Annotated in this window: 111 protein-coding genes and 2 tRNA genes (2 of these 113 cut by a window edge); 41 read left to right on the forward strand and 72 right to left on the reverse strand. The window is 68.3% G+C overall.

All coding sequences use genetic code 11. The features are described from left to right. From BJ960_RS09495 to BJ960_RS09535, 9 genes are all read left to right on the forward strand, one after another. Window positions 1-910, forward strand: partial view of a FecCD family ABC transporter permease gene (locus BJ960_RS09495; RefSeq protein ID WP_307814619.1) — the 3' portion only. It extends 119 nt beyond the left edge of the window; only the last 910 of its 1,029 coding nucleotides appear in the window; its start codon lies off the left edge, out of view; the stop codon is at window positions 908-910. Window positions 911-923: 13 nt separating this feature from the next. Next, a complete protein-coding gene (locus BJ960_RS09500) occupies window positions 924-1,793 on the forward strand; it encodes an ABC transporter ATP-binding protein (protein WP_185987114.1) in 870 nt (289 codons plus the stop codon). After that, the gene (locus tag BJ960_RS09505; protein ID WP_185987115.1) at window positions 1,790-2,647 is read left to right on the forward strand and encodes a siderophore-interacting protein; all 858 of its coding nucleotides are present in this window, start codon (window positions 1,790-1,792) and stop codon (window positions 2,645-2,647) included. The genes BJ960_RS09500 and BJ960_RS09505 overlap by 4 nt, the downstream gene beginning before the upstream one ends. Window positions 2,648-2,923: 276 nt before the next feature. After that, window positions 2,924-4,999 carry an MMPL family transporter gene (locus BJ960_RS09510; RefSeq protein ID WP_185987116.1) on the forward strand — a complete coding sequence of 692 codons (2,076 nt, stop codon included), beginning with the start codon at window positions 2,924-2,926 and terminating at the stop codon, window positions 4,997-4,999. Next, entirely contained in the window at window positions 4,996-6,468 is a 1,473-nt protein-coding gene (locus BJ960_RS09515; RefSeq protein ID WP_202229145.1) for a sensor histidine kinase, read from the forward strand. The genes BJ960_RS09510 and BJ960_RS09515 overlap by 4 nt, the downstream gene beginning before the upstream one ends. Continuing rightward, entirely contained in the window at window positions 6,465-7,100 is a 636-nt protein-coding gene (locus tag BJ960_RS09520; RefSeq protein ID WP_185987117.1) for a response regulator, read from the forward strand. Before BJ960_RS09515 ends, BJ960_RS09520 begins: the two co-directional genes overlap by 4 nt. Window positions 7,101-7,245: 145 nt before the next feature. Next, window positions 7,246-7,692 carry a DUF2871 domain-containing protein gene (locus BJ960_RS09525; protein WP_185987118.1) on the forward strand — a complete coding sequence of 149 codons (447 nt, stop codon included), beginning with the start codon at window positions 7,246-7,248 and terminating at the stop codon, window positions 7,690-7,692. Window positions 7,693-7,821: 129 nt separating this feature from the next. Next, the gene (locus tag BJ960_RS09530) at window positions 7,822-8,439 is read left to right on the forward strand and encodes a hypothetical protein (protein ID WP_185987119.1); all 618 of its coding nucleotides are present in this window, start codon (window positions 7,822-7,824) and stop codon (window positions 8,437-8,439) included. After that, window positions 8,436-9,332, forward strand: coding sequence for a TIGR01777 family oxidoreductase (locus BJ960_RS09535; RefSeq protein WP_185987120.1), 897 nt, complete (start codon window positions 8,436-8,438; stop codon window positions 9,330-9,332). Before BJ960_RS09530 ends, BJ960_RS09535 begins: the two co-directional genes overlap by 4 nt. A gap of 236 nt (window positions 9,333-9,568) precedes the next feature. Here the strand turns inward: BJ960_RS09535 and BJ960_RS09540 are convergent, their stop codons facing one another. Further along, window positions 9,569-10,924 (reverse strand): cryptochrome/photolyase family protein, encoded by a 1,356-nt coding sequence (locus BJ960_RS09540; protein ID WP_307814618.1) that lies wholly within the window; start codon window positions 10,922-10,924, stop codon window positions 9,569-9,571. Window positions 10,925-11,144: 220 nt separating this feature from the next. Here BJ960_RS09540 and BJ960_RS09545 point away from each other — a divergent pair, with 220 nt between their 5' ends. From BJ960_RS09545 to BJ960_RS09555, 3 genes are all read left to right on the forward strand, one after another. Then, complete coding sequence (locus tag BJ960_RS09545) at window positions 11,145-11,612, forward strand: PaaI family thioesterase (RefSeq protein ID WP_185988235.1); 468 nt, start codon at window positions 11,145-11,147, stop codon at window positions 11,610-11,612. 307 nt (window positions 11,613-11,919) lie between these two features. Then, complete coding sequence (gene mgtE, locus BJ960_RS09550; protein WP_185987122.1) at window positions 11,920-13,290, forward strand: magnesium transporter; 1,371 nt, start codon at window positions 11,920-11,922, stop codon at window positions 13,288-13,290. A gap of 24 nt (window positions 13,291-13,314) precedes the next feature. After that, window positions 13,315-13,902 carry a P-loop NTPase family protein gene (locus BJ960_RS09555; protein ID WP_185987123.1) on the forward strand — a complete coding sequence of 196 codons (588 nt, stop codon included), beginning with the start codon at window positions 13,315-13,317 and terminating at the stop codon, window positions 13,900-13,902. Here BJ960_RS09555 and BJ960_RS09560 read toward each other — a convergent pair. The 9 genes from BJ960_RS09560 to BJ960_RS09600 all read right to left on the reverse strand — a co-directional run bounded on the left by BJ960_RS09560 (window position 13,886) and on the right by BJ960_RS09600 (window position 22,950). Then, window positions 13,886-16,918 (reverse strand): aminotransferase, encoded by a 3,033-nt coding sequence (locus BJ960_RS09560; protein ID WP_185987124.1) that lies wholly within the window; start codon window positions 16,916-16,918, stop codon window positions 13,886-13,888. The two genes, BJ960_RS09555 and BJ960_RS09560, sit on opposite strands and share 17 nt — an antisense overlap. Before the next feature lie 127 nt (window positions 16,919-17,045). Beyond that, window positions 17,046-17,648 carry an RdgB/HAM1 family non-canonical purine NTP pyrophosphatase gene (rdgB, locus tag BJ960_RS09565; protein ID WP_121072543.1) on the reverse strand — a complete coding sequence of 201 codons (603 nt, stop codon included), beginning with the start codon at window positions 17,646-17,648 and terminating at the stop codon, window positions 17,046-17,048. Between the two features lie 77 nt (window positions 17,649-17,725). Beyond that, window positions 17,726-18,460: a ribonuclease PH gene (gene rph, locus BJ960_RS09570; RefSeq protein WP_185987125.1), complete on the reverse strand. Its 735-nt coding sequence runs from the start codon at window positions 18,458-18,460 to the stop codon at window positions 17,726-17,728. 48 nt (window positions 18,461-18,508) lie between these two features. Further along, on the reverse strand, window positions 18,509-19,351 hold the full coding sequence (gene murI / locus BJ960_RS09575) for a glutamate racemase (protein WP_307814617.1): 843 nt from the start codon (window positions 19,349-19,351) through the stop codon (window positions 18,509-18,511). 124 nt (window positions 19,352-19,475) lie between these two features. After that, on the reverse strand, window positions 19,476-20,126 hold the full coding sequence (locus tag BJ960_RS09580; RefSeq protein WP_307814616.1) for a ribonuclease HII: 651 nt from the start codon (window positions 20,124-20,126) through the stop codon (window positions 19,476-19,478). Further along, a complete protein-coding gene (gene lepB / locus BJ960_RS09585) occupies window positions 20,116-20,820 on the reverse strand; it encodes a signal peptidase I (protein WP_185987128.1) in 705 nt (234 codons plus the stop codon). The genes BJ960_RS09580 and lepB overlap by 11 nt, the downstream gene beginning before the upstream one ends. 122 nt (window positions 20,821-20,942) lie before the next feature. Continuing rightward, complete coding sequence (gene rplS / locus BJ960_RS09590; protein ID WP_121073472.1) at window positions 20,943-21,290, reverse strand: 50S ribosomal protein L19; 348 nt, start codon at window positions 21,288-21,290, stop codon at window positions 20,943-20,945. A gap of 149 nt (window positions 21,291-21,439) precedes the next feature. Next, window positions 21,440-21,991 carry a dihydrofolate reductase family protein gene (locus BJ960_RS09595; protein WP_185987129.1) on the reverse strand — a complete coding sequence of 184 codons (552 nt, stop codon included), beginning with the start codon at window positions 21,989-21,991 and terminating at the stop codon, window positions 21,440-21,442. Between the two features lie 41 nt (window positions 21,992-22,032). Next, the gene (locus tag BJ960_RS09600; RefSeq protein ID WP_185987130.1) at window positions 22,033-22,950 is read right to left on the reverse strand and encodes a helix-turn-helix transcriptional regulator; all 918 of its coding nucleotides are present in this window, start codon (window positions 22,948-22,950) and stop codon (window positions 22,033-22,035) included. 150 nt (window positions 22,951-23,100) lie between these two features. Here BJ960_RS09600 and BJ960_RS09605 point away from each other — a divergent pair, with 150 nt between their 5' ends. Next, window positions 23,101-25,215: a RecQ family ATP-dependent DNA helicase gene (locus BJ960_RS09605; protein WP_185987131.1), complete on the forward strand. Its 2,115-nt coding sequence runs from the start codon at window positions 23,101-23,103 to the stop codon at window positions 25,213-25,215. A 73-nt stretch (window positions 25,216-25,288) separates the two neighbouring features. Further along, window positions 25,289-25,534, forward strand: a complete 246-nt coding sequence (locus BJ960_RS09610; RefSeq protein ID WP_185987132.1) for a hypothetical protein — start codon at window positions 25,289-25,291, stop codon at window positions 25,532-25,534. A 305-nt stretch (window positions 25,535-25,839) separates the two neighbouring features. On the opposite strand, the gene BJ960_RS09615 is transcribed toward BJ960_RS09610, so the two are convergent. Genes BJ960_RS09615 through BJ960_RS09625 form a run of 3 tightly spaced genes read right to left on the reverse strand, consistent with a single transcriptional unit; the run spans window position 25,840 to window position 28,011 of the window. Further along, entirely contained in the window at window positions 25,840-26,886 is a 1,047-nt protein-coding gene (locus tag BJ960_RS09615) for an Fpg/Nei family DNA glycosylase (RefSeq protein ID WP_185987133.1), read from the reverse strand. Between the two features lie 2 nt (window positions 26,887-26,888). Beyond that, window positions 26,889-27,380 carry a ribose-5-phosphate isomerase gene (locus BJ960_RS09620; protein ID WP_121072564.1) on the reverse strand — a complete coding sequence of 164 codons (492 nt, stop codon included), beginning with the start codon at window positions 27,378-27,380 and terminating at the stop codon, window positions 26,889-26,891. Between the two features lie 10 nt (window positions 27,381-27,390). Then, complete coding sequence (locus BJ960_RS09625) at window positions 27,391-28,011, reverse strand: mycothiol-dependent nitroreductase Rv2466c family protein (protein ID WP_185987134.1); 621 nt, start codon at window positions 28,009-28,011, stop codon at window positions 27,391-27,393. Between the two features lie 67 nt (window positions 28,012-28,078). On the opposite strand from BJ960_RS09625, the gene BJ960_RS09630 reads away from it, so the two are divergent. Next, window positions 28,079-28,765: a DedA family protein gene (locus BJ960_RS09630; RefSeq protein ID WP_185987135.1), complete on the forward strand. Its 687-nt coding sequence runs from the start codon at window positions 28,079-28,081 to the stop codon at window positions 28,763-28,765. Window positions 28,766-28,894: 129 nt separating this feature from the next. Here the strand turns inward: BJ960_RS09630 and BJ960_RS09635 are convergent, their stop codons facing one another. Further along, entirely contained in the window at window positions 28,895-29,854 is a 960-nt protein-coding gene (locus BJ960_RS09635; protein WP_185987136.1) for an aldo/keto reductase, read from the reverse strand. 90 nt (window positions 29,855-29,944) lie between these two features. On the opposite strand from BJ960_RS09635, the gene pepN reads away from it, so the two are divergent. Genes pepN through BJ960_RS09650 form a run of 3 tightly spaced genes read left to right on the forward strand, consistent with a single transcriptional unit; the run spans window position 29,945 to window position 33,953 of the window. After that, window positions 29,945-32,530, forward strand: a complete 2,586-nt coding sequence (pepN, locus tag BJ960_RS09640; RefSeq protein ID WP_185987137.1) for an aminopeptidase N — start codon at window positions 29,945-29,947, stop codon at window positions 32,528-32,530. Then, complete coding sequence (locus BJ960_RS09645) at window positions 32,530-33,468, forward strand: mechanosensitive ion channel family protein (protein ID WP_185987138.1); 939 nt, start codon at window positions 32,530-32,532, stop codon at window positions 33,466-33,468. The genes pepN and BJ960_RS09645 overlap by 1 nt, the downstream gene beginning before the upstream one ends. Then, window positions 33,465-33,953, forward strand: a complete 489-nt coding sequence (locus BJ960_RS09650) for a globin (RefSeq protein WP_307814615.1) — start codon at window positions 33,465-33,467, stop codon at window positions 33,951-33,953. Before BJ960_RS09645 ends, BJ960_RS09650 begins: the two co-directional genes overlap by 4 nt. Before the next feature lie 64 nt (window positions 33,954-34,017). Here the strand turns inward: BJ960_RS09650 and BJ960_RS09655 are convergent, their stop codons facing one another. The 3 genes from BJ960_RS09655 to BJ960_RS09665 all read right to left on the reverse strand — a co-directional run bounded on the left by BJ960_RS09655 (window position 34,018) and on the right by BJ960_RS09665 (window position 35,854). Further along, window positions 34,018-34,581, reverse strand: a complete 564-nt coding sequence (locus BJ960_RS09655; protein ID WP_185987139.1) for a hypothetical protein — start codon at window positions 34,579-34,581, stop codon at window positions 34,018-34,020. A gap of 101 nt (window positions 34,582-34,682) precedes the next feature. Beyond that, window positions 34,683-34,979: a transcriptional regulator gene (locus BJ960_RS09660; protein ID WP_185987140.1), complete on the reverse strand. Its 297-nt coding sequence runs from the start codon at window positions 34,977-34,979 to the stop codon at window positions 34,683-34,685. Next, on the reverse strand, window positions 34,976-35,854 hold the full coding sequence (locus tag BJ960_RS09665; RefSeq protein WP_185987141.1) for a hypothetical protein: 879 nt from the start codon (window positions 35,852-35,854) through the stop codon (window positions 34,976-34,978). Before BJ960_RS09665 ends, BJ960_RS09660 begins: the two co-directional genes overlap by 4 nt. A 100-nt stretch (window positions 35,855-35,954) precedes the next feature. Between BJ960_RS09665 and BJ960_RS09670 the strand changes: the two genes are divergently transcribed. The 4 genes from BJ960_RS09670 (at window position 35,955) to BJ960_RS09685 (ending at window position 37,161) form a co-directional block, all read left to right on the forward strand. Then, a tRNA-Arg gene (locus BJ960_RS09670) sits at window positions 35,955-36,030 on the forward strand. Between the two features lie 100 nt (window positions 36,031-36,130). Further along, window positions 36,131-36,331, forward strand: coding sequence for a hypothetical protein (locus BJ960_RS09675; RefSeq protein ID WP_185987142.1), 201 nt, complete (start codon window positions 36,131-36,133; stop codon window positions 36,329-36,331). A 90-nt stretch (window positions 36,332-36,421) separates the two neighbouring features. Further along, window positions 36,422-36,877 (forward strand): hypothetical protein, encoded by a 456-nt coding sequence (locus tag BJ960_RS09680; protein ID WP_185987143.1) that lies wholly within the window; start codon window positions 36,422-36,424, stop codon window positions 36,875-36,877. Between the two features lie 95 nt (window positions 36,878-36,972). Then, window positions 36,973-37,161: a hypothetical protein gene (locus BJ960_RS09685; RefSeq protein ID WP_185988357.1), complete on the forward strand. Its 189-nt coding sequence runs from the start codon at window positions 36,973-36,975 to the stop codon at window positions 37,159-37,161. Here the strand turns inward: BJ960_RS09685 and BJ960_RS09690 are convergent. Together BJ960_RS09690 and BJ960_RS09695 are read right to left on the reverse strand one after the other, a co-directional pair. Continuing rightward, window positions 37,158-37,304, reverse strand: coding sequence for a putative quinol monooxygenase (locus tag BJ960_RS09690; RefSeq protein WP_202229143.1), 147 nt, complete (start codon window positions 37,302-37,304; stop codon window positions 37,158-37,160). The two genes, BJ960_RS09685 and BJ960_RS09690, sit on opposite strands and share 4 nt — an antisense overlap. Before the next feature lie 9 nt (window positions 37,305-37,313). Next, the gene (locus BJ960_RS09695; RefSeq protein ID WP_185987144.1) at window positions 37,314-38,486 is read right to left on the reverse strand and encodes a methyltransferase; all 1,173 of its coding nucleotides are present in this window, start codon (window positions 38,484-38,486) and stop codon (window positions 37,314-37,316) included. A 128-nt stretch (window positions 38,487-38,614) separates the two neighbouring features. Between BJ960_RS09695 and BJ960_RS09700 the strand changes: the two genes are divergently transcribed. The 3 genes from BJ960_RS09700 to BJ960_RS09710 all read left to right on the forward strand — a co-directional run bounded on the left by BJ960_RS09700 (window position 38,615) and on the right by BJ960_RS09710 (window position 40,909). Beyond that, entirely contained in the window at window positions 38,615-39,109 is a 495-nt protein-coding gene (locus tag BJ960_RS09700; protein ID WP_202229142.1) for a peroxiredoxin, read from the forward strand. A gap of 39 nt (window positions 39,110-39,148) precedes the next feature. After that, window positions 39,149-39,691: a GNAT family N-acetyltransferase gene (locus tag BJ960_RS09705; protein WP_202229141.1), complete on the forward strand. Its 543-nt coding sequence runs from the start codon at window positions 39,149-39,151 to the stop codon at window positions 39,689-39,691. A gap of 150 nt (window positions 39,692-39,841) precedes the next feature. Beyond that, window positions 39,842-40,909, forward strand: coding sequence for an alcohol dehydrogenase catalytic domain-containing protein (locus tag BJ960_RS09710; protein WP_185987145.1), 1,068 nt, complete (start codon window positions 39,842-39,844; stop codon window positions 40,907-40,909). A gap of 68 nt (window positions 40,910-40,977) precedes the next feature. On the opposite strand, the gene BJ960_RS09715 is transcribed toward BJ960_RS09710, so the two are convergent. From BJ960_RS09715 to BJ960_RS09730, 4 genes are all read right to left on the reverse strand, one after another. Beyond that, on the reverse strand, window positions 40,978-43,014 hold the full coding sequence (locus BJ960_RS09715) for a hypothetical protein (protein WP_185987146.1): 2,037 nt from the start codon (window positions 43,012-43,014) through the stop codon (window positions 40,978-40,980). 8 nt (window positions 43,015-43,022) lie between these two features. Then, entirely contained in the window at window positions 43,023-44,909 is a 1,887-nt protein-coding gene (locus BJ960_RS09720; protein WP_185987147.1) for an HSP90 family protein, read from the reverse strand. A 48-nt stretch (window positions 44,910-44,957) separates the two neighbouring features. Next, the gene (locus tag BJ960_RS09725; RefSeq protein WP_141886315.1) at window positions 44,958-45,443 is read right to left on the reverse strand and encodes a type III secretion system chaperone family protein; all 486 of its coding nucleotides are present in this window, start codon (window positions 45,441-45,443) and stop codon (window positions 44,958-44,960) included. A gap of 200 nt (window positions 45,444-45,643) precedes the next feature. Next, entirely contained in the window at window positions 45,644-46,834 is a 1,191-nt protein-coding gene (locus BJ960_RS09730) for a calcium:cation antiporter (protein ID WP_185987148.1), read from the reverse strand. A 167-nt stretch (window positions 46,835-47,001) separates the two neighbouring features. On the opposite strand from BJ960_RS09730, the gene BJ960_RS09735 reads away from it, so the two are divergent. Further along, window positions 47,002-48,219: an MFS transporter gene (locus BJ960_RS09735; protein WP_185987149.1), complete on the forward strand. Its 1,218-nt coding sequence runs from the start codon at window positions 47,002-47,004 to the stop codon at window positions 48,217-48,219. 61 nt (window positions 48,220-48,280) lie between these two features. Here the strand turns inward: BJ960_RS09735 and def are convergent, their stop codons facing one another. Next, window positions 48,281-48,847: a peptide deformylase gene (gene def, locus BJ960_RS09740; RefSeq protein WP_185987150.1), complete on the reverse strand. Its 567-nt coding sequence runs from the start codon at window positions 48,845-48,847 to the stop codon at window positions 48,281-48,283. Between the two features lie 64 nt (window positions 48,848-48,911). On the opposite strand from def, the gene orn reads away from it, so the two are divergent. After that, window positions 48,912-49,571: an oligoribonuclease gene (gene orn, locus BJ960_RS09745; RefSeq protein ID WP_237463468.1), complete on the forward strand. Its 660-nt coding sequence runs from the start codon at window positions 48,912-48,914 to the stop codon at window positions 49,569-49,571. A 171-nt stretch (window positions 49,572-49,742) separates the two neighbouring features. Here orn and BJ960_RS09750 read toward each other — a convergent pair whose 3' ends face one another. Next, window positions 49,743-50,168, reverse strand: coding sequence for a DUF1801 domain-containing protein (locus BJ960_RS09750; protein ID WP_185987152.1), 426 nt, complete (start codon window positions 50,166-50,168; stop codon window positions 49,743-49,745). 90 nt (window positions 50,169-50,258) lie between these two features. Between BJ960_RS09750 and BJ960_RS09755 the strand changes: the two genes are divergently transcribed. From BJ960_RS09755 to BJ960_RS09775, 5 genes are all read left to right on the forward strand, one after another. Further along, window positions 50,259-50,334, forward strand: a tRNA-His gene (locus BJ960_RS09755). 188 nt (window positions 50,335-50,522) lie between these two features. Continuing rightward, window positions 50,523-51,242, forward strand: coding sequence for a PIG-L deacetylase family protein (locus BJ960_RS09760; protein WP_185987153.1), 720 nt, complete (start codon window positions 50,523-50,525; stop codon window positions 51,240-51,242). 88 nt (window positions 51,243-51,330) lie between these two features. Then, window positions 51,331-51,678: a metallopeptidase family protein gene (locus tag BJ960_RS09765; protein ID WP_121072637.1), complete on the forward strand. Its 348-nt coding sequence runs from the start codon at window positions 51,331-51,333 to the stop codon at window positions 51,676-51,678. Then, the gene (gene clpS / locus BJ960_RS09770) at window positions 51,678-51,983 is read left to right on the forward strand and encodes an ATP-dependent Clp protease adapter ClpS (protein ID WP_237463467.1); all 306 of its coding nucleotides are present in this window, start codon (window positions 51,678-51,680) and stop codon (window positions 51,981-51,983) included. The genes BJ960_RS09765 and clpS overlap by 1 nt, the downstream gene beginning before the upstream one ends. Continuing rightward, window positions 51,980-52,600 carry a DUF2017 family protein gene (locus BJ960_RS09775; RefSeq protein ID WP_185987155.1) on the forward strand — a complete coding sequence of 207 codons (621 nt, stop codon included), beginning with the start codon at window positions 51,980-51,982 and terminating at the stop codon, window positions 52,598-52,600. The genes clpS and BJ960_RS09775 overlap by 4 nt, the downstream gene beginning before the upstream one ends. 38 nt (window positions 52,601-52,638) lie before the next feature. Here the strand turns inward: BJ960_RS09775 and dinB are convergent, their stop codons facing one another. Continuing rightward, window positions 52,639-53,865, reverse strand: a complete 1,227-nt coding sequence (gene dinB, locus BJ960_RS09780; protein ID WP_185987156.1) for a DNA polymerase IV — start codon at window positions 53,863-53,865, stop codon at window positions 52,639-52,641. A gap of 104 nt (window positions 53,866-53,969) precedes the next feature. Then, window positions 53,970-54,908: a sugar-binding transcriptional regulator gene (locus BJ960_RS09785; protein WP_185987157.1), complete on the reverse strand. Its 939-nt coding sequence runs from the start codon at window positions 54,906-54,908 to the stop codon at window positions 53,970-53,972. 134 nt (window positions 54,909-55,042) lie between these two features. On the opposite strand from BJ960_RS09785, the gene BJ960_RS09790 reads away from it, so the two are divergent. The 3 genes from BJ960_RS09790 (at window position 55,043) to glpK (ending at window position 59,201) form a co-directional block, all read left to right on the forward strand. Further along, complete coding sequence (locus BJ960_RS09790; protein WP_185987158.1) at window positions 55,043-56,764, forward strand: glycerol-3-phosphate dehydrogenase/oxidase; 1,722 nt, start codon at window positions 55,043-55,045, stop codon at window positions 56,762-56,764. A 142-nt stretch (window positions 56,765-56,906) separates the two neighbouring features. Beyond that, complete coding sequence (locus BJ960_RS09795; protein WP_121072647.1) at window positions 56,907-57,662, forward strand: MIP/aquaporin family protein; 756 nt, start codon at window positions 56,907-56,909, stop codon at window positions 57,660-57,662. A gap of 24 nt (window positions 57,663-57,686) precedes the next feature. Further along, a complete protein-coding gene (gene glpK, locus BJ960_RS09800) occupies window positions 57,687-59,201 on the forward strand; it encodes a glycerol kinase GlpK (RefSeq protein WP_121072649.1) in 1,515 nt (504 codons plus the stop codon). 107 nt (window positions 59,202-59,308) lie between these two features. On the opposite strand, the gene BJ960_RS09805 is transcribed toward glpK, so the two are convergent. The 13 genes from BJ960_RS09805 to BJ960_RS09865 all read right to left on the reverse strand — a co-directional run bounded on the left by BJ960_RS09805 (window position 59,309) and on the right by BJ960_RS09865 (window position 73,741). Beyond that, window positions 59,309-59,746 carry a type II toxin-antitoxin system VapC family toxin gene (locus BJ960_RS09805; protein ID WP_185987159.1) on the reverse strand — a complete coding sequence of 146 codons (438 nt, stop codon included), beginning with the start codon at window positions 59,744-59,746 and terminating at the stop codon, window positions 59,309-59,311. Next, window positions 59,746-60,099: a type II toxin-antitoxin system Phd/YefM family antitoxin gene (locus tag BJ960_RS09810; RefSeq protein WP_185987160.1), complete on the reverse strand. Its 354-nt coding sequence runs from the start codon at window positions 60,097-60,099 to the stop codon at window positions 59,746-59,748. Before BJ960_RS09810 ends, BJ960_RS09805 begins: the two co-directional genes overlap by 1 nt. Before the next feature lie 135 nt (window positions 60,100-60,234). After that, window positions 60,235-61,749 carry an Asp-tRNA(Asn)/Glu-tRNA(Gln) amidotransferase subunit GatB gene (gene gatB, locus BJ960_RS09815; protein WP_185987161.1) on the reverse strand — a complete coding sequence of 505 codons (1,515 nt, stop codon included), beginning with the start codon at window positions 61,747-61,749 and terminating at the stop codon, window positions 60,235-60,237. Then, window positions 61,749-63,284, reverse strand: a complete 1,536-nt coding sequence (gene gatA, locus BJ960_RS09820) for an Asp-tRNA(Asn)/Glu-tRNA(Gln) amidotransferase subunit GatA (protein WP_185987162.1) — start codon at window positions 63,282-63,284, stop codon at window positions 61,749-61,751. The genes gatB and gatA overlap by 1 nt, the downstream gene beginning before the upstream one ends. Then, a complete protein-coding gene (gene gatC, locus BJ960_RS09825) occupies window positions 63,284-63,619 on the reverse strand; it encodes an Asp-tRNA(Asn)/Glu-tRNA(Gln) amidotransferase subunit GatC (protein WP_121072659.1) in 336 nt (111 codons plus the stop codon). The genes gatA and gatC overlap by 1 nt, the downstream gene beginning before the upstream one ends. 143 nt (window positions 63,620-63,762) lie before the next feature. After that, the gene (locus BJ960_RS09830; protein WP_185987163.1) at window positions 63,763-64,719 is read right to left on the reverse strand and encodes a linear amide C-N hydrolase; all 957 of its coding nucleotides are present in this window, start codon (window positions 64,717-64,719) and stop codon (window positions 63,763-63,765) included. Between the two features lie 2 nt (window positions 64,720-64,721). Next, a complete protein-coding gene (locus BJ960_RS09835; protein ID WP_185987164.1) occupies window positions 64,722-65,342 on the reverse strand; it encodes a DNA-3-methyladenine glycosylase I in 621 nt (206 codons plus the stop codon). A gap of 307 nt (window positions 65,343-65,649) precedes the next feature. Further along, window positions 65,650-68,001 carry an NAD-dependent DNA ligase LigA gene (gene ligA / locus BJ960_RS09840; protein WP_185987165.1) on the reverse strand — a complete coding sequence of 784 codons (2,352 nt, stop codon included), beginning with the start codon at window positions 67,999-68,001 and terminating at the stop codon, window positions 65,650-65,652. Between the two features lie 78 nt (window positions 68,002-68,079). Further along, window positions 68,080-69,243: a tRNA 2-thiouridine(34) synthase MnmA gene (mnmA, locus tag BJ960_RS09845; protein ID WP_185987166.1), complete on the reverse strand. Its 1,164-nt coding sequence runs from the start codon at window positions 69,241-69,243 to the stop codon at window positions 68,080-68,082. Window positions 69,244-69,307: 64 nt separating this feature from the next. Next, window positions 69,308-70,498 carry a cysteine desulfurase family protein gene (locus BJ960_RS09850; protein WP_185987167.1) on the reverse strand — a complete coding sequence of 397 codons (1,191 nt, stop codon included), beginning with the start codon at window positions 70,496-70,498 and terminating at the stop codon, window positions 69,308-69,310. An 8-nt stretch (window positions 70,499-70,506) separates the two neighbouring features. Next, window positions 70,507-71,475, reverse strand: a complete 969-nt coding sequence (locus tag BJ960_RS09855; RefSeq protein ID WP_185987168.1) for a tetratricopeptide repeat protein — start codon at window positions 71,473-71,475, stop codon at window positions 70,507-70,509. Window positions 71,476-71,478: 3 nt separating this feature from the next. Beyond that, window positions 71,479-72,573, reverse strand: coding sequence for a DUF8094 domain-containing protein (locus tag BJ960_RS09860; protein ID WP_121072673.1), 1,095 nt, complete (start codon window positions 72,571-72,573; stop codon window positions 71,479-71,481). Then, complete coding sequence (locus BJ960_RS09865) at window positions 72,563-73,741, reverse strand: hypothetical protein (RefSeq protein WP_185987169.1); 1,179 nt, start codon at window positions 73,739-73,741, stop codon at window positions 72,563-72,565. Before BJ960_RS09865 ends, BJ960_RS09860 begins: the two co-directional genes overlap by 11 nt. 207 nt (window positions 73,742-73,948) lie before the next feature. Between BJ960_RS09865 and BJ960_RS09870 the strand changes: the two genes are divergently transcribed. Further along, window positions 73,949-76,870, forward strand: coding sequence for a hypothetical protein (locus BJ960_RS09870; protein WP_185987170.1), 2,922 nt, complete (start codon window positions 73,949-73,951; stop codon window positions 76,868-76,870). A gap of 304 nt (window positions 76,871-77,174) precedes the next feature. On the opposite strand, the gene BJ960_RS09875 is transcribed toward BJ960_RS09870, so the two are convergent. The 8 genes from BJ960_RS09875 to BJ960_RS09910 all read right to left on the reverse strand — a co-directional run bounded on the left by BJ960_RS09875 (window position 77,175) and on the right by BJ960_RS09910 (window position 85,636). Next, window positions 77,175-77,432, reverse strand: coding sequence for a hypothetical protein (locus BJ960_RS09875; protein WP_185987171.1), 258 nt, complete (start codon window positions 77,430-77,432; stop codon window positions 77,175-77,177). Window positions 77,433-77,524: 92 nt separating this feature from the next. Beyond that, on the reverse strand, window positions 77,525-78,808 hold the full coding sequence (locus BJ960_RS09880) for an amidohydrolase family protein (RefSeq protein ID WP_307814614.1): 1,284 nt from the start codon (window positions 78,806-78,808) through the stop codon (window positions 77,525-77,527). After that, window positions 78,798-79,631, reverse strand: coding sequence for a carbohydrate ABC transporter permease (locus tag BJ960_RS09885; RefSeq protein ID WP_121072679.1), 834 nt, complete (start codon window positions 79,629-79,631; stop codon window positions 78,798-78,800). Before BJ960_RS09885 ends, BJ960_RS09880 begins: the two co-directional genes overlap by 11 nt. Then, window positions 79,628-80,593, reverse strand: a complete 966-nt coding sequence (locus BJ960_RS09890; protein WP_121072681.1) for a carbohydrate ABC transporter permease — start codon at window positions 80,591-80,593, stop codon at window positions 79,628-79,630. The genes BJ960_RS09885 and BJ960_RS09890 overlap by 4 nt, the downstream gene beginning before the upstream one ends. A 24-nt stretch (window positions 80,594-80,617) precedes the next feature. Beyond that, the gene (locus tag BJ960_RS09895; RefSeq protein WP_185987172.1) at window positions 80,618-81,922 is read right to left on the reverse strand and encodes an ABC transporter substrate-binding protein; all 1,305 of its coding nucleotides are present in this window, start codon (window positions 81,920-81,922) and stop codon (window positions 80,618-80,620) included. A 19-nt stretch (window positions 81,923-81,941) separates the two neighbouring features. Beyond that, on the reverse strand, window positions 81,942-83,159 hold the full coding sequence (locus BJ960_RS09900; protein WP_185987173.1) for an adenosylhomocysteinase: 1,218 nt from the start codon (window positions 83,157-83,159) through the stop codon (window positions 81,942-81,944). Continuing rightward, a complete protein-coding gene (locus tag BJ960_RS09905) occupies window positions 83,156-84,433 on the reverse strand; it encodes an adenosylhomocysteinase (RefSeq protein ID WP_185987174.1) in 1,278 nt (425 codons plus the stop codon). Before BJ960_RS09905 ends, BJ960_RS09900 begins: the two co-directional genes overlap by 4 nt. A 159-nt stretch (window positions 84,434-84,592) precedes the next feature. After that, window positions 84,593-85,636: a LacI family DNA-binding transcriptional regulator gene (locus BJ960_RS09910; protein WP_185987175.1), complete on the reverse strand. Its 1,044-nt coding sequence runs from the start codon at window positions 85,634-85,636 to the stop codon at window positions 84,593-84,595. A gap of 99 nt (window positions 85,637-85,735) precedes the next feature. Between BJ960_RS09910 and BJ960_RS09915 the strand changes: the two genes are divergently transcribed. Continuing rightward, window positions 85,736-86,266, forward strand: coding sequence for a ribonuclease H family protein (locus BJ960_RS09915; RefSeq protein ID WP_185987176.1), 531 nt, complete (start codon window positions 85,736-85,738; stop codon window positions 86,264-86,266). A gap of 45 nt (window positions 86,267-86,311) precedes the next feature. Here the strand turns inward: BJ960_RS09915 and BJ960_RS09920 are convergent, their stop codons facing one another. The 8 genes from BJ960_RS09920 to rpsB all read right to left on the reverse strand — a co-directional run bounded on the left by BJ960_RS09920 (window position 86,312) and on the right by rpsB (window position 92,070). Beyond that, a complete protein-coding gene (locus BJ960_RS09920; protein ID WP_220663278.1) occupies window positions 86,312-86,548 on the reverse strand; it encodes a hypothetical protein in 237 nt (78 codons plus the stop codon). Between the two features lie 63 nt (window positions 86,549-86,611). Then, window positions 86,612-87,232, reverse strand: a complete 621-nt coding sequence (locus tag BJ960_RS09925) for an aggregation-promoting factor C-terminal-like domain-containing protein (protein ID WP_307814613.1) — start codon at window positions 87,230-87,232, stop codon at window positions 86,612-86,614. A gap of 58 nt (window positions 87,233-87,290) precedes the next feature. After that, complete coding sequence (locus tag BJ960_RS09930; protein ID WP_121072696.1) at window positions 87,291-87,857, reverse strand: DivIVA domain-containing protein; 567 nt, start codon at window positions 87,855-87,857, stop codon at window positions 87,291-87,293. Next, complete coding sequence (locus tag BJ960_RS09935) at window positions 87,854-88,798, reverse strand: phosphatidate cytidylyltransferase (protein ID WP_121072698.1); 945 nt, start codon at window positions 88,796-88,798, stop codon at window positions 87,854-87,856. The genes BJ960_RS09930 and BJ960_RS09935 overlap by 4 nt, the downstream gene beginning before the upstream one ends. Window positions 88,799-88,803: 5 nt before the next feature. After that, window positions 88,804-89,358 carry a ribosome recycling factor gene (gene frr / locus BJ960_RS09940; protein WP_121072700.1) on the reverse strand — a complete coding sequence of 185 codons (555 nt, stop codon included), beginning with the start codon at window positions 89,356-89,358 and terminating at the stop codon, window positions 88,804-88,806. A 69-nt stretch (window positions 89,359-89,427) separates the two neighbouring features. Then, window positions 89,428-90,147 (reverse strand): UMP kinase, encoded by a 720-nt coding sequence (pyrH, locus tag BJ960_RS09945; RefSeq protein WP_121072702.1) that lies wholly within the window; start codon window positions 90,145-90,147, stop codon window positions 89,428-89,430. A gap of 153 nt (window positions 90,148-90,300) precedes the next feature. After that, window positions 90,301-91,131 carry a translation elongation factor Ts gene (gene tsf / locus BJ960_RS09950; protein ID WP_121072704.1) on the reverse strand — a complete coding sequence of 277 codons (831 nt, stop codon included), beginning with the start codon at window positions 91,129-91,131 and terminating at the stop codon, window positions 90,301-90,303. A gap of 72 nt (window positions 91,132-91,203) precedes the next feature. Then, on the reverse strand, window positions 91,204-92,070 hold the full coding sequence (rpsB, locus tag BJ960_RS09955; RefSeq protein ID WP_121072706.1) for a 30S ribosomal protein S2: 867 nt from the start codon (window positions 92,068-92,070) through the stop codon (window positions 91,204-91,206). 340 nt (window positions 92,071-92,410) lie between these two features. On the opposite strand from rpsB, the gene BJ960_RS09960 reads away from it, so the two are divergent. From BJ960_RS09960 to dprA, 3 genes are read left to right on the forward strand one after another with little or no spacing between them, the layout of a single operon-like run. Beyond that, window positions 92,411-92,884 (forward strand): YraN family protein, encoded by a 474-nt coding sequence (locus tag BJ960_RS09960; protein WP_185987177.1) that lies wholly within the window; start codon window positions 92,411-92,413, stop codon window positions 92,882-92,884. Continuing rightward, entirely contained in the window at window positions 92,881-94,428 is a 1,548-nt protein-coding gene (locus tag BJ960_RS09965) for a YifB family Mg chelatase-like AAA ATPase (RefSeq protein WP_185987178.1), read from the forward strand. Before BJ960_RS09960 ends, BJ960_RS09965 begins: the two co-directional genes overlap by 4 nt. Then, on the forward strand, window positions 94,425-95,855 hold the full coding sequence (gene dprA / locus BJ960_RS09970) for a DNA-processing protein DprA (RefSeq protein WP_185987179.1): 1,431 nt from the start codon (window positions 94,425-94,427) through the stop codon (window positions 95,853-95,855). Before BJ960_RS09965 ends, dprA begins: the two co-directional genes overlap by 4 nt. A 27-nt stretch (window positions 95,856-95,882) precedes the next feature. Here dprA and BJ960_RS09975 read toward each other — a convergent pair whose 3' ends face one another. After that, on the reverse strand, window positions 95,883-97,268 hold the full coding sequence (locus BJ960_RS09975; protein ID WP_272928754.1) for a short-chain fatty acid transporter: 1,386 nt from the start codon (window positions 97,266-97,268) through the stop codon (window positions 95,883-95,885). 181 nt (window positions 97,269-97,449) lie between these two features. On the opposite strand from BJ960_RS09975, the gene BJ960_RS09980 reads away from it, so the two are divergent. Next, a complete protein-coding gene (locus tag BJ960_RS09980; protein WP_185987180.1) occupies window positions 97,450-98,394 on the forward strand; it encodes a tyrosine recombinase XerC in 945 nt (314 codons plus the stop codon). 78 nt (window positions 98,395-98,472) lie between these two features. Here BJ960_RS09980 and BJ960_RS09985 read toward each other — a convergent pair whose 3' ends face one another. The 15 genes from BJ960_RS09985 to BJ960_RS10055 form a co-directional block, all read right to left on the reverse strand. Then, on the reverse strand, window positions 98,473-98,967 hold the full coding sequence (locus BJ960_RS09985; RefSeq protein ID WP_185987181.1) for a M23 family metallopeptidase: 495 nt from the start codon (window positions 98,965-98,967) through the stop codon (window positions 98,473-98,475). A gap of 205 nt (window positions 98,968-99,172) precedes the next feature. Further along, window positions 99,173-99,958: an IclR family transcriptional regulator domain-containing protein gene (locus BJ960_RS09990; RefSeq protein WP_185987182.1), complete on the reverse strand. Its 786-nt coding sequence runs from the start codon at window positions 99,956-99,958 to the stop codon at window positions 99,173-99,175. Window positions 99,959-99,989: 31 nt separating this feature from the next. Beyond that, a complete protein-coding gene (locus BJ960_RS09995; RefSeq protein WP_185987183.1) occupies window positions 99,990-101,159 on the reverse strand; it encodes a thiolase family protein in 1,170 nt (389 codons plus the stop codon). A 73-nt stretch (window positions 101,160-101,232) separates the two neighbouring features. After that, window positions 101,233-101,874, reverse strand: coding sequence for a 3-oxoacid CoA-transferase subunit B (locus BJ960_RS10000; protein ID WP_185987184.1), 642 nt, complete (start codon window positions 101,872-101,874; stop codon window positions 101,233-101,235). Continuing rightward, the gene (locus BJ960_RS10005) at window positions 101,858-102,631 is read right to left on the reverse strand and encodes a 3-oxoacid CoA-transferase subunit A (RefSeq protein WP_185987185.1); all 774 of its coding nucleotides are present in this window, start codon (window positions 102,629-102,631) and stop codon (window positions 101,858-101,860) included. Before BJ960_RS10005 ends, BJ960_RS10000 begins: the two co-directional genes overlap by 17 nt. Next, on the reverse strand, window positions 102,628-104,712 hold the full coding sequence (locus BJ960_RS10010) for a GNAT family N-acetyltransferase (protein ID WP_185987186.1): 2,085 nt from the start codon (window positions 104,710-104,712) through the stop codon (window positions 102,628-102,630). The genes BJ960_RS10005 and BJ960_RS10010 overlap by 4 nt, the downstream gene beginning before the upstream one ends. Window positions 104,713-104,747: 35 nt before the next feature. After that, window positions 104,748-105,986 (reverse strand): NAD(P)/FAD-dependent oxidoreductase, encoded by a 1,239-nt coding sequence (locus BJ960_RS10015; protein ID WP_185987187.1) that lies wholly within the window; start codon window positions 105,984-105,986, stop codon window positions 104,748-104,750. Continuing rightward, complete coding sequence (locus tag BJ960_RS10020; RefSeq protein ID WP_185987188.1) at window positions 105,983-106,303, reverse strand: (2Fe-2S)-binding protein; 321 nt, start codon at window positions 106,301-106,303, stop codon at window positions 105,983-105,985. Before BJ960_RS10020 ends, BJ960_RS10015 begins: the two co-directional genes overlap by 4 nt. After that, complete coding sequence (locus BJ960_RS10025; RefSeq protein ID WP_185987189.1) at window positions 106,300-106,581, reverse strand: (2Fe-2S)-binding protein; 282 nt, start codon at window positions 106,579-106,581, stop codon at window positions 106,300-106,302. Before BJ960_RS10025 ends, BJ960_RS10020 begins: the two co-directional genes overlap by 4 nt. Window positions 106,582-106,592: 11 nt before the next feature. Beyond that, complete coding sequence (locus BJ960_RS10030) at window positions 106,593-107,846, reverse strand: NAD(P)/FAD-dependent oxidoreductase (RefSeq protein WP_185987190.1); 1,254 nt, start codon at window positions 107,844-107,846, stop codon at window positions 106,593-106,595. Next, window positions 107,846-109,309 carry an aldehyde dehydrogenase family protein gene (locus BJ960_RS10035; RefSeq protein ID WP_185987191.1) on the reverse strand — a complete coding sequence of 488 codons (1,464 nt, stop codon included), beginning with the start codon at window positions 109,307-109,309 and terminating at the stop codon, window positions 107,846-107,848. Before BJ960_RS10035 ends, BJ960_RS10030 begins: the two co-directional genes overlap by 1 nt. After that, window positions 109,306-110,055 carry an amino acid ABC transporter ATP-binding protein gene (locus BJ960_RS10040; RefSeq protein ID WP_272928753.1) on the reverse strand — a complete coding sequence of 250 codons (750 nt, stop codon included), beginning with the start codon at window positions 110,053-110,055 and terminating at the stop codon, window positions 109,306-109,308. Before BJ960_RS10040 ends, BJ960_RS10035 begins: the two co-directional genes overlap by 4 nt. Continuing rightward, the gene (locus BJ960_RS10045; protein ID WP_141886375.1) at window positions 110,052-110,705 is read right to left on the reverse strand and encodes an amino acid ABC transporter permease; all 654 of its coding nucleotides are present in this window, start codon (window positions 110,703-110,705) and stop codon (window positions 110,052-110,054) included. Before BJ960_RS10045 ends, BJ960_RS10040 begins: the two co-directional genes overlap by 4 nt. Window positions 110,706-110,743: 38 nt before the next feature. After that, window positions 110,744-111,529, reverse strand: coding sequence for a transporter substrate-binding domain-containing protein (locus BJ960_RS10050; RefSeq protein WP_185987192.1), 786 nt, complete (start codon window positions 111,527-111,529; stop codon window positions 110,744-110,746). A gap of 124 nt (window positions 111,530-111,653) precedes the next feature. Beyond that, window positions 111,654-111,697, reverse strand: the 3' end of a protein-coding gene (locus BJ960_RS10055; RefSeq protein WP_185987193.1) for an aminotransferase family protein. It continues 1,252 nt past the right edge of the window; 44 of the gene's 1,296 nt are visible here — the last part of the coding sequence; its start codon lies off the right edge, out of view — the gene reads right to left on this strand; its stop codon occupies window positions 111,654-111,656.

The raw sequence follows: 111,697 nt of genomic DNA on the forward strand, positions 1-111,697 counted from the left end.
CCTGATGATCGGCACGATGCGCCTCGGCCCGGGCGACCTCGTCTCGGTGCTCACCGGTGAGGCGAAGCCCTCGCTCACACGCTCGGTGCTCGGTAGGCGACTCCCCCGCGCGCTCACGGCGGCGGCGGTCGGCGCGCTGCTCGGCATGAGCGGCGCCGTGTTCCAGTCGCTGTCGCGCAATCCGCTCGGTTCGCCCGACATCATCGGCTTCACGTCGGGGGCCGCGACGGGCGCGGTGTTCCAGATCGTGGTGGTTGGGGGCGGCATGCTCGCGACGGCCGCGGCCGCGATCGTTGGCGGCATCGTCACCGCGCTCGCCGTCTACTTCCTCGCCCGCAGGGACGGTGTCACCGGCGGGCTCAGGCTCGTGCTCGTCGGGATCGGGGTTGGCGCGGTCGTGAGCGCGTTCTCCTCGCTGCTCATCGCGCGCGCGGACATCGACGATGCGATGGTCGCGCAACTCTGGGGCGCCGGATCACTGCTCGGCCGCGGCTGGCTGCACGCCGGCATCGCGGTCGCCGCCCTCGCGCTCGTCACGCCCGTTCTGCTCGGGTTCGGGCGGAGCCTCGCGCTCATGGAGATGGGCGACGAGTCTGCCCACAGCGTCGGGGTTCGCGTTGAGCGCATCAGGTTCGCTTCGCTCGTCGTCGGGGTCGTCGCGGCGGCCGCAGCGGTCGCCGTCGCGGGCCCCATCGCGTTCATCGCGTTCGCAGCGGCCCACATCGCCAGGCCACTCGCCCCCGTCCCTGGCGTGCTCGTCGGGCTCTCCGCGCTCGTCGGCGCCGTGCTGCTCACGGGCGCCGACCTCCTCGCGCAGAACCTCGACGTCGGCATGCGCACCCCGGTCGGGCTCGTCACGAGCCTGCTCGGCGGCATCTACCTGCTCTGGCTGCTCGCCAGACGCATCTGAACGGAGCCTCACGTTGTCACACGAACACACTGTACTTTCGCTCACGCCCGGGCTCGCGGTCGCCGACCTCGAGCTCCGGTACGGCCCTCGCTCCGTCATCGACGGGCTCTCGCTCACCGTCCCGCACGCAGGATTCACCGTCATCATCGGTCCGAACGGCTGCGGCAAGTCGACCCTGTTACGGGCGCTGTCGCGCATGCTGCGGCCAGCGAGCGGCGTCGTTTCGCTCGACGGCGCGGACCTCGCACGGCTCCGCACCAAGCAGGTCGCGAGACGCATCAGCACGCTCGCGCAGGCGCCAGCGACTCCGACAGCGATCACCGTCGCCGACCTCGTCGCGCGCGGCCGAAACCCGTACCAGAGCATCCTGCGGCAGTGGAGCGCCGCGGACGACGCTGCGGTGACTCGGGCGCTCGCGGAGGTCGAGATGACTGAGCACGCTGAACGCCTCGTGGAGGAGCTCAGTGGGGGCCAGCGGCAACGCGCCTGGCTCGCGATGGCCCTCGCCCAGGAGACGCCGATCCTGCTGCTCGACGAGCCGACAACGTACCTCGACATCTCGCACCAGGTCGACGTGCTCGATCTCTGCTCGCGACTGCACGCCGGCGGGCGCACGCTCGTCGCCGTGCTGCACGACCTCAACCTCGCAGCCCGCTACGCGACGCACATCGTTGCGATGCGCGCGGGCGAGATCGTCGCGCAGGGGCCGCCCGAGTCGCTCATCACCCCGGACCTCCTCAGAGAGGTGTTCGATCTCGAGGCGGTCGTCATCGACGATCCCGAAACCGGCCGGCCACTCATCGTGCCGCGGGAGACCCGCCCACACGCTTCCCGCCCATCACCACGCCGCGAACCGTTCGCGGCAGAACAGGAGTCAGCATGACCGACACACAGCACCAGCCAGCCGCGACGGGCACGTCGCAGCTCATCACCTCCGCGGCAACGCAGTCGGAGGATCACAACCGCGGGCTCCAACTCGGCACGGCCACGGTCGAGTCGTTCGCGGACGTCACCCCCGAGCTTGCGCGCGTCGTCGTCAGCATCCCGGACCTCGCGGGCGAGCCGAACTGGGTGCGCCCGAACGTCGCACTCCGCTTCTACCTCGATGAGCGGTTCGAGAGCGCGACCCGCGTGTACACGGTCCGCTCCGCAGACGTCGCGGCAGGCACCGTCGAGATCGACGTCGTGCGTCACGGCGCCTCGAGCCCGATGATGCTCTGGCTCGACACCCTCACGGTCGGCGACACCGTGAAGTTCGGCGGTCCGCGCCCCCACTTCGATATTCCCGACGCCCGGGGACGCGACGCCATCATCTTTGCCGACGCGACCTCGATTCCCGCGCTGTACGCGATCCTCGACCAGGCCGACGCCGGGCTCACTGGCCGCGGCTGGGTCGCCACGAGCGACGAGGCCGCGTTCGCCGAGCTGCCGGTGCTGCCGGGCCTGACACTCACGCGCATCGCGCCGGGCACCGGGTACGTCGACCAGCTCGCAACGCTGCCGCACCCGGGACCGGTCGTGGTCTGGGGCGCCGGCGAGCGCGACGAGATGCGCGCGGTGAGGTCGTTCTTCCGGAACGATCACGGCCTCGCGAAAGACGACGTGGCGGTGTTCGGGTATTGGAAGCGCGGCGCCACGAACACGCAGATCGATACGCAGCGCCTGCAGGCCTATGAGGTGGCGCTCGCCGAGGGGCGCTCCGTGCACGACCTCGACGACCTCGCGCTCGCGATCTAGCGCGGGTCGGCCAGCCCAAAGGGATTCCACAGCAGCGGGGCTGCGCCCTCAACAGTTGGCACTTGTTGTCGCCATGCATGTCCGCAAACGACAACAAGTGCCAACTCCCGCGGTGGGCGGGACCGGGCGGGACCGGGCGGGACCGGGCGGGACCGGGCTGGACCCGCGGCCGAGCCGGTGGGCCGGGCCGCGCCGCCGGCATCATCCTTTTGGATGACACCGAGTTCACCCTCGCCCCCGATGCCAGAGGCCGCGCTCACTGGTGGAGTTGAGGGTATGGAACACAGCCCGCAACGACCCCGCTTCTCGGACGCGCTCACGTCGCGCCGTGGGGCCTGGATCTCCCTCAGCGCCGTCCTCCTCGTTCTCGTCGCCATGTTCGGCATCTTCGGGAGCGCTCAGGCGCCGGCACGCAACGCGCAGGCCCCCGCCGACTCGGAGTCGACCCGGGTGAGCGAGCTGCTCGCCGAGTTCCCGAACGCCGACCAGCAGTCGGTACTCGTCGTCGCCGAACGCAGCGACGGCGGGCCGCTCACCGAGGCCGACACCGAGGCACTCGCCGCCCTACTCCCCGTCCTGCAGCAGCACGCGGCCGCCGATCCGGCCGGGCCGATGCTCAGCGACGACGGCAAGGCGGCGCTGCTCGTCACGCCCATCACTGTCGGCGAGACCAACACCGACACCGCCGAGGTGATCGGCGACCTCCGCGCCGATCTCGCCGACCACGCGCTTCCCGGGGTCACTCTGCAGGTGACCGGCGGCCCGGCGTTCGGCGCCGACATCGCCGCAGCGTTCGAGGGCGCCGACTTCACGCTCTTGCTCGTCACGATCCTCATCGTCGCGGTGCTGCTGATCGTGACGTATCGCTCCCCCGTGCTCTGGCTCGTCCCGCTCGTTGTCGTCGCGCTTGCCGACGGCCTCGCGGGCCGCGTCACGGCGGCCGCGGGCGCCGCCTGGGACCTGCAGTTTGATGCGGGCATCATCAGCGTGCTCGTGTTCGGGGCGGGCACGAACTACGCGCTCCTCCTCATCTCGCGCTACCGCGAGGAGCTGCTGCACACCGACGATCACCGGGCCGCACTGAGTGCGGCGTGGCGGAAGTCGCTGCCCGCGATCCTTGCCTCGAACGTCACCGTCGTCGCCGCGCTTGCCACCCTCGCGCTCGCCGTCATCCCCGGCACCCACGGGCTCGGGGTGTCGTCCGCGCTGGGGCTCGTGATCGCGCTCGGCGCGGTCCTGTTCCTCTTGCCGCCACTGCTCGCGATCTTCGGCAGGAAGGTGTTCTGGCCGTTCGTCCCGAAGCCCGCTGCCGCCGGATCGGAGGCCGCCCAGGCCCGCCGCGGCGTGTGGCGCGGGATCGCGACCCATGTGTCCCGCCGCCCCGTCGTGAGCCTCCTCGCTGGCCTCGCTCTCCTCGGCGTCATGACCGCCGGCCTCGTCGGCACCACGGTCGGGCTCGACCAGGTCGAGAAGTTCCGCGGCGGCTCCGAATCGGCGAGCGGTCTCGAAACACTCTCGGCGCACTTCCCAGCCGGTGAGGCGCAGCCGATCCTGATCGTCACCGACACTGCGACCGCGCGGGACACCGTGAACGCGGTGAGCGACGTCGACGGCGTCGTGCGCGCGCACCCAATTGGAGAGAGCGCCGACGGCGCGCTCACCAAGATCATGGTGACGAGCGAATACCAGCCCAGCAGCGAGGAGAGCCTCGCGCAGATCGGCGAGCTCCGGGACGCGGTCTCGGACATCCCGGACACGCTCGTCGGCGGCGCCGTCGCAACCGACGTCGACGCCCGTGCCGGCGGCCAACAGGATCTCCTGCTCATCGCGCCACTCGTGCTCGCGATCAGCTTCCTCGTGCTCGCCATCCTGCTGCGCTCCCTCGTCGCTCCGGCGCTGTTGCTCGTGGTGAATCTTGCGAGCGCGATCGCGGCGATCGGCGCCGGCGCGTGGCTGAGCCGCGTGGTGTTCGGGCAGCACGCGCTCGACCTGCAGGTGCCGCTGCTCGCGTTCCTGTTCCTCGTCGCGCTCGGCATCGACTACACGATCTTCCTCGTGCACCGCGCCCGCGCCGAGGCGACCCAGCACGGCACCCGCGACGGCATGATCGAGGCGGTGGCGCACACCGGCAGCGTCATTACGAGCGCCGGCATCGTGCTCGCGGCGGTCTTCGCCGCGCTCGGCGTGCTGCCGCTCGTGACGCTCGGGCAGCTCGGGCTCATCGTCGGCGTCGGCGTGCTCGTGGACACCCTCGTCGTGCGTACCGTCATCGTTCCCGCACTCTTCACGCTTATGGGCGATCGCATCTGGTTGCCCCGAAAGCCCGCCGCACAGGGGACAATGAAACCATGAGCCTTGTAGACGCGCCGCTGTCCGGCGGGCACGCGCCCCGCGGGCGGGCGTCCGAGCCGACCGTGCGGGCGATGGAGATTGGCCAGCACCTCATCGCACTCGCGCTCGCGATCATCGGGGCGATCCGCGCGATCGGCGACGGCGTCCCCGCCCCGGCCGCGGTTGTCGCCGGGATCGCGGTCCTCGCCTGGCATACCGCCGGCGCCTTCCTGCCACGCAAAACATCATCGCGGAACGCCGTCGTCTGGTGGCTGGTCGGGTTCGCAGCGGTCTGGATCGCCGCCGTCACCGTCTCCTCAGAGTTCGTGTGGCTCGCGTTCCTGCTCTGGCTGCTCGCGGGCCACCTGCTTCCGCTGCGCTGGGGCCTCGTGTTCTCCGCATTCGTGTTCGCGGTCGTGGCCATCGCCCCGATCCTGCACCACGGCACGACGAGCTACGCGAACCTCTTCGGTCCGCTCATCGGCGGGATCTTCGCCTTCGGGATCTCGCGCGGCTACCTCCAGCTGCTGCACGAGGCCGCCGAGCGGGAACGACTTGTCACCTCGCTGAAGCTCGCGCACGCCGAGATGTCGGAGCTGCAGGACGAGCTCGCCGTCGCGCAGCGCGAGGCCGGAGCGATCGCCGAGCGCACCCGGATCTCCAGGGACATCCACGACACGATCGCGCAGGCGCTCTCGTCCATCCGGCTGCTCGCGCACGCGGCGAGCAGCCGCACCCAGGATCCCGCGGCGGCGCTCTCGCTCACGCAGGTCGAGACCCTCGCAGGCGACAGTCTCGCCGACGTCCGGAGGATCGTCGCAGAGCTCCTCCCAGCTGAATTGGAGGACGGCGCCCTGGCCGCTGCCCTCGAACGCATGCTCGATCGGGCGCGCGAGGAGGCAGGGATCGACGCCGAACTGCACGCCGACGACACGCTGCCGCTGTTGCCGACCGAGGTTGAAGTCGCGCTGCTGCGCAGCGCACAGTCCGCGCTCGCAAACGTGCGACTCCACGCGGCAGCGACGCGGGTCGTCGTGAGCCTCATCGACGCCGGCGACGCGGTGCGCATGGACATCATCGACGACGGGCGAGGCTTCGACGTCGCCGAGTGGGAGCACAGCCCCGCGACCGGGGCGTCGAGCTACGGGCTCCGGTTCATGCGGAACCGGCTTCGCGAGCTCGGCGGCGGCCTTGACATCGAGAGCAGCCCCGGCGACGGCACCGCGCTCTCGGCGCACCTCCCGATCCGCACTGCAGACCGCCCCGGAGAGGCCGGGCACGGTACGGGTGGTGCCGGTGGTGCGGGTGCCGGGGCCGCCGGTGCGGGTGGTGCCGATGCCGGTGCCGGTGGCGGTGGCGGTGGCGCCGTAGACCGCACCGCTCCCACCGACCGCACCATTCCAGCCGACCGCGTCCTTCCCAGCGATCCCGGCATTCCCAACGTTCCCGGCATTCCCAGCGTTCCCAGCGCAGACGAGGAGCCCTCATGACCATCACCGTGCTCCTTGTCGACGATCACCCGGTCGTACGCAGCGGGCTGCGCGCGGTGCTCGACAGCGGCGTCACCACGACCGGCGGCGGCGTGACCGTCGTCGGCGAGGCCGCGACCGGCGAGGCCGCGGTGGCACTCGCCGAACAGCTGCGGCCGCAGGTCGTGCTGTGTGACCTGCGACTCGGCGACGGGATCGACGGGATCCAGACCACCGCGGCGCTCCGTGCACTCGAGCCCGCCCCGGCAGTACTCATCCTCACGACATTCGACCGAGACGCCGAGATCCTCGGCGCGATCGAAGCCGGCGCCGCAGGCTACCTTCTCAAGGACGTCGCTCCCGAGGTGATCGTCGAGGGGATCGAGCGGGCCGCCGCCGGCGACATGTTTCTCACCCCCGATATCGCGTCGCGCGTGCTCAAGGGCATGCGTGATCCGCTCCCGAAGCTCACCGACCGTGAGGTCGAAGTGCTTCGGCTGCTCGCGACCGGCGCAGCGAACAAAGAGATCGCGCGAGCCCTGTTCGTCACCGAGGCGACCGTGAAGAGCCACGTCGCCCACATCTTCACCAAGCTCGACGTGGATAGTCGATCCCGCGCGATCCACCTCGCGCAGGAGACCGGCCTGATCTAGCCGACGCAGCGCGGCCCGCCCGACCCACCCGGCATCCCGGGAGGGCTGATCGGCGCGCGCTAACGCTCCGGCGGTCTTCCCCGCTCTCCACGCCTCACCAACCCCACCTCACACGCCCACACACACCATTTGAAAGGTCATCACCATGAAGAAACTCCTCAATGCCGCATTCATCTACATGCTCTTCGGGGTCGCCTCAGGCCTGTTCTACCGGGAGTTCACCAAGCTCAACGACTTCCCCGAAGGACAGTTCACGCAGCTCGGACTCGCACACACGCACCTGCTCACGCTCGGCTTCATCGTGTTGCTCATCGTGCTCGCGCTCGAGAAATCCTTCGGGCTGAGCGCGACGCCCAAGCTGTTCGGCTGGTTCTTCTGGCTCTACAACGCGGGCGTCGTACTCACCTCGGCAATGCTGATCTGGCACGGCAGCCTCACCGTGCTCGGCGAGGAGTCCTCGAAGATGATCTCCGGCATCGCCGGCCTCGGCCACATGCTCATTACGGCCGGCATGATCGTCTTCTTCGTCGCACTCAGAAAGGCCGTCGCTCGCACCCAGGCGGGCAACGGCGCGACGATGAACGAGGCATAAGCGGGGACGGCCGCGCCCTGCTGCGCTCCTCGTGACGGCGCCCCGCCCCGGCTCTACTGCGGCGGGGCGCTCGTGCACCCGCTATCCGACAGCTACGCTGGGCAACACCACGACGTTACGGAGGCCACTGTGAGCTCTTCTGATGCAGAGCCGCGCGAGGGGAAGCAAGCTGCGGCTGCGGCGTCGGCTGAGGCTGAGGCTGCGGCTGCGGCTGCGGCTGCGGCGCCGTCGGCTGAGCCCGCGAGCCGTCGGGCACAAGCTGCCCCGCTCCCCGGTTTCGGCTGGCTCGTTCTCGGCGCGACGACGGCCTTCGCGCTCGCGGCGGTCACCGGGATCCTCGCGGCGCATCGAGCGGCCCTGCCGCTGGGCGTCCGGCTGAACCTTGTCGCTTCGGCGGTGGAGACGGTGGGCGAGCCGATTCGCCCGATCGGCCCAACCCTGGGCATCGTTGCGCTTGGACTGCTCGCCCTGACCGGCCTCTGCCTGGCGACGTTCGTCGCGAAGGATCGCGTTGGGGGCCCGTTGCTTCTCGGATTCGGGGCGGCAGGGATCGCGCTCGTGGTGTGGGGCCTGTTCAGCGGGCCCGATCTGAGTCTGCTCTTCGTGCTCAGCGCCCCGGGGCAGGGGCTTGGGGGCTTCGGTTTGACGACCTGGCTGCACCTCGCGAGCCTCGAACCGATGCTCTCCGTGCTCGCAGTAGCCGCGCTCGCCGCACCATGGTTCACACAACGACAGGGGAAGCTATGAGTACCACACCACGGATCGTTATCGGCGGGGCGTCTGGCCTCGTCGGCTCCGCGCTCGTCGAGGCGCTTCGAGCCGACGGCGTCGACGTCACGCGTCTCGTGCGCCGCCGACCCGAGGCCGCCGATGAGGTGGAGTGGCGCCCCGGAGACCGGCCGCTCGATCCCGCCGTGCTCTCGGGGGCCCAGGCGGTCGTGAACCTCAACGGAGCGAGCATCGGTCGGCTCCCCTGGGGCCGTCGCTACCGCGACGAGTTGCGCACGTCACGGCTGGCGCCTACGGCGACCATCGCCGCGGCTGTGTCCGAGCTTGGCGCCGACGCACCGCACTTCGTCTCGGCGTCGGCCGTGGGGTTTTACGGCGACCGGCCGCGCGAGGTCCTCACTGAAGCGGCAGGCCAGGGCAGCACATTCCTCGCGGACCTCAGCGCCGAGTGGGAGTCGGCCGCGCTCGGCGCCGGCCCGGGCGTAGCGTTCCTCCGCACCGCCCCCATCATTCACCGCAATGGCGTGCTGAAGCCGCTCGTACTGCTCACCAAGCTAGGGCTCAGCGGACCGCTTGGCGGCGGCGCCCAGGTGTGGCCGTGGATTTCACTCACTGACGAAGTACGGGCGATCCGCCACATCATCGACCGCGGCCTAACTGGCCCGGTGAACCTCACGGGCCCGGCCCCCGCGACGGCAAACGACATCGGCAGGGCCATCGCCGCCGAGTTGCATCGGCCCTACCTCCTGCCGGCTCCGGCCTGGGCGCTCCGGCTCGGGCTCGGCCGGGATGCGGCGGATTCACTGCTGCTGAGCGACGCCGACGTTCGGCCTGCCGCCCTACTGGATTCGGGATTCGAGTTCACTCACGAGACCGCGGCCGAAGCGGTGCGCGCGGCTCTCGCGAGCTAGGACGCCCAGCCGCCCGCACACCCAGACCCCACCCGCCCGCCAAGACTTTCTCTACGGTTTGACGTAGTTACAGCTCCCCAACTACGTCAATCCGTAGAGAAAGTCTGGCGGACCCGCGCGGTCACGGAACGCCGCCCAAGCCCACCAGCAACACCCAAGCCCGGCAACAACGCCCGCGCCAGGCAGCAACGCCAGCGCCCGGCAGCAGCGCCCGCGCCAGGCAGCAACGCCCGCGCTTACTCCGACGCCGGCCGCTCCCGCGAGGCACCCCGAATCGAATCGTAGGCGGCGAGCGCCCTCAGCCGGGTCTCGCGCAGGTCGACAAGCTCGGGCAGCATGATGCTCTCGGGCGCCCACCGCGCCACGTACTCCCCCGAGGCGTCGAATTTCTGCTGCTGCGTCGCCGGGTTGAAGATGCGAAAGTATGGCGCCGCGTCGACGCCACATCCGGCGACCCACTGCCAGTTGAATGGGTTGCTTGCTGGGTCGGCGTCAACGAGGGTGTCCCAGAACCAAGCCTCCCCGACGCGCCAGTCCGTGAGCAGGTTCTTCGAGAGGAATGAGGCGACGACCATCCGCACTCGGTTGTGCATGAACCCGGTCTGCCAGAGCTCACGCATGCCTGCGTCGACGAGCCCGAAGCCGGTCTCGCCCCGCTGCCAGGGCCCAACAGTCTCGGCGTCGTACTCGCGCCACGGAAACGCGTCGTATTGCGCGTTGAGGCCCTGTTCGTGCAGCCGCCCGTTGTGGAACGCGGTGTACCAGGCGAACTCGCGCCACCCGAGCTCGGAGAGGAATCCGCCGGCGCTGACTCCCGCCTCGAGCGTGCGGTGCCAGACGGTGCGCGGGCTGATCTCGCCCCAGCGGAGGTGGGGCGAGAGCTCGGATCCGACGTCAAGCGCGGGGATGTCGCGCCCCGCCTCGTAGTCGGCGGCTCGCTCCGAGAGAAAGCGTTCGAGTGTGGCGAGCGCAGCGCGCTCCCCCGGCTCCCAGCGGGCTGCGAGGCCACCCGCCCAGTCCGGTGAGGTGGGCTGCAGCGCCCAGGCCTGCAGGTCGTCGCTCGCCGGGGCCGCGCCGCCCGCCCGAAGCGTGTCTGGTGCCGGCTCTGGCGCAGCGGGTTCAGGCGCCGCGAGGCAGGCCCGCCAGAACGGCGAGTAGACGCGGTACGGGCTTCCGCCGCTGGTGAGCACGGTCCAGGGCTCGAAGAGGAGCCCGCCGCGGAACGAGTGCGCGGCGATCCCGCGTTCCCGGAGCGCCAGCTTGAGCCGGGCGTCGATCGCCCGCTCGTCGCCGTATCGCCGGTTCCAGTAGACGCGGTCGGCCCCGGCCTCGTCGGCGACCTCGTGCACGATCTGCTCCGCGGGGCCTCGCCGGAGCACAAGCGGGACGCCGTGCGCGGCAAGTTCCGCGCTCAGCCGCGTGAGCGATTCGTGGAGCCACCACTTGGCGGCGCCGCCGAGTGGCCGCGTCTCCGGGCTTTCCTCGTCGAGGACGTAGAGCGCGACGACGCCACCCCGATCCTCGGCGCCCGCACGCAGCGCGGCATGGTCGGTGAGCCTGAGATCGTCGCGAAACCAGATGAGTGCCGTCACCGGTCCAGGATAGCGGCGGCGATCAGGATCAGGATCAGGATCCGGAGCCCCGTGCCGGCGTCCCCTCCGCGCTGTGCGGCGCGCACCCTCCGGCCCAGGCGAGTCGGCGCCGAGCGTGACCAGTCGCACAAACATCCTGCGGGAGGCCGAAATCTCGTGTTGAGTGGAAGGCAGCCGCCGCACGGGCGGAACCAGAGACGAAGGAGTCACAGTGAGTCGGATGGAACTCAACGGCCAGAGCGCAGCGGTGCACCGCGAGGGGTTCAACAGCTGGCCGACGCTCACGACACAGGGGATCTCGGTGGTCGAGCTCGCGGACGATTTCACGCGCGCGGAGCTCAGAATGGACGTGACCGAGGAGAATGCGAACTATATGGGCACGGCGTTCGGGGGCTCGCTGTTCTCGATGCTGGATCCGTTCCTCGTCATCATGACGATCAACCAGCTCGGCCCCGGATACGTGGTGTGGGACAAGGCCGCGGAGATTGACTTCGTCTCTCCCGGCGTCGGCTCGGTGTACGCGACCGTCGAGATGCCGGCGGCGACGGTTGCTGAGCTTCGAGAGGCGGCCGCAGGTGGCGCAAAAGTGCTGCGGTGGTTCGAGATTCCCATCACCGGCGAGAATGGCGTGCTCGTTGCACAGGTGCGCCGCCAGCTCTACGTGCGGGAGCGTCGCACGGACGCATAACCCCAGATCGCACCGCTCCGCGCCCGAATCTCGGCTTGTAGACGTGACGCTGCACTGATAGGGTTCGTGCGGGCAGCCTGGTCCTGCCCCCACGAAGTTTTCGATCGAAGTGAGGTGATATTCCGTGACAAGTGACAGTTGCAGTCCTCGGCCGGATATCGTGTTCTCCCACTTCGCGCTTCTCGCTGCGTAGCGGACCACTCGCCGTCCGGCTCCATCACGGGCGCCGCCACAGTGCACAGCGCCCGCATATTCATTCGCGCGCGCCTATCTGAGGCGTGCGCGCACGCGGCCAAGGAGCTACGCCATGACGACCACCCAGAAGACCCCTCAGCCCAAGACGCAGGATGAGCTTGTCGACAGCATCACCCAGCTGTACGCCGCCCGCGACCTCAGCGCGATCACTCACGAGCTCGAGCCGCTGCATGCCCAAGACATCATCCCGGTGTTCGAGCGACTCAACGACAAGCAGCGCGCCGTCGTCTACCGTCTGCTGCCGAAGGATCAGGCCGCCGAGGTCTTCGAGATCCTCGATCCGGCGCTGCAGAGCGATCTGCTGCACGGACTGCAGGACGCTGAGGTCGCGCAGCTGTTCGTCGATCTTGACCACGACGACAGGCTGTGGCTGCTCGACGAGGTGCCCGCCGCCCTCGCGACCAGGCTGCTCCGCGGCCTCCCCGAGGAGGAGCGTGTACTCACCTCGGCGCTCCTCGGGTACCCGCAGGGCAGCGTCGGCCGGCGCATGTCGCTCGAGTACGTCTCCACTCGCGCGTCGTTTACCGTCGCAGAGACGTTGGAGCGGGTGCGCGGGCGGCTTGACGACGCGGAGACCGTCTACACGATCCCCGTGCTCGATGACTCGCGGCACGTCGTTGGCGTCGTCAGCCTGCGCGAGCTCCTCGCCGCCGACGAGGCAACCGTCGTCTCCGAGATGATGAGCCAGGTGCACACCGCCGAAGCGATCGAGGAGGCCGAGCAGGCCGCCCGGCGCTGCGCCGACCGGGCGCTGCTCGCAATGCCTATCGTCGACCGCGAGAACCGGCTTGTCGGCATGCTGACGATCGACGACGCGATCCGCATCCTCGAGCTCGAGGAGAGCGAGGACGCCGCGCGTCAGGGCGGCACCGAGCCGCTGCGGCGCCCGTACCTCTCGACACCGGTCGGCGCGCTCGTGCGCTCGCGCGTCATCTGGCTGCTCGTGCTCGCCGTCGGCGCGACCCTCACCGTGCAGGTGCTGTCGGTGTTTGAAGCGACGATCGAGCAGGTCACCGTGCTCGCGCTGTTTGTGCCGCTCCTCATCGGAACGGGCGGCAACACCGGCAACCAGGCGGCCACCACCGTCACCCGCGCGCTCGCACTCGGCGACGTTGGGTCGCGCGATTTCTGGCGCGTGCTCACCCGCGAGCTGCGCACCGGCGCGATGCTTGGCCTGCTGCTCGGCGCACTCGGCTTCGCCATCGCCGCGATCGCCTTCTCGCCCGAGATCGGCCTCGTCATCGGGCTCACGCTGCTCGCGGTCTGCACGCTCGCTGCCGCTGTTGGCGGCTGCATGCCGCTGCTCGCCCGCGCGGTGAAGGTCGACCCGGCGGTGTTCTCGAACCCGTTCATCTCGACGTTCGTGGACGCGCTGGGGCTCATTATTTACTTCCTCATCGCGCGGAGCGTGCTCGGCCTGTAGCCCGGGAGCTGGCATACTTTCGGCATGACCGACGCCGTCCCCGACTTCCCGACCGGGCCGTTTGACAGGGTGCTCATCGCAGGCCTCACGGGTTCCGGCAAGACGACGCTCGCGCGGCGGCTTGCCGGGGCCTGGGGGCTCAGCCACGTCGAGATCGACGGCCTCTATCACGGGCCAGGATGGGTGCCGAGGGCGTCGTTCCTCGACGACGTCGCGCGGTTCGCTGCGACCGACAGGTGGGTCACCGAGTGGCAGTACACGAGCAAGGGCGCTGGCGACATCCTTGAACCGCGCGCGGAACTCGCCGTGTGGCTCGACTACCCGTGGCGGGTCGCCAGGCGGCGGCTCGTGCGGCGCACCGTGGCACGAAGCGTGACACGCAAAGAGCTCTGGAACGGCAACCGCGAGGGCTCACTGCTGCGGCTCATCGACCGCAAACCGGAGAAGAACATCCTGGCCTGGCAGCGCAAGACGCGCAACAACTGGCGGGAGCGTATGCCCGCTGCGCTTGAGCGCAATCCGCACCTCACGCTCGTGCGGCTCGAGTCGCCAGCGCAGACTGACGCCTGGGTGGCCGGGCTGACCCGGCGCTCCCCTACCAGCCCTCGGTGAGCACCCGGTCGAGCTGCGCAACCATGAAGTCGGCGCTCTCCGCGCTGAGCGTCAGCGGCGGCTTCACCTTGAGCACGTTCGAGCGCTCCGAGGTCGTGAGCACGACGACGCCGAGCTCCCGCAGGCGCTCGCAGATCGCCGCGGCCTCGGCGGTCGCCGGTTCCATCGTCTCGCGGTCGCGCACAAGCTCGACGCCGAGGTAGAGGCCCTCGCCGTGGATCGGGCCGACGATGTCGTGCGTCTCGGCGAGCGCGCGGAACCCGCTCGCGAGGCGTTCACCCACCGTCGCCGCGTTCTGCTGGAGCTGTTCGTCGCGCATCGCGTCGAGGACGGCGATGCCAACGCGGCAGGACAGCGGGTTGCCGCCGGCAGACGAGAAGAACTGGCCCTGGCTGGCGAGCGCGTCGGCGATCTTCTTCGAGGTGATCACGCCGCCGATCGGGAAGCCGTTGCCCATCGGCTTCGCGATCGTGATGATGTCGGGCATGACCCCGGACTGTTCGAAGCCCCAGAACGACGAGCCCATGCGGCCGAAGCCGACCTGCACTTCGTCGGCGATGCAGAGCCCGCCGGCGGCCCGCACCCGCGCGTAGGCGTCGCGCAGGTACCCTTCTGGCAGCAGCACGCCGCCAGCGTTTCCGAGCACCGACTCGCAGATGAATGCGGCGACGTCGCGCCCGTCTGCTGCGAGCGAGTCGAGGTCGGCCCCGAGGTCTGCAGCGTAGCGCGCGCCGACTGTCGTGTCGCCGGCGGCGCCGCGGTACGTGCCGCGGAACCGGTTGGGCACGTCGGCGACGTGCACCCAGTCGGGCCGGTTCTCGAGCGCGTACGGGTTGTCGTACGCGCTCGTGGTGACGGCGTCGCTCGCCATCGTCCAGCCGTGGTACGCCTCGCGGAGCGCGACGACGGTCTTGCGGCCGGTCGCGGCCTGCGCGAGGCGCAGCGCGAGGTCGACGGCTTCCGAGCCGCTGTTCACGAGCAGCACGGTGTCGAGTTCGGAGTCCTGCGGGAGCAGCGCGAGGAGCCGCTCGCTGTACTCGGCGAGCTCGCGGTAGAGGAAGCGGGAGTTCGTGTTCAGGATCCGGATCTGGCGACTCATCGCGTCAGCCACGCCAGGGTGGCCGTGGCCGAGGCCCGTGACGTTGTTCACCATGTCGACGTAGGTTCGGCCGGTCGTGTCAACGAGGTGGTGGCGCCACCCGCGCTCGATCTGCATCGGGCTCTCGTAGTAGCGCTCCTGCGCGCTCGCGAAGATCTGCGCGCGGCGGGCAAGCTCGTCGCCGGCCTCGTCGCGCTGCGACAGCGACGCGAGCGAGAGCAGCGGGGCAGGATCCTGAGTGAGCCGCCGCCACGCGGCAACACGCTCGGGAGCGACAAACTGCGCGCGCCCGGGCGCGGGCCCGTCGAGGTTGAGGATCGCCGGGGCGAGCCCCGAGACCGCGTCAGCACGGCACAGCATGACCGCGATCGCGCGCGGGTCATCCGAGGCGGCCAGCTCGGCAACCGCGTCCCCCGCGCCCACCGCGGCGCCCTCTGTCACGGCCGGCACGGCGCCGTCGATGGACAGGAACCAGCCGTCGCCGGTGTCGATGAGGAGGCCGCGCGTCGTCGCCGCGACGACAGTTCCGGCGACCGGCGTTGCGACCGTGGTGGCGACGCCGGGGGCGACCCAGGCCTCGGTGCCAATCGGCCAGGTGGCGGCGCCGTCGATGTCGTCGATCGCGGCGCGGGTGAGCCGGTACACGCCGTACGGGAACACCGCGGCCGCGGCGCCCGTGACGAAGGCGTCGTCGACAAGATCCTGCTCCGCCTCGGCGGCGAGCCACTTGCCAGCGTCGAGCGCGTCGGCTTCGACCCCGGGATCGAGCACGACGACCTCGCCAGCGAGGTCAGGCAGCAGGGCACGCAGTGGCGGCTTCGGGCCCGTGGACGTCGGAGGTGCGACCGCGACGGCCGCCTGGAGCCGCAGGCCGCCCTCGGCGTCCGGACTGCCGATGAACCCGAGCGCGGCGAGCACCTGCTCGGTCATCTCGGTTAGCGGGTAGCGGGTCGCGGCGTCGAAGATCGCCTGCTCCCCCGCAATGCGCTCGCGGGCGTAGTCGTTGTCGCCATCGATTTCGAGCTGGCGCCAGCCGCTCGCGACGAGCAGTGCCGCGCGAAGCACGACGAGCGGCCAGATGGCGCGCGCCTCAGGCTGCGAGATCGGCGCGGTCTCGTTGAACGAGCCGACTGCTTCGAGCACCCGCACCGGGCGGGCCGCGTCGTGATGCAGCAGGGACGAGAGCGTCACGGCGAGCTCCGCGATGCGCCAGCCGTACGACAGATCCCCGAGGTCGAGGACCGTGCCGGGGTGGATACGCGAGTCGTCTCCGCGGACCCCGACCACGTTGTCGTCGGTGAGATCGCCGTGAATGGCCTGCACCGCGAGCTCGCCGGCGACGACGTCGAGCGCGGCCTGCGCCTCGGCGGCCGCGGCGAGCACGCGCTCGCGCAGCTCCGCGTCAGAGATCGCGGCTGCGAGCCCGAGCGTCTCCTCGTGGGCGACCCGCATGTCCCACATGTGTGCGCGCTCGAGTCCCTCGTGCGCGAGGCCGCCGAGCGCGTTCACCGACGCCGCGGCGAGCGCACCGAACTCGCGAATGACGACCGGCGCGAGATAGCCGCAGTCGACCAGGGACTCGCCCGCCACGAACTCGCTCCGGCGCACGGCGAACTCGCTCCAGCGCTGCACGAGGTCACCGTCGAGGCCTGGAAGCACCGCGGGCACGGCTACGCCGGCCGCCCGGTACGCGTCGAGCGCGAGATGCTGGGCCTCGCGCGCCGACTCCGCAAACACCGGGTGGTCGACGCGGAGCACCGTGCGCGAGCCGTCTGCGGCCTCGAGCACGAAATTCCGATCCTGATTGCTGCCCAGCTCGCGAGCAACGACGTCGACGCCGTAGTGGTCGCTCGCAATCGCGGTCGCGTCAGCCTCGGAAACATCGGGCCGGACCAGGCCACCACTCGGTTGCACCACAGGAAACCACCTTTGCAAATGCGCTCGGCGCGCTCAAACGATTCTGAGCAGAGTGTATCGCTTGCCAGGGGCCCCGGTCATACCGTGCCCCGATTCACGTAGGTGGAACCCCGCAGTACCCGACGAACTACTCTCCGTCGGCGAACAGTTCAGCAATTGCGGGCGCGAGCTGCGTAAACGCGCGCGTCCGGTGCGACACGAGGTTCTTCTCCTCCGGACGCATCTCGGCCGCCGAGCGTCGCTCCCCCTCGGGCATGAAGATCGGGTCGTAGCCGAACCCGTTCTCCCCCACCGGCGCGGTGAGCAACGACCCCTGCCACACGCCAAGCTCGCACACTTCCTGCCCCTCGGGCGTGACGAGCGCGGCGGCGCACACGAAGCCGGCGGCCCGGTGTTCCTCGGCAATGTCCGAGAGCTGCTCGAGCAGCAGCGTGACGTTCGCCTGGTCGTTGCGGGCGTGTCCGCCCCAGCGAGCCGAGAAGATTCCCGGGCTGCCGCCGAGCACCTCGACCGCGATGCCCGAGTCGTCCGCGAGCGCAGGCAGGCCAGTGTGTGCCGCCGCGGCGCGCGCCTTCAGGAGCGCGTTCGCCTCGAAGCTCAGTCCGTCCTCAACCGGCTCCGGGCCGTCGTAGCCGACGAGCTCGATCCCCGGGATCAGCGGCTCAAGGACGGCCCGCAGCTCGACGAGCTTGTTGGCGTTGTGCGATGCAAGAACAAGGGTGCGTGACATGGGTGACTCCAAACGTTTCTACCGTGCGCTGTTCCCCAACAGCGCTCGGCGTCAAATTAGTCCGCGGGCGACGCGACTTAGCCGGCGAGCGCGCCCTGCTGCAGTGCCGCGAGCTCGGACGTGCTCACGAGCGCGAGATCGAGCAGCGAGTTCAGCTCGGCGCGGTTGAACGGCGTGCCCTCGGCCGTGCCCTGTACCTCAACGAAGTCTCCGGCCCCGGTCACGACGACGTTCATGTCGGTCTCGGCGCCCGAGTCCTCGATGTAATTGAGGTCGCTGACGGGTGTGCCGTCGACGATCCCGACGGAGACCGCCGCGACCGTATCGATGAGCGGCTTCGCGTTGCGCGCGATGTGTCCGTTCGCGCGCGCCCACTCGACGGCGTCAGCGAGCGCGACGTAGGCGCCCGTGATCGACGCGGTGCGGGTGCCGCCGTCGGCCTGCAGGACGTCGCAGTCGATGACGACGGTGTTTTCTCCGAGCGCCTTGGTATCAATGATCGCGCGCAGGCTCCGGCCGATCAGGCGCGAAATCTCGTGCGTGCGGCCACCGATCTTGCCCCGGACGGACTCGCGCTGCATGCGCTCGTTCGTCGAGCGCGGCAGCATCGAGTACTCGGCGGTCACCCAGCCGGTGCCCTTGCCCATCAGCCACCGCGGCACTCCGGGAGTGAACGAGGCCGTGCAGAGCACCTTCGTGTTACCGAAGGAGATCAGCGCGGATCCCTCGGCCTGCGCGCTCCAACCGCGCTCAATCGTGACCGGGCGCATCTCGCCTGGGGTGCGTCCGTCAACGCGGGTGATCTCGGTCATGTGTCCTCCGAACGGTAGAAACGATGTGGGCTAGCGATGGCGGCGGGCCTAGATGCTGGCTGCGTGGGCCTTGCCGTTGACGACTGGGTCGAGCGAGTCGCCGCCGATCCCGAGCATGCGACGCGCGAGGCGAACGAACTCGCTCGTGTCCCCGCCCGTCGTCTCGTAGCGGATCGTGGGCGGCCCGGCCGCCGGATCCCGCAGCAAATGGTGCTCGGTGAGCTTCTCGAAGACAAGATTCGCCGTCTCGATATCGCTCGACACGAGCGCGACGTCTGGGCCGACGACCTGCCTGAGTGCTCCGCGCAGGAATGGGTAGTGCGTGCAGCCGAGCACGAGCGTGTCGATCTGGTTCGCGATGAGCGGCGCGAGATATTCCTCGGCGACCCGCAGCGTCTCGGGCCCACTCGTCTGGCCCGCCTCGACGAGTTCGACGAACCGCGGGCACGCCTGCGACGTCAGCGTCACCTCGGGGCTCGCGGCGAAGTGCTCGTTGTACGCGCCGGATTGGATCGTCGCCGTCGTACCGATCAGCCCGATCCGACCGTTGCGGGTAATCGAGAGCGCGCTGCGCGCCGTCGGGCCGATCACCTCGACGACAGGCACGTCGTACCGCTCGTACGCGTCGCGGAGCACGGCGGCCGAGGCCGTGTTGCATGCGATCACGAGCATCTTCACGCCGGACTCGACGAGGCTGTCGAGAATGCCGAGCGCGAGCTTGCGAACCTCGGCGATCGGCCGGGGTCCGTAGGGCGTGTGCGCGGTATCCGCGGCATAGAGGATCGACTCGTTCGGCAGCTGATCCCGAATCGCGCGTGCGACCGTGAGACCCCCAACGCCCGAGTCGAATACGCCGATGGGAGCATCGGCGGAGATGGTGCGTGTACTCACGGGTGCAAGCTTACCGGCTGGGCGGGGGCGACCATATTCGGCCGGGAGGGCCGCGCGAGCGTGGCCAGGCCCGTAGGCGTGGCCACGCCCGTGGGCGTTGCCAAGCGCGCGAATGTGCGCCGCGTCACTTGATCCACGTCTTGCGATGAAAAGCCGTGAGCCCGTGCTCAGCGATCCCCGCGTAGTGCGCGGCGGCGCCGTAGCCCTTATTGGAGCCCCAGGCATAATGCGGGTGCTCCTCGTGCGCGGCTCGCATCACGGCATCGCGGGCCACCTTCGCCCGCACCGACGCCGCCGCGACGCTCGCGCATGCCCGGTCAGCGCCGACCCGGGTGACGATGTTCAGTGGCGCCCGCAGCACCGGCGTGAGCCAGTCGTGCGAGCCGTCGAGCACGATCAGCGCTCGGTCGACGGGCACACCGGCCGTGTGCAGTTCGAGCAGGGCCCGCCTGGCAGACTCGCCGAGCATCGCGGTGATCCCGCGCTCATCGATCTCGGCCGCAGTCGCGAACCCAACGGCTCCAGGCCCCCACTCGGCGACAAGCGGGGCGATCGCTTCGCGCTTCTTCTCGCTGAGCAGCTTTGAGTCGCGCAGTCCCTCAGGGAACGTCTCGACGCCAGCGAGCACCGCGTGCGCGCCAACGGCGACGGGCCCCGCGATCGCGCCGCGACCCACCTCGTCGAGTCCGATGATGAGCTCGGTGCCTGCCGCGAAGGCGGCGAGTTCGACGTCGAGCGTCGGATCCTTGCTGAGCGCGGCCGTACTACTCGGCACGAGCCTCATCGACTCCGGTGAACGTGGAGTCCGGGCGGTTCATCCAGCCGAACCGGTCGAGCGGCCAGTTCAACAGGAACGCCCGGCCGACGATCTCGGACTCGGCGACGAAGCCCTTGCCAGGCTGATCCTGGTTGTAGCGCGAGTCCTTGCTTGCGTAGCGGTTGTCGCCGAGCACCCACACCGAGCCCTCAGGGACCGTCACGTCAAAGTCGATGTCCGAGGCGCGGGTCTTGCCCTCCGGGATCACGATGTACGGCTCGTCCAGCGGGACGCCGTTGACCTCGACGCGACCGTTCGCGTCGCAGCAGGTCACGCGGTCGCCGCCAACGCCAATCACGCGCTTCACGACATAGTCGTGGGACGTGTCAGCCGCGAGTCCGACGGCCTGCAGCAGCTGCTCGAAGGGGCTCGGCGTCGTCGCCATCGCCTTCGGGTACAGCCAGCCGCCCGGATCCTGGAATACGACGACGTCGCCCCGCTGCACGTCGACCATGTTCGGAACGAGCTGGTTCACGAGAATGCGGTCGTTCACCTGGAGGGTCTCCTCCATCGAACTCGACGGGATATAGAAGCTTCGCACCAGGAAGCTCTTCAGCAGGAAGGAGATCAGGAATGCGACGACCAAGATGATCACGAGGTCCCGCAGGAAACCCAGCAGGCCTCCCCGTCGTCGTTCCGCAGTGTCGCTCATAGATGCTCACATTCTTCGTCGCAGACCGCGTGCGGAACGCGCACGGCATTATCAACAGTACCGACAGTTCAGGCCCCCAGCCTGTGAAGCGGCGGAGGGCCTGAACTCAAAAAGCGATACGCTTACGCGTCGCGCTTCTCCTTGATCTTCGCCTTCTTGCCGGTGAGGCCACGGAGGTAGTAGAGCTTCGCACGGCGAACGTCGCCGCGCGAAACGACCTCGATCTGCTCGATCGTCGGCGAGTGCACGGGGAACTTACGCTCCACGCCCACCTGGAAGCTGATCTTGCGAACGGTGAAGGTCTCACGAACGCCCTCGCCGTGACGCGAGATAACGACGCCCTGGAACACCTGGACACGCGAGCGGTTACCCTCGACGATGTTCACGTGAACCTTGACGGTGTCACCTGCGCGGAAATCGGGGATGTCGCTCTTGAGCGACGGGGCATCGACGTGGTCGAGCTTCTGCATGATGATCTCTCTCTGCGCCCGCCGCAAGTCGGTACGCGGAATAATTGTTCAAAGAATTTGCGTGCGTTCACGGTGAGTGCGAAACCCTTGCGGCAGAGTCGCACCGTGGCACAAGGATCTATTATGCCACATCGTGGGTTGGGGACGCATCACCCCTTGCCAGCGCGCCGAACCCGGTGTCGCGCCGTGACGAACGCACCGTTCGTTCCCTGCTCGATGAGCTCGAGGTCGAGACGGCGCGGGAGTAGCGGGCGCCCGCGCCCGAGCGTCACTGGCGCTATTGAGAGGTGCACCTCGTCGAGCAGTCCTGCGTCGGCGAACTGGCCGGCGAGCTCGCCGCCGCCGACCACCCAGAGATCCTTCTCGCCCGCCGCTTGGCGCATCGCCTCGTACACCGCCGAGACGTCGCCACGCGCGAAGCGCACGTCGGCGGTGCCGTCGGCTGCGGTGGAAGCGGGCGCGGCAAGGTCGCGGGTCGTGAGCACCCAGGCCGGCATCTCGTAGCTCCAGCCCCCGTTGGCGAGGACCCACTCGTAGGTGGTCGAACCCATCGCGATCGCGCCAATGTTCGCGATGAACGAGTCGTAGTCGTTGCCGCCGCCCGGTTCCTGCGCGTGCGAGAGCAGCCAGTCAAGGGAGTCGTGTTCGTCGGCGATAAAGCCGTCGAGTGACGAGGCGACGTAGTAGATAAGACGAGACATGAAAGTCCTTTCGGCGTGAATGATGATCGTTGAGTGGGCGCTTATGCTTCCCCGCGGCGGGCGCGGAGCCAGAGGATCGGATCGCCCGCGTCGCGCTCGAGTCCGTGCTCAGCGAGCATGCCCCGCGCGACCTCACGGCGGTGCGCGCCGTAGTGCAGCACGTGAGCGACGACGCCGCTGAGCTGAAAGCTTTCGGGCGGCACGCAGAGCGCGTCGATCACCCGGTCCTGCCAGGCTCCGCCACGGTCGATCTCGCGCACCCGCGCGATCCATCCGGCCGTCACTGCCTCGTGCCGGTGCGCGAGATCGGCCATCACCCGGGGCGCGTCGAGTGCCACCGGGGTCGGCGCCGTTCTGCCGTCGAGCACAGCGAGCCACGTCTCCTTTGCATACACGAGCCCCGCGAGCACCGCCACGATGCTCGGCTCATCGCCCGCCCAATCGAGCACCCGCTGCCCCGGCCGTTGCGCACGCACGACGACGTCCGTCGGCAGCGTCGCCGCGAACGCGATCAGGGCGGCCGTATCGTCGGCGTCGTGCAGCAGTTGCTGCTCAAGGAGTGGGTTTGCTGGGGTGCGCTGCTCCTCGATCCAGATCGACATCGGCGGATGGAAGTGGATGCCGTTCGCGCTCGGCAGCCAGTGGCCTGCTCCGTGCGCGCTCGGCGGGTGGCCGAAGGCCTTGGAATACGCCCTGCTGAAGCCCTCCGCAGAGTCGTAGCCGGCCGCAATCGCCGCGTCGAGCACGCTCGCCCCGTCGCGCAGCTGCCACGCGGCTCGCTCGAGGAGCACGCGACGCCGCAGCGCCGCCGGCGACTCCCCCGCCGCCGCCGAGACCGTGCGCGCGAAGTGGAACCGCGACGCGTGAGCCGCCCCCGCCATGTCGTCGAGGGTGCGGTTTGGCTCGTCGAGCACTGCATCAAGTAGCTCGCGGAGGCGGTCTGGCCCGGAAGTGGTCATGACTCTAGTGTGACCTGCCGCGCACGGCAGCGCATGACCGATCTTGCGCACTCGCCCGGCGCGGGTCGCGCGGCAGGCGGGGCCGTCGCCCCCGGGAGCCGGAGGCGAGTCTCGCCCACGGGCGTCGGTCGTACCTGAGAGGATCGAAGCATGGCGAATCTCGACCACACCACCCAGACTCAGGCACTCGCGGTACTGCGGCAGCTCACCGGCGCCGCCGACGCCGAGTTCCATCCTGGCCAGTTCGAGGCCATCAGCACGCTCGTCGACGAAGGTCGGCGCGCCCTCGTCGTGCAGCGCACCGGGTGGGGGAAGTCCGCGGTCTACTTCGTCGCGACAGCGCTGCTGCGCGCACGTGGCGCCGGGCCGACGCTGCTCGTCTCGCCGCTGCTCGCGCTCATGCGCGACCAGGTCGCTGCGGCCGAGCGTGCGGGGGTTCGCGCCGCCGCGATCAACTCCGCGACGGCCGAGGAGTGGGAGGACATCGAGGTTCGCCTTGCGCGCGACGAAATCGACGTGCTGCTCGTCTCGCCCGAGCGACTGAACAACCCTCGCTTCCGCGACACCCAGTTGCCGACCATCCTGGCGCGCATGGGGCTCATGGTGATCGACGAAGCGCACTGCATCTCGGACTGGGGCCACGACTTCCGCCCCGACTACCGCCGCATCGCAGCGCTACTCGCGAGCCTCGACAGGCACGTGCCTGTGCTCGCAACGACCGCGACGGCAAACGCGCGCGTCGTCGCCGATGTCGCTGAGCAGCTCGGTGACGACGTGCTCACGCTGCGCGGCACGCTCGCCCGCGACTCGTTGCGCCTCGGCTGCCTGCGCCTGCCCTCGGCAGAGGCGCGGCTCGCCTGGCTCGTGGAGCACCTCGGCGGCTTCTCCGGCAGCGGGATCGTCTACGCCCTCACAGTCTCCGCGGCGGAAGACACCGCCCTGCTGCTGCGCGACGCCGGGTACGAGGTCGCGGCATACACCGGCCGCACCGACCCAGAGGAGCGCGCGCACCTCGAGGCCGCGCTCAAGAACAACGAGGTGAAAGCGCTCATCGCTACGAGCGCGCTCGGCATGGGCTTCGACAAGCCCGACCTGGGATTCGTGCTCCATCTCGGGGCGCCGTCCTCACCCGTGGCGTACTACCAGCAGGTTGGGCGCGCGGGGCGCGGCACCGCACACGCCGACGTCCTCCTGCTCCCCGGGGCCGAGGACGCCGCCATCTGGCGCTACTTCGCGACGGCGTCGATGCCCGATCCTGATCGCGCGCACGCGGTGATCGAGGCGCTCGGCGCCCCAGACTCGCCCCCGCTCTCCACGCCGGCGCTCGAAGCCAGGGTCGATCTGCGGCGCACGCAACTCGACCTGCTGCTCAAAGTGCTCGACGTTGATGGCGCGGTGAATCGCGTCTCGGGAGGTTGGACGGCGACCGGCGCACCGTGGGAGTACGACGCCGAGCGCTACCGGCGCATCGCGGCTGCTCGCGAGGCCGAGCAGGCGGCGATGCTGCGCTACGAACGCGGCGAGGCGTGCCGTATGGCCGAGCTGCAACGCGAACTCGACGATCCGACCGCGGCAGACTGCGGCCGCTGCGACGTCTGCGCGGGGCCCTGGTATCCGACCGGCGTGACCGGTGACGCCGCGGCACGGGCGACGACTCGACTGCAGCAGGCGGGCGTGCCCATCGAACCGCGAGGGCAATGGCCGACCGGCGCGGACCGGCGCGGCGTCAACGTTCGCGGGCGCATCGCGCAGGACGAACGCGCCGAACCCGGCCGCGTCGTCGCCCGCCTCACCGACCTGGGCTGGGGTGGGCCTCTCCGGGAGCTCTTCGCGGCAGGAGCGCCGGATCAGGCGATCCCGGAGTCGCTCCTCGGCGCCGTCCTCACCACGCTACGCGACTGGCCATGGGAGGCGCGCCCGGTCGGCGTGGTCGCCATGCCCTCCCTCAGCAGGCCGACACTCATCACCAGCACCGCGACAGCGATCGCGGAGCGCGGTAAGCTGCCGTTCCTCGGGACGCTGGACTTCGCAGACGACCGCCCAGCAACCGGCCCCGGCGGCAACAGCGCGTTCAGGCTGGCGTCGGTGTGGGGGCGCTGGGCGGTCGGGCCGGAGCTCGCCGGCCTCGTGGCGCGCGCCCCAGGACCGCTCCTGCTCGTCGACGACCTCGTGGATAGCCGCTGGTCGTTCACCGTCGCCGCGCGCGAGCTGCGCCTGGCCGGAGCGCCGCAGGTGCTGCCGCTCGCCCTGGCGTCGGTCGGATAGGCCGGGCGCCCGGGTCGTCGCCGTGCCGAATCGGTCCGTGACTTCGCCCGGTCACACACGTTAGGCTGCAGCCATGGACAGCACAGCTGCACAGAACCTCGGCGATCCGGGCCTACACGAGCTCGGGATCGACGATGCGCCCGCCGCTGACACCGCACCCGTCGAGGGGCGCACCAGGCTCGCCGCGTGGGGGCTCGGGCTCGCCGGAACGCTCGCCTTTGCGACCCTCGTCGTTGGCGCAATCGCCGTCGTCAACTGGGCGCTCCCCTACGTGCACTACATCTACCTGGCGCTCGTCGGCGGGGGCCAGAGCTTCTAGGGCAGGGCTGGGCCTGGCAGGGCTGGGCCTGGCAGGGCAGGGCCGGGCTCGGCAGGGCTGGGCTGGGAGCGGCCTGCTGTCCCCCGCGCGCCCGCATCACCCGCGCCCCCACGGGCCCGCCTCATCCCCAATGGCCCGTCCCACCGGTCCGGCCCGCGCGCCCCGCGCATCCCACGGGCCCACCTCACCGCCGCGGCCTCGCCAAGTGCACACGGTTCCTGCAGGTGCACACGGTTTCTACGCGAAAAAAGCGTGTACATCCGCGGGTTTCGTGTACATCCGCCGGTCCGGGCGGGCGCCAAGCGTCAGGTCTGGCAGCCGGGGCACCAGTAGAGCTTGCGGTTACCCATCTCCTCGAGCTTGATGTTCGCCCCGCAGCGCTTACACGGGGTGCCTTCCAGCTTGTACACCCAGTGCCGTTCATCGCGATCGACGAGCGCCTTCTGATAGGCGTCCCCGACGAGGCCGTCGATCGTGATCATCTGGCCGACGGTGATGCCGATCTCGAGCAGGTGAGCCCAGTCGTCCCAGAGCGCTTCGAGCACGGTCCGGTCGAGCGTGTTAGCGGGCGTGTGCGGGTCGAGCTCCGCGCGAAACAGCATCTCGGCGCGATACACGTTGCCGATTCCGGCGACCACGGCCTGGTCCATCAGTACGAGGCCGATCGCCGTCTTCTTCTTGCCTGCGCGTTCGACGAACCGCTCGCGCTCCTCAGGGCCGTCGGCATTCGCCGGGTCGGGCCCAAGTCGCTGGATCACCCTGTCGACCTCTGCCGGGGTGAGCACCTCGCAGGCGGTCGGCCCGCGAAGGTCCGCGCACACCGTCTCGTTGAGCAGCCGCACGCGCACCGCGCCGACGGGCTCGGGCGGGAACGCCTCGAGCAGATCGCCCTCTTTGTCGGCCTCGGCCATGCGAACGCGCGTGCGCCGCGGGGCGCCGATCGACGTCACCGAGTCCTCGCCGAGGCTGTCGAGCGGCGCGTCGACCGCGGCAAGCGTGCGTTCGCGGAGCGCGTCGCTGCCCTTGGTCCCGCTGCCGACGTGTTCGCCGGTCTGGCCGAGCTTTGAGTGCCCGGGCGTCTGGCCGTGGATCTGGATCGAGGGGTCGACCCGCACCTCGCCCGAGAAATCCCAGGCGCCGTAGATGCCGAGGTGGATCCGCAGCCACAGGTCGCCCTCGAACTCGAGGAACATCTGTTTCCCGACAGCGCGGGCGTCGAGCATCTTGCGCCCGTCGAGCTCGGCCGCGCCCTCGACGAAGCGCCCTTGTGGGCTCGACACCTCGGGTGCCGTGCCCACAAAGTTCGCTGAGAACTGCCGCGCGATTCGGTGTACGGAGTGACCCTCAGGCATCGCTACAGGCTGTCGACCTGCTTGCCGGCGATCGCGCCGGTCTGCTCGTACTCGCCGAGCTGAGCGATGCGGCGCACGTGGCGCTCGTCGCCAGGGAAGGGCGTGTCGATGAACAGGTCGATGAACTTGATCGCGTCTGCAACCTCGTGCTGGCGAGCGCCGATCGAGATCACGTTCGCGTTGTTGTGCTCGCGCGCGAGCGACGCCGTCGACTCGTTCCACACGAGTGCTGCGCGCACGCCCTGCACCTTGTTCGCAGCCATCTGCTCGCCGTTGCCCGACCCGCCGAACACGACACCCAGGGCCTCGACCCCGTCGCGCTCGTCGCGGGCGACGCCGAGGGCCGCGTTGATGCAGAACGAGGGGTAGTCATCGAGCGCGTCATACTCGGCAGGCCCGTGGTCAATCACCTCGAATCCGCGATCGCGCAGGTGCTGCTGCAGCTGCTGACTGAACTCGAGGCCGGCATGGTCCGTGGCGACGTGAATACGCATGGGACTAAGCCTAGCCAAACTGGGGGCCGACGGTGCGCCCGCGCTTGAGCTCGTAGAACCCGGGCACGCTTGAGGCGGCCGCGATCCCGTCCCACAGCTTCAGGGCCATGTCGCCGGTGGGCGCGGGCGAGACGACGGGCCCGAAGAACGCGACGCCATCGATCGAGATGATCGGAACGCCGACGTCGGGGCCCGCGATGTCAAGCGCGTGCGTCGTGTTCGCGCGCAGCTGCTCGTCACTCGCATCGCTGTCGGCCGCCGAGGCGAGGCCGGCGTCGAGGCCGACCGCGGTGAGGGCCTCCGCGAGAATCGCCTCGACGTCCATGCGACCGCCGGGGTGCACGCGGGTGCCGATCTCGGTGTAGAGCTTGCCGACGACGACGTCGCCCGCTGCGCCCTCCCCCGCTGCGACGCGCGCTGCCTCGACGACGCGCCCGAAGCGGTGTCCGGCTGCGTGGTGATCCGCGTGCGAGTTGTCGGAGTTGCCCTCGTTGATGATCTTCAGGCTGATCGGCCGCCAGACAACGTCAAACCCGCGGGCTTCTGATACTTCCTGCGCCCAACGGCTGGTCATCCAGCACCAGGGGCAGATCGGATCGAAATAGAACTCAACTCTCGGCGTGTTTCCCATGTCCTGATTCTAGGCTGTTTGCTGCAAGAGCAAATCAGCAATTGTCGCGAGAGCTACAGGGGGCCGTTTGAGCATCTGGGAATGGGTGACCAACGCGATCGAGGCGTTCGCCCTCGCAACCGTCGAGTCGCCGTGGGTGCTACTCGTGGTGCTCGCACTGTGCATCATCGACGCCATCTTCCCGCCGGTGCCCTCGGAATCCGTGATCATCGCGGTCGCGACCGTCGTCGTCGCGGATCACTCCCACACGCTCTGGCTGCTCGGCGTCATCGCTGCGGTCGGCGCGTTCACCGGCGACCAGATGGTCTATTGGATCGGCCGGAGGCTCGGGGACCGCAACCCGAAGTGGTTGCGCGGCAAGCGGGCCCAGCGAACGCTCGGCTGGGCTCGGCGGGCGATCAGGCGGAGCGGCCCGATCCTCATCATGACGGGGAGGTTCATCCCCGTTGGCCGCACCGCCGTCAACCTCGCAGCCGGCACGACCAGGTACCCGGCCTGGAAGTTTTCGATCGCGGCCGCCTTCGCCGCAGTCTTTTGGGCGGTGTACTCGATCGCGATCGGCGCGATCTTCGGGAACATCTTCGGCAGCCACCCGATCCTCGCGCTGCTGCTCGGGCTCGTCACCGCGTTCACCATCGGCCTGCTGGTGGAGTTCATCTCGACGAGGATCGGGCGCAGGATCCAGACCCGCCGCATGGCGGCCTTCCGCGCCGCATGGGCTGAGGAGAAGGCCGCACCGGGCTCGGAAGACTAGGCGAGGCGAGATCCACGCATGTCTCCCCCAGCCAAATGTTCTGTGCTTGGTCAATTACGCCGGGTAATTGAGCAAGCACAGAACATGTGAGGGTGTTCGGGTACGGGGACGGAGATCCCGGGGTAGCTGTTACTCGGTGGCGGGCAGCGGGAAGAGTGCCTCGATCTGCGCAATCTGCTCGGCAGTCGGGCGGAACGCCTCCCCCGCGGCGGCGTTCTGGCGCACCTGCTCGGGTGTCGTCGCGCCGGCGATAACGCTCGAGATCGGCTCGTGCGTGAGCAGCCACCCGAAGGTCGCCTCGAGCATCGACACGCCCCAGCCGTCGCACAGCGCTCGGTAGGCGTCCAGCGCGTCCCAGTTCGCGCCCTCGGCGACGTGGGCGCGCTGGCGCATGATCCGCGAGTCGGCCGGGAAGTGGTCGCGGGTGAACTTGCCTGTCAGCAGCCCGTTCGCGAGTGGGAAGAACGGGAGCAGCCCGAGCCCGAGCCCGCGGGCCGCCGGCGTCACCGACACGTCGGTTTCGCGGTTCACGAGGCTGAGCTCGTTCTGGGCGGTGACGAATGCCGTCACTCCGAGTTCCGTGGCGACGCCCGCCGCCTCCTCCATTTGCTCTGCCGAGAAGTTCGAGTGGCCAATCGCGAGGACCTTGCCCTCGCGCACGAGTTCGTCAAGGGCTGACAGGGTCTCGGCAATCGGCGTCTCAGTGTCGGGCATGTGCAGCTGATAGAGATCGATGCGGTCGGTCTGCAGGCGCGTGAGCGATCCCTCGATTGACGCGCGGATGAACTCGCGCGAGCCTCGATTGCCCGCATACGGCGCGCCCGAGTCCGGGTACCCAAACTTCGTTGCGAGCACGATTTCGTCGCGCCGGCCGACGAGTGCGCGCCCCATCATCTCTTCGCTCTTGCCGAACGAGTAGCCGTACAGGTCGGCGGTGTCGAACAGCGTGATCCCGGCGTCGATCGCGGCGTGGATGACAGCGTCGGTGCCGTCTTGCCCCTCGGTCTTCGACCCCGGGCGCCCGAAGTTATTGCAGCCGAGGCCGGTTGCAGAGACGGCGATGGACGAGCTTCCGAGAGTACGAGTCATGGACCAACCATATTTCGTCAGCCGTCTCATTGGCTACGGGATTAGGCTTGAGCCATTCACTGATAGTTCTTACTTTGCACAAGGAGTACCGTGCCAGGAACAAACCTCACCCGCGTCGAAGCCCAGGAGCGGGCAAGCATCGTCACGAGCCACAGCTACGAAGTCGCGCTCGACCTCACGACCGGCCCCGAGACCTTCGCAGCCGACACCACGGTGCGCTTCGACGCGACCGCCGGTGCCGCGACCTTCATCGACGTCATCGCTGACTCGGTCGAGTCGATCGAGCTGAATGGCGCCGAGCTGAACCCGGCCGAGCTGTTCGCCGATTCGCGCATCCAGCTGCCGAACCTCGCGGCCGAGAACACGCTGCGCATCCGTTCGACGATGCGCTACATGAACACCGGCGAGGGCCTGCACCGCTTCGAGGATCCCGCCGACGGCGAGGTCTATCTGTACTCGCAGTTCGAGGTGCCCGACTCGCGCCGCATGTTCCCCGTGTTCGAACAGCCCGACCTGAAGGCCACGTTCCAGTTCACGATCACCGCGCCGGCGCGCTGGAAGGTCGTCTCGAACCAGCCGACCCCGGAGCCGACCCCGGCGGGCACGAAGGCCGGCGCGCAGGGCGCCGACTGGGCTGAGCAGGACATCGCGACCTGGACGTTCGGCAAGACCCCGGTCATGTCGAGCTACATCACGGCGCTCATCGCCGGCCCGTACCGCGAGGTTCGCGGCGAGCTTACGAGCACCGACGGCCGCGTCATCCCTCTTGGCGTGTTCTGCCGCGAGTCGCTCGCGCCGTACCTCGACGCCGACTACATCTTCGACAAGACCCGCGAGGGCTTCAAGTTCTTCGAGACCGAGTTCGACTACCCGTACCCGTTCGACAAGTACGACCAGCTCTTCGTTCCCGAGTACAACATGGGCGCGATGGAGAACATCGGCGCCGTGACCTTCACCGAGGCGTACGTCTTCCGCAGCCAGGTGACCGACGCGATGCGCGAGCGCCGCGTCGTCACGATCCTGCACGAGCTCGCCCACATGTGGTTCGGCGACCTCGTCACGATGCGCTGGTGGAACGATCTGTGGCTCAACGAGTCGTTCGCTGAGTACATGTCGGTGCTCGCGACCGCCGAGGCGACCGAGTGGACAGGCAGCTGGACGACGTTTGTCGGCAGCGAGAAGTCGTGGGCGTACCGTCAGGATCAGCTCCCCTCGACCCACCCGATCGTGGCGCCCATCCGCGACCTCGAAGACGTGCTCGTGAACTTCGACGGCATCACCTACGCGAAGGGCGCCTCGGTGCTCAAGCAGCTCGTCGCCTGGGTCGGTCGCGAACCGTTCATGCAGGGCGTGCACGACTACTTCGTGAAGCACAACCACTCGAACACCGAGCTGCCCGACCTCATGGTGGAGCTCGAGGCGCGCAGCGGCCGCGACCTCAGCGACTGGACGAAGAAGTGGCTCGAGACCGCGGGCGTGAACACGCTCCGCCCCGAGTTCACGGTCGACGCCGACGGCAACTTCGAGACGTTCGCGATTACGCAGACCGCGGCGGCCGACTACCCGACCATCCGCCCGCACCGCATCGCGGTTGGCCTCTACGAGGAGCAGGACGGTCGCCTCGTGCGCGTCAAGCGGCTCGAACTCGACGTCGACGGCGCGTCGACCGACGTTCCCGAGCTCGTCGGCAGCCAGCAGCCCGCGCTCGTGCTGCTCAACGACGAGGATCTCTCGTACGCGAAGATCCGCTTCGACGAGCGCTCGCTCGAGACCGCGAGCACCAAGCTCGGCAGCATCGAGGATTCGCTCGCCCGCTCGCTCGTCTGGGGCTCGCTCTGGGACGCGACCCGCGACGGCGAGTTCCCCGCGAGCCGCTTCGTCGACATCGTGCTCGCGCACGTCGCCGGCGAGACGAACTCGACCGTGCTGCGCACCGTGATCCAGCAGCTCGTACTCTCCGCGTCGAGCTACGTCGCGCCCGAGAAGCGTGCGGCGACGCTCGAGAAGGTTGCCGACGCGCTCTGGCAGCTCGCCCTCGCGGCTGAGGCGGGCTCGGACAACCAGTTCCAGTTCGTGAAGGCGTTCGCGAGCCTCGCGGGCACCGACGCGCAGCTCGACCAGGTGCTCGCGCTGCTCGAGGAGCGCACCCCGCTCACCGGTCTCGACATCGACACCGATCTCGGGTGGGAGCTGCTCATCTCGCTCGCAGCCGGTGGCCGCGCGTCCGGCGCCGAGATCGACGCCGCGCTCGCCGACGACCGCACCGCGACAGGCAACCAGTCGGCCGCCCACGCGCGCGCCGCGCTCCCGACCGCCGACGACAAGGCAGCGGCATGGGCCTCGGTCTGGGCCGAGGCAGGCAAGCCGAACGCGATCGTCCGCGCGACGGGCCTCGGCTTCCTGCGCGCGCAGGATCGCGAGCTGCTCACGCCCTACATCGAGCGGTTCTTTGCCGAGCTGCTTCCCGTGTGGGAGTCGCGCAGCTACGCGATCGCGGAGGAGCTCATCGATGGGTTCTACCCGTCGCCGCTCGCGAACGAGGAGCTGCGCCAGGCGACCGCCGCGTGGCTTGACGCGAACGCGGAGGCGCCCGCGGCGCTTCGCCGCCTCATCGTCGAGCATCTCGCCGGTGTCGAGCGGGCACTCGTTGCCCAGGCGGCTGACGCGAGGGCCTAATGTTCCGCCTGACGACGGACGGCGGAGACGTCGCCGAAGAGGTCACGGAGGCCGTGAGCTCGGCCTTCGTGACCTTCCTCGAGACGTGGCAGAAGCCACTGATCATCGTGCTCATCATTGTGCTCGCGATTGTCGCCAACTGGCTCCTGCTGCGGCTCCTGAATCGCACGGTGACCCAGATCGTCCGCGGCGTCAAGCGTTCGCAGAACGTCGACACGACGTCGGAGATGCGCGCGGCGCCGTACATCCACGCCCGTGCGGTGCAGCGCACGCGCACCCTGGGCTCCGTGGGGCGCGCGATCCTGACGTGGACGATCTCCGTGATCGCCATCATCCTGATTCTCGGACAGCTCAACGTCGACCTCGGCGCGATCCTGACCTCGGCGGGTATCGTCGCGGCGGGCCTCGCGTTCGGCGCGCAGAACGTCGTGAAGGACGTGCTCAACGGCATCTTCATGGTGTTCGAGGATCAGCTCGGTGTCGGCGACCTCATCACGGTCGGCGAGATCACCGGCACGGTGGAGGAGGTCGGGATCCGCGTGACCCAGGTGCGCGCCCTCGACGGGACGCTGTGGTTCATCCGGAACGGCGAGATCCTGACCCTTGGCAACTCGTCGCAGGGCTGGGGCCGCGCGCTCGTCGACGTCACCGTGGACGCGAATCAGGATCTGACCCAGGTCTCGGATGTCGCCCTCGAGGCGGTTCGCGCGCTCCTCACTTCCGACAGGTTCGCGCGCAAGGTGACCGGCGAGCCCGAGGTCTGGGGGCTCGAAAGCGTGTTTGGTGACCGCGCGACGCTCCGCATGGCGGTGCGCACGCGGCCAGAGGCGCAGTGGGAAGTTCAACGCGGGATCCGTGCGGAGCTCCGCCGGAAGTTCGCGGACGCGGGAATTAAGCTGGCAGACGAACTGCCACGCCTACAGCAGGGAGAGATGTGACGAACGACGATGCAACCGCAGCCGCGCAGGCGGCCGCTACCGCAGGATCGACCGGAGAGCAGCCCACGCCGCGCTTAACGCTGCGCGCCGGCGAGACGGGTCACGCAGTGACCGACACCGTCTGGTCGCAGGTGGGCGGCACGGAGACGTTCGAGCGCATCGCGCGTGCCTTCTATCGCGGCATTCGCGAGGACGAGGTGCTCGCGCCGATGTACCCGCAGGACGATTGGGAGGGCGCGACCTGGCGTATCCAGGCGTTCCTCGAGCAGTACTGGGGCGGCCCGTCCGCATACCAGGAGGAGCGCGGACACCCCCGCCTGCGCATGCGGCACGCGCCCTTCCCGGTCACCCCTGACGCCAAGGAGCGGTGGCTGAAGCACATGCACGCGGCGCTCGACGAGGTCGAACTGCCGCCGATGCACGACGCGGCGTTCCGCGACTACATCGAGCGCGCGGCACTCGCGATGGTCAATCGCTTCGAGTAGCGGCGCGTGCTCCCCTGCTGGGTTGGATGCGGCGGCCGTCCGCTGATCGGCGGCCGCCGACAGGCTAGTCCTCGTCCCAGACCAGCGGGGCGCGTGCGATCACGCGGTTAAAGCACGCGGCGTTTGGGTCTTGCTCGTGCACGAGCAGCACCAACTCAACGACCGCTCGCCCCTCGGCGTCCACCGGCATGGTCGTCGTTTGCGACCCCTCCGCAGGCCCGACGGTGATGTCGCCGCCGCCCGTGCGCATGCCGGTGTCAAAGCACGGCCCGGGGTCGCTCCCGATGAGCTCACCGCCCACTCCGAGTGTCGTAACGGTTGCGGTGAGGTCGGCGAAGCGGATCTCACCGATCTCCTCGGTCTCACCATCTTCGAGCGTGCGCAGGAATGTCTCAATCTCGAAGGCGGCGGACGTCAGCCCGTCGTCCGACACGATGGTGCCGCTCGCCGTTCGCGGAGTGTAGGCCGGTTCGTCGCTCGCGCTCTCGCCAGGCTCTTCGGCAGCTGCAGCGCGCTCGTCGGCAGCCCGCGCCGTTCGCGCTTCCGGTTCAGCGGCTGGCTGGGAACAGCCCGCTAGCAGGAGCGCTGCGACGAGCACGACTGGTGCGACGTGGCGTGGCCTATTCATCATCTGATCTCCACATGTGCTGCGGACGCGACGCCGCCTCGCTTGTCTCCCGCGATCGCGGCATCAGCAGCCCGGTGTAGTGTCGGCAAGCCTACGCCAGGCTACGCGCCCGCCGCTATCTCCCGGAGCGCGGCAACGTGATCCGCGAAGGCTTTCGTGCCGGTCTTGCTCGCCGCAACCCAGGTGCGGGGACGGTTCGCGACGTAGCCCTTCGTCACCAGGAGATAGCCTTCGCCCTCGAGGTGCGCGATCGCTTTACTGAGTTGCGAGTCGCCAACGTCGAGCAGTTCGCGAAGCGTCGCGAAGTCGGCCTCGGTCGCCGAACCGAGCGCGGCCATGAGGGAGAACCGCACCGGGGTCTGAAATGCCGGGTTCAGCCGGTGAAGCGGGTGCGTCATCGCCGGACGGTTGTCGGAAGGAACGCGGCGATCACCATCACGAGAACCACAATAGCGGCGGCGCCCCTGGCCAAGGGCCAACCCCAGCTGGCTCCGTTCAGGACGGAAAGGCTTGAAACGAACGCGACGGCGGTGGCACCGATAAAGCATCCCCACTGCCTCGTGCCCCAGTCGAGCCCGACCGAGGGGAGGCCAAAGCGAGTCCGCCAGGCGACCATCATTGCGAGGAATGCCAGGAACACAATGAGCCCGATGATGGCCGCGGCCAACTTCAGCGCGCTTGCGATGAGCAGCGCGGCCAGCACGACGCCGATCACCACCGTCGTGACTCGAGCCGGGGCAGCAAGCTGCGCGGGCTGCCACTCCTCGTTCGCCCGAGTGCCGCCGGAGAGCAACTGCCACAGCGGGCGTGCTCCCATCAGGAGGAACACGCAGATCGGCACTACGATGTTGAACCAGTCGGGATAGCCCGAACCCACGTACTTCAGTACGCCGAGCGTGAGGAACCCAGCAAGGAACACCACCCAGAGCCCGATGGTTGTCCGTGCCTCACGAACGCGCACACCGAATCGTTCCCGGGCGCCGTTGGAGAGGCCTGCCAGACATATCACGGGAACAAGCAGCAACATACTCGCTGGGTACGTATGGTTGACCTCACCTGGCCCGAAGCCGTCATACGCAAACAGGAACAATGTGACGTAGGCCGTCATAACTACTGCTGTCACCAGCAACAGCGCGGCGTAGCCGCGGCTCGGGGCGAGGCCCTCCTCGGGCCGCTGGAGCCGGCCGAGCTCGGCGAGCTGAGTGGCCGCGGACGTGCTCGCGTCGCGACTGGCGCGTTCGATGTCGAAGTCTCGATCATTCGCACTTCCCATATGGAAAGTATGTGCGGAGTCGATAGCTATTGTCAATGGTGGGCGGCAGACTCGCCGCTTTGGCACTCAGCCCCGCCCGCAGTGTACGATTTCATGAGTCGCCTCCTTAGCTCAGTGGATAGAGCAACAGCCTTCTAATCTGTCGGTCGCTGGTTCGAGTCCAGCAGGGGGCACCATACTTTTTTGGGCCATCGCGGCGCGGTCAGCACGATACCCGCCAGCCGGAAGAGGCCCGCCCTTTCTTCCATTCCCTCGGCCCGGGCTACCGTGGAAGGCATGCGAACCCCCGAGGAGAACTGGCAGCGAAGCAAAGGGGTGATAGCCGGTCCAGGCGTCGGCATGCTCGTCGCGATACCGATCACCCTCTTTGCTGGCGGCAACTGGCCACTGGGCTACGTCATGGCGGGGGGGATGGGCGCCGGCCTGATCGGCGGAGCGGTGTATGACCTCGTGAGACGGATGCGGCACAAGAAGTAAGCGGGTCGGCACGGAATGCGGCCCCAAAGTGCTATCCGCCTGGCACCCTGGTGCGATGCGTGTCACTGGGCCCGCTGCGAGAGTAGATGCATGAAGAACAGGACCGCATCCTCACTCCGTCTCTCTGCTGCTCTTGGCGCTGCCGCGCTGCTCGGCGTCTCTCTCACCGGCTGCAGCGCCATCGCGAAACTGCAGCAGTCTACCGCGGACGCGTGGGCTGTTACCTACGAGGTAACGGTTGAGGGCGTCGACACGGCAACGCTTACCGACGTCTCGTACCTCGACCAAGAGATGCGCACCGAGGAGCGCACCTCCGTCGATGCCGGCACCGTGACCGCCTCGTCGGCGGGCGACGGCACCGCGAGCTGGAAGGTAGATTCGATCGTGGTCGTCGGGGACAATGCGAAGGTCAGCGCCACCGCCGCCGAGGGCGAGCGTGCGACGTGCAGGATCCTGCTCGACGGCGAGCGCGAGATCGCGACAGCGACCAGCGAGCCCGGCTCGGCAGTGACCTGCGAGGCGACCGCTCCCCCGTTCGATAAGTAGTCCGCCTCGCGCGGGAGTTGCGGGGCGAGAACGACGCCGAAAGTTCCGCCTCGCGGGGGAAGACCACTCGCACCAGGCAACGTACCGTTGGACCCATGAGCGAGAACAAGCACCCCCTCATGAACGCGTCAATGACTTGGACAGTCGCCGGGATCCTGCTCGGTGCGGCGATCGGCGCCGGAATCGGGGCGCTCGCGGGCAGCGTCGCGGTTGGCGCGAGCCTCGGCTTCGCGATCGGCGCCGTGCTCGGCTTCATCGCGGGGATGCCGCGCCGCACACGCTAGCGCGGGCCCCCGTGGTCAACGAACAGTTCGTATGAGATGTTCAGCGGCTCTTGGCGGGTGAGTTCGACGAGCTCACGATAGAGCGGGAGCACGGTTTCGATCGCGTCGAGCCGGATGAAGTCTTGAGCAATAACCTTGAGCACCGCTCCAGGTTAGGCGACCCGCAGCCGCCAGAGCGACGTGACCTCGCGCGAGCGCGCCGCGTGCAGCACGTCGTCGGTGTCCGCTGCGCGGCCGTGGGTCGGCGTCGTGTCGAGCCGATCCACCACGACGAGGCCGGCGTGCGCGATCGCGTCGAGCAGCATCTCGCGGGTACGCAGTCCGAGCATCTCCGCGAGGTCCGAGATGATCAGCCAGCCCTCGCCGCCCTCAGCGAGGTGGTCGGGGAGCCCCGCGAGGAAACTCAACAGCATCTGGCTCCCCGGGTCGTAGATCGCCGCGTCGAGCGACGTCGCCGCGCTGCCCGGCAGCCACGGCGGGTTGCAGACGACGAGCGAGGCCCGGCCGTCAGGGAACATGTCGCAGACGCGCGCCTCAGCGACGTCCGAGATGCCGAGGCGCTCGAAGTTGTCGGTGGCGCAGTCCGCGGCGCGCTGGTGCAGGTCGGTGCCGACGACGCGCCCCACGCCGCGCTTCGCGAGCATGGCCGCGAGCACCCCAGTCCCGGTGCCGATGTCGAAGGCGACGTCGAGCGCTGGCAGGGGCGCGGCGGCCACGAGGTCGACGTACTCGTGGCGCGTTGGCATGAATGTGCCGTAGTGCGGGTGGATCTTCGCCCCGAGGCTCGGCACGTCGACACCGTTCACGTACCACTGGTGCGCGCTGAGCACGCCGACGAGTTCTTGGAGGCTGACGACCGCGCGATCCTGATCGCCCACGGGAGCCCCGCCGTAGGCGAACGGCACGGCAGCGTCGATCCGCGGTGCGCGCGGCAGCGGGATACTCGCGGGGCCGCCGCGCGGCAGGTCGACGGGAATGAGGATCAGCGAGAGGATCCGCGAGCGCTGGGCGCGCGCCTGCCGGATCCGGTAGAACTGCTCCTCCGTGGTCGCGGGCTCCGCGCCGCGCTTACCGGGCCGCGCCCCCTGTTTCGCGAGACGGCGGCCGATCGCGCTGAGGATCTGCTTTGCGCCCTGAAAGTCCCCCTGCCAGAGCATGGCGGTCCCCTGCGAGGCGAACCCGATCGCGCGGTCTGCGGTGAGCCGGTCATCGACGGTCACGGCGCGCTTCGGGGCGGGCCGACCGCTCGCACTCAGCCACACCGCGGATCCGGGGGTGCCGTTCTCGTCCCACGTCACTGCCTCGCGGGCGGGATGCTGCTGCACGATGGGCGCCGCCTCTCGGTCGGTTCAGTGGGCGCGCGGTCGGCAGGCCATAAAGGCGCCACACCACGAAAGACGTCACCCAGTCTAGCCGCGCGGTGCGCGCCGACCCGGCCGCTACGATGGGGCGCATGCGTGACATGACGAGAGTTCCACGCGGCCCGCTCCGCTCGACGCTTGGCGGCACCGTCGATCTCAGCGAGCTGCCGGGCCGGAGCGTGCTCTTCGTCTACCCGCGCACGAGCCCGCCGGACGGCCCGCCAGCAGGGTGGGAGATGATCCCAGGAGCGCGCGGCTGCACGTTAGAGTCCTGCTCGTTCCGCGATCTCGCCGCCGAGTTCACTGCGCTGGACACCGCGGTGCTCGGCCTGTCGACGCAGGCGCCCCATTATCAGGCCGAGGCGGCCAAGCGACTGCACCTTCCGTATCCACTCCTCTCAGACGAAACGCTGTCGCTCGCGGCCCCGCTCGGGCTCGAGACGTTCACGTTCGAGGGTGCACCGCTCTATCGCAGGGCCACGCTGGTGCTCGAGGCCGGAACCGTCGTCCACCGGTTCGACGAGATCGCCGATCCCGGCGGGCACCCCGCAGAGGTACTCGCCTGGCTCACGCGGGCCGACTCATAGGTCATCGCATACCGCGCGTCGCAGTGCTACATTCAGAACATGGCAGAGCAGCTTGGTTCACAGGGCACGGCGGGCCGCGCGGTCGCACGCAGGATGGTGCGCGACGACTGGGAGTGGGTTCGCCGCTGGTTCGAGGACGAGACGCTGAACGATGAGCTCGGCCCGCTCGACGACGAGTGGCTCGAATACGTACTCGGCGAAACCGAGGGCGTCGAACTCGTCATCGAGGCAGCGCACCCCGCCACAGGCAAGCTTGCGCCGATCGCGCTCGTCGGCGTGGTCTGGGGCGTTTCTGAGACCGACGCGAGCGCTGCCGAGGCGAGCGATGCGGCGCCCGAGACCGGCCACGCGATCACCGATCTCGCGATCGACCCGGCCCGCAGGGGCTTCGGGCTCGGCCGCATCGCGATCGACGCGACCATGGCCTGGCCGGATCACCCGGCGACCGACTCCTGGATCGCGTTCGTAGACCAGGAGAACGACGGCGCCAGGCGGTTCTTCGAGGCGATCGGCTGGACGTACGAGGGGCTCGACGGCGACGACGACGACGCGATGCACCGCTTCGCGACCGGCACGGCGTAACGGGCGAGCGCAGATGGCTGGCGCAGCCCCCGCACCGGCTAAGCTCCCAGCCTATCCCCCGTCCCTGAGGGCGGATTGATCCGGCGTTCATAGGCTGGAGGTGTCCATTCAACACGTCGTTACGACGACCCACCGCTCAGGAGGCATGGAATGAAGGCTGCACGCTACTACGGCAAGAATGACGTCCGCGTTGAGGAGGTCGAGGAGCCAACGACCCGGCCCGGCACCGTGAAGATCGCGCCCGCGTTCAACGGGATCTGCGGCAGCGACCTGCACCTCTACCACGACGGACCGATGCCGCCAGCCCCGACGGACACGACCCCGCACCCGATCTCCGGCGAGACCCTCCCCGTCGTGTTCGGCCACGAGTTCTCCGGCGTCGTCGAGGAGGTCGGCGAGGGAGTCACGGGCGTCGCCGTCGGCGATCACGTTGCCGTCGAACCGCTCATGGTGTGTGGCGTCTGCCACGCGTGCAAGGCGAACAAGTACAACCTCTGCGAGAAGATGGGGTTCATCGGCATCTCGGGTCTCGGCGGCGGGCTCTCCGAGCACATCGTCGTCGAGGAGCGCTGGGTGCACAAGGTCGGCGAGATGCCGCTCGATCAGGCGGCGCTGCTTGAGCCGCTCGCCGTGTCGCTCCACGCGGTCCGCCACGCGGGCGCCGATAGCGCGGCGGGCAAGACGGCCGTCGTCGGCGGGGCGGGACCGATCGGCCTGCTCACGGCCGCGGTGCTCCGCGCATACGGGCTGAAGACGATTGTGAGCGAGGTCTCCCCGGAGCGTCGCGCGAAGGCGGAGGAGACGGGCGTCGCCGACGTTGTTGTGGATCCCTCGTCCGAGGATCTCGCGGCCGTCGTGCGCGAGCAGACCGGCGGCGCGATGGCGGACTTCGCGTTCGACGCTGCGGGCGTCGGCGTTGTGCTCGACCAGCTGTTCGACTCGCTCGGCGCGGGCGGCAGGCTCGAGGTCATTGCGCTGCACACGCGCCCCTACGAGCTCGACGTGACCGGCAAGCTCACGATGCAGGATCGGGTGCTCGGGTCGGCGATCGGCTACGCGAACGATCACGAAGAGGCGATCCGCCTCGTAAACTCGGGGCTCGTGAACCTCGCGCCGTTCATCACGAGCAAGATCACCGTCGACAACATCGTTCGGGACGGCTACGAGAAGCTGCTGCACGACCGCAGCGAGGTGAAGATCCTCGTCTCGATGAGCTAGTTTCACACGGAGTGAGGGGCCCGGCGGCTGCCGCCGGGCCCCTCACTGCGTGTGCGTCGTCGCCGCCGCTACTGAAGCTGAGCGACGATCGCGCTCGCGCGCTCCGTCTGCCCAGTGTCCTTGAGGAGCTTGATGAGTTCGCCGGCAGCCTGTATCCGCTCCTTGCGCTTCTTCGCCGCGGTGAACCCCTCGAACGCTGACTCGAGGCCCCACACCGCGGCCTCGGTGTCGCCCCGGTCGACGTGGATCTTCCCGGCAAGCCAGAACGCGTGGGAGGCGTCGGCGAGGAGGCCGAGCTGCGCGAATTCCTCGCCGGCTCGGAGCGCCTCGGCGGCCGCGCGATCGCTGTCGAGGCCCTCCCCGAACGAGCGTCCGCGCGTCGCCGCGAGCGAGCGCGCGAGGGTGTCGCGGAGGGTGGCGCGTTCGATCCCCCACTCCTGCGCGCGCTTCGCAGCGAGCTCCTCGGTTAGCCCATCCCGGTCAAGTTCGGGATGCGCCTCGAGCGCCGCCGCCGTCGCGCGAATCTGGGCTTCAGCGTCGTTCATGCGGTCGGCGACAGGGGCCCAGGCCGCGAGCACCGCCGCGAGCGTGCCCGCGTCCGCCCCGCCGGCGCGCAGCAGCGGCAGCGCGCGCCCGAACAGCGCGTGGGCGCGTTCCTCGTTCCTGTCGAGCGTCGCGCACTGCGCCGCCTCGGCAGCGGCGAGGCCCGCGCGTTCGAGCCACCCGGCCGACTCGAGCGGGGTGACCGCCTCCGCATAGTCGCGAGCAGCCGCCGCGAAGTCCTTGCGCGCGGCAGCCTCCTCGGCGCGGGCGAGCAGCGCATCGGGCGCGATCGCCCCATCGGCGGCGGGTGCGCCGGCGGCCTGATCCTGATCGGATGCGGTGCCGGGGTCCGTGAGCTTGCTCCAGAGCCGCGCGAGCCCCGAGCGCTGCGGCGCGACCGACTCGGGCGCCGCCGGGGTGACCGAGTTCGTGCGCCGCGCCTCCGCCGTGTCTTCGCGCTGGGCGCCGAAGGCCGGTCCGAAGTCAAGCGGCGACGCTGCCGGGGCAGCTGCGAGCGCCCGCGCCACGAGCTCGGCGTAGTAGGGCGTGCCCGAGCGCGCGTCGAACGCCGACGCGTACCCGCGCGCCTTGCCAGTCGCCCATGCGTGCAGGTCGGCGACGGTCACGTCGCGGCCGGGCTGACCGACGCCGGGGAGCGATATTCCGGTCGACTGCTCGCCGTGCTCAAGATTTGCCGAGAGCCCCGCGAGCAGCCCGAGCAGGAACCGCAGGTGCTGCAGCGGCGACGGCGGGTCGGTGAGCATGTCACGGTAGTCGCCGCGCAGCTCCCGCAGCGCACGCTCGAAGTGGCCGCCGCGTGCCAGCAGCTCGAAGCTCTGGCCGCGCGAGGACGCGAGGTCGCGGTTCGCGCGCGTATCGCTCGCGGTCGCACGGTGATGGAAGCTCAGCGACTCTTTGGCCAGGCCGAGATTCAGTGCGGCGAGCGCGGTCGCGTGGAACGTCTTCGTCGGCTCGATATTGCACGTGCCGTCCTGCGTCCTGCCGAGCTCGTAGGCCTCGGCGAAGCGCCCCTGTTCCATGAAGAAATCGGTCTGCCTGCCGATCACGCAGGCGTGGCAGTCGTCGAACGCGTCGCAGGGGCTCGAGATCCAGGCGAGGCGCCGTGCCTCGGCGTCGGTGGCTCCCGACTGCCAGGCCCACCCGAAGCGCGCGGCGAGCACGGCCGAGATCCCGCTGCCCTGCAGTTCGAAGCGCCGCTGCATGTCATCGAGGAAGGCTTCGGCCTGGGCCGCGGTGATCTGGGGGAAGTCTGGCAGGTCGCTCGCGACCCACTTGAACTCCCAGAAGAGGTTGTGCTCGTCGCTCGCGTCGAACAGCTCGGGGCTCGCGTCCCAGTGCCGCAGGGCGCGCGCGAACACCACGAACGACTTCGCGCCCTCGCCGCCGAACGTGTACGCCTCGACGAGGTCGAGCAGCGCCTCGGCGAGGTGCTCCTTCGGGCCATCGGCCTCGATCTTGCGTGCGGCGGCTTCGGCCGCCGCCGTGCGGGCGGTGCCGTACGGCATGTGGCGGATGTTGTGCAGCTCTTGCGCGGCGTTCATGGCGCTCCTCAGGAGTCGGCGTCGAGGTCGGTGTCGGAGGTCGGCGAAGCGGGCGGCTCGACAGGCGAGTGCAGGGCGGCATCGAGCAGCACACCGAGCGAGTCGGACAGCGCGGCCGATTCGGCTGAGCGCAGCCCCTCACCCGCGAGCATCACGGCGGACAGGTACAGGGAGCGCAGGCCAGCGTCGAACACGGCGCTGCCGGGCGACGCGAGGAGTCGGCGCGCGACGGGCGAGCGGTCGTTGAGCACGAGGGTGCGCGTGCGCCCCTGGCTCTCCCCCGCGAACGAGTCGAGCAGGCCGTCCCACAGGTCGGGCGTCTCACCGCGTTCGCGATCCAGATCGCGCTTGTGCTCCCCCTCCGAGTCGCGCAGCAGCATCGCCGGCACGGTCTCGGGTTCGAAGGCGCGCAGGATCGCGTCGCAGTCCTCGTCGGCGAGCACGCCGCGCGCGACGCTGAGCGCGCCCGCTGCCTCCATCTCGCGTTCGACTCCGGGCATGCCGAGCACCTGGACGAGGTCCGACGACGTCAGTTCGCGCACGTTCCAACCCGGCTTCGACGCGAGCTTCGCGAGCAGGTCGGAGTCGTAGACGTACCCGGCGTTGACCACGACGAGCCCCTGCGCCCTGGCCACGGCGGCGACGCGGTGGAATGCCTCCGTCGTCGACGTGTAGACCAGTTCTCCCTGGGCGGCGACGGCCGCGAGCGTCATCGGGCCGTCGCTCGTCTCGAACGGCAGCACCTCGGATACGAGGCTCAGCATGTCGCTGTCGGTGAGCGCGATCGCGCGCAGCGCCAGGTGATGTGTCTGCAGGACCTGCTGAGTGAGCCGGCTCGGGGTGCGCAGCGTGTCAAGCGCCCAGCGCTTCACCTGCTCGCCGAGGGCGTCGCGCACGCCGAGCAGGATCTCGTCGTCGTGCAGCTGCTCGCGCGACGCCGTCGGCGAGAGCGTGTCGCTGTCGATGACGGCGCGGATGAAGAACGCCCACTCGGGCAGCACGCGGTCGGTGCGGGCGCTGAGGAGCATTCGCTTCATGTACACGCGGTGCTGCCCCGACCCCGGCGTCACCGCCTGCGGCAGGATGAAGGCGACACCGCTGACGCCCGCGACCGGGAGTTCGAGGTCGATGTGGCCGAGCGGGGTGAACCCGAACGTGCGCTCGCAGTACTCGGTGAGCGCGCGGGAGCGTGCCGAGCCGCTCGGGTACTCGATGCGCCACGGCAGTTCGGGCTCGGTGACGCGCCGCCACGTCGTCTCGTCTGGCGCCCCGTGGCCGCCGTCCTCGAACGGGACGCGCACGGCGATGTCGAACGGCAGCAGCGACCCGTACTCGCGCGCGAGGCCGATCACCGTCTCGTTCGCGAGCCAGTGGCTCATGTCGCGGCGTGCGGTGAGGCGCACGGTCGTGCCGATCTCGACCTCGGGGCCCGCGTCCGGCAGCTCGGTCACGTCGAAGGTGCCGTCGGCGCGGCCCTGCCACCGGATCGGCACCGTGCCGGGTTTGGCCGAGCGAGAGGTGAACTCGATCTCCTCGGCGACCATGAACGCCGCGAGCATGCCGATCCCGAACTGCCCGATGAACTCGGCGCGGCCGGTGCCGAGCGCGGCGTCCCGCTTCGACGAGCGGCCGATCGTGGCGAGCAGCTCGGTCGCCTCATCCGAGGTCAGGCCGATCCCGGTGTCTGACACCTCGAGGGTGGCGTTCCCGGCCTCGTCGGCGCCGGTCTGCAGCCGAATTCGCACGGCCGCCGAGGGATCCATCGCCGCTCGCGCTGTCACCGCGTCCACCGCGTTCTGAATGAGTTCGCGGAGGTACACCTGGGGCCCGGAATACAGGTGCCTGGAGAGCAGGTCGACCATTCCGGAGAGGTCGACTTGGAAGCGTTCGGACACAGGTTTCCTCGGGTTGGAGCGGTGGGGCGTGAGCGGCGGCGGCCGGACTTAGTCCTGCGGCTTCGCCTTCTCCCACGCCTCGGGGAAGATCTCGTTCATGCGCTCGAACGCGGACATGCTCGTGTTCACGACGCAGAGCAGGTGCTGCGAGAGCTGCTCGTCGGTGAGGCCGTGCTCGTAGTCGACGTTGAGCTCGGTGTTGACGCGCACGTTGCCCGCGTCGTCGCGTGCAATGTAGACCTTCGGCCAGAGCTTCTCACGGTTCCAGTCGTTCGCAGCCTCGAGCGCCTTCAGGTAGTCGGACTCGGGCAGCTCGCCGCGCCAGAAGCCGCGCACGCACAGCAGCTCGTCGTTGTCGCCGTTCACGAAGAAGTAGAACGAGCCGTACTCCCAGCCGCCCCCGATGTCGCCGTCGGAATCAACGTTGTAGGACCAGCCGGCCTGCTCGAGCGAGTGCTTAATGCGGTCCTTCGACAGCGGCTTGAGTGCGCCGCCGGCGGCGGGGACGGGAGCGTCCTTCGTGAAAAAACCCATGATTGGCGTTCCTTTCGGGTCGGTGCTTCCAGTTTAGGGAGTACCCGCGACAAACGATGAGCCTGTGCCCGAGGCAACCGCAGAATCTTCAGTGGTTGCCCAGGGGGTTTCGGTGTGCGGCGCTTGAGATCACTGTGTGTTCAGTAGCCGCATGCGGTGGGCGCTCGGCGCGGTTCGCCGAGCGCCCACCGCCCCGCGCGCTACTGGAACACTGTCAGCCCGTACAGCACGAAGACGAACAGGTGCGCGGCGCCGTGCAGCGCGGTCACGCGCTTGCCGAAGAACGTCGTCATCGTCAGCAGCAGCGACACGGCGAGCAGCACGAGGTTCGTCGGCCCCTCGCCCAGCGTCACGGTCTGGCCAGTCAGCAGGCCGATCGTGAGCACCGCCGGAATGGTGAGCCCGACCGTCGAGACGAGCGCGCCGTGGCAGAGGTTGCTCACGCGCTGAATCTCGCCGGCAAGCGCCGCGCGGATCGCCGTTATCGTCTCCGGGAGGAACACGATCATCGCGATGAGGATCCCGGAGAGCGCCACCGGCGCCCCGAGCCGGTCGAGCCCGTCGTCGAGCAGCGACGCCATGTCGTGCGAGAGCAGCACGATCGGAACCACCATCAGCACGAGCAGGATCGCGCGCGCAATGAGCTCCGGCTTGTGCTGGGCGAGCGCGCCAGCGAGCTTGCTCGGGGCGGCGGCGAGGTCTGCCCGTGCGGCGCCCGCGATCTCGGCGCGCTCCGTCTCGGCCTGCTCGACGAGCACGAGCTCCTGGAAGTCGGCGCGCTGGGCGCCCATCTGGCGCACGAGGAAGAATGCGTAGAGCACGACGGTCAGCCCGATGATCGGGATCTCCTGGCCCGTCGTGTACGACCCGTCGACGCCGATGATCGCCGGAAGCGCGAACGCGACGGTGACCAGCACGACGAGCAGCGAAAGGTAGGCGGAGACGCCCGTCTTGTTCGGGCGCAGGTTCCGGTGGCGGAGCCCCCCGACGAGCAGCGAGACGCCGACCACGAGGTTCAGGATGATCATCGAGACCGCCATCACCGAGTCACGCGCGATCGTCGCGTGCTCCCCCGGTCCGAGCATCACGGCAGAGATGAGGATCACCTCGATCAGCACGATCGAGAGCGTGAGCACGAGCGTGCCGTACGGGTCGCCGAGCTTCTCGGCGAGGTGCTCAGCCTCGGTGACGACGCCGGATGCCGCGACAAGGATCACGGCGACGATGAGCCCGAGGACCGTGAAGAGCACCGGCGTTGGGAGGGCGCCCTCGAGGGCCCGTCCGCCGAGCACGAGTGCTAGGACGCTGCCCCAGGCGAGCGCGAGCTTCACAAGCGCCGCGGGAGTGAGCACCGTCTTGAAGACTGAGGGTGTAGCTGTGGTGGTTGACATCGCGAGGCCTTCCCCGGTTCTGCGGGGCCGTCCCCAAACAACACACAGCCGCCGGGTCGTCCCGGCGGCATCGTATGGCCCAGTCTAGCCCGCGCGCGCGGATTTGGCACGGCACCCGCACCGCTGCGCAGCCGCTGCACAGGAACGCCACGGGATAGACTCGTTCGGTGCCCACAACGCCCGCGAACACGCCTCCGAAAGTTCGGCTCCCCTTCGAGGTCTGGGCGCTCGTCGCCGGCGGTTTCACCGTCGCCCTCGGCTACGGCGTGGTCGCCCCGGCGATCCCGCAGTTCGCGCTCGAGTTCGGCGTCAGCACGTTCGCCGCGTCGGCCATCGTCAGCGCCTTCGCGCTCATGCGCCTCGTCGGTGCGCCGCTCGGCGGGTGGTTCGTCAGCCGGTTCGGTGAGCGGGCGACGTACACGGCCGGGATCCTGATCGTCGCCGCGTCCACGGGCGCCGCGGCATTCGCAATGAACTATCCGCAGTTCCTGATCCTGCGCGGCCTCGGGGGGCTCGGCTCGGCGATGTTCACGATCGCGGCGACCGCGCTGCTCGTCGAGGCGAGCCCGCCGCAGGGTCGTGCGCGCGTCGCGAGCGTGAACGCGGCGGGCTTCCTGCTCGGCGGACTGCTCGGCCCCGTCCTCGGCGGCGTCGTCGCCGGATTCGGCCTCCGCGCGCCGTTCATCTTCTACTTCTTCACGCTCGTCGCCGCGGCGATCGTCGTCACGATCGCGCTCCGCAGCAAGCACGCGCTGCCCCGCGCGGCGGCGGGCGCCCGCCAGGCGGGCGAGGAGATGCAGCTGCGCGATGCGCTCGCACTCCCGACCTACCGCTCGCTGCTGCTGTCGGTGTTTGCGTTCGGCTGGACCTCGTTCGGGGTCCGGGTGTCACTGATCCCGATCTTCATCGCCGTCGTGTTCGCCGGCGACGCGACGACCGCGGCGTGGGTGCTCGCGGCGTACGCTGCGGGCAACGCGATCTTCATCTTCCCCGCCGGCCGGTGGAGCGACTCGATCGGCCGCACCCCGCTCCTGTCGACGGGGCTCGCCGTGCTCGCCGCGGCCTTCCTCGCGTTCCCGTTCGCTGGATCGCTCTGGGTCGCGATGGCGATCATGGTCGTCGCCGGCGCGGGCTCGGCGCTCGCCAACCCCGGCCACCAGGCGGTCCTCGCCGACGTGCTCGGGCAGCGCCGCGGCGGCATGGTCGTCTCGACGTTCTCCATGTCGAGCGACCTCGGCGGGGTCCTCGGGCCGCTCATCGCGGGGGCGATCGTCGACGTCGCCGGCTTCGGCTGGGCGTTCGGGCTCACCGCCGCGCTGCTCGCGGCCGCCGCGATCGGGTGGCTCGCCACGGCGAAGCACACGGCCGCGCTCACGAAGGGCTAGCCGGGCGGCACGAACCGCGCCCCGCTACCCGGCCACTCGCCTTCGTTACCCGGCTACTCGCCTACTCACCTTCGAGGTCGTCGAGCCCAGGCATCCAGGTGAGACCGGGGACTCCCCAGCCGCGCTTGCGCTGGATCTTCTGCGCCGCGCGGTTCTCCGGGTGCACGAGACGATCGACGTAGAGCAGCCCGTTCAGGTGGTCGAACTCGTGCTGCATGATCCTGGCGAACCAGCCGCTCGCCTCAACCTCGAACGGCTTGCCGTCGATGTCCTGCGCGCGAAGCAGCGCGCGCGACGAGCGGCGCAGCGCGAATCGCTCGCCAGGGAACGAGAGGCACCCCTCGACCTCGTCCTCTTCGGGCAGGCCAGGCTCGAGCGGAGCGATCCACAGCTCAGGGTTGATCGCGACGCCCTCAGCGGGTGCCTCATCCTGGTCCTCGTAAATCCAGACGAAGATCCGCTGCCCCACGCCAACCTGCGGCGCCGCGAGGCCAACGCCCGGTGCGGCGACCGTCGTCTCAAACATGTTGTCAACGAGGGTGCGCAGCTCGGCGTCGAACTCGGTCACGGGTGCCGCCGGGCGGTGCAGGACGGGCTCGCCGCAGATGGTGATTGGGAGAATAGCCATGAGCTCAAGCCTACCGGCGCGGATAGACTGGAGCGGACCGCATCCCCCGTTATTAGGAGTCACCTTGTCGAACGCCCCCGCAGAACAGATCGTCTGGATCGACTGCGAAATGACCGGGCTCGATACCGACAACGACGGGCTGTGCGAGATCGCCGTCATCGTGACCGACTTCGACCTCACCCCGCTCGACCCCGGCTTCGACATCGTCATCAACCCGGGCGAGGCAGCGCTCGCGCACATGAACGACTTCGTGCGCAACATGCACGAGACATCAGGGCTGCTCCCCCGCATCGAGTCGGGCGTCACCCCGGCCGAGGCCGAGACGCAGGTGATCGAGTACATCAACCGGTTCATCCCCGAGGGCCGTCGCCCGCTCGTCGCCGGCAACACGATCGGCATGGACCGCCGGTTCGTCGCGAAGTACATGCCGACGCTCGAGGAGCGCCTGCACTACCGCTCGATCGACGTCTCGACGATCAAGGAGCTGTCGCGCCGCTGGTACACGAGCGCGTACTACGCCGCCCCTGAGAAGCGCGGCGGCCACCGGGCGCTCGCCGACATCGCCGAGTCGATCCAGGAGCTTGCCTACTTCCGCGGCGCCGTGCTCGTCCCCGGCAGCGGGCCCGATTCGAAGTCCGCGAAGAAGCTCGCGAGCACCGTTGCTGAGCAGTACGCCGCGCTCGTGGACGGCACGCCGGAGGAGCCGGCTACCGCCGCCGAGTAACCCGAGTGCGCGGAAACCGCGCGCTCAGGTGATCCCGAGCGCCGACCAGAGTCAGCGCGCCCTGCTGCTTCCGCGCGCCCGCTTGATTTAGCGTGCTCTGCTGATTCCGCGCGCCCAGCAACTACGTCGCTCGCGCCGCCCGCTGCCGTCGCTGATCCGGGTGGCTGCTGGCTACGCGGGTTCTGGGTCGTCGGCGCGGCCCGCCGCGATCAGGATCAGCCTGCGCAGCACCCCAAGATCGATGTCCTCGAGCTTGCGCACGTACACGCACCCCGCCCCCTCGGTGTACTTCCCGAGCTCGGGCAGGAGCGCAGCCTCCTCGGGCAGATCCTTGATTCCATAGAGCGACAGCTGCGCTTTCCGCGGCGAGAACCCGGTCTTTGGCCAGTCGCCGCGGGTGCGCGGATTCGACGGTGAGATATACCGGTAGCTCCCGTATCCGATCATGGTGGGCCCCCACAAGACGGGCTGCTCGCCCGTCACCTCGGCGAAGATCTCAGCGAGCTGCAGGCCATCCTCGCGTCGCTTCGCCGGCGCGACGGCGTCGAGGAATGCGGCGACATCGGCGTCGGTCGGCTTCGTTTTGATCTCAGACACGCCATAAGTATCGCACCCGTTTTGGCAACGCACTATCCCCTGGGCTATGCTGATCAGGTTGCCAAGTGAGCTCGCTCACTCGGACGCATGGTGGCTATAGCTCAGTTGGTAGAGCACCGGCTTGTGGTGCCGGTGGTCGCGGGTTCAAGTCCCGTTAGCCACCCCACGCAGTACTGAGGCCCGCAGCCCGAGGAATTCTCCCGGGATGCGGGCCTCAGTCGTTTTCACAAGCCGGAGGCCGCTGCCGCGCGCGCCACCAATTCCTCTCCCACCCAAATTTTCCTACCCAGCTCACTTAGCTGGGTAATTTGGGGCAGAGGGGAAAGTTTGAGGCGGGAGGGATAGGCTCAGGCCATGACTACCCTGGAGCGTTTCGACCCGACCGGCATTCAGCGCGTGCTCTGCATCGTCGCGCACCCCGATGACATGGAGTACGGCGGGTCCGCTGCCGTCGCCGAATGGACGGCACAGGGCATCGAGGTCTCCTACCTCCTCCTCACCGCTGGCGAGGCGGGGATGCGAGGCGTCGCCCCCGAGGTCGCCGGGCCGCTCCGCGCGGCAGAGCAGCGAGCCGCCTGCGACGTGGTCGGCGTGACGGACCTCACGATCCTTGATCTCCCGGACGGCCTTGTCGAGCATTCGATTGAGACGCGCCGCCGCATCGCCCACGCGATCCGGCAGGCCCGCCCCGACGCGATCTTCACGATGACCTGGGACCTCGAAGCTGGCTGGGGCCTCAACCACGCCGACCACCGGGCGACCGGCCTCGCCGTCGTCGACGCGATTCGTGACGCTGACAACCCGTGGCTGTTCCGCGAGCAGCTCACCGACGGCCTCACTGAGTGGAAGACGACCTGGCTGCTCGCGACCGCGCATCGCCCCGACCACGCCATCGAGGTGTCGGAGCGGGCGCTCGAGCTCGGGATCGCGTCGCTCGCGGCCCACCGGGAGTACCTCGAGGCGCTGCCGGATCACCCGACGCCGCACGACCTCGTCACCGGCGTACTCACCGGCGGCGGCGAGCAGGCGGGGCTGCCGTTCGCGCTCCCCGTGCACGCCTACCGCATGGGATAGTCAGGATCGGGCATCGGGCGCCCCGTCCGCGTCAACGAATACCGCCGTTGTTGAGGCGCAGTTCGAACTGAGCCGCTAGGGTGAGAATATGCTCGATGTGTCACGCGATGAGTTTGAGGCGCTGGTCTCAGACGGCCTTGACACGCTTCCCGACGAGATGCTCGATGAGCTCGACAACGTCATCTTTTTGGTCGAGGACAAGCCGGAGGACGGGGCCGATACGCTCGGCGTCTACGAGGGGTTTTCGCTCGCCGAGCGCGAGGCGTACGGCTTCGGCGAGGAGCCGGATCGGATCACCCTCTTCCGGCTCAACCTTCTCGCACACTGTGAGGATCACGACGAGCTCGTCAAGGAGATCCGAGTCACGCTCGTCCACGAGGTCGCCCATTTTCTGGGGCTCACCGAGGAACGCATTCACGAGTTGGGGTGGGGATGATGACTGACCACGCGCCCGGAGCCAGGCAGAGCCCGCTCGACGAGGGCGCGGTCGCGGTCGCCCCGGCGAAGCCGTGGCGGACGGTCGTATGGGACGACCCGGTCAATCTGATGTCCTACGTAAGTTTCGTCTTTCGCTCGTACTTCGGGTTCACGCCCGAGCGCGCCGATGAGCTCATGCTGCGCGTCCACAGCGTCGGCCGGGCAGTCGTTGCGGAGGGATCCAGGGAGGCGATGGAGCTGCACGTCGAGGCGATGCACGGCTACGGCCTGTGGGCGACAGCGGAGCCGGAGGATCAGTCATGAGGCTCCAGCCTGGCGACGGCGGCGTCGCGATCCTGTTCGCGCCCGAGGAGGCAGGCGTGCTCAAGCAGCTCGTCACCCAGCTCGTGATGCTGCTGCAGAGTCACAGCGGGACGCCGCTCGATCCTGATCCGCTGTTCGCGAGCCTCGAGATCGGCGGCTCCGATGAGCGCCCAACGGACCCGGCCCTCGCGCGGCTCTTCCCCAACGCGTTCGCTGACGAGGACGACGCGGCGCAGTTCCGGCAGGTCACCGAGCAGGGACTCATCAACCGGAAGCTGCAGGACGCCCAGCTCGTCATGGGTGATCTCGACGACGGCTCCGGCGAGGAGGGCGGCGGTCTCGACGCCGACCCGTTCGACGACCTCGTGGACGACGTCGACGTCGACAGCGGCAACCCGATCTCGGTGAACATCACGCAGGACTCATTCCTCGCGTGGGCGCGGACGATCACCGCGCTGCGACTCGCGATGGCGGCGCGCATCGGGCTCGAACGCGAGGAGGACTACGACCGCCTCATCGACGAGGATGCGACGCGCGGGACCGTGCTCGTCTACGACTGGCTCGCGGCGCTGCTTGAGGCCGTGCTCGCGCTGTCCGCAGTCCAAAGCGAGGACTAACCCGCCGGTACCCGCCCGAGCGGGCAGTGCGGACCCCCCTACCCCGGGTCCTGCAGCGACCGGTGATCGACGACGTCGCCGCGGCCGCCGAGGAGCCGCGCCGACGTCAGCCCCGCCGCCCCGAACTTGCCGCGCACCTCGTCGACCGCGGAGTCGAGCGCGCGCCACTGCTCGTCGTCGTCCCAGAGCGCCTGGCCCTCGCTGCCAGCCGGGATGAGCTGCTCGGCGCGCACGCCGATGAGCCGGACGGGCCGCGGCGGCCGGCCGCCCGGCGCGAGCGCGGCGAACAGCTCGCGCGCGGTGCGGTAGACGCGCTGCGTGGCGTTAGTGGGTTCCTGCAGCGTCCGCGAGCGGGTCACCGTTTCGAATGTGTCCCACCGCACCTTGATCGCGATCGTGCGGGCCTCGAGTCCGGCGTCGCGCAGGCGTTCGGAGGTGCGCGTCGAGAGCCGGAGCAGCTCGCGCTCCAGCTCCCCGGTGTCGGCGACGTCGACCGCGAACGTCTCTTCGTGCCCGATGCTCTTCTCCACCCGCGTCGTCTCAACATCGCGAGCGTCGCGCCCATTCGCCAGGTCATGGAGACGCTCGGCGCTCGCGTTTCCGACGATCTGCCGGAGCGACGCGAGTGGCTCACGCGCGAGATCGCCGACGGTGTGGATTGCGCGCGTCTTCAGCGCCCGCTCCGTCGCCGCCCCGACTCCCCACATCGCCTTGATCGGCAGCGGCTGCAGGAACTCGAGGGTGCGCGCGGGCGGAATCTCGAGGATGCCCTCGGGCTTCGCGCGCTGCGACGCGAGCTTCGCGACGAACTTCGTGCCGGCAAGCCCAACGGAGAGTGGCAGCCGCGTCTCCTGGAAGACCCGCTCCTTGATCTGCCTGGCGATCTCGATCGGCTGCCCGAACAGCCCGACGGAGCCCGCGACGTCGAGGAAGGCCTCATCGATGCTGAGCGGTTCGACGAGCGGCGTGAACTCCCTGAATATCCCCATGACCGCCCGGGACGCGACACGGTACTTCTCGAACACCGGCGTGACGAACACAATCTGCGGGCAGAGCTGGCGCGCCCGGGCGATGGGCATGGCCGAGCGCACACCGAACTTCCGCGCCTCGTAGCTCGCGCTCGAGACCACGGAGCGGGAGGTGTCGTGGGCCGCCGCGACTGGCAACCCGCGCAGCTCGGGTCGGTCGAGCAGCTCGACGGACACGAAGAACGCGTCCATGTCGACGTGCAAGATCGACGCCGTCTCCCTCAGTGCTGCGCTCACCCCTCAATCACACCACATACGACTGACACGCGCCGCGGCGCGCCGGGTCAGCCGCCGGGCCCGGCGCGCCGAGATAGCCGCCGGGTTCGTCACGCCGAGCACCCCTAGGAGGCGCTCAGTACGAGCCGCGCGAGCGTCTCGTCCACCACGACGTCCGTGATCAGCCCCGCGGCGAGCGCGCCCCGGAGCGAGTCCCGCTTCGTCGCACCGGAGACGACGCAGATGCGCTGCGGCGCCCGGCGCACGATCTCGAACGACGGGCCGCTCGATCGATCGTTGATCGGGATCCCGTCCGCGCTGCCGTCGAGCCTGTAGAAGCGACTCGCGCAGTCGCCAACAACCCCCTCGGAGGCGAGCTGGTTGAGGTCCTCGGCCCCCAGGTACCCGCCAGAGTAGATGTGCGAGCGGGGATCGCCGATGCGCGAGCCGAGTCCGAAGACGAACAGGTTCGCCGCGGCCTGCATGTCGAGCACGCGCGATACCGAGCGCTCGCGCCAGAGGGCCTCGCGCGTCAGCGGGTCGTCGAAGATCGCGGGCACAGGAAGCTGGAAGACCTCGGCCGAGAGCCGCTCTGCGAAGCCCCCGAGCAGCTCCGCGGTGTACTGGACGCCGGTGGAGTAGACGTTGGCCGCGCCGTTCATCTGCACGAGCTGCACGCCGGGCTTCGCGCTCGCGGGGAGGAACCTAGCGACCTCGCTCATCGTCGAGCCCCAGGCGAGCCCGACGATCGAGCGCGGTTTCACACGCGCCGAGATGATGTGGGCCGCGGCCTGCGCGGTGCGCTCGAGCTGTTCCGCTTCCGAGAGCTTGGCCGGCACCGGCACGACGTGCGCGGCGACACCGAACTGGTCAGAGAACCGCTGCTCGACGCGCGAGCGCGCCTCCTGCGGCGAGTGGATCCGGATCTCGACGAGGCCGGCTTCCTTCGCGTACGAGAGGAGCCGGGAGACCGAGGAGCGGGAGACGCCGAGCTCGGTCGCGATCGCGCCCATCGTGTAGTCCTGCCGGTAGTACAGGTGCGCCGCCGCGAGCGCCTCGCGCATTTTCACAGCTTTTCGATTCTCTGGCACGATGAGTCCCCCGTTCACCCACCAGTTTTGCACATATGTGCAGCAGCTTTGCAATTCAGTTCATCACACGAGCATGCTGATGGGACACCCACAGAAAGGTCTCAGCCATGGATGCCAGCCAGGACTCGCTCCGACCGAATGTTGCCCGTCTGCGCGACCGGCCGCACGCGGACGTGCTCATCATTGGCGCCGGCATCAATGGCATCGCCACGTTCCGCGATCTCGCGCTCCAGGGCGTCGACGTCGCACTCGTCGAGCGCGGCGATTTCGTGTCGGGCGCATCCTCGGCCTCGAGCCACATGATCCACGGCGGCATCCGCTACCTCGAGAACGGCGAGTTCCGCCTGGTGCAGGAGTCTGTCACCGAGCGCAACCGGCTGCTCAAGACCGCGCCACACTACGTGCGCCCGCTCGAAACGACGATCCCGATCTTCTCGACGTTCTCCGGGATCCTCTCCGCCCCGTTCCGCCTGCTCGTCACCCACGGCCGCGGGAAGCCGCGCGAGCGCGGCGCCGCCCTCATCAAGATGGGCCTCATGATGTACGACACGTTCTCGCGCGACGGCGGGCAGGTGCCGCGGCACCGCTTCCACGGCAAGAAGAAGTCGCTCGCGGAGCTCCCCGCGATGAACTCGGACATCAAATACACGGCGACGTACTATGACGCGTCGATGCACGATCCCGAGCGGCTCGCGCTCGACGTGCTTCGCGACGGCGAGCTCGCAGGCGGCGACAACGCCCGCGCGGCGAACTACCTCAGCGCAAGCGGCATGGGAGCGTCGGGGGTCACCCTGCGCGATGAGACAACCGGGGAGAGCTTCGAGTTCTCCGCACAGGTCGTCCTCAACACGAGCGGACCGTGGACGGACCTCACGAACGGCGCGCTCGGTGAGCGCACGCAGTTCATGGGCGGCACCAAGGGATCGCACGTCGTCCTCGATCACCCGGAGCTGCTGGCCGCGACCGGAGGCCGGGAGATCTTCTTCGAGCACTCGGACGGCCGTATCGTGCTCATCTACCCGCTCAAGGGCCGCGTGCTCGTCGGGACGACAGACATCGACGCCGACCCGTCGAAGCCCGTGGTCTGCACCGACGACGAGGTCGACTACTTCTTCGATCTCATCGGCCAGGTGTTCCCCACGCTCACCGTCGACCGCTCGCACATCGTCTACTCGTTCTCCGGGATCCGCCCGCTCCCGCATCACGACGACACCGCCCCCGGCTTCGTCTCGCGCGACTACCGGATCGTGCGCTCCGACGCGCTCGGCGTCCCCGTGCTCAGCCTGGTCGGCGGCAAGTGGACGACGTTCCGGGCGCTCGCCGAGCACCTCGCGAACGACACGCTCGCGGTCCTCGGCCGCACGCGCACGGTCAGCACCACGTCGCTCACGATCGGCGGCGGTTCCGGCTTCCCCGCCGACACGAACGCCCGCCTCCGCTGGCTCGCCGAGCAGGCCGACGGTCGCGACGCGCGCCGAGTCGAGACGCTCCTCGAGCGCTACGGCACCCGCGCGACCGAGATCATCGAGGCCACGCCCGAGCAGGATCCGGAGCTTGCCGACCTCGCCGGCTACACCGCGGCCGAGCTCGCACACCTCGCCGAGACCGAGCAGGTCGTGCACCTCGACGACCTGCTGCTGCGCCGCACCTCCATCGCGTTCGTCGGCGGGCTCACCGAGGCCCGTGTCCGCGCAGCCGCCGACGCGGTCGCGACAGCCGTCGGCTGGGACGAGGCCAGAAAGACTACGGAAGTAGAACGGTTCGTCGCGCTCATGCGCGACGCTCACCGGATCGATATCGCAAAGGGGGGAACCTTTACCGCCGGCTGAGCGACAGCCGGACGCGGCGCGCCCCACACGTGGCGTGTCCGCACACGTAGTTGCCGTAGGCGCGCGTCCGTGCGCGCTCTCGCGCTTGGGGGTGCACGCGATCGCGCGCGCTCGCAGACTTCTGAAAGGTCAATGAAGACAAATGAATGAGATTAATCTCGGACTGTATTTCCTCTCCGAGTTCGTCGGCACGGGCTTGCTCGTCCTCCTCGGTTGTGGTGTGGTCGCGAACGTCGCGCTCGCCAAGACCAAGGGCAACGCCGGCGGATTCCTGATGGTGAACTGGGGCTGGGGCCTCGCGGTGTTCATGGGTGTGCTCGTCTCCGCATACTCTGGCGCGATCCTGAACCCTGCCGTTGGCATCGGCCTGCTGCTCGCGGGAACCATCACCGCCCCCATGTTCTTCGTCGCGTTCGCGGCCGAAATGCTCGGCGCGATCGTCGGCGCGATCCTCTGCTGGGTGAGCTACAAGCAGCACTTCGACGATGAGCCCGAGGCAGCAAACAAGCTCGGCGTGTTCTCGACGGGTCCCGCCCTGCGCTCGTACGGTTGGAACTTCGTCACCGAGGTCATCGCAACCTTCGTGCTCGTGTTCGTGATCTTCGCGTTCGCGGACTACGGCGACATTGAGATCGGCGTGCCCGGCGGCCTCGGGCCGCTAGCAGCGCTCCCGGTCGCGCTCGTCGTCGTCGGTATCGGCGCCTCGCTCGGTGGACCCACCGGCTACGCGATCAACCCGGCCCGCGACCTCGGCCCGCGCATCGCCCACGCGATCCTCCCGATCAAGGGGAAGGGTTCGAGCGACTGGGGGTACGCTTGGGTGCCCGTGCTCGGCCCGCTCGCCGGCGGCGCCCTCGCCGCTGTCGCAGCCCCCGCTCTTCTCGGCCTCGCGGCCTAAGCTCACACGCGAAAGGATGACAACATGTCTCAGTACGTAGTCGCTATCGACCAGGGAACCACCTCGACGCGCGCAATCATCTTCGACAAGGCCGGATCGATCATCTCCGTCGGCCAGAAGGAACACGAGCAGATCATGCCGCAGGCCGGCTGGGTCGAGCACGACGCCGCCGAGATCTGGCAGAACACGCAGGAGGTCATCGGCATCGCGCTCGGTCGCGCCGACCTCACCCGCCACGACATCGCATCGATCGGCATCACCAACCAGCGCGAGACCACCGTCGTCTGGAACCGGCACACCGGTGAGCCCGTGTACAACGCCATCGTCTGGCAGGACACCCGCACACAGGACATCGTCGATCGCCTCGCCGCAGACGGCGGGACCGACAGGTTCAAGGACGTCGTGGGGCTGCCCCTCGCGACCTACTTCTCGGGGACGAAGATCGCGTGGATCCTCGAGAACGTCGAGGGCGCTCGTGCGGCCGCGGACGCCGGAGACCTGCTCTTCGGCACGACCGACTGCTGGGTGCTCTGGAACCTGACGGGCGGCCCCGAGGGCGGCGTGCACGCGACCGACGTCACCAACGCGTCGCGCACCCTGTTCATGGATCTCGCAACGCTCGAGTGGCGCGAGGACATCCTCGAGGCGTTCGGCGTGCCGAAGTCGATGATGCCGGCCATCAAGTCCTCCTCGGAGGTCTACGGCGTCGCCGAGGACTCCTCGCTGCTGCGCGAGACCCCGATCTCCGGAATTCTTGGCGATCAGCAGGCGGCGACGTTCGGCCAGGCGGCGTTCGAGGCCGGCGAGTCGAAGAACACCTACGGCACCGGCTGCTTCCTCATCTTCAACACGGGCGAGGACATCGTCCACTCGAAGAACGGCCTGCTCACCACGGTCGGCTACAAGCTCGGCGACGGCCCGACGCACTACGCGCTCGAGGGGTCGATCGCGGTGACAGGGTCGCTCATCCAGTGGCTGCGCGACCAGCTCGGCATCATCGAGGCGGCCCCCGACGTCGAGGAGCTCTCCGCGAGCGTGCCCGACAACGGCGGCGTCTACATCGTGCCGGCCTTCTCGGGGCTGTACGCGCCGTACTGGCGGCCGGACGCGCGCGGAGCGATCGTCGGGCTCACCCGCTACGCGAACAAGGGGCACATCGCCCGCGCCGCGCTCGAGGCGGTCGCGTTCCAGACCCGCGACGTGCTCGACGCGGTGAACGCCGACGCCGGGGTGGACCTCACCGAGCTCAAGGTCGACGGCGGCATGGTCGCGAACAACGCGCTCATGCAGTTCCAGGCTGACGTGCTCGGCGTGCCCGTCGTGCGGCCCGTCGTCGCTGAGACGACCGCGCTCGGCGCGGCCTACGCCGCAGGCCTCGCGGTTGGCTTCTGGAGCGGCCTCGGCGAGCTGTCGGCGAACTGGCAGGAGGATCGCCGCTGGGAGCCCGCCATGGAGCAGGACGAGCAGGATCGCCAGCTGCGGCTGTGGCGCAAGGCCGTCACGAAGTCGATGGACTGGGTCGACGAGGACGTGCGCTAGCGCCGTCCGGTGACGCCCTGTCGGGCCCGCTGCGCGCCGAGAAACGAGTGTTCCGGCGCGAGGCGGGCCCGATTGCATTTTGTATCGCGGTCATCGTCCAGCCGGGGCTAGCTTCCTCCCGGGGCATCAGGCGTCGGGTCTGCTGCCAGTTCAACGCCCGGCGCAATCGGACGAAGGCCCACCGCCCGTGCCGCAGACGCGAGCTTCCTGTCGTAGACAAGCATGCCCGCGGCTTCGGCCCCGAGCCGCAATGCTGCGGCGAGGTGCAGCGCGTCGAGCGAGCGCAGGGCAGATGGATGCAGCCGCGCAGCAGACTCGTAGGTCTGCAAGTCCAACGCGATGAGCTGGCAGGATTGCAGGACGTCCGTTGCGTCTGGTGCACGCCAGGGCGCACGCCGCGCAATCACGCGTCGCAACTCGACGTGGGACAGCCATGAGGTTGCCAACTCTGCGCCTGTCTCCTGCAGCCAGGCGACCAGCGCCTCAGACTCGGGTTCGTCAACGACGAGCTTCGCAAGCGCGGATGCGTCAGCGTAGACAAGCATCAGAGCCGCTCCGCGCGAAGCTCCATGAGAATGTCATCGGTACTCAGTGCAGAGTCACCAGCCAGTTCCTCGCCAGGAGGCGCTGTTCGCTGCCATCCGGCCCGCCTGGCCCACAGTTCCGACATGCTCAGACGAGCGGGTTCGAGGGCACCGGACGCAATGAGGTCGTCGAGGGGCGTCGGCTGGATCGGTACGATTCGCGCGACCGGAACTCCCCGGTCCGTGACCGTCAGCACCGATCCCTTTCGCACGCGGGCAACAACCTCCGACGCATTTTGCTTCAGCGCGCGGATGCCCACCGCTGGGCCGTCGTCTCGGCCCTGAGCATCAGCACGTTCACCCACAATCGCCATGTTCGACAAGGTAGCACATGCCCCTGACTTGCACAGAAGATCTCTGGCGCGGGCCAGGGCCTGACACTCAAGAGCGACGACAACGGGCGGGGTGAGGATCATGCGATCCTCACCCCGCCCGTTCTGTTTTCGCGGTTACGCCTGCGCGCGCTCGAGCACGAGCTCGCGGACGCGGGCGGCGTCAGCCTGGCCCTTCATCGCCTTCATCACCGAGCCGATGATGGCGCCGGCGGCCTGCACCTTGCCGCCACGGATCTTCTCGAGCACGTCGGGCTGCTCGGCAAGGGCAGCGTCGACCGCCTCGATGAGCGCGCCGTCGTCAGACACGATCGCGAGCCCGCGGGCGTCGACGATCTCCTGCGCGGTGCCCTCGCCGTCGATGATGCCGGCAAGCACCTGGCGGGCGAGCTTGTCGTTGAGCGTTCCGGCGTCAACGAGCGCGACGACCGATGCGATCTGCTCCGGCGTGATGAGCTCCGCGGGCACGGCCGAGCGCTCGTTCGCGATGCGCGCGATCTCGCCGGTCCACCACTTGCGGGCGGTCTGCGCGGGCACGCCAGCGGCGACGGTCGCCTCGATGTCGTTCACGAGGCCGCCGTTCACGACGTCACGGAACTCGAGCGGCGAGAAGCCCCACTCGGCGCGCAGCCGGCGGCGGCGCAGCGTCGGGTGCTCGGGCTGCAGGGCGCGCAGCTCCTCGACGAGCTCGCGCGACGGCGTGAGCGGCGCGAGGTCGGGCTCCGGGAAGTACCGGTAGTCGTCGGCGTCGCTCTTCGGGCGGCCCGGCGAGGTCTCCCCCGTGTCCTCGTGCCAGTGACGGGTCTCCTGCGTGATCGCGGTGCCCTCGGAGAGCAGCTGCGCCTGGCGCTGGATCTCGAACCTGACGGCGCGCTCGATCGAGCGCAGCGAATTCACGTTTTTCGTCTCGGTGCGGGTGCCGAGCACGCTCATGCCGGCGTTCTCGTTCCCGCGGGGCCGCAGCGACACGTTCGCGTCGCATCGGATGTTACCGCGCTCCATCCGCGCGTCGGAGATGCCGAGCGACACGACAATGTCGCGGATCGTGGAGACGTATGCCGCCGCGATCTCGGGGGTGTCGGCCTCGCCGCCGAAGATCGGACGGGTCACGATCTCGACGAGCGGCACACCGGCGCGGTTGTAGTCGACGAGCGAGTACTCGGCGCCCTGGATGCGGCCGGTCGAGCCACCGACGTGGTTGAGCTTGCCGGCGTCCTCCTCCATGTGCGCGCGCTCGATCGGGACGTGAATCACACGACCCGACTCGAGCTCGATCTCGACGGAGCCGTCGTGCGCGATCGGATCGTCGTACTGCGAGATCTGGTAGTTCTTGCCCATGTCCGGGTAGAAGTAGTTCTTGCGCGCGAACCCGGAGACCTCGGCGATGTCGCACCCGAGCGCGAGCCCGAGGCGGATCGAGTACTTGACTGCTTCTTCGTTCACGACCGGCAGCGAGCCCGGCAGGCCGAGGCACACCGGCGCGAGGTTCGTGTTCGGCTCCGAGCCGAAGATGTTCGGCGCGGACGAGAACATCTTCGTCTTGGTGTTGAGCTCGACGTGTACTTCGAGACCGATGACCGGTTCGAAGAGTTCGAGCGCCTTGTCGAAGTCCATGAGCTTCGTCTTCGCCATTACGCTGCCGCCTTTCCGGTCTGAGCACCGACAAGGGAGGGGGCCTGCGCCCAGAAGGGCTTGCCGTCGCGTGCGGTGATGAGCCCCTCGATCGCCGAGGCCGCGCGGTACAGGCGGGCGTCCTCGAACGCGGGAGCCATGAGCTGCAGGCCGACGGGCAGCCCGTCTTCGCTCGCGGTGCCGATCGGCAGGCTGAGGCCGGGGATGCCTGCGAGGTTCGCGGGGATCGTCGTGGCGTCGTTCAGGTAGTCCTGCATCGGGTCTTCGTTCACGTGACCGATGTTCCACGCCGTGGTCGGTGCGGTCGGCGACGCGATGACGTCGACCTTGTCGAATGCGGCAGCGAAGTCACGCTGGATGAGGGTGCGAACCTTCTGCGCGCTGCCGTAGTAGGCGTCGTAGTAGCCCGCCGAGAGCGCGTACGTGCCGAGGATGATACGGCGCTTCACCTCGGGGCCGAAGCCGGCCCCGCGGGTCGCGCTCATGACGCCCTCGATCGTGCCGCCGCCTTCGGGCTCGACGCGGAGGCCGAAGCGCACGGAGTCGTACTTTGCCAGGTTCGAGGACGCTTCGGAGGGCAGGATCAGGTAGTACGCGGCGACCGCGTACTCGAAGTGCGGCGCGTCGATCTCGACGACCTCTGCACCCTGGGCGGTGAGCAGGGCGACGGTCTCATCGAAGCGAGCCTTCACGCCGGCCTGCATGCCGGGGAGCGCGAGCTGCTTCACGACGCCAACGCGGAGTCCCTTGAGCGACGCCGGATCGACGCCGTCACGAGCTGCCGCGGCCATCGACGGCCAGGCGTGGTTCAGCGAGGTCGCGTCGTGCCGGTCGTGGCCCGCAACAACGTCGTGCAGCAGCGCCGTGTCGAGCACGGTGCGCGCGCAGGGCCCGACCTGATCGAGCGACGATGCGAGGGCGATTGCGCCGTAACGGCTCACGCCGCCGTAGGTCGGCTTCGCGCCGACCGTGCCGGTGAGGGCGGCCGGCTGACGGATCGAACCGCCGGTGTCGCTGCCGAGCGCGAGCGGCGCCTCGAACGCGCTCACGGCCGCGGCCGAGCCGCCGCCCGAGCCGCCGGGAACGCGGTCGAGCGCCCACGGGTTGAACGTCGGGCCGTAGGCCGAGTTCTCGGTGGCGGAGCCCATGGCGAACTCGTCCATGTTCGTCTTGCCGATGTTGATGAGGCCGGCAGCGCGCGCCTTCGCGACGACCGTCGCGTCGAACGGCGAGCGGTAGCCTTCGAGGATCTTCGAGCCGGAGGTCGAGGGCATGTCGGTCGTGACGAGCACGTCCTTGATCGCGAGGGGCACGCCGGCGAGCTCGCCGAGGTCCTCGCCGGCGGCGCGGCGCTCGTCGACGGCGCGAGCGGCGGCAAGCGACGCCTCGCTGTCAGTCGCGAGGAACGCGTGGATGTCGCCGTCGACGGCGGCGATCCTGTCGAGGTGGGCCTGCGTGGCCTCAACGGCCGAGACTTCGCCTGCGACGAGCTTCGCGGAGAGCTCGGCAGCGGTCAGTGTTGTGAGTTCGCTCATTACTGCTCCTCCCCCAGAATCGACGACACGCGGAACATGCCGTCTGCGGTTGCCGGCGCGTTCGAGAGCGCCTCCTCGCGGGTGAGGACGTCAGAGACCTCGTCAACGCGGGTGACGTTGCTCAGCGGGATCGGATGGCTCGTCGCGGGCACGTCGTCAGTCGCGACCTCGCTCACCTTGGCGATGTTCGCGAGGATCGAGTCGAGCTCAGAAGTGAGCCCCTCGACCTCGGCGTCGGTCAGCGCGATGCGGGCGAGGCCGGCGAGGTGCTTCACGGTGTCGACCGTGATCTCGCTGCCGGGCGCGGCGCTACTGGCCGCAGAAGTTTCAGGCATGCTGCTCCATCATAGATTGGGAGTTGATCTCAACCTGTCCAGTCTAGCGAGCGGCGGCCTGTCCGGCAGCCACCGCGATCGGGGGCGCGCTCCCGCACGCGTGTATCCGTCGGGCCGCGCGGCCGCGGGCGTGGTGGTGAGCGCTACGCGGCGGCGAATTCGCCGTTCACCATGCCGCTGATCGCCATCGTCGCCTGCGGGTCGAACCTCAGCTCGGGCCCGGCCGCGAGATCGAACCTGTCGAGCTTCACCCAGACGACGTTGGGGCTGCTCGTCGACTCGAAGAAGAACCTACTCGCCGTCAGATCGGCAACAGTGCGCCAGCGCGTCGTCGAGACGTTCGGCCGCACCGGGTCGGCCGTGCCGAACGGCGCCGAGGCGTTCCGGATGACGCTGAACACGTATGCCGCTGCCTCGCGCTCGTCATCGGTGTTCGGCAACCGGGCAGAGTAGAAGGCGGCGCGCGCAAAGCGGTCCGGGGAGTCGGTGCCGCCGGGAAGCGGCTCGTCGCCGCCGAGGCCGGCGTACTGGCGCTCAAGTTCGAGCTGCTCGGAATAGGCGGGAGAGTTCGCCATGACCGTGTAGGCGCTGCCGTGGTGGACCGAGGTCTTGCCGTCGATAAACTCGACGATCGCGGAGTCGCCCGTGCGGTCGGCCAGCGCGATGTGGCCGGTGCCAGGCTTGCCACCGATGTCGAGCGGGATGATCTGGACGTTGCTCTCGGTGAGCCACTGCACCGCGGACGCAACATCGGCGAAGCGGTCGAGCAGCGACTGGATCGCGTACGCAAGGGCGAGCGCCGGGCGCGACGTGTCGCGCTCACCGTAGTCGGACTCGGCAAGGTAGAGCCCGCTTACCTGGAGCCCGGCCTCGTTCAGTCCGTCGACCGCGATTTCGCCGTACATGAGGGCCACGACGCTGCCGAATTCCGAGGTCCACTCGAACGAGCCGGGATCACCGGGCGCGCTCTGCCGGGTTGCCCCTCGCGGACGGACGGCGAGAATCGTTCGGGTGTCTTCGAACCAATCCATGCTCCGCCCGACGAGCACGTTGCCGGAGCCGGGAGTACCTGACGAGGACCAGAGGAAACGAGTGCACATAGTCACACCATAGCGGCAGACTCCACTGGAGTGCCATCGATATTCCATAGGCCGGAGCAGCCGCGGCGGTGGCTCGACACGAGGTGCACATCGACGACGCCAATCGCGCTCATCAGCGCGTACATGGTTGTTGGCCCGACGAACCGAAACCCGCGCTTCTTCAGCGCCTTCGCGAGCGCCACGGACTCTGGCGATGTCGCTGGCACCTCGTCGTCACGCTCGGGCGCCGGAGAGCGCTCCGGCATGTGGCTCCAAACGAGCTCGCTGAGGGTCTCCCCCGACTCGTGTAGCGCGAGCATGGCCTGAGCGTTGGCGATCGTCGCTTCGATCTTTGCGCGGTTTCGAATGATGCCCTCGTCGCTGAGCAGGCGCGCAACGTCAGCGTCTGAGTATGCGGCGATCGCCGCGACATCGAAGTCGTCAAAGGCGGCTCTGAAGTTCTCGCGCTTGCGCAGGATTGTCAGCCACGACAGCCCGGACTGGAACGCTTCAAGGGTGAGCCGTTCAAAGACTCCGCGCTCGTCGCGCACGGGCATGCCCCACTCGGTGTCGTAGTACTCGGTGAGCACGGGCGCCTGCAGGGCCCACGCCGCGCGGGTGGGGGTCGCCTCAGTGTCGGTCATGTGTGGTTCCTCTCTGTCCGCGCCGGTCCGGGGTGCACCAAGCGTAACCTCGCTGAGGCGAGGACTTCGGGGCGGGCCCCAATGTGTGGATAACTCACGGGGCCCGAGTCAGCGCTCAAGCCCACCCAATGCGATCTGCAGAACCAATCCCCTTCCAGCGGGGAGGCGGCCTACGGACTGCAGATCACATTGCTACGGGCGGTGGCAGGTGGGTGGAGCCTGGTGCCTGGTGGCAGATGGGTGGTGTCTGGCGGCTGGTGGCAGGTGGGCGGTGGCTGGGGCCTGGCGGCTGGTGCCTGGCGGCCCACTACTCCGCGGTCTCGGGGAGACCAGCGGGCCCCTGCGTCACGAGGATCGCGAAGCCGGCAGCGTCGAGCACGGGGATGCCGAGTTCCTCGGCCTTTGCAAGCTTCGAACCCGCTCCCGGGCCGGCGGCGACGTAGTCGGTCTTCTTCGAGACGCTGGACGCGGCCTTGCCGCCTGCCTGGATGATCGCCTCTTTCGCGCCGTCGCGGGTGAACCCGTCGAGCGAGCCCGTCGCGACGATAGTCAAACCTGACAGCACGCCTTCCGTGGTCTGAGCGGCTCCGGGCCCGGCATGGCCGGGCGTCGCCCACTGCACGCCTGCGGCCGCCCAGCGGTCAACGATGTCAACGTGCCAGTCAACCTCGAACCAGGCGAGCAGGGACTCGGCGATGATCCCGCCGACGCCGTCGACCTCGGCGAGCTCCTCCGCGGAAGCCGCGCGGATCGCGTCGAGCGACCCGAACCACTCGGCGAGCGCGCGGGCCGCGACGGGCCCGACGTGGCGAATGTTCAGCGACACGAGGAGACGCCAGAGCGGCTTCGTCTTGGCGCGCTCGAGCTCCGCTAGGAAGGTCTCCGCGTCCTTCGATGGCAGCGTGCGGTCGAAGTCCTTGCGAATGCCAGCCGCCCGGCGCTCCGCGGGACTCTTGTCTTCCCAGCCCGGCGGGTAGGTGCGCTCGACTTTCTGGAAGGGACGCCTGCGGCGCGGCTCACCCGTTTCGTCCTCGAGCACGGGCTCGCCGGTCTCAGCGTCGCGCACGATCACGACGATCGGCACGAGTTCCTCGAGCGTCAGGTCGAAGAGCCCAGCCTCGGTCTCGAGCGGCGGCTCAGCGGGCACCTCGGGCTGCGTGAGCGCGGCCGCGGTGATCTCGCCGAGCACCTCGATGTCGAGCGCCCCGCGCGATCCAATGTGCTCGACGCGTCCGCGCACCTGCGCGGGGCAGGCTCGCGCGTTCGGGCAACGCAGGTCGATGTCGCCCTCCTTCATCGCGCGCAGCGTCGTTCCGCACTCCGGGCACTCGGCCGGCATCTGCCACTCGACCTCGCTGCCGTCGCGGCGCTCGACGACCGCGCCAAGGATCTCGGGGATCACATCGCCGGCCTTGCGCAGCACGACCGTGTCGCCGATGCGCACGCCCTTCGCTCGCACGACCTCCTGGTTGTGCAGCGTCGCCTGGCTGACTGTCGAGCCGGCGACCTTCACGGGCTCCATGACCGCGTAGGGCGTCGCGCGCCCGGTGCGGCCGACACCAACCCGGATATCAAGCAGCTTCGTGTGCACTTCCTCGGGCGGGTACTTGTAGGCGATCGCCCAGCGGGGCGCCCGGCTCGTCTCCCCCAGCTCAGCGTGCAGCGCGAACTCGTCTATCTTCACGACGATGCCGTCGATCTCGTGGTCGATGTCGTGGCGGTGCACGCCGCGATCCTCGATGAAGTCGGCGACCTCGTCGACGGCCTCGAACACCCGCGAGTGCGGCGACACCGGCAGCCCCCAGCCGGCGAGCAGCGCGTAGGCGTCCGATTGGCTCTCGAAGGACGGGTGTGCCCACGCGCCGATGCCGTGCACGTACAGGGAGAGCCTGCCGAGCCGCTCCCGCATGAGGTCGAGTTCGGCGGCCGTCTTCTTGTCCGCGCGCTGCCTGAGGCTGCCGGCGGCCGTGTTCCGGGCGTTCGCGAATTCGGGGTAGCGGATCGTGATCCGATCCTCAGCGACGCCGCGGGCACGCTGCTCGTCGGCGAACGCCGCCTGCAGCTGGTGCTGGCGCTCGTTGAGCCATTCGAAGTCCTCGCGACGCAGGAACACCTCACCGCGCGCCTCGAAGAACTCCGGGATCCCGTCGCCAGCGAGCGTGCGCGGAATCGCGGGGATGAAGTCGACATTCTCGGTGATGTTCTCGCCGACGCGGCCGTCACCGCGCGTGGTGGCGGTCTCAAGCACGCCATTGCGGTACGCCAGGCTGATCGCGAGGCCGTCGATCTTCAGCTCGGACAGCCAGCGCACGTCACGCCCGGCCGCAGCCCGCGCCTTACCAGCCCACTCGCGGAACTCGTCGAGGGAGAAGACGTTGTCCAGGCTCAGCAGGCGCTCAGCGTGCTCGTGCTCGGGGAACCCCGCCGATACGAGCGCGGCGCCGACCTCCTGCGTCGGGCTGTCTTGGCCGGCGAGCTCAGGGAAGGCGCGCTCGATCGCCTCAAGCCGGCGAAACAGCACATCGTACTCGGCGTCGGAGACGAGGCTCACACCCTCCGAATGGTAGGCAGTGCGGTACCGCTCGATGTCGGCCGTCAGGGCCTCGCTCTCGGCGCGCGCGGCTTCGAAGTCGCTCGGGATCACAGGTGATTCAGTCACGCACTCAGTCTACGATTCACCGGCGACATTCACCGGTGCAATCGCGCTGGCGCGCCCCGGAGCTCCCGCCGCCGCGGACTACGCAGTGGCGTGCTGCCGCGCCGATACGGCGCGATCGACGGTGAACTGGCCGAGCACCCGCGTGCCGCGGTACAACACGGCGGTCTGGCCGGGAGCGACGCCCGAGAGCGGCTCGGTCTGCTCGAGGTTGATGTCGACGACGACCTCGTGCGTCGCGTCCGCTCGGTGGTGCTCGGTCCGCTCGTCTTCCGCGATGGGCACGACGCGTGCCCGCGCAGGCACGGGGTCGGCATGCGCGCGGATCTGCACGTCACAGTCGAACGTCTCGGTGAGATCGAGTCCGGGGTCGCCAGCCCAGGTGAACCGTCCGCCGGCGATGCGAGAGATGTCGAGCATCTCCTTCGGACCGACGACGACCTGGTTGGAGACCGGGCGGATCGACAGCACGTAGCGCGGGTTCCCGTCGGCGGCCGGTGCGCCGAGCTGCAGGCCACGGCGTTGGCCGATCGTGTAGCCGTGCGCGCCGTCGTGTGTGCCGACAACCGTGCCCGACTCGTCGAGGATCTCGCCGGGCTCACGGTTGAGGTGCTCCGAGAGCCAGCCGCGCGTGTCCCCGTCCGGGATGAAGCAGATATCGTGGCTGTCAGGCTTCTGCGCGATCTGGATCCCGCGGTCTGCGGCCTCCTCACGGATGAGCGCCTTCGACGGCGTATCGCCAAGCGGGAAGTAGCACTTCTCGAGCTGCGCTCCGGTGAGCACGCCGAGCACGTACGACTGATCCTTCGCCCAGGCGCTCGCGCGGTGCAGTTCGGGACCATCTGCCCCGGCGATGAGCGTCGCATAGTGGCCGGTCGCGACGGCATCGAACCCGAGCGCAATGGCCTTGTCCAGTAGCGCCGCGAACTTGATCTTCTCGTTGCACCGCATGCACGGATTCGGCGTGCGCCCGGCCGCGTACTCGGCGACGAAATCGTCGACGACGTCGGCCTTGAACCGCTCGCTGAAGTCCCACACGTAGAAGGGGATGTCGAGGAGATTCGCGACGCGGCGCGCGTCCATCGCATCCTCAATCGTGCAGCAGCCGCGCGAACCGGTGCGCAGCGTTCCGGGCATCCTGCTCAGCGCCAAATGCACACCAACGACCTCGTGCCCGGCGTCAACCGCGCGCGCAGCGGCGACGGCGGAGTCGACCCCACCACTCATAGCTGCCAAAATCTTCACCAGAGCAGCTTAATCGTTTCTCGCCCGGCTCGCAGGTCGGCTGGAGGAACCCTTCAGCGCAAGCTCAGCTGAGGCCGGCCGCGCGGGCACGTTCGAGCACTCCCGGCAGCGCCGCGAGCAGCGCGTCGATCTCGCGCTCGGTGCTCGCGCCGCCGAGCGTGAAGCGGAGCGCGCCGGCGGCCTCCGCCTCGGGCAATCCGATCGCGAGGAGCACGTGCGAGGTCTCTGCGACGCCCGCGCGACATGCCGAGCCGACGGACACCGATACCCCAGCGGCGTCGAGCAGGAAGACGAGCGAGTCACCCTGGCAGCCGGGGAACGTGAAGTGCGCGTTGCCTGGGAGCCGCTCGTCGGGGCCGGTCGCACCGCGATAGATCGCCGTCGGGTCGGCCGCGCGAATGCCGGCGACGAGCCGGTCGCGGAGCCCGGCAAGCCGAGCGAGGTGATCAGGATCCGGTGCGCTCCCACCCGCGATCAACACCTCATCGAGCGCCGCAGCAAACCCAACCGCCCCCGCGACGTCCTGCGTGCCCGAGCGCCCGCGCTGCTGCGAGCCCCCGTGGAACAGCGGCTCGAGCTTCGCCCGCCTGCCGACGACGAGGGCGCCGACGCCGACGGGGCCGCCGATCTTGTGCGCCGACACGCTGAGGAAGTCGGCGCCGACCGCGGCGAAGTCGAGTTCAACCTGGCCGAGCGCTGCCACCGCGTCGACGTGGACCGGGACCCCGGCCGCGTTCGCCACCGCGCACAGCGCCGCGACGTCCTGCACCGTTCCGATCTCGTTGTTCGCCCAGAGGAACGACACGAGGGCCACGCGCTCGGCGCCGACCTCCGTGAGCGCGCCGCGCAGCGTCTCGGGCGCGAGCCTGCCCTCGGCGTCCAACGGCAGCCAGCGCACGTCTGCGTGCTGGGTGTCGCGCAGCCACTCGGCGGCCTCGATCGTCGCGTGATGCTCGCCATCAGCGATGAGGATCACGGGCCGCGCTCCCCCGCCGTAGCGGGCCCAGAAGGCACCCTTCAGCGCGAGGTTGATCGATTCGGTGCCCCCGCCGGTCAGCACAAGCTCGGCCGTGTCGCAGCCGACCGCCGCGGCGATGCGTTCGCGCGCGCCCTCGAGCACCTCGAGCGCACGCTGACCGTGCCCGTGCGTGGACGCCGGGTTGCCGACCTCCCGCAGCGCGCGGGTGTAGGCGTCCAGCACCCCGGCGCTCATCGGCGACGTCGCGGCGTGGTCGAGGTAAGCCTGACCTGTCACCGCACGGCCTAGTACAGAAGGTTGGCGAGCCTACCCCGCGCCGCGATGACGCGCGGGTCGGCAACGCCAACAACCTCGAACAGCTCAAGCAGCCGGCCGCGGATGAGCGCGCGCGCGTCCTCGTCCGCCGCCGCGAAGAGGTCGAGCAGCCTCAGGAATGCGTCCTCGATGTGGCCGCCTGACAGGTCGAGGTCGGCGACGCGCATCTGCGCCTCAAGGTCGGCAGGCTTCGCAGCTGCCTCGGCCCGAATATCTTCGAGGGTGTGCCCCTGCAGTCGCTGCAGCAGCTTGGACTGCGCGAGCGCAGCCTTCGCGTCGGAATCAGCCGGCGACTTCTGCAGCACGGCTTCCCACTCGCGCACGGCCGTGTCGAAGTCGCCGCGCTCGGCAGCCTCGAACGCCGCGAGGTGCGCCTCGGGAACCTGCGGCTCCGCGGGGGCCTCGGGCTGCGCCGCACCGCCGTCGGGCGCATTCACGCGGCCGGCGACACCGTTCTCCTCGGCGAGCTGGATCAGCCGCACGAAGAACTCGCGCACCTCCTGCTCGGGCACCGGGCCCTGGAACAGCGGCACGGGCCGCTCACCGATCATGGCGACGACGGTCGGGATCGACTGCGCCTGGAACGCCTGTGCGAGCCCCGGATTCGCATCGACGTCGACGCGCGCAAGCAGCACGCGGCCGTCGAGCTCGCGGGTGACCTTTTCAAGGATCGGGCTCAGCGCCTTGCTCGGCTCGCTCCAGTCAGCCCACAGGTCGAAGACGATCGGCACAACCGCCGACAGCGGTGCGATCTGCCCGAACGCGGCGTCAGTCACGTCGAGGACGAGCGCTGGCACGTCGACAGTCTGCGGCCCACCGGGCTGCGCCGGCGCGCCCGGACCTTGCGCCTGCGCACCAGCCGGGGCGGCGCCGCGCTGGGCGAGGTGGCTGAGGTCGACTCCCCCGCTGGGGATCCGCTGCGGCATTTCGGTGGCCATGAGTTACTTCCCTGCTCCTACCAGCTCGCTCGTCACACCGAGGAGCTGAATCTGTGATCCGTCTTCCTTGCTCGGGACAAAGAAGAGCAACTGGTGTGCGACACGGCGCACGATCTTGTCCTGCTGCCCCTTCAGCCCGGAGAGCGCACTTACGGCGCCCTCGGCCTGCGGCTTGTAGCGGCCGCCGTCAGAATCGACGACCTGCGACTCGATGACTGTCGTCGCGATCAGCGCGCCGCCGGCACCAGTCGAGAAGCTCACGATGGGCTCCTCCCCCTGTGCGACGCTCACCGAGTACTTCTGCGTCTTGTCCTCAGCGTCGGACTTCGCCTTCGACTCGTCGACCCAGGCCTTGCCGTAGTGGTCGAGGAGGGGGTCGTCGGTGAGGTCGAACGGAGCAGCCGCTTCGACGTCGGCGCCGCCCTGCAGGATCGCCGCGTACGCGGTCCCCACGTCAGCCGGCTTGAGCACGAGGCTCTCGATGTCGTCGGACAGCAACGCCGTGCCCTCCTCCGCGGGAGCGGCCTTCGGCATGTCGAGGCCGCCGCGAAGCGAGATCACGCGCGAGACGCGGAAGTCCGCCTGCGGGATGCGCTGCGTGAGGATCAGCGCGAGCGACGGCGCATCAGTGACGTTGCCGTCGGCGTCGGTGCCCGCCTCGGAAGCGACCGTGACGAACATCGTGCGCGGCCACACCTCGGTGCTCTGGACGAGCCGGTAGCCGAGCATCTCGTTGGTGATCTTCGCAGGGACCGATCCGTAGTCGCTGACCTCGCTGCGGATCTTGTAGTTGGCGGTGCGCTGCGCGAGCGCGTCGCCCTTGAACCGTTCTGCGATGTCGTCAGGGTTCAGGCTCGCATCGCCCTTCTCGGCCGCGCTCGCAACCCTGTCGATGATCTTCTGCGTCTGAGCTTCCGATACGGGAACCGGCGCGAGACCGTTCTGCTCCGGGGTGTCGCTCTCGGCGGTCGCCTCGGGGGTCGGCTCGAAGTCCGGCCAGTAGTTAGCCGAGCATCCCGACACCGCGAGCGCCGCAGTCAGTCCAAGCCCGGCGAGCAGCGCCCGGGTTGAGGCGTGACGTCGTGTCTTATTCCGCATCGGTGTCCCCCTTCTTCGCAGCGTCGTCTTCCCCGACGCGGTCAGCGTCCGTCGCCGGTGCCGATTCGTCCTCGGCCTCGGTCGCGTCGGCGTCGGTGGCGTCGGTGTCGGTCGCGTCGGCGTCGGCGTCAACAGCATCGACGTCAACAGCTTCGACAGCAACAGCTTCGGCGTCGACCGCCTCAGCGTCAGGCACGTCTGCGTCGACAACCTCGGCGTCCAACACCTCAGCCACGACCTCGTCGGAGGCGTCCTCGGCGTCGGCCACATCGTCCGGCGCGGGATCCTGATCCTGATCCTGATCCTCCGCGACCACCTCGGCGGTCACGACCTCCTCGGCATCGGGGCTCTCGGCGTCAGCTCCGCCCGCAGCGACGGCGCCGGCCGCGGCTCCCGCGGCAAGCTCGGGCGCGTTGTCGTTGCTTCCGCGACGCGGCGCGGCCTCAACCTCGCCCTTGCCGCGCTTGCCCGAGCCCGTGAAGACATTCCGCACGCCAAGCAGCGGGCCCGAACGTCCGCGGCGGGGGCCGAGGGCGCGCTTGTCGCGATCGAACGCGATGAGGTAGAGCACCGCGCCGATCACGGCGAACAGGCCGCCGGCGGCGAGCAGAGGCCCGGCCCACGGCGTCGCGCGATCCTGCACCCAGACGAGAGCGGTCCCCTTCGGGATCGGCTCCGCGCCCGAGCCTGAGATGATGATCGACTGCTCGCCGCCTGGCTCCACCGCCATGCGCGAGACGCCCTCTTCGCCCGACCGCTCCTGCAGCCAGAGATCGCTGCCGCGCGGATCGATCGGGACCGCGTTGCCCTCGTCGTCCACGGCGAGCGCGTCACCGGTGGGGGCCTTGCCCGCGACCGGGCTGCTCACGATCGCCTTCGTTGCGGGATCGACGGTGAGCTCGACATGATCGAACGGCTCAAGCCATGCATCCGCGTCGCGTGTGTTCGCGAGCGCAGAGAATGCAGCGTTGCCACGCATGACGACGTTCGCCTGGCCCTCGACCTTCGTCAGCTCGGAGACATCGAGCACCGCATACGGCGCGTCGGTCTCGGCGGCGATCGGGTAGACGATCTCGGAAGGGCCCGCAAGGAACGTACGCTGGCCTATTCCGAGCAGCAACAACACCCCCGAAATGGCCAGCGCCACGATGGCTAGGACGTATCTCACCGAGTTCCTCCACAGGTCTGTTCGGTTGCCGCGCAAGTTCGCGGCATGTATCAACCGTATAACGGTACCCGAGCTTCCGGGGTGAGCGCTGGGCAGGTCGCAAATAATGCGCCACACGTGTGAGCGACTATCATTGGAGATATCCGCTTACAGCCGGGCAGCGCCGACGCACCGTGGCGCGTGCCAGATCATCTCACCGGAGGCTTCGTGACCGACTCAGCACAGCAGTTTACTCCTGCATTCCGCGGCTATAAGCGCGAGGAGGTCGACGAGCGCGTCCGTGCCCTCAGCGGCCACATCGGCACGCTCCAGTCGCACCTTGAGTCGCTGCAGGCCGCGCACCAGCAGTCGGTCCGCTCCGAACAGGAGCAGCGCCAGCTCATCGCGGATCTTCAGAGCCAGGTCGCCGAGCTCGGCGCCTCGGGCTACTCCGGGCTCGGCCTGCGGGTCGAGAAAAGCCTGCAGTACGCCGAGCAGCACGCGCAGGGCCTCATGGCGCAGGCAGACCTCGATGCTGACAAGCTGCGCAAGTCGAGCGAAGCCGAGAGCGCCCGCGTGCTCTCGCAAGCGCAGGCCCGTGCCGACGAGCTGCTGAGCTCGGCGAACGAGCAGGCAGAGATCATGATCCAGAGCGCGCGCACCGACGCAGCGCGCCAGGGCCACGACCTGAACGCTGAGCGCGAACGACTCATCACGGAGGCACGCACGTCGGCGGAGCAGACGCTGACAAACGCGAAGCTCCAGGTCGAGGCGCTGCTCGAAAGCTCCGACCGCGACGCCCGCGCCAGGGTCGCGCAGGCCGAGGCCGAGGCGACACGGCTCCTCACCGAGGCTCGGGAAGCTGCAGCCACGCTGCGCGCCGAGACCGAGACCGCCGCGACGAGTTTCGCACGCCAGAAAGAGGAGTACGAGCGCGAGGCGGAGGCGGAGCGCGCGCGGCTCGAACACGAGACGACGCGCAACCGCACCGAGTTCGAGGCGAAGCGCCAGGCCGACGAGGCTGCGCTCGAGGCGAACTACACCGAGCTTGAGCGCAAGCTCACGAGCGAGATCGACGCCCAGCGGCGAGCCCACGCGACCGAAATCGAGACGCTGCGCGAGCGCATCGCGCAGGAGCGCGCCGCGCACGACACCGAGCTGCGCGAGGAACGCGAACAGCACGAGCGCGCCATCGCTGGGGAGCGCGCGCAGCACGACGCCCGCATCGCCCAGGAGCGCGAGGAGCTCTCCCAGCGCGTCGCGCGTGAGCTCGAAGAGCAGCACGCCGAGATCGCGACGCTCGCCTCACAGGCCGAGCGGGAGCGCGAGCGGGCCGCCGCCCAGTTCGCGACGGTCCAGGGCCGCGAGCGTGAAACCTTCGACGGGCAGCTCGCTCAGGAGCGCGCCGAGCACGACCAGCAGATCACCGACGAGCGCGCCGCCCACGAGGAGCGAATCGCGCGTGAGCGCGTTGAGCATGACACGCAGCTCGCCCGCGAGCTCGAGCAGCACAACGCCGAGCTCGGCGCCGAGCGCAGCGCTCACGACGAGCGCATCGCCGCCGAGGCTCAGGCTCACGAGACCCGCATCGCTGATGAGAGCGCAGCGCACCAGGATCGCATCACCGCCGAGAGCACGGAGCACGCCGAGCGGCTCGCGTCCGAGCGGTTCGAGCACGACACCCGCATCGCCGAGGAGCAGGAGACGCACGCCGCTCAGCTCGCCGGGGAACGCGAGGCGCACGACACGCAGCTCGCCGCCGAGCGCGAGACCCACGACACGACGCTTGCCGCCGAGCGCGAGGCACACGACGCGACCCTCGCCACCGAGCGCGAGGCACACGACACGCAGCTCGCGACCGAGCGCGAGGCACAGCGTGGCGCGCTCGAGCAGGAGCTCGCCCAGCACACCGCCCAGATCGCCGAGGAACGCGAAACCCACGACGCGCGTATTCGTGCGGAACGTGCGGCGCACGAGGAGCGGATCCAGAACGAGCTCGGATCCCATCAGGATCGCCTGATCGCCGAGTGGGAGCAGCACCGCGCGCGCGTCGATGCCGAGTCGCTCGAGCAGCAGGAACTCCTCGCGGCAGCACGAGCCGCCCACGACGACGAGCTTGCCGCGCTGCGCGCAGCCCAAGAGCTCGCACTTTCGGATGAGCGCGCAGCGCACGACGCGACGCTCGCCGACGAGGTTACCGTGCAGCAGGAGCGCCTCCGTGCGCAGCTCGCCGCACACGACCAGCGGATCGCAGACGAGACGGCCGCGTTCGAGACGAAGCTGCAGATCAACCGCGACGACTCCGCCGAGAAGCTCGCAATCGAGCGCGAGTCGCTCGGCATGCGCATCGACCGGGAGCGCCAGGCCCTCGACGCCGAGCTGCTCGCGGCCCGCGAAGAGCAGGCACGCCAGCTTGCGACCGCCGCCGAACAGCACGCTGTCGATCTGCAGACCGAGCGCGAGGCTGCCGAAGCGGCAATCGCCCGCGAGGTCGCCGCGGAACGCGCGGCAGTCGCCGAAGAGACCGCACTGCTCCGCGCAGACACGATCGCCGAACTCGCCGAGCTGCGGGCCGCGGAGACTGCGAGCCTCGCGAAGCTTCGCTCCGAGACGGACGACGAGGTGCGCGCCAAGCGTGAGGCGCTCGAAGCTGAGACGCTCGAGACGACCACACTACTCGCGAACCAGCGCGAGATCACCGAGACCGAGCTGTCGACCAGGCAGCGCGAGGCCGCCGAGACGACCCGCCAGCAGCTCGACGCTGCACGGTCGGAGCTCTCCGCGCTGCAGTCCCAGCTCACCGACGCCCGCGAAGAGCACCAGCGGCTCGTCAGCCAGGCGCAGCAGGAAGCCGCGCAGATTCGCGCCGACGCCGAGAGCAAGGCCGGTCAGATCGTGGTCGAGGCCGAGCAGCGCGCCCAGACCACCTGGGTTGAGGCGGAGAACCGGGCGACGAAGGTGCTCGCCGCAGCCGAGGATCGCATGACCCAGCTCAAGGTCGAACGCGGCGCCGTCGCGCGCTACTTCGAGAGCCTCGGCGAGGTGCTTGGTAACGCGCAGAAGATGAACACCGTCGCCGAGAACTTCGTGGAGCGCCCGGTCACCTCGGCCGACTCCGGCGACCAGGGACAGCAGCCGAGCGCAAACTAGCGCGAGCCGCAACAGGTGAGCCCGCTCGGGTGCACCTGTTGTGCGCTGGGGCTGTTGCGGCTTGGCCTGGGCCTGCTCCCTGGGTTGCCCCTGGGTTGGATTTGGCCTGCCCTCTAATTGCCCCGACTTGCCCTTGGGCTGCCCCTGGATTACCCCGGCTTGCCCTCGGCTGTCCGGTCTCCCCGACCGTATGGGATCGGCACATGCACTGCCACGGACACTGCGGTGGCGGCATTGATACTGCAGAATGCATTCGGACTGACTGGGGGCTTGGCGCAGCGCCGGGGGCCGACACACCAATCTCTCACTGCCCTCCCACCTCGGAGCTGAGCCCTCGCCCGCAGCACCTGGCATCCGCAGACCCAATGACGTGAACACTGCAATTCAGACATTGATACTGCAGATCGCATTGGGTCTGAAGGGGTATTTCGGCGCGAGGTTGGAAAGGCGCATGGAGCCCAAGCCCAAGCACGAGCACAAGCACCAGCACCAGCACCAGCACCAGCACCAGCACCAGCACCAGCACCAGCACCAGCACCAGCACCAGCACCAGCACCAGCACCAGCACACCGTATGGGATCGGCAGCAGATCTGGCGGAACCTTAGGTCTGCGGCATTGCTACCGCAGATCCCAAGGTGACCGGCTGATGGAGGCTAGGCCCCGCGAGCGTGCCGCACGTCTCCACCGATGACGGTGAGCGTGCACGATCCTTCGCCGCGGGTCACGAGGGCGGTCCGCGGGTCCTCCCCCTCGGCAACCTTCACGTCGAAGACCGCGAGGTCTGCCCGCATGCCCTCCCGGAGCGCGCCGATGTCAGTGCGGTCGAGCACAGCTGCGCCGCCGACGGTCGCTGCGTAGAGGACACGCTCGTGCAGGTCAGCGTCCGCGTACCCCTGCGAGGTCGCGAGTTCGGCGAGCGCCGCGACATCCGCGAGCAGGTCGAGTGAGGGCGACGACGACAGCGAGTCGGTCCCCACCGCAATCTCGTGCCCCTCGCGAAGGTAGTCGGCGACCGGCGCAGCCGCGAGGCCGATCACCCGGTTCGAGCGCGGGCAGAGCGCGACTCGCGTGCCTGAGTCGCGGAGCAGGTCACGATCCGCCCGGTCGAGGTAGATCCCGTGTGCGAGGTGCGAGTCGGCGCCGAGCAGGTCGATGCTCGCCGCGTACCTCGCGGTCGACAGTCCTGTGCCACCGTTGCGGATCAGCGCGAACTCATCGCGCATGTCGCCATAGATCTCGAGCACATCGCGGTTGCCGAAATCGTAGAGGCTCGCCTCGACCTCGGACTCCCCCACATGCGAGTGGATGCGCATGCCGCGCGAACGCGCGAGCGCGGTGAGCTCCCTGATCACTTCGCCGTCGAGACTGTAAGGCGCGTGCGGCGAGACGCCCACGACGCCAGCGGTCGGCTGATCGAGCCACGCGGTGAACGCCTCGCGGCCGCCCGCGTTCCAGCGGGTCTCAGTCTCGCCGATTGCCTCGAGGTATTCGATGCCCTGGAGCCCGAACTCTGCGAGGACGCCACGCGCTGGCTCGTCGGTGACGATTTCCGCGAAGGCGGTCGTGCCGCTTGCGAGCGCAAGCGCGGCGCCGTCTCGTGCAGCGCGCCCCCACTCGGCCGGATCCTGCACCGCGTCGTAGAACACCTCGAACTCTTCCGACCAGTGCTCGAAGCTCGTGTACGAGCCCCGGCCGAGGTCTGCGAAGCCCGTGTACTGCAGGTGCGTGTGGCCGTTCACGAGCCCCGGGGTGAGCACGCCGGCATGAAGTGCAACCGGCCAGCCGGCGAATTCGCTCGGGAGGCTCTCGAGGCTGCCGACCCAGGCGATCCTGCCCTCGCGAACCGCGACAGCACCGTGGTGAATCGCGGCGCCCGCAATTGGCAGCACCCACTCCGCCGCAACGATCGAGTCGTTTACCGTCGGATTACTTCTCACTACCGCCCCCAAAACCCTGCTTCAGCGCCTTCTGCGCGACTGCGAATACGATCAGGGTCGGAAGCAGTGAGACGAGCGCCGCAGCCGCTTGACCCTGGAGATTGATGTCTTCACGGGTCGTCAGCGTCGTTGCTGCGAGAGTCAGTGTGTAGGAGTCCGTGTTGCTCTGCAGGAGCGTCGACGCGATGAGGAGATCGCCGAAGCTCCAGACGAACGTCAGCGCGAGCACCGCGGACAGCGCCGGCATCGCCATCGGGATTCCGACGTAGAAGAAGGCACGGAACACCCCTGCGCCGTCGAGGGTCGTTGCCTCGATCACCTCGTCCGACAGCGACTGCTGCAGGAACGTATGGACGAAGTAGAAGCCGAACGGCAGCGACGAGACGCCGCTGATCACGCCCGCGACGAACAGGTTGCCCGTCCACCCGGCCTGCGCCGCGATGACGAACACCGGGATGAGCCAGGCGACCATCGGGATCGCGTAGCCGGCTCCCAGCAGGAGCCTGAGCGGGCCGGTCCAGCGCTGGCGCGCGACACGGAAGAAGTAGCCGCCCGCCAGCGAGGTCGACCCGCAGACGATGCAGGCCACGACGCACATGATGAGCGTGTTGATGAGCGCCCGACCGAGGTCCGCTTCCTGCCAGGATTCGACGATGTGGTCCAGCGTGAAGCTCTTCGGCAGCCCGCCAGGCGAGGCGACGTAGTCGCTGCGCTCGCGCACGGCCGTCGAGATCAGGAACACGAACGGGACGATGAACGGCACGGTGATGAGCGCCGCGATCGTCGTGCGGAAGCCTGCTCCGCGATTCACTCGGCTACTCATGCCGCCACCTTATTTCCGCCGCGCGAGCGGTCCCGGCCGAGCAGCCGCATAACGAGCGCGCCGACGCCGGCGCACGCAAGAATCAACAGGACGAGCACGACGGACTGCGCAGCCGCGGTGCCGAAGAACCCGAACCGCATGAACTCCTGGTAGATCGCGAAGTCCATCGTCGCGCTCGAGAGGCCGGGGCCGCCGCGCGTGAGCACGTAGACCCAGGAGAACATGAACAGGAAGATCGAGATCACCTGGAAGATCATCCAGAGCACCACCGCGTTGCGGATGCTCGGAACGGCGATGTGCCAGAACTCTCCCCAGAACCCAACGCCGTCGAGCCGGGCCGCCTCGAAGAGGTGCTTCGGGATCGCGCTGAGCGCAGAAGAGAAGATGAGCACGCCGGTACCGAATCCGGCCCACAGCACGAGCAGAATGATGACCGGCTTCACCATGGTTTCGTCGCTGAGCCAGGGACGCGCGAGCGAGCCGAGACCGACCGTCCGCAGCAGCGCGTTGACCGGGCCGTCGACCGACAGCAGCGCACGGAAGACGAGCGCGACGACCGCCGGCGACATGACCGCGGGCAGGAAGTAGACGGAGCGGAAGAAGCCCGAAGCCTTCACCTTCTCGCGGAGCATGAACGCGACGAGCAGCGGCGCGATCACCCAGAGTGGCAGGCCCAGCAGGTAGAAGAACTGGTTCCCAACGACCTGCCAGAACGCCGGGTCCGAGAACAGCTCGACATAGTTGTCGACCCCGTTGAACTCGGAGACGCCGCCCGGCTGCCAGTTAAAGAACGAGCGGTAGGCGATGTAGAGGAGAGGCGCGAAGAGGATCGCGGCTTCCAGCACAATCACGGGAATCAGCAGCACCAGCGCAGAGCGCCCGCCGCCGAGCCCCGCCTGTACGCGGGAGTGTTTCTTGGAGCGCCCGCGCCCCTTCGGGGCCGTGCTGGCCGTGGCAGTCATTCTCGCCTCTCCCCCCGGTGGCCGTTAGGCGCTCTTGTCGAAGGCGCGGATCGCCTGCTCGAGGAACTCGTCGCGGCTCAGCTTCCCGCTGACCAGCGGCCCGGCGTTGCGCTCGATGACCGCGAGCACCTCGAGCGGGTACGAGGAGAAGCCGGTGTGGTTCTCGTCGTTGACGATGAGCGGCACGAACACCTCTTGCATCGGGGTCTTCGCCTCGGCCGTGACCGCGTTGTTGTTTGGCACGACGTTCGCGACGTCCCAGAGGATCTGCTGCGCCTCGGCGCCGCCCATGAAGTTCACGAACGCGTTCGCGGCCTCGGGCGACTTCGTCCACTTGGTGACGGACCAGCCGGCCTCGGCGCCAGCGTCGATGAGCGACTCGTACTTGGATTCGGGCACCTGCGGGAGGGGCATCACGGTCGTGCTCGGCTGATCGTTGTAGCCGGTCTCGGCGGTCGCGAGGCCACCGGTGGTGAACATCGCCGCGTCGCCCGCGTAGTACTGATTGAACGCGTCGTCGTACATAGCGCGCCCGAGGCCCTCTTCGCCACCGAAGCAGCCGGCCTCGTTCATCTCGAGGATGCGGTCGACCGCCTGCCCGAAGAGCGGGTCGTCCATCTTCAGCTCGCCCTGGGTCCACTTCACGAGCGTCTGCTCATCCATCTGCTGGCTCGTGATCATGTACATAAGGGTTTCCATGAGGATCCCGTCCTGCCAGCCCGTCGCGAACGGCAGGATGCCCTTCGCGTCGAGCGCGGTGCAGGCGCCGAGGAGGCCGTCCCAGGTGGCGATGCTCTGCGGGTCGACGCCGCCCGCGGCGAACAGGTCCTGGTTCACGAGCAGGGCGTAGCCGTACGCGCCGGTCGGGAGGATGTAGAGGTTGCCATCGCTCGAGTAGTTGTCCTCGAGGTAGCGCAGGTCGCCCTCGATTGCGGGATCGATCGCGTCCTGCAGCGGGAAGAGCGAGTTGCGGTAGCTGTACGCCTGCGCGCCGCCGTACATGGTGACGACGTCTGGGCCGCTCTTGGAAACGCCCGAGTTGCGCAGCTGGTCCCAGTACGTGCCGTACGGCATCGTGGTGAGCTCGATTTCGACCTGCGGGTACTGCTCATTGAACGCATCAATGATCTGGTCGTACGCCTTGTCGCCGTTCTCGTAGTTGTCGGGCAGGAACGTCCACACCTTGAGCGAGGTGTCTTCCTTCGGCACCTCCGAGAAGGTGAGGGTGTTTGCGGTGTCCGCGCCCCCGGCCTGGCAGCCGGTGAGCGCAATTGCCGCTGCAGCGAGGGCAGCAGCCCCGCCGAGCACGCGTGAACGAGTCGTTGTCATGAGTGTGGTGTCCTTTGTCTTACCAGGCACGCGCGGCTTCGCGCTGCCGATCTGTGAGGGATTCGAGGCTGCCGCCTGCGGCCTCGAGACGAATACGGGCGACTTCCTGCTCAATGTCTTCGGGCAGGTCGTAGACTCCCGGCTCCCAGTCCTTCGCGCCGGCGGCGAGCCGCTCGACCGCGAGAGCCTGGAGCGAGAGCGAGAGATCCATCACTTCGATGGGGTTTCCCTCGGCGTCGGCACAGTTCAGGCAGTCTCCCTCGGAAATGAGGTTGACAGTCCGGCCGGCGCGCGACGTGTAGGCGGTGACTGCGTGGCGCACGTGGCGCGCATCGCCGAGCCCGTGGAGGTAGTCCATCGGCATCTCGAAGTCGCCGCCGCCTGCGGTGCACAGGAACGCGCCCTCCGGCAGCAGCTCGACGTGCTCGGCGGTGACGGCGTCGGCGAGGCCAGTGCAGCTGAACACGACCTCGGCGGTCGCGGCAGCCTCGCGGAAGGCCGTCACCTCGTAGCCGTCGTGCAGCGCGCGCAGGGCGCGGATCGGGTCGATCTCGGAGACGATCACGCGGGCGCCGAGCGCCGCTGCGTACTTCGCGACCCCCATGCCGACCCAGCCATAGCCGACCACGACGACCCGGCGGCCGGCGAGCTGCAGATTCGTGATGTCGACGAATGCCATGACGCAGGACTGGCCGGTGCCGTAGATGTTGTCGAAGAGGTACTTCGCGGCGGAGTCGTTGACGGCGATGACGGGAAGCTTAAGTTCGCCCTCCTCGTGCATCACGCGGAGGGGGCGGACGCCACTCGTCGTCTCCTCGGCTGCGCCGATCATCTTCGCGACAAGCTCGGGGTACTCGCGGTGCGCGAGTCGGGTCACCGAGGCGCCGTCGTCGATGAGGATGTCGAGGCCGGTCTCGAGGAAGTCGCGCGCGAGCTGCAGCTCCTCTGCCTCGGTCGCCTGGCTGTCAGCGAACACGCTGAATCCCTGCTCGCGCAACGCCTCGACGACCTGCTGGTCGGTCGAGGACGCGTTGCAGTAGACGACGACCTCGGCGCCCGCGTCCCGGAGCGCGAGGGCGAGATTCGCGGTCTTCGGCTCGAGCACGAGGCTCACGCCGACGCGAAGCCCAGCGAGCGTCCCGGCACGCTTCACGCGCTCCGCGATCGCGCGCAGCACCGGCATGCTGCGGGCCGCCCAAATGATGCGCTCTGCGCCAGATCCGGTGGTGTCGATCATGCTGCGCCCCCCTCTTCCATGCGTGCGGTGTGATCGTCGCGCTGGTCGGCGCGGAGCTCGTCGAGGGTGATCCCGTACGAGGCAAGCTTTGCGATGGCGATCGAGTCGTCGAGTGCCTTCGGCAGGATGTGCACGCCAGGCTCGAGTTCCGTCGACGCGAGGTGGTGCACGCCCAGTCCCTGGACGGCGAACGTCAGATCCATCACCTCGACCGGGTGGCCGCTGCCGCCCGCGATGTTCACGAGCGCGCCGCCGGCCAGGACGTGAAGGTCCCGATCCCCGACCGTGTAGCTCGTGATGCCCGGGCGCGACTCGAACACGTTGGAGGCCGCGGCCGCGAGGGCCTCGGTGTCGACCTCGAGGTCGTGGTGCCCGGCGTTGCCGAGTACGACGTCGTGCGCGAGGTACTGGATGTCTGCCTCGCCGATCGCGCGCATGCCGCCGGTCGCGGTGATGATCGCCTCGGCCTGCGGGAAGATCTCCGCGCGGGATCCAACAGTGTGCCCGTCGGTGTGCGCTTCAAGCGCGCGCACCGGATCGACTTCCGCGACAAACGTTCGCGCGCCCATCGCCTTCGCGTACAGCGCGAGGCCCTTGCCAACGTAGCCGTAGCCGACCACGGCGATCCGCGCGCCAGCGATCTGACGGTTCGTGAGGCGCAGCAGAGCCTGCAACGTGGTCTGCCCGGTCGCGTAGCGGTTGTCGAACAGGTGCTTGCAGCGCGCGTCGTTCGCGGTGAGCGCGGGGAACGGCAGGTTGCCGGCAGCCGACATCGCCTGCAGGCGCGCGGTTCCGGTCGTCGTCTCCTCCGAGACGCCCTTGAGCTTCGCGAACACATCTGGCCGGTGCTCCGCGGTACGCATGGTGAGCTCGGCGCCGTCGTCGATGATGTAGTCGGGCTCGCAGTCCGCGGCGGCCTTGAGCTCGAGCTCCCAGCTGTCGTAGTCTCCCCCGGCGTCCGCGACGACTGTCATGCCGCGCTCACGAAGCGCGGCGACGACCGACGCGTCGGTGGTGCGCGGGTTGCTTCCGGCCGCGATGACCTCGGCGCCCGCGTCGGCGAGTACCGTCGCGAGGAATGCGGTCTTCGCCTCGAGATGCACGACAACGGCGACGCGCTTGCCGCGCAACGAACCGTCGTTCACCGCTTCCCGCACGTACCCGTCGAGGACCGGCGAGTGCGTGCGCACCCACTCGATTCGGGCGGCGCCGTCGCGCGCGAGCGCAGCGGTCCTGTCCTCTGCGTCAGCTGTCTGATTCGCCTCTTGCGCCATACGTCCCCCAACCCTCCGGCCATCCGAAGATCGTCAACGAAAAGTATCTTAGCGCTTAGATCGTTGTCGTCAAAGGCAAGTGACGTCGCGTGACGTGTGCTACACGCCGCCGAGAGTCGACGGGGCGGAGCGAGGATCCACGGCCGGCCCGCGCCGAAACTAGCTGGCCGCGGCCTCCGGGATCGGGCAGCCGCACGTCTCCCCGACGACGAGCTCGCCCGCAAACACGAGGTGCGCGCCCTGCGGCCCCGGCGCGTCGCCGCCGGCCTGGGACGCCGTGCCGATCTCTTCCAGCATGTCAAAAGCCCGCTCGGCGAGCCGCTCCATCGGCACCCTGACCGTCGTGAGTCGCACCCTGCCGAGCAGCGCCTCGCGGATCCCGTCGAACCCGACAAGGGCGAGATCCTCAGGGATCCGCGCGCCCACCGCCGCGGCCGCCCGCAGCACGGCGAGCGCCTGCTCGTCGGTCGTCGCAAAGATCGCCTCGGGCCAGTCACCGCCCTCGAGGATCTCGCGCACGTCTGCTTCGACCTGCACCCTGTCGAACGAGCTGCGGTAGACGCGGCCCTCGGTCGGCAAGCCAGCCTCGGTCATGGCCTGTTCCCAGCCCTGCACGCGGAGGCTCGCCGGGTCCCCGGCGTGGGTGCCAGCAAGGCACAGGATGTCGGTGAATCCGTGGCCGATGAGGTGCTCGACCGCGAGCTTCGCGCCGGCGTGATCGTCGAATCGCACGCTCGGGGCCGTCACACCCTCAGGCACTGAGTGGATGAAGACGAACGGCACGTCGGCGGGAATCTCGTCGCCCTGCGCGACGCTCATCGTGAAGATGCCGCGCGCCCGCAGATCGGAGAAGCCCGAGATGTAGTGGGCGGAGATCTCGCCGTCGTACCCCGTGTTTCCGAGCATCGTCAGGAAGCCACGCTTCCGCCCCTCCGCCTCGAAGCAGCGTGAGAGTTCGCCGAAGAAGCCGTTCGCGGTGTCGGGCACGATCAACCCGACGAGGTTCGAGCGCCCGGCGCTCAACGCCCCCGCGATCGGGTTGCGCCGGTACCCCAGCTCCTCGATCGCCTTCTCAACGCGCTCGCGCGTCGCCGGCGCCACAGCCCGCGGCCCGTTGTTCACGACGTAGCTGACGACCGCGGTCGAGGTGCCCGCCTTCGCTGCTACGTCGGCGAGCGTCGGGCGGCGTGAAGAGGAACCCATGGTCACTCATTGTAGGGGTGCCTGCCGCCGCCACGCCCGCCTGCCCGGACACGCGGGCGACGACGCGAATCCCCGGCAAGGCCTGGCAAGATTGTAGGCATGACACTTACCGCTGCAGCAGATGGTTCGGCACTCGGCAACCCAGGACCCGCAGGCTGGGCATGGGTGATCGACGAGGATCGCTGGCGGGCCGGCGGCTGGCCGCGCGCGACGAACAACCAGGGCGAGCTCATGGCGGTGCTTGACCTGCTGCACGCGACGGCGGAGGTGACCGAGCCGCTGCTGGTGCAGTGCGACAGCCAGTACGTCATCAACTCGGTGACGCAGTGGATGCCGGGGTGGAAGCGTCGCGGGTGGCGCAAGGCCGACGGTAAGCCAGTGCTCAATCGCGAGCTCCTCGAGGCGCTCGACGCGGCGCTCGTCGGGCGCGACGTGAAGTTCGAGTGGGTGAAGGGGCACGCCGGGCACCCGCTGAACGAAGCCGCGGACGACCGGGCGCGCTGGGCCGCGGAGGCGTACCAGCGCGGCGTCGAGCCGGATCGCGGACCCGGGTTCACGGGTGCCGGCCCCACCCCCGAAGTGCAGGTGCAGAGCGCCGCGGCGAAGCAGGCGCCCCCGACGCTCTTCTAGCCGCCGTGGGCAGGAGGTACCTTCGGGTACCTTTGCCCTGCGCGGCTAGCGCCCGCGCCAGCAGTGCGCGTGGATGTGACGCCTGTCGCGTACGGCGACCTCGTCGCCAAACAGGTGATCGGCAGGCCACGCGACGACGTGCGCCTGCCCAACGGGTACGTCAGTGCCGCATTCCGGGCAACGATACGCCTTCTCGGCGCGGTGCGCGGGGATATCGCGCACGAACCATTCACGTCCGCCAACGAACTCTTTGCGGGCGCCGCCGTACGCGAGCCTGGTCACGTCGCGCTGTGGCGACTGGGCGGCTCGCTGATACTTATTCGGTCCGCGACTGCGCGCCACCGGTTACCACCAGTGGTTGGCTGTCCAGAACTCGTACGCGCCAGCCCAGCTTCCGTACCGATCGGTTGCGTAGCCGTTCGCCCAGCGGAGGTTATCGACGGGGTTGTAGCCGCTGCCGGGAACCTTGCTGCACGGCAGCGCCTGGATCAGACCGCACGCTCCCGATGACGGGTTCGTCGCGTTCGGGTTCCAGCCGCTCTCCTTCTGCGCGATGAAGTCCACGTAGCTCCAGTCGCTTTCCGCGATACCGGCCGCGGCCATCCACTCGGCCGGCGACCCGCCGCCCTCGAAGCGCGGAAGTGCTGCCGGGGCCTGCACCGCGTCCTGCGCGGTATCGGTTCCGGTGTCAGTCTTTTCTGGCTCCGGCTTGGGTTCGGGCTTCGGGTCCGGCAGCTTCTCGATCGGCACCTCGGGCAGGACGAAATCGTCAGCCGGGTTATCGTTCGGCACGAACTCCTGGTACAGCCGCTCGTTCAGGGCGGCCGGAATAACCTCGGCGTTCGCGTCAGTCAGAGTCATCGGCGCAACAGCGGCGCCGCCGAGGAGTACAGCGACGGCAGCGACCGCAAGCGGCGCTCGCATGCGCATCCAGGGACGGGTGGGGCGTGTTGTCTGAGTACTCACAATGTAACGATCTTATATCAGGGCTGCTGGGAAGCCAAGGACGAACAAATCGGGGGGGTCAGCGCGTGGACAGAATGATGTCGACGAGCGAGTCAAGTAGCGCATCGACCTGCGCCTCGTCGTAGCCGCGCCACTCGGGGTGGAAGACGACCTCGCGCACCTCGCCGGGCGTCACCGAGATCTCACGGTTTGCAAACATCGCACCGATGCGGTCGAGGAAGGCGTCGACCTGTGAGCGCCGGTACCCGAGCGCGAAGATCCCGCGCCGACGGAACCGCTTTCCGCGCGGGCGACCGATCCGGCCCCGGACGTCGGATAGCAGGCTCCGCGCCTCGCGCCACCACTCATCCTCGCCCTGTTCGCGAACGACGGCCCGCCGCTCACGCTCGAAGAAGACGTCCTCAAGGCGATCCAACGCGGCATCGACGTGCCGGGGCGAGTATCCCTTACGCTGCATCTTGAACGCGAGACTGCGCACGTCATCTGCGGTGAGGCTCGGAGCCCCGCCCTCCTCGTAGGCTGAACGCGCGCGGTCGAGGAACTCATCGACCTGCTGCGGCTTGTAGCCGCGCTCGCGCCCCGAGGTCAGCGGGAACGGGCTTTCATTCTCTGCACCGTGACTCACGACAGTACTCCCAACGCCAGTGCAAGGCCGTAGGCAACAACAGTGGACGGCAGCAACGAATCGAGCCGGTCGAGCAGTCCGCCGTGGCCCGGGATCCAGTTACTCATGTCTTTCACATTCAGATCGCGCTTGATGAGCGACTCGGTGAGGTCTCCCCCGGTCGCCGTCAGCAGTACCAGCGCGCCGAAGATGAGCCCCACCCACCAGGGCTGGTCGAGCGCGGCCACGGTGATCCCGACGCCGGCGACCATTGCGGCGACGGCCGCCCCGGCGAACCCCTCCCAGGTCTTGTTCGGGCTGATGCGCGGCGTCATCTTGTGCTTGCCAAGCGTGACACCCGCAGCGTATGCACCGATGTCGACGGACACCGCGACGAGCACGAGGGCGAACACCCACCACTGCCCGTTCGGGACGGCCAGGAGGAGCACCGCGAAGCTTCCGAGGAAGGGCACGTAGACGAGTGTGAACAGGCCCGAGAAGATGTCACGAATGAGCGTCTTCGGTTCGACGGGGGTGCGAGCGGCGAGGCCCTCAACGACCCGCCAGATGGTGAGGAGAGCGGAGGCGGCGAACAGGCTCAGCAGGAGCCCCTCGGCTCCATAGAAGTACGCTGCCGCGACCATGCTCAGGCCGCTCACGACCACGCCGATGCGCGGGACGCGGCGACCGGCTACCCGAAACGCCGTCGCCAGCTCGACGACAGCGACGCCGACGAGCAGTGCGATGAACCAGACGAACAGGATGCCGTCGAAGAACAGCAGGCTGCCGAGGAACACCCCGGCGAGCAAGAGGCCGACGCCGATGGCGAGGAAGAGATTCCTGCCGGCCTTCTTCTCAATCCTCGCGTTCGTCGCCTCGAGCTGGGCCCGAGTTGCCTCGAGCTGGGCGCGAGTCGAATCGAGATGTGCTCGAATCTCCTCGCGCCGCCCTCCCCCTGACATACAGATCAGACTTCCAGAAGCTCAGCTTCTTTACGCTTGAAGGCCTCATCCACCTGATCGGTGAACTGCTTGGTGAGTGCCTCAAGCTCCTTCTCCGCGCGTGCGACGTCGTCCTCGCCGATCTCGCTCTTCAGCGCGTCGAGGTCGTCCTTAGCGCTGCGACGCACGTTGCGGACCGCCACGCGCGCGTCCTCGGCGCGGGTCTTCACGATCTTCACGAACTCCTTGCGGCGTTCCTGCGTCAGCTCGGGGAGCGTCACGCGGATCACGTTACCGTCGTTCGTCGGGTTCGCGCCGAGGTTGTGCATGTCGCGGATGCCCTGCTCGATCGCCTTCATCGCGCCCTTGTCGTAGGGTGTGATGATGAGGCTGCGCGCATCCTGATTCGCGACGGACGCCAGCTGCGGCAGCGGCGTCGGCGTCCCGTAGTAGTCGACCATCAGGTTCTGGAGCAGCGCGGGATTTGCACGCCCAGTACGCACAGTCGCGAACGACTCCTTTGCGGCTTCAACCGCCTTGGTCATTCGTTCCTTTGCGTCTGCAAAGACTTCTTCAATCACGCTGCGTCTCCTCCACGACTCCTTGCTGACCCGTCCGGCCAACAATCGGTTTTCTGCAATAGTTCGAGTTTAGCGGTGTACCAGCGTGCCGAGCTTCTCGCCACGGAGTGCAGCGGTGACATTCCCCGCGGGCTCCATGCCAAAGACGCGCATCGGCATGCCGTTATCCATGCACAGGCTGAAGGCTGTCGAGTCGACAACCTTGAGGCCCTGCACGAGCGCCTCGTTGTACGTGATGTCGGTGATGAGGGTCGCGTTCGGGTCGACCGCCGGGTCTGCGGTGTAGACGCCATCGACGCCGTTCTTCGCGACGAGCACCTCGTCGGCCTCGATCTCGAGCGCTCGCTGCGCCGAGACCGTGTCCGTGGAAAAGTACGGAAGCCCGGCGCCTGCGCCGAAGATCACAACGCGGCCCTTCTCCAGGTGACGGATCGCACGAAGCGGGATGTAGGTCTCGGCGACCTGCGTCATCGTGATCGCCGACTGCACGCGAGTTTCAACGCCTGCCTGCTCGAGGAAGTCCTGCAGCGCGAGCGCGTTCATCACCGTGCCGAGCATGCCCATGTAGTCCGCGCGTGCGCGATCCATGCCGCGCTGCGACAGCTCCGCGCCGCGGAAGAAGTTGCCGCCACCGACGACGATCGCGACCTCGGTCTGATCCATTGACGCAGCGATCTCGCGCGCGATCTGGCTGACGACGTCGGGGTTCACACCGAGCGTTCCCCCACCGAACGCCTCGCCCGACAGCTTCAGCAGTACCCTGCGCTTACGATTGCTCTGATCGGACATGCGTCTCCTTCATTAAATCTTTCGCCGGTGTCCCGGCACTCTCTTCCGGGTCCAGGACCCAGATTCGCGGCGCCAGCCTGCTCAACTCAACAGCCTACCGTCCGCACAGCACAAAACCCGGGCCAGAACGGCCCGGGTTTTGTCCTGAAGGTGTTAGGCGCCGACCTTGCAGCGGCTGAAGCCGGTCACCTTGATGCCGGCTGCCTCAGCAACCTTTGCAACGTCGCGCTTCTCAGCGTCGAGTGCGTGGACCTGCTCGTTGAGCACGACCTGCTTGAAGAACGCGTTCAGGCGGCCCTCGATGATCTTCGGGAGCGCAGCCTCAGGCTTGCCCTCGTTCTTCGAGATCTCGGTGACGATGTCGCGCTCCTTGTCGACGTCGGCCTCGGGGACCTCGTCGCGGTTCACGAACAGCGGCTCTGCGAACGAGATGTGCTGAGCAATGCTGAGCGCAGCCTTCTCGTCGCCACCCTCGAATCCAACAACAACGCCGATCTGCGGGGGCAGATCCTTCGACGTGCGGTGGAGGTAGACGGCGGTGCCGGGAGCCTCGATGCGCTCGACGCGGCGGAGCTCGATGCGCTCACCGATGATCGCGGCCTCATCGGTGATGAGGTCAGCAACGGTCTTGTCGCCTGCGGGGGCTGCGAGGCCCTCCTCAGCGTTCTTTGCGCCTGCGGCGACGAGTGCGTCGAGCACCTGCTCCGAGAGCGCGAGGAACTTCTCGTTCTTCGCGACGAAGTCGGTCTCGCAGACGAGCTCGATCATCGTTGCAGCGCCTTCGCTCTGCTTTGCAGCGACGAGGCCCTCGCTCGCCTCGCGGTCGCCGCGCTTCGCGACGCCCTTGAGGCCCTTGAGACGAAGGATCTCGATCGCCTTCTCGATGTCGCCCTCGGCTTCAACGAGAGCGTTCTTGCTGTCGACCATGCCAGCGCCGAGGCGCTCGCGCAGCTCCTTCACAGCGGCCATGCTTACTGCAGCCATGTGTGACTCCTTGGGGTTTGGATCCGGGTCGGGCGTTGCGCCCGACCCGGATCAATGACTATGAGAGAAAAATTACTCGGCTGCGGGAGCCTCAGCTGCGTCAGCAGCGGGGGCCTCGGTCGCCTCTGCGGCCTCGGCTGCGGGAGCCTCGGTCGCCTCTGCAGCGGGTGCCTCAGCCTTGTCGGCGTTGAGGAGCTCAACCTCCCACTCAGCGAGCGGCTCAGCAGCGGTCTCGCCCTCAGCAGGCTTCTGGTGGCGCTCCATGAGGCCCTCAGCAGCTGCGTCAGCGATCACGCGGGTGAGCAGTGCTACCGAGCGGATTGCGTCGTCGTTACCCGGGATCGGGTAGGTGACCTCGTCGGGATCGCAGTTGGTGTCGAGGATGCCAATGACGGGGATGCCCAGCTTCTTCGCCTCGTCGATCGCGAGGTGCTCCTTCTTGGTGTCAACAACCCAGAGAGCCGAAGGCGTCTTGGTCATGTTGCGGATACCACCGAGGGTCTTCTGCAGCTTGTCGAGCTCGCGCTTCTTGAGGAGGAGCTCCTTCTTGGTGAAGCCGCTGGTGCCACCCTCGAAGTCGAGCTGCTCGAGCTCCTTCATGCGCTCCAGACGGCCGGTCACGGTCTGGAAGTTGGTGAGGAGGCCGCCGAGCCAGCGCTGGTTCACGTAGGGCTGGTTCACGCGAGTCGACTGCTCAGCAATCGCCTCCTGAGCCTGCTTCTTGGTGCCAACGAAGAGGATGGTGCCGCCACGAGCAACAGTGTTCTTCACGAACTCGTATGCCGAGTCGATGTAGGTGAGCGACTGCTGCAGGTCGATGATGTAGATGCCCGAACGCTCGGTGAAGATGAAGCGCTTCATCTTCGGGTTCCAGCGGCGGGTCTGGTGTCCGAAGTGGACGCCGCTGTCGAGCAGCTGGCGCATGGTTACAACGGCCATTGCCGTCTCCTGTTCTCGCGCGTAACGCGCGACTGTTTGGTTTGTTCGGCCGCGGGCGCGACCTTGTCCTAGTGCCCCCGGGTTTCACCACCCCTTGCGGGGACCAACGGCAAAACTCCGGTGAGTGGGCACGCGAAGTCACCTCTTGCGAGGCGCAATAGAAGAGTCTATCACTGGATCGACCCCCAGGTGAGCCAGCTCCGGCGTGTTTTTTGCTTCGTCCACAGCAGGCGCGATGTCAGTCCCGCCCAGCGTTCTGTCCACATTTCCCGGCCGCCTCCCCACGCCCACCGAGCTTCCGGGAAAACTGGGGCCCCACCGAGACGAACGGAGCACCCCGATGGCGAGCGCACCCGGCCAGGCACCACACCCAGATTCCCCACATTCGGGCCCCATTCAGCCAGGGCCCCCACTCCCCGACCGGCAGCACGGCGGCCAGGGCCGGGCTACCCCCGCCGTGTTCAAACGAGAGCTCGGCGCTCGCGGCGAGCGCATCGCCGCCGACTATCTCGCCTCCCGCGGCTTTGCACTCATCGCGCGCAACTGGCGCTGCCGATACGGCGAGCTCGATCTGGTGATGCGCGACGGCGCCGCTTTTGTTGCCGTCGAGGTGAAGACCCGCAGCGGTACCGGCTACGGCGACCCGCTCGAGTCGATCACCGCGCGCAAGGCCGCCAGGCTCCGGCGGGTCCTGCTCGAGTGGGGCTCGACCACCGGGCACCGCGGCGCCCGGCTGCGCGTCGACGCCGTCGGCATCACGCTTCGACCGGGCGAGGCCAGCCCACGCATCCAGCACCTGCGGGCCGTCGCATGAGCCGCGGGGTGCGCCGGGCGGCCGCGGTCGCCCTCACTGGCCTGCAGGGCACGCGCGTGATGGTCGAGGCCGCGGTATCCCACCAGCTCCCCGGCATGACAATCATCGGCCTTCCCGATGCCGCGCTTGCCGAAGCCAAGCAGCGCGTCCGCACCGCGTCAGCGCAGGTCGGTCTGCCAATCTCGGATCGGTTCGTCACCGTGAATCTCGCGCCGGCATCGCTGCCGAAGCAGGGCTCGGGGTTCGATCTCGCGATCGCCCTCGCCGTGCTTTCGGCGTCCGAGCATGTCCCGACGGCGAAGCTCGCGGAGACCGCGCACATCGGCGAGCTCGGGCTTGATGGGAGCCTGCGCCGCCCGGTGGGCCTGCTCGGCGCGGTGATCGCGGCGCGGGAGCTCAGCTTCTCCCGCGTCATGGTGCCGCTCGAAGCCGCCGCCGAAGCGCGACTTGTCCCCGGCATCGAAGTGGTGGCCGCTGACACGCTCCTCGACGCGATTGCCTGGCACCGCGGCGAGGGGCCGCCTGCAGATCAGGATCGGGCCGCGGCGCGGAGCCCGCGGCCACCGGCCCCGCAGCCCGACAGCGACGCCGATATGTCCGACGTCGTCGGGCAGGAGGAGGCGGTCGAGGCGATGGTCGTCGCCGCGGCAGGGCGGCACCATGTCTCTCTCATCGGGCCACCAGGGTCGGGCAAGACACTGCTTGCGACGCGGCTCGCGGGCATTCTGCCCGATCTGTCGCCGCCGGAGTCGCTCGTCGCGAGCAGCATCGCGTCGCTGAGCGATGTCGCGCTCGACACGCTTGTCACACGGCCGCCCTTCGAAAGCCCCCACCACACCGCCTCCTCCGCGGCCGTCATCAGCACCGGAGACGCTCGCGGCATCCGTCCGGGCTCGATCTCGCGGGCGAGTTACGGCGTGCTCTTCATGGACGAGGCACCAGAGTTTGGCCGCGTGATCCTCGACGACCTCCGCGAGCCACTCGAGTCGGGAACCGTCACAATCTCGCGCGCCCGGATCCACGCCAGCCTCCCGGCCAAGCTTCAACTCGTGCTCGCCGCGAACCCCTGCCCGTGCGGCAACGCCGGCTCCCCCGAGACCGCGCTGTCGTGCACCTGCACGCCGCACACTCGGATGCGCTACCTCGGGCGACTCTCGGGCCCCCTCACTGACCGCATCGACCTGCGCCTCACCGTGCGTCGCGTAAGCAGTCTCGCCGCGACCTCCGCCGGCAGATCCCCGACAAGCGCCGACCTCCGCGAGCGGGTCATCGCGGCCCGGGCCAGGGCGTCAGCGCGGCTCCGGGGCACCCCGTGGACGCTCAATGGTGAGGTGCCCGGCGAGTGGCTGCGCGGCGAGTCGATGAGGCTCCCCCACTCGGCAACCACGACAATCGACCGCGCGTTGGCTCTTGGAGCGCTTACGGTGCGCGGCTACGACAGGATCCTCCGCGTGGCATGGTCGATCTCCGACCTCGCTGGCGCAGCGCGTCCCGGACGCAGCGAGGTCGCGCAGGCGCTCGCACTGCGGGGCGGTGCAACATGAACGGCGAGCAGGGCGGCTGGCCAGCGGCGCACACACTGCGCCCCGCTCACGACGGCACCGGGCCCCGGCCCCCAGGAGCCGTTCGCCCTGACCCGGAGACCGCCCCGCTCCTCTCCGCGGTCGATCCCCAAGGCTCGGAGCGGCGGGGAGATCACGAGACGCTCCTCGCGCGCGTTGTCTGGTCGCGCGTCACCGAGCCCGGCGACGCGACGGCGGGTGCGCTCGTTGCCGCGCTCGGCCCGCTGCTCGCGCTCGACCTTCTGACAAGTCGCGACCCTGCGCGCGCGTTCGCCGGAACGCTCCGGGACCGCGGCGGGAGCGGCCGAGCGGGCGAGGCAGGCACGGTCGGTCCGGATCCGGATGCACTCTCCCCGCGACGCCTCCGCGCGGGAGTGAAGCGGTGGCTACCACGTCTTAGCCGGGCCGATTCGTTCAAAGACCTCTCCACCGCTGCCGCGCTGCAGCTGCGGGTGGTCACTCCGGAGTCGCACATCTGGCCCGCACAACTGAACGGTCTCGGCCCTCATTCGCCGCACGCCCTGTGGGTGCGAGGCGATCCGCGCGCCGTCGCGCCGCCGTCGCTCGCCGTCGTGGGCGCCCGGGCGAGCACGACGTATGGTGGCCAGGTGACGATGGATCTCGCGGGCGAGGCCTGCGACGCCGGCTTCACGATCGTGTCCGGGGCGGCGTACGGGATTGACGCGGTGGCCCATCGCACCGCCCTCGCGGCAGGGACCCCCACGGTTGCGGTCCTCGCCGGGGGCGTCGACCGCCCCTACCCCGCCGCGCACGACAGGCTGCTGAGTCACGTCGCTGACCAGGGCGCCGTCTGCGCAGAGCTACCCCCGGGGGCCGCCCCAACCAGGTGGCGGTTCCTCCAGCGCAACCGGATCATCGCCGCGCTCTCCCGAGGCGTCCTCGTCACGGAGGCCGGCGTGCGGTCCGGCACGCTGAACACGGCGGGCCACGCGGCCGAGCTCGGGCGGGCGCTCGGCGCAGTGCCCGGGCCGATCACGTCCCCCGCTTCGGCCGGTTGCCACAGGCTCGTCCGCGAGTACGGGGCGATGCTCGTCACGACCCGAGCCGAGGTCCGCGAGCTCCTCGGAGCACCCGATGCTGCGGCGAGCGCTGGCTTCGAGACGGCCTCGCCCGCGGATGCGGAGGGCGCGCAGCCAGTCCACGACGACCCCCCTCCGCCCGCGGGCGCGGCATGGCGGGAGCCCCCGTTCCATAGCCGAGTGCTCGACGCGCTCCCGCTATCAGGCAGTCGCTCCTCCTCCGATGTCGCGCGGGCAGCGGGCCTGAGCCAGGAGGAGACGAGGGACGCGCTCGCCGAGCTCGAACTGCTCGGCCGTGTCGCCCGCACCCCGAGCGGCGATGGCGGCCCGCTCCTGTGGCGCCTCGAGCGGCGGAGCCGCTTTGGCTAGGCCGCCCGCAGCGCCCGCGGTGTGCGCTCAGAGGGAGACGAGCAGCATGGAAAGGGCCATCACCGCACCGGCGCCGAGAAACGTTACCGAGGTGTATCCCAAAATGTCCCGCATTTTCAGACCCGCGATCGCCAAGATTGGGAGGGCCCAGAATGGCTGAAGCATGTTCGTCCACTGGTCTCCATAGGCGACTGCCATCACCGCGATGGCCGGATCGACTCCCAGCTGGTTCGCCGCGTCCAGCATGATCGGGCCTTGCACAGCAAACTGGCCACCGCCCGATGGCACGAAGAAATTCACGAGGCCAGCGGACAGCAGTGCGAGCAATCCAAAGGTAGTCGGGTTCGCAATCGACACGAACGCGTCGGAGAACACGACAATGAGACCGGTCGAAGCCATGATCCCGAGAATGCCCGCGTACAGCGGGAACTGCAGCAAGATCTCCCCAACGTTGGAGGCAGCCTGCTTGGTGAGATGGATGAGCTCGAACGGGCTTCGCACGAGTAGGAATATCAGTGCGAGAAAGGACCAGTTGACTGTGTTGAGCGTGAGGGTGCCTCCCTGAACAAAGTGCGCAACCAGGTAGACCACCAGCCCAACACCCACGATGAACGTCAGCACACGGGAGGCATCGACTCTGTCCGCAGGCGTCACAACCTCTTCAGCGGCCGCTTCGAATGGTTGAGAAACCACACCGGTCGGGAGTTCGCGCACAGGCGCGCCCTTCCTCGGCGCGATGGCGAGGAAGAGCAGCGAGCACACCACGATCACCCCAGCGGCGGTGAGCATGTTCCAGGCCGAGAACGTCGTTGCTGTCACCGGCAGCGGCTCGCCATTGAGCGACTCCGTCAAGAACGATCCCGCGGTCGCCGCTGTCAACGGCCCTGATCCCGAATACCCCATATGCCAGACGACCATCCCCGAGTAGCCTGCCGCCACGAGCAGGGGGAAGTGTATGTTCATTCCGCGTTCCCGCCCCTGCACCGCGATCTCACGGGCCAGCAGGGCGCCAACGACGAGCCCGAGCCCCCAGGTCACGAGATTGGCGAGTGACGCGATAACGAAGACAAAGACGTAGGCGAATGTTGCGCTTCGAGGAACTCGGGCGAGCTTTGTGAGCAGAGCCCGCACAACCGTCGTGTTCGCGAGCATGTGCCCGAGGAGCAAGATCAGTGACATCTGCGCCATGAACTCCAGCAGCTCACTGAGGCCAGCGCCCCAGCCCGTCACGACTGCGATCGGGCCCGCGTCAGTGAGGATCACGGCAAGCACTGCAACGACAAGCGTCAGCACGATCGCGAAGGTCAACGCTGATGGCACCCACCGCTCAAGGGTCCGAACGAACGGACGCATGATCCGCTGGATCATCCCCGCTCCGGCGTCGACTGACCCGCTGGACTTTCGCGGTTGCATGTGGCCTCCACTCAAAGACGAAAGGGAAAATCTTTCCGCATTCAAACACGCAACACGAGCAAATTAAAGCAACAAACGATAACGATGTGGGCGCCTTTGCGTTCCCGCACGGCCACACCAAGTTGCGCGAATCACCGCCAAATACACCGCGCTTCAGGCTCACTCAGCCAAGATGGGTGTCATGAACCTCGATGCCGCCACGTCAGCATTCCTTGATGCGGCGCGTCTCGAGTTCGGCTATTCGGAGCACACGATCCGGTCGTACCGACGCGACCTGTTGGGCTTCACCGAGTTCGCTGGCGAGCAGGGCGTGACGTCCCTCGCCGACGCCGACCTCGAGCTCATGCGCTCGTGGCTGTGGGAGCGCCAACAGGCCGGCCTTGCCGCGTCGACAATTGCGCGCAACGTCGCTACGCTCAAGTCGTTCGGCTCCTGGCTCGAGGCCCGTAACCTGCTCCCCGGGAATCCGGCGTCCCGGCTCCGAACGCCGCGCGCACCGAAAGCGCTGCCGAGGGTCCTCACGCAGGATCAGATGGCGCGGGTGCTCGCGCGCGCCGAGCAGCGGGCAGCCTCTGGCGACCCCGAGCAGGTGCGCAATAGCGCGATCCTCGAGCTGCTGTATTCCTCCGCGCTCCGAGTCTCCGAGCTGGTCTCACTCACGACCGACGGGTTCGACAGGCGCGAACGCAGCGTCCGCGTCATCGGTAAGGGTGACAAGGAACGCGTCGTCCCCCTCGGCGCCCCGGCCGCCCGCGCGCTTGAGCGTTACCTCTCCGCGGCCAGGCCCGCGCTGCTTGCACGCAGCGCCGACGGCCGCCCCGACGGCGCACCGACACGGCCCGCCGAGCGCGCCCTGTTCATCGGCAACCGGCACGGCGCGGCGATCAACACCGGCGCCGTCTACCGGCTGGTCTCGAGAGAACTTGAGCAGGAGCCGGGCGGCGGCCCGAGCGGCCCGCACACGTTCAGGCACACCGCCGCAACCCATCTGCTTGATGGCGGCGCCGACCTTCGAGTCGTGCAGGAGATGCTCGGCCACTCGAGCCTGTCGAGCACGCAGGTGTACACGCACGTGTCGATGGAGCGGCTCGCGGCAACCTACCGCCAGGCGCACCCCAGGGCGTAGGCCCACAGCAATGAGCGCCACAGCCACAGGCCCCACAGCAACGAGCCCCACAGTCACAGGCCCCACAGCCACAGGGGCTCACCAGGGCAGCAGCACTGGTTTGCCGAGGAAGTAGCGCAGCGGGTTCACGTACTCGTCGTCGACACGCACCCCAAGGTGCAGGCATTCGTCCAGGCAGTGGCCGCCCTCCGCAACGATCCCGAGTGGCTGCCGCGGCAGCACCTGCGCCCCCTCGGTGAGCGCAGCGTCGGCCTGCTCGATCGGCTCGAACGACACCACCGTGCGACTGTCGACGCGCACCGAGAGCACGTGCCTGTCGGCCACCTGTCCCACGAAGCTCACGACCCCTCCGACGGGCGCGTGCACGAGTTCCCCCGGCGCGGCCGGAAGGTCGATTCCGCGATGCCCGGAGGCATACGGCGTGGGCGGCGGCCGGTACGGACCCGAGACTTCGAGCGGCGTTCCGAGCGGCGGCAGCCAGTAGGGCGAGTCCGCGGGCGGCAGCGTTGGCGTCCCAGGCTCAAGACCTACAGACCACACGGAACCAGCGCGCGAGACCAGTGAAAGAAGCACCAACAGCACCAACGCAGTGCGCGTTTGCCACCGTTTAAGAGGGGTCTGGCCTGTCAGCGAGATCTGTGGGTAGGGAAAAAGAGTCACACTCACAGTGTTCGTGGTTATCGAATCGCTCGCTGTCTGTGGGTGTTGTTGGTGGACAGCTTGCTTGCGCAGGAAACTCTTCGTCGGTGTGGACGAACCAGTTTGCTCATTGGAAGAGCTACTTACCTAGCATCTCCAGATCTGCCTCAATCTCGCGCGCGGTCTCGAGTAGCTTGGGCAGATGGCTTTCGATGAGCATCTCCACAGGTCCTGCGCTCGCACTTGTAGAGACGTTAACTGCTACGACTACGCGGCCATCGCGTCCCCGCACACCGGTCGCGATAGAACGCAGACCGATCTCAAGTTCCCCGTCGACAAGCGCCCAGCCCTGATCTCGCACGCGCTCGAGCTCGGCGTTCAGTTCGGCCGGGGACGTCAGCGTACGTTCCGTGAGACGTGCAAGGTCGGCGCCTGCTAGAAGCCGGTCACGTTCCCGGGAAGGCAAGTCACTGACCAGCACACGACCCATGCTCGTCGCGTGCGCTGGGAACCGGGTACCGATCGTGATGCCGACAGTCATAATGCGCCGTGTTGGCACGCGCGCAACGTAGACGATGTCTGCGTCAGAGAGCACTGCGGCCGACACTGATTCTTCGAGTGCGTGCGACAGTTTCTCAAGGTGCGGCTGCATCATTTCGGGCAGCGAGAGCGCAGACAGGTAGCTGAAGCCGAGTTCGAGCACGCGTGGAGTGAGCGCAAACAACCGCCCATCTGTGCGGACGTAGCCGAGGGTCTGCAGTGTTCTCAGGAAACGCCGAGACGCAGCCGCGGGGATGCCGACTCGCTTCGATACCTCGGTGAGCGTCAGCTCGGGGTTCTCGGCATCGAACGCTCGAATGACGGCCAGGCCACGTGCAAAGGACTGGACGTAGTCGCTGCCCTCGGCCGAGTCTTCGTTACTCATACCCCCATTCTGCCGGTCTGTCGTGAAGATTTCAGCGTTCAAGCACAACTGCGAGCCCCTGGCCAACTCCGATGCAGATCGCGACGACGGCGACGCCGCTGCCACGGCGAGCAAGTTCGTGTGCCGCACGCGCGACGATACGGCCGCCCGACGCGCCAAGTGGGTGTCCGATTGCGAGCGCACCGCCGTGTACGTTGAGGCGTGCCGGATCGAGGTCTGGCCAGCCCGCGAGACACGCGAGCGCCTGGGAAGCAAAGGCCTCGTTGAGTTCAACAAAGTCGACATCTGCCCACGACCTGCCCGCGCGAGCGAGCGCCCGGTTCGCCGCTTCGATGGGGGCGGTCGGAAAGTCCTGTGGGTCGACGCCGTGCACCGCCCGCGCGGTAATCCGTGCGAGCGGTTCGGCGTCGACCGCGCCCTCGCGCCCGAGCAGCAAGGCGGAGGCACCGTCGTTGATCGATGACGAATTCCCAGCGGTCACGCTGCCGTCGGATGCGAACAACGGGCGGAGCATCGCGAGCTTCTCGGCTGAAGTGTCGTCACGGATCCCCTCATCACGAATGAGCTCGTATCCGGGTACCTGGACAATCTCGCGATCGAACGCGCCGCCTGCCCACCCGGCCGCGGCGAGGGCGTGCGACCGAGCTGCGAACGCATCTTGCGCTTCCCTGCTGATGCCCCACTCCCGCGCTGTCCGCTCAGCGGCTTCACCATTTGAGATCGTCCACTCGTCCGGGAACCTCGGGTTCACCATCCGCCAACCGATGCTCGTATTCCAGGCTGTCTGGTTACCAACGGCGGGCCAGGGCTTCGCTGATTTCTCAATCACGAATGGCGCGCGACTCATCGACTCAACCCCGCCAGTGAGCACGAGCTCAGCGTCGCCGCATTCAATTGCGCGTGACCCTTGAATCACGGCCTCAAGCGAGGACGCGCAGAGCCTGTTCACAGTGACGCCTGTGACAGTCGTCGGAAATCCCGCGAGCAGCGCGCCGAAGCGCGCGACGTTGCGGTTGTCTTCCCCCGCCTGATTCGCGTCGCCGAAGACGACGTCGGCGACCCGGGCGGGGTCGACGCCAGCTCTGTCAACGATCGCACGCATCACGACCGCAGCGAGGTCATCGGGTCGGACCCCAGAGAGCCCGCCACCTGCGCGGCCAAACGGGGTGCGTACGGCGTCAAAGATGTGAGTTGTTTCCATCTGCTGCGTTCCTGTCATTGGTGGGAGCGCGAGCCGAGCATCGGCACCACTCGCGGTATTCGTTGAGCTGCGGCTAAACCGTCACGAGGTCCAGTCCGGTGAGTTCTGCGAGCCCCGTGACGGTGTTGTCCCCGAACAGCTCGCGCACCGCGAATCCCGCCACTGTGACGTCGAACACGGCGTGGTCGGTGTACACCCGGGTCACGCACCCGACCCCGGTCAGTGGGTAGTCGCAGTTCTGCACAAGTTTCGGGGTGCCCTGCTTCGTCAACAGGTCGGTCATGACGTAGACAGATTTCGCGCCAATCGCGAGGTCCATCGCGCCACCGATCGCGGGGATCGCGTCGGGCGCGCCCGTCGACCAGTTCGCAAGGTCACCGTTCTCGGCAACCTGGAACGCGCCAAGCACGCACACGTCGAGGTGACCGCCGCGCATCATCGCGAAGGAGTCAGCGTGATGGAAATACGAGGCGCCTGGCACCGCCGTAACGGGCTGCTTCCCCGCGTTGATGAGGTCAGGGTCGATGCGTGCTGGCTCCGGCGCTCCGCCCATCCCGAGCATTCCGTTCTCGGTGTGCAGGATAATCTCGCGGTCCCTCGGCAGGTAGTTCGCGACGAGCGTTGGCGCGCCGATCCCGAGGTTCACGTATGCGCCGTCGGGGATGTCAAGGGCAATCTTTGCGGCAAGGTCTTGCCGGCTAATTCGCGAGTACATCTGCGGGCTCCTTCGTGTCGTGTCCGGGCGAGGGAAGCGGGACCCCGTCGATGTCGACGCCACCGGCGAACTCGCCGTCGCGCAGCCACTCGCGTTCGCCGAGCGCGACGACCCGGTCAACGAAGATTCCCGGCGTCACAACCGCTTCCGGGTCGAGCGCGCCCAAGGGCACAATCTCATCGACCTGAGCGATCGACACGGTTGCAGCAGCAGCCATGATCGGGCCGAAGTTTCGTGCGGTCTCACGGTAGACAACGTTGCCCCAGCGGTCAGCTGACAAGCCACTGATGAGCGCGAAATCAGCACGGATTGGGTATTCAAGCAAGTATGTTCGGCCTCCGATCTCACGGGTTTCCCGGCCCTCGGCGAGCTCGGTGCCAACCGCTGTTGGCGAGTAGAACGCTCCCACCCCCGCGCCGGCCGCACGGATACGCTCAGCGAGATTGCCCTGCGGCACGAGTTCGAGCTCAAGCTCACCTGACCGGTAGAGCCTGTCAAAGACCCACGAGTCGTGCTGCCGCGGGAACGAGCAGATGATCTTCCGTACCCGCCCTGTTGCAAGAAGCGCGGCGAGCCCAACGTCGCCGTTCCCCGCGTTGTTGTTCACAACGGTAAGGTCTTTCGCCCCCTGATCAATGAGGGCGTCGATGAGTTCTACGGGCTGCCCAGCTCGGCCGAAGCCGCCAATCATCACCGTTGCACCGTCAAAGATGCCAGCGACCGCGTCGGCAAGCGTAGGTACTGTTTTGTTAATCATCGCGCACCCCTCACCACTCGAATGTCATCAACTCGGCTCTCTTCGTCGGGGCGGCGGTCGTCAGTCGGTTCGAAGCCGACCTTCCTGTAAAACTCAAACGCTCGTGCGTTCCCGTCGACGACCCAGGCAAACGCGGGCTCGTCACCGAGCAGCCGGTCGATGAGTACAGTAGCGAGCCCGGTGCCGCGTGCCTCCGGTGTGAGGTTGAGCGTGTGCAGCTCGAGGCCGAGCGGCCCCGCGTCGTCGTGCCGGTGTGCCGACCCGAACCCGAGGAACACGCCGGAGGCGGAGTGCGCGACCAGAACTTGGTAGCCGGGCGCCCGTTCAAGCGCGCCTTCCCACTCCGGGAGCCGCCGTTCGGCGGTGAGGGCGCGGAGGAAGTCAGCGTCCATGAGCCCCGCGTACGCTTCTTGCCAGACGGCGACGTGAAACTCGGCAATGTCGGGCAGGTCTTCGTGCGTCGCAGGGCGAATCGTAAACGGCCGCACGGCTCCGGCGAGGGGCTCGTAAGCAGTGAGATCGCCGAGTTCACGGTCGCCGTCAAACGGCCAGGCAGTAGTGTCGGTGTGATGGAACCTCAGTGCGGTGAAATCTGTTTGCGCGGGTCCAGGGGCATCAACAGGAATGATGCGCCCAACGACGGGCTCGAATGCCGCACGGAAGTGGTTCTTCACTTTCCAGGCGAGCACGTCGTACGCCGTCGGATCGACGCCAAGGTAGCGGTACAGCGCCGGGTCGTTCGCGGTGATCGGGCGGCCCGTGACAACGACGTCGACTGTGGCCGAGACTGGGTGCCCGTCGACGGTGCGCAGCCGTAGCCACGCGGCGCCGCCGGTATCGACAGAGAGCCCCGCGTTGAACGGCCCATCGTTCACGTAGACGCCATCGGTCGCCGCAAGTACCTTTGCCTTGACGGTGAGCGGCGCACCGAACTCCGTGGAAGCCTTCCCCGCGAGTTGCGTTTCGAGCACGGCCCCGACACCGGCCGAACGGGCCGCGCGAACCACGTCGTCGTCACAGATCGCCGACATCAGCACGGTGCCGAGATCTGCCGCGAACACCTCATGGAGTAGCACCGTAGTGTCTGCGCTACCGCCCGACTGGGGGTTATCGGCGACATCGGCGAGCACGACCGGAGTCTCCCCCACAGCGATTGCCTCACGCGCGGCCGCGAGCGCCTCAGGGATGGCCGCGACGTCGACCTGGTAGCGCTCGCGCTGCGCCCAGAAGTACTCGGCCACTTCTTGGGCGACACGTTCGGCCTCGGATGGGTCAGCCGCAACGACGCTCACAGCGGCGCCCGAGCAGCGGGTGTCAGCGTAGGGAAACCCGGCGTGCGGGCTGACCGCGCGCACGCCGCCGGTCTCGCGCGCCCGTGCGAACCCCACGACGTCGGCCATGGGCCCTTCGGCTGTTCGCATGTTGATGCTGCGCAGCAGCATCGGAAGCCGCACGGTGCGCACCGTGAGCGGCTCCCCCGCGAGCGCGTCAAGCAGGGCGTTCGCGGCCCGCACGCCCTGATCGTACATGTCGATGTGCGGGTAGGTCTGGTAGCCGAAGATCAGCGCTCCGCACTCCGCCGGCGTGCCGCTGACGTTGGCGTGGAGGTCGAAGGTCACCGCGATCTGTGCGTCGGCGCCGAGGATCGCGCGGGCGAGTTCGATGATCGCGCCCTCGGGATCTTGCTCTGTCTCAGACACCATGGAGCCATGCAACGCGAGCAGCAGGCCATCGAGCGGGTTGTCGGCGACCGCGCGCCGAAGTGCGAGCTCGAATTCTCGCAACAGCGTCGCGTAAGCCGCAGTCGTGACGGTGCCAGCGGGCATCGCTGCTGCTGCTGTGAGCGGCACCGGAGTCGCCCCGCGGGCGCCGAGCACGTCGAGGAATCCACCGAGTTCTGTCTGTGTCCCCGAGTAGACGTCGATGAGGCGGTCGCCCTCGTGATGATCCTCGGCTTCGAACGCCGCGAGGTCAGTCGCGACCGGGCTAAACGAGTGTGACTCGTGATAGAAGAAGGCGACCCCAATGCGCGGGGCACTCGCGGACTGCTGCCCGCTGCCTGATGCTGTCATCTGTTCCATGATCTGCGTCACTCTGCTGTATCAGCGAAGCGCTGTTACGGCAGAGGTGCCTCCTGTCGCTGGTTGAAGAGGGCCGCGATCTCGTCGTGGCCCCGCTGGATGGCGGGCTCGAAGGTGAACTCGCTGTCGGCGCGCAGTTGGCGCAGTTCGCCGAGCTCCGCTTCCCGCGTCTTGAACGGGTGATTCCTGAGGGTTGCGAGAATCTCGCCCGCGACGATCTCTCCCTGTTTCAGTGAGACTTTCGCGCTTTCGACGCCGACAGTGTTTCCCGCCAGGAAGAGGCCAGGCAGCGCGGTCGCGCCCGTCGCCGAGTGCACAGGCACCTTCGCTCCGACGGAGTCGCTCGTGACGAATTCGAGCCCGAGAGAGGCGCTGAGGTCGTTGAGTGGCACGAGTCCGTTTGAGAGGCAGACCGAGTCCGTGCTAATGACGCGTCGGCTGCCGGGCACGGCGTCGCCGTTTGCACGCACCGTCTCGACCTCCGCACCCGTGACGCGGTCGTCACCGACGATGCGGACAAGGCGGGTGGTGAGACGCAGCGGGATCCCCCACAATGGGAGCGAGCGTGGGAGCACCCTCGCGGCGATCGCGGCGAGACCGGGGATCGCCATGAGCGCGCCACCAAGTCGCATATAGAAATACGGCGCAAGTTTGCTCAGCCCACCGAGTCGCTTCAGGGTGCTCTGCGGGTCACTATCGGGAACTGGCTGGGGCGGGAGCACAATTGAGTCGACGTCAACCCCACCAAGCTTCATTGCGCGCGCAATCGTGAGCGAGAGCGGGTCGACGCCGACGACAACGCTTCGCGCACCGGGCCGCACCCTGTGCGTGTTGGTGAGGATCTGCGCACCGCCGATGGTGAACACACCGGGCAGTGTCCACCCCGCGACTGGCATCGGCTTCTCGACCGCCCCGGTCGCGATCAGTACCGCTCGGGTCCGGATCTCGGCGGCGTCGCCGCCGCGTGACGACGTGGTGCGAACCACCCATCCGGGTTCAATGGCCCAGGCAACGGTGTCGGTAAAGATCCGCACGCCTGCGCGCTCGGCTCGAGCGAGCAGGTCATTCGCGAGCGTCCAGCCAATCCACCACTCGCCATCGTTCTCCTGATGGAGCTGACCGCGCAGCTTGCCTCCGGTCTGGTGGTTCTCTTCGATAAGAACGACAGTCAGACCATCTTCGGCAGCACGCGCTGCCGCGGAGAGCCCCGCGGGCCCCCCACCGACGACAACGAGGTCGACGCTGTCTCCGCTTTCGATGGTTCTCCCGTTCACGAGTCACTCCCCCGCGTCGAACGGTAGGTGTCACCGTCGCTGAGCGGCGCCTGGCACCCGCGCACTCGCTCCGCTGTCTCTTCATTAGGTCCGAGCCAGAGTCGGCACTCGTAGCAGTGCCCGATCCCGCAATAGAGCCCGCGAGGCTCACCCGCGACGGGCGACGTGCGCAGCTCGCGCACGCCCGCCGCAAGCAGGGCTGCCGCAATTGGTTCGCCTGTGCGACCTGTGTACGACTCGCCATTAAACGTGAAGTTCGCCTCGTCCGCCGCGGGCGGCTCTGGGAGTACCGGATGGTTCTCGATCCGCTCGGTCATGCTGCGCCCGCTTCCTGGGCCGCCGACTCCGCCAGGTCTCCGAGCGCGGTCGGACGTACTGGTAGGCGGACCGTCATCGAGCTGCCTCCCACTTCGGGCGCGATACCGGCCTGTCCGAGAAGCTCCTCGATCGCGGGGCGGCAGACGCGGCCCTGGCAGAAGCCCATGCCAGCGCGGGTGTGAAACTTCACTTCCTGAGCGGTGCAGACGCCCGCCTCCACAGCGTCAGCGATGTCTTGCGCGGTGACGTCTTCGCACCGGCACACAGTGTGGTTCATGCTGCTCTCCTTCAATTCTTCGCAAAGCGCCCGGGCGCATAGTCAGTGAGGGCGTCCCGCAGGGCCGCCGGGGTCTCGGTGCCGCGTACCTCGTGTTTGAGGAGCTCGGTAAACATGCGACCCGCGGCAGCTGACAGGCCGAAACCGTGGCCGTTGTAGCCGGCGCTCACCCAGAGACCGGGCACTCCCGGCACCTTGCCGAGGAGCGGGTAGTGGTCGGGGGTGAGCTCAACAGTCCCAGCGAAAGCACGGATGATCGGAACGCGCGAAAGCCCAGGGAACATCTCTGTCATATACGTGCCGTAGACGTCGAGCGCCTGCCTGGTTGTGGTCGTGTGGAATCCGTTCTCTTCCCACGGCCCGCCGCCCCCGATGAGGATGTTGTCGGCGTGGGTCTGCCTGGCATACACCCGGTTTCCAGAGACGAATGGGAAATCACCCTTCACCGGCAGTCGCTCCGTCGCGGTGAGTTGTGAGCGGCGCGGCCGCACGGGCAGCTCAGCCCCAACCTGCCGCCCGAGCTCCGTCGTCCACGGGCCCGCGGCGATGAGCACGACATCCGCCTCGTATGTGGTGTCCGCGGTCGACACACCAGCGACCCTTCCCTCGCGCTCGATGAGCCGCTCGACGTGCGCGAACGTCTCGACCTTGCCGCCTCGGCTGACGACAGCCTTGCGCAGCGACGTGGTCGCGGTGAACGGGTATCCCTGGCCATCGTGCGGGGAGAACAGCGCGCCCGCGATGCCGGGGTTGACGAGTGGCAGCTCTGCGACGGCTTCGCTCCCTTCACGCAGCTCGATCGGCACGCCAGCCCGCTCATAGATGTCGCGCGCTCGCTGCAACAGAGACAGCTCGGTGCCGTTCATCGCGACGATCGTGTGGCCCTTGCGCCGGAACTTCACATCGAGCCCGCGCTCACCGAGTTCCTCCCAGAGGTCCATCGAGACCCGGGCGAGGGCGACCTCGCCGATATCACGGCCGTTTGCGTAGATGCCGCCGGCGTTACGGCCCGAGGCGGCGCCCCCGAGGGCGCGTGACTCGAGCACTGTGACATCGGCTCCGGCCTCGCTCGCGTAGTACGCAGACATGAGGCCGACGATCCCCCCGCCAACAATCAGGACGCTGAGCCCGTCGAGCCCCTCGAGCGGGGCACCGCGAAGGGCCTCGCTCACGGCTTGGTAATCGCGTAGCGCGCGGTCACCCTGCTCGAGGTCGGTGTTCAGGGGGTCGAGGGTGAGCAGCGTCATGCGGTTTTCTTCGGTCATCACTGCTCCATGTTCTGCGGGTCGATGTAGACGGATACGAGCTCGGTCATGAATTCAAAGCCGTGCTCAGAGACCTCGCGGTGCCCGTTGCCCGACATCCCGGTGCCACCGAAGGGAACGCCGAGCTCGGCCGAGCTCGTGCCGCGGTTCACATAGATGAGGCCGCTATCGATGTCATCGAGCGCGGTAAAGGTCGCACCAAGGCTGCGCGTGAACACCGACGTCGAGAGACCGTAGTCGGTGTCGTTCGCAACTGTGAAGGCTTCTGTGGCATCAGCGACCCTGATCACCGCGATCACCGGGCCGAAGACCTCCCTTCGCGCGATCGCGTGCTCGCGAGTTACGCCGTCAAGCAGCGTCGGCAGGTAGAAGAAGCCTTCTGCGGGCAGGCCGTCGGGCCGTGCGCCGCCGGCGACGACGCTCGCCCCGTCCGAGACAGCGTCCCTCACGGCGCTCTCCACGCCCGCGAGTTGCGCGGCAGTGGCAACGGGGCCCATATCGACCGCCGCATCGGCGCCGTCGCCCACGGTGAGCGCGCGGATTCCATCGGCAACGCGCGCAATCAGCTCGTCAGCGACCTCAGCGACGACCACGATCCTGCTCGTCGCGGTGCAGCGCTGACCGCTCGTGAGGAACCCGCTGCGCACGATTTCTCGCGCGGCGAGGTCGAGGTCAGCGTCCGCAAGCACCACGGCCGCGTTCTTCCCACCGAGTTCGAGTGAGCACGGGGTGAGCGTCGAAGCGACGCGCTGCGAAATCTGCGTGCCAACCTCAGTGGACCCAGTGAACGAGACGGCGTCAACGCGCTCGTCCCCGACCGCCTCCGACGCGAGCGCCCCGGTGCAGGCGCCGAGCAGCGCGAAGGCGTCACCGATGCCGGCCCGCTCGAAGGCCTCGGTCACGAGTACCGCCGTGCCGTTCACCTGCTGAGCGGGCTTCCAGAGCACGACGTTACCGACGGCGAGCGCCGCGAAGATCTTGTAGCCTGCGAGCGCGATCGGGAAGTTCCATGGAGTGATGCACGCCACAACACCGATCGGTTTTCTCCGTGTGTGGATGAAGCGCGTGCCGTCGGCCGACGGGAGCACTTGCCCGAGCGAACGGCCGGCCTCGTGTGCGAACCACCTACAGGTGCTCGCGAACACTCCGACCTCACCGCGGGACTCAGCGAGCGTTTTCCCCATCTCGAGGGTCATCTGCCGCGCGATCCGCTCACCGTCACGCTCGATCTCAGCTGCGACCTGCTCCAGCACCCGCTGGCGCTCCTTGAGCGGGAGGCGCTGCCACGGGGCCACCGCGTCACGGAGGGTGTCGAGCGCGAGCCCAAGATCCTCCCTGCCCGCTTGTTTGTACGCCGCGAGCTGCATGCCCGTCGCAGGGTTCACGGTCTCGGTCGTGCCCTCACCGGTTCCCGGATGCCAGGCGCCGCCCCTGAACTGCGTGTTCACGGTGACCCCGCTCATGCGACGTGCCTGAGGAAGGACTGCAGCTTGCTGCTCTTCGGGTGATCGAAGAGCTCGGAGGGGACGCCCTCTTCCTCGACGACGCCGTCGGCCATGAATACCACACGGTCGGCGACGTCGCGGGCAAACGACATCTCGTGCGTGACGATGAGCATCGTCATCCCCGCGCTCGCGAGGTCCTTCATGACCTTCAACACCTCGCCACGCAGCTCGGGGTCGAGCGCGCTCGTGGGCTCATCAAAAAGCATTGCCTGCGGGTTCATCGCGAGCGCCCGCGCGATCGCGACGCGCTGCTGCTGCCCGCCTGAGAGCTTGTGCGGGTAGACGCCCGCCTTTTCAGCGAGCCCGACCCGCTCAAGAAGCACGAGGGCCTGCTCCGTCGCGGCCGCCTTCTTGACGCCCAGCACCTGCATCGGCGCTTCGATAACGTTTTCAAGCACGGTCTTATGTGGAAACAGGTTGAACTGTTGGAACACCATGCCGACGGTGCGGCGCACCCTGAGGATGTTCTCGGTCTTCCCGTCAACGGGCTGGCCGAGTACCGAGATGACACCGGATGTGGGCTCCTCGAGGTGGTTGGTGCACCGCAGGAGTGTGCTCTTGCCCGAGCCGGATGCCCCGATGAGCGCGACGACCTCGCCCCGCCGTACCTGCAGGCTCACGCCCTTGAGCACTTCCAGGTCGCCAAAGCACTTGTGAATATCTTGCATGTCGATCATGCAGTCGGTTGTTGCTGTCGTGGTCATCGGTCTGACACCGCCATTCGCTTCTCGAGCCGGGTGAGGAACATTGACATCACGGTGGTGAGGACCAGGTAGATTGCAGCCACAGTGAGGTAGAACTCCATGAACGCGAAGTTCGAGGCGGCAAAGCGCTGCGCCACCATCATGAGCTCGCTGACGGTGACGAGCGAGGCAAGTGACGAGTCCTTGATCATCGACACAGCCTGGTTGCCGAGCGCGGGCACACTAATGCGGAATGCCTGCGGGAGTACGATGCGCCAGAGCACCTTCGGTCGGGTCATACCGAGCGACGATGCCGCCTCAAGCTGTCCCTTCGGCACGGCTTGCAGACCGCCGCGCAGGATCTCGGCGATGTACGCGCCCGCGTTGATGCCGAGGCCAAGGATCGAGGAGAGGAACGCTCCGAGCTCGATACCCAGCTGGGGCAGGCCGAAGTAGATCAGGAAGAGCTGCACAAGTACGGGTGTGCCCCGGAATACCCAGACGTACAGGTCGACAAGCCAGACAAGCGGTTTGATACCGCTGAGTTTCATTACCGCAGCCACGAGGCCGAGGATCAAGCCAAGCGCGAGCGACAGGATCGAGATAAGGATCGTGATCCATGCTGCCTGCGCGAGAAACCCCAGATACGGGGCGACAAGCGTGAAGTCCATTCTTCGTTTGCTCTCTGTTCGTGACTAGCGTGATGGGACTAGCGGATGTCCGCACCGAACCACTTGGTGCTGATCTCCTCGTACGTGCCGTCCTCCTGCATGTCTGCAAGCGCGGCATTAACTGCACCGAGAAGTTGCTCTTGGTTCTTATCGACGGCGATGCCCGCAGCCGGGTTACTGATTCGCTCGCCAACGGTGACGATGCCGTAGCCGCGAGCAGAAACGATAGCGAGCCCGACAGGGCCATCGGTGATGACGCCGTCGATGCGGCCGTTCGACAGGTCCTCCATCGCGAGCTGGTCAGACTTGTAGGTCGTGACCTGCGCGCCGCGTTCGAGCGCCATATCCTCAAACGTCGTGCCGAGAGTGACACCGATGTTCAGCCCGGCGAGGTCGTCGGTGCTCGCGATCGTGTTGCCTTCTGGCGCGAAGATCTGCGTGCCCGTGTGGTAGTACGGGTCACTGAAGTCAACCTTCTGAGACCGCTCGTCGGTAATGGTGAGGCTCGAGATCACGATCTCGTATTTGCCAGCATTCAGACCGCCAATGATGCTGTCCCATGGCGTCGGCACGAACTCGGTCTTCGCGTCGAGCCGCTCAGCGATCGCGTTGCTGATGTCGACGTCGAACCCGACGAGTTCGTTCTTCGAATCAAACGAGTTGAACGGAGGGTAGGCTCCCTCGATGCCGACCCTCAGTGTGCCGCTGGACTCGACGCGCTCAAGCGCGTCTTTACTGCCACCGGCGCTACAGCCCGCGAGCAGCGCCGCCACGGAGATCATGCCGATGAGTCCGAGGACCTTGGTTTTCTTGTTCAGGAACATACTTCGTTTCTCCTTTGATGCGTCGGTAAGTTCAGATGATGCGTGGTGAAAATGGCGCGCCGCATGACGCTCACGGGGCTCGCCCCGCGCTCGAACGGCGCCTGGTGTGAGGGTGAGTCGGGTGTTAGTCGGTGTGGGCGCGCAGTGCTCCGTCAAGCCGGGAGAGCA

It is taken from the genome of Leucobacter aridicollis (genome assembly GCF_013409595.1).
GTDB classification, from domain to species: domain Bacteria; phylum Actinomycetota; class Actinomycetes; order Actinomycetales; family Microbacteriaceae; genus Leucobacter; species Leucobacter aridicollis.

What these genes read in the sequence shown, in the direction of transcription:
- BJ960_RS09505 (WP_185987115.1), top strand. Translation starts at nt 1,790, where the DNA reads ATGACCGACACACAGCACCAGCCAGCCGCGACGGGCACGTCGCAGCTC.
- BJ960_RS09510 (WP_185987116.1), top strand. Translation starts at nt 2,924, where the DNA reads ATGGAACACAGCCCGCAACGACCCCGCTTCTCGGACGCGCTCACGTCG.
- BJ960_RS09515 (WP_202229145.1), top strand. Translation starts at nt 4,996, where the DNA reads ATGAGCCTTGTAGACGCGCCGCTGTCCGGCGGGCACGCGCCCCGCGGG.
- BJ960_RS09520 (WP_185987117.1), top strand. Translation starts at nt 6,465, where the DNA reads ATGACCATCACCGTGCTCCTTGTCGACGATCACCCGGTCGTACGCAGC.
- BJ960_RS09525 (WP_185987118.1), top strand. Translation starts at nt 7,246, where the DNA reads ATGAAGAAACTCCTCAATGCCGCATTCATCTACATGCTCTTCGGGGTC.
- BJ960_RS09535 (WP_185987120.1), top strand. Translation starts at nt 8,436, where the DNA reads ATGAGTACCACACCACGGATCGTTATCGGCGGGGCGTCTGGCCTCGTC.
- BJ960_RS09545 (WP_185988235.1), top strand. Translation starts at nt 11,145, where the DNA reads ATGGAACTCAACGGCCAGAGCGCAGCGGTGCACCGCGAGGGGTTCAAC.
- mgtE (WP_185987122.1), top strand. Translation starts at nt 11,920, where the DNA reads ATGACGACCACCCAGAAGACCCCTCAGCCCAAGACGCAGGATGAGCTT.
- BJ960_RS09555 (WP_185987123.1), top strand. Translation starts at nt 13,315, where the DNA reads ATGACCGACGCCGTCCCCGACTTCCCGACCGGGCCGTTTGACAGGGTG.
- rdgB (WP_121072543.1), bottom strand. Translation starts at nt 17,648, where the DNA reads ATGTCACGCACCCTTGTTCTTGCATCGCACAACGCCAACAAGCTCGTC.
- rph (WP_185987125.1), bottom strand. Translation starts at nt 18,460, where the DNA reads ATGACCGAGATCACCCGCGTTGACGGACGCACCCCAGGCGAGATGCGC.
- lepB (WP_185987128.1), bottom strand. Translation starts at nt 20,820, where the DNA reads ATGAGCGACACTGCGGAACGACGACGGGGAGGCCTGCTGGGTTTCCTG.
- rplS (WP_121073472.1), bottom strand. Translation starts at nt 21,290, where the DNA reads ATGCAGAAGCTCGACCACGTCGATGCCCCGTCGCTCAAGAGCGACATC.
- BJ960_RS09595 (WP_185987129.1), bottom strand. Translation starts at nt 21,991, where the DNA reads ATGTCTCGTCTTATCTACTACGTCGCCTCGTCACTCGACGGCTTTATC.
- BJ960_RS09600 (WP_185987130.1), bottom strand. Translation starts at nt 22,950, where the DNA reads ATGACCACTTCCGGGCCAGACCGCCTCCGCGAGCTACTTGATGCAGTG.
- BJ960_RS09605 (WP_185987131.1), top strand. Translation starts at nt 23,101, where the DNA reads ATGGCGAATCTCGACCACACCACCCAGACTCAGGCACTCGCGGTACTG.
- BJ960_RS09610 (WP_185987132.1), top strand. Translation starts at nt 25,289, where the DNA reads ATGGACAGCACAGCTGCACAGAACCTCGGCGATCCGGGCCTACACGAG.
- BJ960_RS09615 (WP_185987133.1), bottom strand. Translation starts at nt 26,886, where the DNA reads ATGCCTGAGGGTCACTCCGTACACCGAATCGCGCGGCAGTTCTCAGCG.
- BJ960_RS09620 (WP_121072564.1), bottom strand. Translation starts at nt 27,380, where the DNA reads ATGCGTATTCACGTCGCCACGGACCATGCCGGCCTCGAGTTCAGTCAG.
- BJ960_RS09625 (WP_185987134.1), bottom strand. Translation starts at nt 28,011, where the DNA reads ATGGGAAACACGCCGAGAGTTGAGTTCTATTTCGATCCGATCTGCCCC.
- BJ960_RS09635 (WP_185987136.1), bottom strand. Translation starts at nt 29,854, where the DNA reads ATGACTCGTACTCTCGGAAGCTCGTCCATCGCCGTCTCTGCAACCGGC.
- BJ960_RS09645 (WP_185987138.1), top strand. Translation starts at nt 32,530, where the DNA reads ATGTTCCGCCTGACGACGGACGGCGGAGACGTCGCCGAAGAGGTCACG.
- BJ960_RS09655 (WP_185987139.1), bottom strand. Translation starts at nt 34,581, where the DNA reads ATGAATAGGCCACGCCACGTCGCACCAGTCGTGCTCGTCGCAGCGCTC.
- BJ960_RS09660 (WP_185987140.1), bottom strand. Translation starts at nt 34,979, where the DNA reads ATGACGCACCCGCTTCACCGGCTGAACCCGGCATTTCAGACCCCGGTG.
- BJ960_RS09665 (WP_185987141.1), bottom strand. Translation starts at nt 35,854, where the DNA reads ATGGGAAGTGCGAATGATCGAGACTTCGACATCGAACGCGCCAGTCGC.
- BJ960_RS09675 (WP_185987142.1), top strand. Translation starts at nt 36,131, where the DNA reads ATGCGAACCCCCGAGGAGAACTGGCAGCGAAGCAAAGGGGTGATAGCC.
- BJ960_RS09680 (WP_185987143.1), top strand. Translation starts at nt 36,422, where the DNA reads ATGAAGAACAGGACCGCATCCTCACTCCGTCTCTCTGCTGCTCTTGGC.
- BJ960_RS09685 (WP_185988357.1), top strand. Translation starts at nt 36,973, where the DNA reads ATGAGCGAGAACAAGCACCCCCTCATGAACGCGTCAATGACTTGGACA.
- BJ960_RS09700 (WP_202229142.1), top strand. Translation starts at nt 38,615, where the DNA reads ATGCGTGACATGACGAGAGTTCCACGCGGCCCGCTCCGCTCGACGCTT.
- BJ960_RS09705 (WP_202229141.1), top strand. Translation starts at nt 39,149, where the DNA reads ATGGCAGAGCAGCTTGGTTCACAGGGCACGGCGGGCCGCGCGGTCGCA.
- BJ960_RS09710 (WP_185987145.1), top strand. Translation starts at nt 39,842, where the DNA reads ATGAAGGCTGCACGCTACTACGGCAAGAATGACGTCCGCGTTGAGGAG.
- BJ960_RS09715 (WP_185987146.1), bottom strand. Translation starts at nt 43,014, where the DNA reads ATGAACGCCGCGCAAGAGCTGCACAACATCCGCCACATGCCGTACGGC.
- BJ960_RS09725 (WP_141886315.1), bottom strand. Translation starts at nt 45,443, where the DNA reads ATGGGTTTTTTCACGAAGGACGCTCCCGTCCCCGCCGCCGGCGGCGCA.
- BJ960_RS09730 (WP_185987148.1), bottom strand. Translation starts at nt 46,834, where the DNA reads ATGTCAACCACCACAGCTACACCCTCAGTCTTCAAGACGGTGCTCACT.
- def (WP_185987150.1), bottom strand. Translation starts at nt 48,847, where the DNA reads ATGGCTATTCTCCCAATCACCATCTGCGGCGAGCCCGTCCTGCACCGC.
- BJ960_RS09760 (WP_185987153.1), top strand. Translation starts at nt 50,523, where the DNA reads ATGACTACCCTGGAGCGTTTCGACCCGACCGGCATTCAGCGCGTGCTC.
- BJ960_RS09765 (WP_121072637.1), top strand. Translation starts at nt 51,331, where the DNA reads ATGCTCGATGTGTCACGCGATGAGTTTGAGGCGCTGGTCTCAGACGGC.
- clpS (WP_237463467.1), top strand. Translation starts at nt 51,678, where the DNA reads ATGACTGACCACGCGCCCGGAGCCAGGCAGAGCCCGCTCGACGAGGGC.
- BJ960_RS09775 (WP_185987155.1), top strand. Translation starts at nt 51,980, where the DNA reads ATGAGGCTCCAGCCTGGCGACGGCGGCGTCGCGATCCTGTTCGCGCCC.
- BJ960_RS09785 (WP_185987157.1), bottom strand. Translation starts at nt 54,908, where the DNA reads ATGCGCGAGGCGCTCGCGGCGGCGCACCTGTACTACCGGCAGGACTAC.
- BJ960_RS09790 (WP_185987158.1), top strand. Translation starts at nt 55,043, where the DNA reads ATGGATGCCAGCCAGGACTCGCTCCGACCGAATGTTGCCCGTCTGCGC.
- BJ960_RS09795 (WP_121072647.1), top strand. Translation starts at nt 56,907, where the DNA reads ATGAATGAGATTAATCTCGGACTGTATTTCCTCTCCGAGTTCGTCGGC.
- glpK (WP_121072649.1), top strand. Translation starts at nt 57,687, where the DNA reads ATGTCTCAGTACGTAGTCGCTATCGACCAGGGAACCACCTCGACGCGC.
- BJ960_RS09805 (WP_185987159.1), bottom strand. Translation starts at nt 59,746, where the DNA reads ATGCTTGTCTACGCTGACGCATCCGCGCTTGCGAAGCTCGTCGTTGAC.
- BJ960_RS09810 (WP_185987160.1), bottom strand. Translation starts at nt 60,099, where the DNA reads ATGGCGATTGTGGGTGAACGTGCTGATGCTCAGGGCCGAGACGACGGC.
- gatB (WP_185987161.1), bottom strand. Translation starts at nt 61,749, where the DNA reads ATGGCGAAGACGAAGCTCATGGACTTCGACAAGGCGCTCGAACTCTTC.
- gatA (WP_185987162.1), bottom strand. Translation starts at nt 63,284, where the DNA reads ATGAGCGAACTCACAACACTGACCGCTGCCGAGCTCTCCGCGAAGCTC.
- gatC (WP_121072659.1), bottom strand. Translation starts at nt 63,619, where the DNA reads ATGCCTGAAACTTCTGCGGCCAGTAGCGCCGCGCCCGGCAGCGAGATC.
- BJ960_RS09830 (WP_185987163.1), bottom strand. Translation starts at nt 64,719, where the DNA reads ATGTGCACTCGTTTCCTCTGGTCCTCGTCAGGTACTCCCGGCTCCGGC.
- BJ960_RS09835 (WP_185987164.1), bottom strand. Translation starts at nt 65,342, where the DNA reads ATGACCGACACTGAGGCGACCCCCACCCGCGCGGCGTGGGCCCTGCAG.
- BJ960_RS09855 (WP_185987168.1), bottom strand. Translation starts at nt 71,475, where the DNA reads ATGGCCACCGAAATGCCGCAGCGGATCCCCAGCGGGGGAGTCGACCTC.
- BJ960_RS09860 (WP_121072673.1), bottom strand. Translation starts at nt 72,573, where the DNA reads ATGCGGAATAAGACACGACGTCACGCCTCAACCCGGGCGCTGCTCGCC.
- BJ960_RS09885 (WP_121072679.1), bottom strand. Translation starts at nt 79,631, where the DNA reads ATGAGTAGCCGAGTGAATCGCGGAGCAGGCTTCCGCACGACGATCGCG.
- BJ960_RS09890 (WP_121072681.1), bottom strand. Translation starts at nt 80,593, where the DNA reads ATGACTGCCACGGCCAGCACGGCCCCGAAGGGGCGCGGGCGCTCCAAG.
- BJ960_RS09895 (WP_185987172.1), bottom strand. Translation starts at nt 81,922, where the DNA reads ATGACAACGACTCGTTCACGCGTGCTCGGCGGGGCTGCTGCCCTCGCT.
- BJ960_RS09900 (WP_185987173.1), bottom strand. Translation starts at nt 83,159, where the DNA reads ATGATCGACACCACCGGATCTGGCGCAGAGCGCATCATTTGGGCGGCC.
- BJ960_RS09905 (WP_185987174.1), bottom strand. Translation starts at nt 84,433, where the DNA reads ATGGCGCAAGAGGCGAATCAGACAGCTGACGCAGAGGACAGGACCGCT.
- BJ960_RS09910 (WP_185987175.1), bottom strand. Translation starts at nt 85,636, where the DNA reads ATGGGTTCCTCTTCACGCCGCCCGACGCTCGCCGACGTAGCAGCGAAG.
- BJ960_RS09915 (WP_185987176.1), top strand. Translation starts at nt 85,736, where the DNA reads ATGACACTTACCGCTGCAGCAGATGGTTCGGCACTCGGCAACCCAGGA.
- BJ960_RS09935 (WP_121072698.1), bottom strand. Translation starts at nt 88,798, where the DNA reads ATGTCAGGGGGAGGGCGGCGCGAGGAGATTCGAGCACATCTCGATTCG.
- pyrH (WP_121072702.1), bottom strand. Translation starts at nt 90,147, where the DNA reads ATGTCCGATCAGAGCAATCGTAAGCGCAGGGTACTGCTGAAGCTGTCG.
- tsf (WP_121072704.1), bottom strand. Translation starts at nt 91,131, where the DNA reads ATGGCTGCAGTAAGCATGGCCGCTGTGAAGGAGCTGCGCGAGCGCCTC.
- rpsB (WP_121072706.1), bottom strand. Translation starts at nt 92,070, where the DNA reads ATGGCCGTTGTAACCATGCGCCAGCTGCTCGACAGCGGCGTCCACTTC.
- BJ960_RS09960 (WP_185987177.1), top strand. Translation starts at nt 92,411, where the DNA reads ATGGCGAGCGCACCCGGCCAGGCACCACACCCAGATTCCCCACATTCG.
- BJ960_RS09965 (WP_185987178.1), top strand. Translation starts at nt 92,881, where the DNA reads ATGAGCCGCGGGGTGCGCCGGGCGGCCGCGGTCGCCCTCACTGGCCTG.
- dprA (WP_185987179.1), top strand. Translation starts at nt 94,425, where the DNA reads ATGAACGGCGAGCAGGGCGGCTGGCCAGCGGCGCACACACTGCGCCCC.
- BJ960_RS09975 (WP_272928754.1), bottom strand. Translation starts at nt 97,268, where the DNA reads ATGCAACCGCGAAAGTCCAGCGGGTCAGTCGACGCCGGAGCGGGGATG.
- BJ960_RS09980 (WP_185987180.1), top strand. Translation starts at nt 97,450, where the DNA reads ATGAACCTCGATGCCGCCACGTCAGCATTCCTTGATGCGGCGCGTCTC.
- BJ960_RS09990 (WP_185987182.1), bottom strand. Translation starts at nt 99,958, where the DNA reads ATGAGTAACGAAGACTCGGCCGAGGGCAGCGACTACGTCCAGTCCTTT.
- BJ960_RS09995 (WP_185987183.1), bottom strand. Translation starts at nt 101,159, where the DNA reads ATGGAAACAACTCACATCTTTGACGCCGTACGCACCCCGTTTGGCCGC.
- BJ960_RS10000 (WP_185987184.1), bottom strand. Translation starts at nt 101,874, where the DNA reads ATGTACTCGCGAATTAGCCGGCAAGACCTTGCCGCAAAGATTGCCCTT.
- BJ960_RS10005 (WP_185987185.1), bottom strand. Translation starts at nt 102,631, where the DNA reads ATGATTAACAAAACAGTACCTACGCTTGCCGACGCGGTCGCTGGCATC.
- BJ960_RS10010 (WP_185987186.1), bottom strand. Translation starts at nt 104,712, where the DNA reads ATGGAACAGATGACAGCATCAGGCAGCGGGCAGCAGTCCGCGAGTGCC.
- BJ960_RS10020 (WP_185987188.1), bottom strand. Translation starts at nt 106,303, where the DNA reads ATGACCGAGCGGATCGAGAACCATCCGGTACTCCCAGAGCCGCCCGCG.
- BJ960_RS10025 (WP_185987189.1), bottom strand. Translation starts at nt 106,581, where the DNA reads ATGAACCACACTGTGTGCCGGTGCGAAGACGTCACCGCGCAAGACATC.
- BJ960_RS10030 (WP_185987190.1), bottom strand. Translation starts at nt 107,846, where the DNA reads ATGACCGAAGAAAACCGCATGACGCTGCTCACCCTCGACCCCCTGAAC.
- BJ960_RS10035 (WP_185987191.1), bottom strand. Translation starts at nt 109,309, where the DNA reads ATGAGCGGGGTCACCGTGAACACGCAGTTCAGGGGCGGCGCCTGGCAT.
- BJ960_RS10040 (WP_272928753.1), bottom strand. Translation starts at nt 110,055, where the DNA reads ATGACCACGACAGCAACAACCGACTGCATGATCGACATGCAAGATATT.
- BJ960_RS10045 (WP_141886375.1), bottom strand. Translation starts at nt 110,705, where the DNA reads ATGGACTTCACGCTTGTCGCCCCGTATCTGGGGTTTCTCGCGCAGGCA.
- BJ960_RS10050 (WP_185987192.1), bottom strand. Translation starts at nt 111,529, where the DNA reads ATGTTCCTGAACAAGAAAACCAAGGTCCTCGGACTCATCGGCATGATC.